Source organism: Bacillus cereus group sp. BfR-BA-01310 (assembly GCF_022664325.1).
Lineage (GTDB): Bacteria > Bacillota > Bacilli > Bacillales > Bacillaceae_G > Bacillus_A > Bacillus_A paramycoides.
The window spans coordinates 54,818-170,160 of the sequence record NZ_JAKUHD010000002.1 but is presented as its reverse complement, the minus strand read 5'-3'; the positions used below and the strand labels follow the sequence as shown (position 1 = coordinate 170,160).

The following is a 115,343-nucleotide window of genomic DNA, read 5'->3' as shown; positions in this document are numbered from 1 at the left end:
TGCCATTTTTAATTCCCCATTTCTAAATTTTTATTTTATTCAATAGTTTTAATTTCATGCAATCGCATGAGTTATTCTCTTTGTTGATTAGTGAAATTTATAGAAGGGCTTCTAATAGGAATCATCATAGTCAATTCATCCTTCATGCCACACGCTAGAAAAACCTGCTACGACTTTATTTAGGTAATCGTATGAAAAGCCTCGTGGCGAGGGATAAGCTAAATCAGCGGCATTTTTTAATCGTCGAAATAACACAGAGTCTTTTGGCATTGCTTCTTTTATTTCCTCGACAGCTTCTTGACTTACGCCTTTGGCAAATACAGCATGATCGATGTTGAAACCATTCTTAATTAAAAATTCAATTACGTCAGAGTCTACTTTAATCTCCATGGGTGCAATCGCTTGAACAGCCAACTTATTATTTCTTGCAGCAATGTAAGAGTTATTGAGGATTTTTTTTGCTGTTGGGATAGCTACTCTACAACCGTATAGAGTATTTAAAGTCTCCACGAACTCGTAAAATGTTGAATCAAACTCAATTTTCTCTTGTTCATCTAAATTTTCTGTTTGGAAAGTACGTGCACGTTCAACAGTCCATGATTTAATGCCATGTTGTAATGTTTCAACTTCCTCAATTACTTCTAACATTTCTTTAGCTTTCATCTAAACCACCTCAATCACATTTTTAAGACTCTTTAATATTCTTAAATCATCTTTAAGGTGATTATACTCTTAAGGAATATTAAAAGCAATAAAAGATTCTTAAATCATCTTAAATATTCTTAAAAGGACTCTTATTGTTTTTGCGCAAAAAAAATACTATCCAAATCATTAAACTTGGATAGTATATAAAAGTTATTCTTCTTTACTGTTATTCGCTTCATCATTTTTTTCATTAGGAAATTCTTTTTCGTACAATAAAGCCATAGCTTTATTTAGTACATAAGCGGTGGTCACACGTCCACCTTCCATTTCCCATTTTTCACGAACTTTTCTTTCTTTTTCTTCATTAGCTAATGTTAAATTGTAAGATACTTTTCTTCCCATTTTAGCCATAGATTACACCTCCTAATAAAAATATTAGATATTCTATCATCGTCTTTAATGCGATTATAGCATCTTTAAAAAGAGAAATAAATTATGTAGACTGCAAACATTTTGCAAACAATAGCAATCAAGATATACTAAATCAAAGAACTGCAAACAACCCAAAAGGTTTGATATTCAATAAATTCATTCTTATAATGTTTAGAAAGCATTGAGTGGGAATAATTAAGGGTGTCTGTTAAAAGATTCTCTTTTTGTTTTGTGGAAATGTTATATAATGTTTAAAAAAGGTTTTATAAACCTAGTTCAAATTAAATGTATTACACCTTAACTATTATAAATAAAGTATGGACTGCCACCTGAGTCACCGGCAAGAGCTTCCCAAGTTAGCGCTCACGATACCTGCTTGCTGGCTAATGATGCGTGAAACCTAAATAGGCAAGATACACGCGTAGAAGCTTGAGTATTGGAGTTTCTGGACGCGGGTTTGACTCGTATGATTTCAATGAGTGTCAAAATCCTTGATTTTACAGGGGTTGGGCACTTTTTTTATTTTATCTGATTTCAATGGATTTCATTAAAGTTTCGTAAAATATAGTATTAAAAGCTGTTTGATACGATTCAAGCAGCTTTTAATTATGGAAATTAATAGTTATGAAATATTTTTTGCAGCTAGACTGCCATCATTTTATGACGAAACTTTTGATTTATTCAAATCTATAAGATTTCAGGAAATTTAATATTAAAAACCTCATTTATGTTCCCGCTTACAGCTCATGTTGTGAAAGTCGTACTACTGGAATTAATATAAGAATTATTACCCTTGGAATCGCTGTAGTGGCAGTGGTTTCAAGTTTTTTTTCTATTTTAGGGACTGTTGGATTTGATGGAGATGATCGTGATTTTATGTTTTTTAAATCTTCTGTGGGAACAGAATGACGCTGAAAAAGGGTTGAGTTTTGCGGAGATTGTTTAACCATTTGGCAGAAGGAGAACCTTTTGGCGGAAGAGTGAAATAAAACATAGCTTGCAGAATAGTTTCTGTAGGCTCTTCTTAAATCTAAAAAGAAATATAAAAATATTTCAAATTATCGTTTGACAAAACGTGCTTGAGGTGGTTTAATGTGGAATATAGAAATATTTCAAAAAATCATATCTGTAATTTTTGGGGTGACTTATTTGGAGAAAAGAAAAATAAATGAATTCGTAACATTCGTTCCTGGTATAAATCCAACAAGGGCGCAAAAGCAGTTTGGAACTCAAAAAATAAATTATTATGACCAAGCGTCTTTTGAAGCTGATTATAATCACGAGGACGTAGTTGTTGAAGATAAGGCAAAACCTTTATTTCAAAATAACCTATCGTTAAATGAAGGTGATGTTGTTATCAGTAACTCATTGCAGCTAGCAACAATTGTCGGTAAAAATAATGTTGGTAAAGTGTTGTCTCTTAACTTTACAAAAATAGAGTTTGATAATGGACGACTTGATGAGGGATATTTTCTTTTTTTGTTTAATGCCTATAAAGATGTTAGAAGACAAAAGGAAAGGGAGTTACAGGGAATTGGCCCTATTCTTAGAATTCCACTACGTGCTCTTGGTGAAATTATCGTTCCTGTTGTTCCAATCGAGGAACAGAAGAAAATAGGCGCTATATACTTAGAAACACTAAAACTACAAAATAAGTTAAACAAATACGCAAACTTGATTGAGCAGTTTACGAGCTCAATCTTAGAAGAAAACTTAAGGGGGAAATAATCAAATGAAAAGTCAATCGGAATTAGCATTTGAAAATGAAGTCATCGATTATTTGACCAAAATCGGGGGAGTAAAACAATGGGAATACAAAAAAGACATCAGAACAACCCAACAACTCTGGGATAACTTTAAAATAATCCTAGAACAAAACAATAGTGCTCGTTTAGATGAACCATTGTCTGTCACTGAATTTAACCAGGTGAAGAAGATTATCACTAGTATCGAATCACCCTACCATGCCGGACAGTTTTTGTATGGTGTTAACGGTGTTTCTGAAATTGAAGTTGACCTTGACAATGGTAAGCATGTATTTTTGACAGTATTTGACCAAGCCCAAGTTGGCGGTGGAAACACTGTTTATCAAGTGGTAAATCAAATTAAACGACCAAAAGTTATTGATGGTAAGCCCAACCGTCGATTTGATGTGACGTTACTTATTAATGGTTTACCGATTATTCAAATCGAATTAAAGAAAGCACTTCACAGTACTACAGAATCCTTGAACCAGATGGAACAGTACATTGCTGAAAAACAATATAGCGGCATCTTTTCAACCTTGCAGATTCTAATCGCGATGACGCCGTATGATATTCGTTACATGGCAAATACGCCACTCAAAAGCTTTAACCGAGCTTTCGCATTCAACTGGCAAAATGAAGATGATGCTCGCCCTATTCGTTCATGGAAGACGTTTGCGGATAAAGTGTTGTCAATTCCAATGGCTCATGATTTGGCAACACGCTATATGATACTTGATGGTACTAAAAACAAAGAAAATATCAAAGTAATGCGTCCTTATCAAGTCTATGCCACAAAGCGTGTGCTTGATAAAGTTAGAAAATTTGACTTCAAATATGATGATGGTAAATTAGGATACATTTGGCACACTACAGGCTCAGGTAAGACAATCACAAGTTTTAAGACAGCTTGGCTTGCAAGTCGTCTATCTAATGTAGATAAAGTTATCTTCTTGGTTGACCGTATTGCGCTTACAAACCAAACAGCTGATGCCTATAAAGCCTATGATCCTGTTGCGGGATTTGAAGGGAAAACTGGTGTGGTGAGTGACACAGCAAATATCTCAGACCTCCATCGCAAATTAACTAAGAAGAGCGATAAGAACATCATCGTGACAAGTATTCAAAAGATGTCGCGTTATGTAGCGCGAGATAGCTTCAAGCCACTTAATGAAAGTATTCTTTTTATCGTTGATGAAGCCCACCGTTCAACTGGTGATGGTACTGAAAATGAAGGTATGCTTGAAACGATCCGAAAAGCTATTCCTAATTCTGCTTGGGTTGGTTATACTGGTACACCAAAATTCCCCGAAACACGAGAAATCTTTGGTGATATTCTACATGCTTACACCATCAAAGAGGCCATTGCGGATAAAAACGTCTTAGGTTTTAACGTTGAATTCAAGGAAACTATCGAGGCTCCTGCAAATCCAACTGAAGCTGATATCGACGATAATATTCGTGGTAGTGTTTACGACTATAGCCCAGAACATGTGAACTTGGTAGTTAAAGACATCTTCGATAATTGGAAGAAACGTTCAAATGACCGCAAATATAATGCCTTGTTTACAGTCCACGTTGGCGGTAACAAAGCAAGTACACCAAGAGCGATGGAATACTTCGATAAGTTTGTTGAAGAAAATGCGAATCGTCCTGCAGATAAACGATTAAAAGTTGCAGTGAGTTTCTCGGCAGATACATCCAATAGTATTCACCAACTGAAAACGAACGAGAACTTGCATAGAGCCATCAAGGTCTATAACGAAATGTTTGGCACAGCTTTTGATATGACGACAGTTAAAGCCTACACAGAAGACTTAGCACGACGTTTGAACAAGACAGCTGATGATGGTAATTATTTAGATTTGGTTATCGTTGTTGATCAACTTTTGACCGGTTTTGATGCTCCTGAGATGAATACGCTCTATATTGACCGAACGCTTAAGGGTGGGAACTTGATTCAGGCATACTCACGTACAAACCGAATGCATAACCTTGTCGATAAGCCTTGGGGAAATGTCGTGAATTATCGTTGGCCAGAGCAAAACGAGTATGAAATGAATAAGGCTTTTGCTATCTATTCAAATCGTGCATCCGCTGACGAGCAGCTTTCACTTGAAGATTTGAAAGAAGGTAACGAAGCGTCTGGTATCATTTCTAAACCGTTCAGCAAGGTTCAAGCTGAGATGCAAGAAGTCATCAAGAAGCTTTCAATGCTCACAGATGATTTTGTGCAATTACCACCAAGTGAAAAAGCACAAGATGAAGTCTTTGAGAATTTGAAAGAGTATAATCGCTTGCTTAGTCAGTTGAAACAATATACAGAAGATGATGACAAAAATCCTATTTCTGCCTATGATAATCCTGAAGAGTTCTATGAACGATTGGGTATTACTGAAGAGCAGGAAGTCATTTTAACAACTGTAATCGCCGGTGAGTTGAAGGAACGACGTGCAAAGCGAGAAGACATTGATATTTCGCAAGTCAATCTCTCTATGGTTCATATTCACGATGTTACCATCAACTATGATTATTTGATTGATTTGATTGCTAGAATGGCTGATGAAGTTCACGTGAACGATATGTCGAAAGCTGAAAACACACTAGATGAAATCCATCTTGAAATTGCCAAGTCTGACAATGAAAAAGAAAAATCTAAGATGCGCAACTTTGTATCTAAGATTTTTTCAAAAGAGTTTGAGTTTGATAATTATCCAGCACCTCGAAGTGTTGAAAAAATGAACCAAGCTATGGATAAAGCACAAAAGGATACGAATATCCAACTTGTAACGAATTTCATCCGTACTTGGGGACTTGATAACAGCACCAAACCTAGGGAACTTGAAAGCTTGATTAAGAAACACCGATTAGGTCAGGAGGATATGGATAAACAAGGTGAGTTAACAGCAATCATGAATGACGCAAGAGCTGATTATAAAGAAATTGCAGTTGAAAAGATTGCAGAATTAACTTGGGTACGATACCGAATTGAATTCCGTAAGGCATTTTACGAAATGGCTGACGAAATTAAGAAGGGAGAATAATCATGAGATAAAATTATGCAGACTAGAGAAAGGAGAACGGAAATGAATTTATACACAGAACGCCATGGATTAAGAAAACCAATTGCACGTACGAGTAAAATCTCAAAAGAAGTTTATACTTTGCTATTAAATACATGTCAAAAATATTATAAGAATCTAACACATATCTTCAAACTTCAGCAGCATTGTTCTTTTGTGGATCAGTATTATATTGAATTTGACCGTAGTCAATTTGAAAATAGAATGGCAATAAAAATTTCTAATATTCTCAGGGATGAGTATGGTCATATAGCTGCCCCACAATACAATGATGATTATGACCAATATTCATTAATTGACCTTATAGAATATGTTGCTGAAAATATAAAGGATATTTCTGAAGGATGGAATAATGATCGTTACAAAAATTATTGGGATATCCGTTGTTTGGATACAACAAAAGTTTTTGATGATTATCGAAATGAAATAAACGAAATATTTCAAGAGTCGGGGTTGTTGTTTACATTAACTAGCGGAAAACTTATTGAGCGTATAGTAGAAAACAGCCCGCTTTCACCTGCAATAGAGACACAAGTACAGCAAATTGCTGAATATGGAACAAGAGAATTGATGAAAGATGCAATTGCATTATATAAAACACCAAATCCAGCGGCTCGCCAAGATTCAGTTGAGAAAATATGGGACGCCCTTGAACGCCTGAAAACTTATTATACTAATCTTGACAAACGTGGCTCTGCAACCAAAGTGGTAAATGATATGAGCAATGGGAAGTATGATTTTATTACAATTTTTGATGCTGAATTTAGGGCACTAACGGACATTGGTAATAGTTTTAGAATCCGTCATCATGAGACAAATAAAATTGATATTACAGATAATCGCCACTATGATTACTTTTTTAACCGCTGCTTGTCGTTAATCGCTTTAGCAATTCAATATTTAAAATAAAAGGAGATTAGAAATGAGTGATAAAATAACAAAATCACCTCAAATCAGATTCGCAGGATTTACGGATGCTTGGGAACAGCGGAAGTTGGGGGAGTTTATACAAGATTATGTTGAGAAAACTATAGTTCAAAATCAATATCCTGTACTAACTTCATCTCAAAAGCGTGGAATAGTATACCAAGAAGAGTATTTTGCAGATAGACAAGTAACAACACAAAATAATATAGGATATTTTGTGTTACCAAGAGGATACTTTACATTTAGGTCAAGAAGCGATAACGGTATATTTAAATTTAATCGAAACGACCTTATTGATAAAGGGATCATTAGTTACTTTTATCCTGTATTTAGAATATCTAATGGCAATAGTGATTTCTTTTTGAATATGCTCAATTCAACTATAAAAAAACAAGTTGCCTTAGAAGCTGAAGGAACAGGCCAAAGAGTTCTTTCATTGAAAAAATTCAAGAATATTAATGTAGTTATTCCAGAGATTCAAGAGCAAACCCAAATAGGAAACTTTTTCAAACAACTAGTTGACACTATCACCCTTCATCAGCGTAAGTTGGAACTGCTGAAGGATACGAAAAAGAGTCTACTTCAAAAAATGTTTCCGAAAGATGGAGCCAATGTTCCTGAAATTCGCTTTGAAGGATTTACTGACGCTTGGCAACAGTGTAAGTTGGGGGAAGTGGCTGAATTTTCTAAGGGAAACGGATATACCAAGAATGATTTGAAGGAGACGGGATTTCCAGTTGTGTTATATGGTCGCCTTTATACAAAATATGAAACTATCATTAATAATGTCGACACGTTTGTTGAAATGAAAGACAAATCTGTAATCAGCGAAGGGAATGAAGTTGTTGTTCCTGCGTCCGGAGAATCTGCAGAAGACATTTCAAGAGCCTCTGTTATTGGTAAACCGGGGTTTATCCTAGGTGGAGACTTGAACATTATTAAACCTAAACAGGAAGTAAATTCAATATTTTTAGCCTTGACAATATCAAATGGTACGCAACAAAAGGAAATGTCAAAACGTGCCCAAGGGAAATCTGTGGTTCACTTGCATAATTCAGATTTGAAAGAGATTAATTTACTTTACCCAAAATTAGAAGAGCAAAAACAAATCGGCACCTTTTTCAATAATCTAGACAATCTTATCACGTTTCATCAGCTTGAGTTAAATTCGCTTAAAAATTTGAAGAAATCACTGCTTCAACAAATGTTTGTATAAGAAAAGGAGACTACACAAATGAGTAATGCAACAGATATTACATCAAAGCTATGGGAAATGGCTAACAAACTGCGTGGGACAATGGATGCAAGTGAGTACAAAAACTATATTTTGCCATTTATGTTCTATCGTTACTTATCAGAAAATCAAGATGAATACTTGAGAGACAATGGTTTAGAAGAGTTCTACGAAGTGAAAGATGACACAGAAAAAGAAGATTACCTTGAAGAAATCAGTAAAGGTATCGGATATGCGATTGACCCAGCCTACACGTGGGACAAAATCGTATCAAAAATTGAAAATCACAAAATCAAAGCTAGTGACTTCCAAGACATGTTTGACTCATTCAATACAAATGCCAAACGTAACGCAGTCGCAGAAGCTGACTTTGCTAACGTATTCTCAGATGTTAACCTTGGGGACACACGTCTTGGCTCAAGTACAAATGAACGTGCGAAGGCTTTGAATGATATCGTTTTGATGATTAACGAATTTACTTTCAAAGACGATTCAGGACGTGACATTTTGGGGGACGTTTACGAGTATTTGATTGGGCAGTTTGCTGCCAATGCTGGTAAAAAGGGTGGCGAATATTACACACCTCATGAAGTTAGTCAAATACTAGCAAAAATTGTCACGATTGCTGCAGATGGTACTGGCGATCAATTCCGTGTATATGACCCTACAATGGGATCAGGGTCACTTCTTTTGACAGTTCAAAAAGAATTGCCAAATGGTGATGAAGAAGGAAGCGTTGAGTTTTACGGTCAAGAGTTGAATACGACGACTTATAACTTGGCTCGCATGAACTTGATGATGCATGGTGTTAACTATCGCAATATGGAGTTGAAACGCGCAGATACACTTGATGCTGACTGGCCATTTGCTGAAAAAGATGGCACACAAATTCCTTTGAAGTTCGACGCGGTCGTGAGTAACCCCCCATATTCCCAAAATTGGAATACAAAAGACGTTGATCGAGAAAAAGACACACGTTTCAAGGGTTTTGGTGTAGCACCTGCATCTAAGGCAGATTATGCCTTTGTTCTTCATGGACTGTACCACTTAGATAAAGCTGGAACAATGGCTATCGTGTTGCCACATGGTGTACTCTTCCGTGGTGCGTCTGAAGGTAAAATCCGTAAGAATATCATCGACAACAATCTGTTAGATACGGTTATTGGATTGCCAGCTAACTTGTTCTATGGGACAAGCATCCCAACATGTGTGCTAGTGTTCAAAGGTCGTGAAGCTCGCAAGAATAAAGATATTTTGTTTATCGATGCTTCAAATGAGTTTGAAAAAGGCAAGAACCAAAACAAACTCTCTCCTGAAAACATCAACAAAATTATCGAAACTTACTGTAACCGTGAAGACGTTGAGAAATATGCTCATGTGGCATCTTTGGATGAAATCAAAGAAAATGATTACAATTTGAACATTCCACGTTATGTCGACACGTTTGAAGAAGAAGTAGTTATTCCACTTTCACAAGTGGCTCAAGAGTTGACCGAAGTTAAAGCAGAAATTGCGAATTCATATGATAACTTGTTTGAGCTTTTGAACGAGTTGAACGGGACAACTGATGAAGCCAAAGAAGAACTAAGCAAATTTATCAGTCTTTTAGGTAAATAATAGTGTTAGAAAAGAGCTAAGGAGGATTCAATTCTTGGCTCTTTTCACAAATGCTTGGGAACAGCGTAACATTTCAGCTACTGCTAATAAAGTAGTTAAGAAGGACCCTCCCATTGTTGTATCTTCTGTTACAACTAATGTGTCATCTTCTTTAAGTACTGCCCCCACAACATATTTTTATAAAATATAGTCAAAATTATAGTCAAAATTTATATAAGGTCTTTTAAAGTTTATTAAATCAATGTTATGGAGACGTGGGTTCGACTCCCACCGTCTCCACCAATACATATTTGGTGGTTTTTTTATTTTGTATATAACAGGAAGCATAAGATGGCCGTTTTGGTCAACTTATGCTTCTTTTAGTTTACGGCCAACTTATGCTTCTAGGATTTGAAGAATATTTTTAATGTCGCCTTTAAATAAAGTCGCAACTTTTAGGGATAGCATCACATCACCATCAATCTAAGAATAGCAAATACCCCAAAACGAAAAAAATGTACATTTTTTTCGTTTTTGGGGCGTTATAAAATTCTCAAGTCGATGGGCATATGGCGGCTCATTTCTAGAATTGTTTTCATGTGTCAATGATAGAAATATATTTTTTGTTATGGCTACTTTTCAACTAGTACGATATCATCAAGATAGGCATCACCGATTACACTTCCATTAATTTGTAAGAAGAATGTATATGGATCATTAGTATTTAGAGTAGTAAATTCAACCGATTTTTGTTCATACTGTGAGGAAGTAAAAAGCATATGAGGTGTGTCTTTTCCCCCAGGAGACAGTGCTCCTACCACTAAGCTTTTATTACCAGGAGTCATTACTTTTCCAGATGCGGACAGTATGTATGTAGTATTAGGCTTCAAAGTTACGTCCCCTATAAATGCACCGTATCCTCCACTTATATGAAGTCCTTTAGAATTATTTACTCCTGCATGCTCTTCAATATTGTAATTTATATCGCCATATGGTTGAAAAGGTTCTAAACTTGAATTGTGGTCAAAATCAATATTTAAAATATAAGATTTCTCCTTTTCCTTTAATTGTACATTATCAAACTTAACCCTCCCATTTGCCGTAGAAGCAAGTTTGACAGCAAAGTTTGACACATCCCCTGTTTTAAACTTCATCTCATGATGTTCGGGCTTAAATCCTGTATACTGCTTCTTTGTTAATGGAACGATTTCTTGATTGGCATTCAGATTACCTACTGTTACTTCTGATGGAGAAACTATACTTCCCGCTATATCAAATGTTAATGTATATTCTGTATTCGGCTTTACAGTAACAAGTTGATAGGCTGTGTCTGCATGTATTAATTTCAGATAATGATTGCCTGGTTCAGAAGTGCCGATATTCTCGGTAGAAGAATTAGGATTAGATAAAATCCAGTTATTTAGCCCATCCTCAAAATCTCCATTCTTAACTTGTTCATTTGCAGATGGACTATCTGCTGATACAATACCTGAAAAACCTATACTGGCACTTAATACAATTGCTGTAGAAAATACTCCTATACCGACTTTTTTAAACAATTTCTTCATCTCCTTTGGTCAGATTAAAATTTATTTTTTCATACTTTCTATATATATTTGGATAAACCTGCCAAAGAACATCTTTATTAATAAATGATTTATAGGTTATTTTCAATTGAAAGATCTTCAACATATACAAGGACACCTTGCTCAAATTGAACGGGTAAAGAAAGCATATCAAAAGAGCAAAGTGACCTATTAACTAACGGAATCGTCAGTTCCACTTGCTCGTTTATTAAGGTTATTAGTATCAATTTGACCAAACATTATTCCAAAGTTACATTAATAAAATACACGGCAAGCTTATGGGTTAATAATTAACTCACGGCCAATTTATGCTTCCAATTCCGTTGAAAAATTAGATAATCGCCTACAAAAATAAGTGTTTTCTGGTTAACTTATGCTTTCAACTGCGGCCAACTTATGCTTCTTTTAGTTTACGGCTGATTTATGTTTCGAATATAAAAGTGAATTAATAAGAAAAATCCTGCAGCTCAGTACAGGATTTTTAATCAAACTTTATTAAAAACTAAATTGTGGTTTAATATCACCTTTATATGGTTCATGCTCAACGAATACAGTTATGTCTTTACCAGCTGGGTCTTTACCGGTTCTTTTATACGTAAATTTATTATTATTCAGTTCAGTAAGTTCAAGAGCGGCACCATATTTATTATTTCCAATTGAAACATGGGCTCTTATTTTATTTTCGTGTACAACATCGAAGTAGCCATAATCACCGCGGCTTTGACCTGTTTCAGCATTGAAGAACTCATATTTACTAGACTTGTCATCAAATTTTGCTAGACTTATAAAATTCGAATTAAACTGTGTTACATCATTACCAGCTTCATCTAACACTTTTGTTCCGTGCCAAAGGGTATCGCCTAAAATTTTATCTCCATCAACGTTTTTAACAATATCTCCTGTAGTAGTGTTCAGCTGCTTGTCCGGATCAGTGAAAGAAAGTTCTTTTTCTTTATACGGAACATGCTCAACGAAGACTTCTACATCTTTACCGTTAGCATCTTTCCCCATTCTTTTATAAGTAAATACATTTTTATTTAGTTTTGTCATGTCAACAACAGCTTGATACTTCATTGATTCTGAAATTAATATTCTCTTCTTCCCATCATTTGTGACAAAGAAAGTGCCTTTATCGCCACGACTTGCACCTGTCTTAGCATCAAAAAATTCATATCTTCCTGACTTCGCATCATACTTTGCAAGGCCGATGAAGTTTGCATTCTCATTTGTTAAGTCATTTTTATCTTTGTCATACACTCTTGTACCCTGCCAGTTTGTATCGCTAAGAATGTTAGCCATTTTTTGTCCTTTAGTTAACTTATTTTCCTTTTTTGTCTCTTTAGCAGCTTGTTCTTGTTTTTGTTTACTATGAGTTTCTTCGGCTTTAGTACCAGCACACCCTGTTAATGCTAATGTGAATCCGAGCAGTATTGATGATAGTGCTTTAGTTTTTTTGTTCATTTTTTATCGTCTCCTCATTTTATGATTTTTGTGTTATTCACTTGGTTTAAAGTAGTACGGTTTGCGATTATAGTAGCAGTTCGTCTTTCTGATTTTTTGTTATAAGCTATATATGACAAGACTCAGATTGAATCAATGAACTTAATTACTACGTTTATTATGTTAATCCCTGAGTATAAACTCCCTCTAAATAAATCATTAAAAAAAGATAAACTAATTCCTAAAATTTTTTCATATTTATAAAAAATAAAAAGAAACTAGTATTTTTATCTAGTTTCTTTTTATATAGATGAATGTATAAAAACGATGAAATTGGTATGGTAACAATAATTAAAAAGAGAAATATGAATATTATCTTTTTAATCCACTATTAAATCCATCTAATACTCCTTTTTATAAATAAGCATATAAATACTTTACTCTTTCCAAAACTGTTCCAGTAGAATGACAATCATAGTACCTACGAGTAATCCATTACTTAAAACATATTGTAAGGAAGAAGGAATACCGTTAAATGCACTTTCTGGAAGGAACATTATTCCCAAACTGATTAATAATGTAATTCCTAATATAGTTAATCGACGTTGGTTTAATTCTTCACGTAAAATCGATTGAAATGAAATTCCTATCATTTGGACAAATGTTGCTAGAAGTGCGGCATTAGCAATAGGGCCTGGTAGCAAGGATATAAAGTTTACAATTGAGGGAATAAAAGAAAACCCTGCTAATATGAGGCTTGCTATAAGGAACGACTTTACTTTTCTTTGTCCTGTTAGTTGAATAAATCCTGCTGATGCAGGTAATGGTACAATTCCAATTGTAGAGAATAACGACGAGATAATATGTGATATACCTCCGACCCATATACCACGGTTCAGTGTTTGCTTTTCATTTTCTTTAGATAACGGAGCCACTTGTTTTACAGCTGAAATAGCAGCAATCGTATTTGCAACTAAAAGAAATGTAAATAAAGTTGCAGTTAGAGTCATTCCAATATCGAATTTAGGTGTGCCCCAAGCAAATAGCTCTGGTAACTTAACTAACGATGTATGAGAAGGCATATGAGACGATTTTCCTAATAAAGCATACAAAAGCCAACCGCATGAAATTCCAAGTAACACAGCGTAACTTTTCATCCATCCTTTCTCTTTAATTGATAAGAAAGTAATAATGACAAAAACAAAGAGTGCAATAGTAGCTGTTGTATAATCAGGATGATTTGCAGTTCCTTGTAATCCCATCATTCCTTTTAGTAACACACCACTAAGTTGAAGAGCTAAAATTAAAAGAAAAGTTCCAGTAACCAAAGGTGTAAATAAACGTAAAATTCGATGCACAAGTCCTGCTATACCAAGAACGAAGAGTAATATACCTGCAATAATTAATCCACCTTCTAAGAGTTGTAACACATCTTTTGCACTTTGCCCTTGATGCATAGCTACTTGTCCAAGTATGACAAATATACTTACCCATGAACCGGCTGGACCATCCGCAATGGGATAGCGATGCCCAAACCATGCTTGTATAAATGAACTTACTCCCACAACTAAAAAAGTTCGCTGCATTAATGTTGAGATATCTTCTATTGATAAACGGAATATACCACCAATAATGATAGGCAATGCAATTGCATTTGCTAATAAAAACACCAACCACTGTAGAATACTAAAGCTCGTATCGAAGTATTTTTTATTCATATTATTCTCCCTTGTATAAAAAGAATCTCATAGTAAAAATCCATCCTTTTTATACAGTTAGATTAAAAAGGATGGATTTTTTAAGTCTATAAAATTGTTTTAATTATATAGATAGATTTTTAATTAATCACCATGTGCGGAATGGTAAGAATTTCCCGTTAAGTGTAATAACGATACGAGGATCACCACCTTTTGGATCTTCTTGTGTGTCCACACCTAGATTGAAGTTAATTGCACTCATTACACCTTCACCAGCTTTTTCTAGGATTAATTCTCTAAGAGTTGGTGCGTATTGTAACATCATTTCATACAATCGATATAAGATTGGGTCAGTAGGAGGCATTTGCATTACTTGACCTCTAAGTGGAACTACTGTTAATGCTTGAACTACTTCTTCATCTAATTCTAATAGTTTACCGATTTTTTCTGCTTCTGAACGTGTCATTGTAGCTTGTCCTAATAACGCTGTTACAACCCAAGTCTCAGAGTTTTCACTTACTTTTGAAATTTCTTCCCATGTTAAACCTTTTTTTATTTTTGCTTCCATAATTTTTTGCGTAGCTTCTTGTCTATTCATATCTAATAACTTCCTTCCATTTAAGTAATAATAATTAATTTTTCATACCATTTAATGTTTTATATCCATCAACTACTAAATCTAATTTACCTGTGTGAGGATCAATAACTAAACCATGTACAGGAACATCTTTTGGAATAAGAGGATGATTTCTTACTAAATCAACATTAGCTTGAGTTGAATCACAGACATCATCGAATCCAAATAACCATTTTTCAAGGTCAACACCAGCATATTCAATCGCTGATAAAATTTCTGGTGAAGCTGCTCCACGGTCTAATATTTTTTGAAGTGTTCCTTTTGGATTAGTTTGACTCGCACCACATCTATGGTGTCCGATAAGGAAGATTTCATCTGCATTTAAATCATATACTGATGCTACAACACTTTGCATAACACTATCGAAAGGAGAAGCAATTTTACCACCTGCATTTCTGATAACTTTTGCATCACCATCGTGTATATCTAAAGCTTTTGGAAGTAGCTCAATTAAACGAGCATCCATGCAAGAAACAACAACCATACGTTTTTCAGGCATTTTTGTCGCTTCACGAGGAGCGTATTCCTTATTTTCTACAAATTGTTCATTGAACGATAGAATTTCTTGTAATAACATATTTGTAACCTCCTTTAAATCTAGATGTATTTTTTGTTGCGTCCTCTATGTTATAAGTAAATATAACTGATAAATAATGTGATGTAAGAGGATAAACTAAGTATAGTGAATTGTATCGATAAGCAGAATAAGTTGGCGAAACACTTTCTGGCTTTCCACTTTCACGGTGAAAGGATTGGTTTATATCATTGATCAAACAGATTTTGAGATACTGAAATTATTAGGAGAAAACTCAAGAATACAATGGAAAGAACTTGGTCAAAGAATACATATGACGGGGCAGGCTGTAGGAAATCGAATTCGAAGATTAGAGGATTTAGGGATTATTGAACAATATACAATCGCAATAAACCGAATCAAATTAGGACAAGTAGTGACTGCATTTGTTACTTTGTTCGTAACAACAGCTAATCATCAAGAGTTTATGAATTTCTTTCAAAAAGAAGAAGGAATTTCTGAAGTACACCGTATAAGTGGTGAGGGGTGCTATTTATTAAAAACACATTTTGCTTCCAATGAAGAATTGGATGACTTTCTAGGACGGCTATTAAAGTACGGGAATTATCGTGTGAACCTATCAATAGGAAAGTTAAAATAAGGTTGACGGTTATAGTAACATTATTTGCTAACCTCTATTTGTATAGAGATAATAAAGTAGTTTAATTTTTATCCCACATTAACGGTGAAGAAAAAAACCACTGATCAAAGTTTCACTTTATCTTACATAGTCAGAGCCTTACTACAATTTGTGTGTAGTAAGGCTTTTTAAAGTTGTTTAAAAAATGCGAGTCATCCTATTCAACAATCGGGCTGAATTGTTGAGGAAAACATGAGACGATTTTTTCAAGTGAATCATAAACAATTTTGCTTAATAATAGGTATACATCCCATTTCTTTAAGAGCTATTCTACGGAAGTCACAAAGGCCGAAAATATGATTTAACCCATCTCCAATTATAATTTTGCTATAATGAACAAGTACTTATACGAAGGGGAGTTTAAAGAGAAAATGAAATCATTTAACATCGATCATTTTATTGCGAGTGTTTTACAGTGGATATTAAATTTTGCTCTAATCATATTATCCATTGTCTTATCTATTTTTTTAATTAATGAGACAATCACATTTGTTCAATACATATTTTCAGCGAAGAAGTATACATCCTACAAACTAGTTGAAAGTATTATCGTCTACTTCTTATACTTCGAGTTTATCGCATTAATTATTAAGTATTTTAAATCGAATTATCATTTCCCGTTACGTTATTTTATTTATATCGGAATTACGGCATTAATTCGATTAATTATTGTATCTCATGATGAACCGTTTGAGACGTTATTATATGCAGGATCCATTCTTGTTTTAGTCATTGCTTTATACATATCAAATTTGAGAGATTTAAGAAAAGAGTAGTAGTGCAGGCATAAGTTTGCACTACTTTTTACGTCTTGACCTTCAAGTAACTTGAAGGTTTACAATGTAATTAGGGCGTTTGAAATCGAAAAAAATAGAGAAATTAAGTGAAGAGGTTTCTTTTATTTGGAGGTTATAGGAATGAATCAGGAATTGAAGTTACGTCCATTAGAACGAGAAGATTTAAAGTTTGTACACGAACTTAATAATAACGCGCATATTATGTCTTATTGGTTTGAAGAACCGTATGAGGCATTTGTGGAGCTGCAGGATTTATATGATAAACATATACATGATCAAAGTGAACGCCGGTTTATCGTTGAGAAAGATAATGAGATGGTTGGATTGGTCGAATTAGTAGAAATTGATTATATTCACCGTAGAACTGAATTTCAAATTATTATTGATCCTAATTATCAAGGACACGGTTATGCAGCTGATGCAACGCGTTTAGCGATGGATTACGCTTTTTCTGTATTAAATATGCATAAGATATATTTAGTTGTCGATAAAGAGAATGAAAAGGCTGTACATGTGTATAAAAAGGTTGGATTTATGGTGGAAGGTGAGTTACAAGACGAGTTTTTCGTTGATGGTACTTACCATAATGCGATAAGAATGTGTATGTTCCAAAAGGCATATTTAGAAGCAAAATGATTGAGTGATAAGGCTATAGACAGCGATTTGTCTATAGTCTTTTTATTATGTTAAACAACAACTATTTATCGTAAAACGATAAATAGTTGTTGACTTATAATGTGGTTGGATTTATTATGATGGTAGCAAGCATAGTGAAAAGGAGAGTATATTATGAAAAGTAAATATTTAGTAGCTATGACTTTAATGATTTTAGGGGCTACTTGTTTAACAATTCATGCGACAACTAGTAAAGTAGCAGCAAATGGTTTGCTTGTAGAACCGTTCTTTTTTCTAGTACCAATAAGTTATTTACTATTCTTTAGTGGTATTGGAGTGTCGCTATTTGGAATTATTACTTCAAAGTTGAAAAAACAGTAATAGATACACACTGTTAGTTCAGGAGGTTATTTTGTGAAACAAAAAGAATTGTCATTATGGTTAAAGTTGATTATCGTACTTTGCGGATGTTTTGGTTTAATGTTCTGCATATATATTGGGCCAGAAACGGGAAGAGCGGTATTGTTAGCTTCAGAAAGTTTGAAGGGACTATATGAGCCATTTGTAACGTTCATTTGGATTACGGGAATTCCATTTTTCAGCGCTTTATTTTTAGGATGGAGAATATGTTCAGACATTGGTTCAGACAAAGCTTTTACTGTAAAAAATGGGAATAGGTTAAAGACGATTAGCATCTTATCGATGACTGAAGGTGTTTTATATATCGGAGCATTATTATATATTTTCGTAGCGGGAAGTTATCATACGAGCATTTTAGTTATTCTGTTACTTATTTTGTTCTTCTCGGTCGTTATATCTATTTTTACTTCCTTACTTTCTCATTTAGTTAGAAAAGCAAGTGAAATAAAAGATGATAATGACTTAACGATTTGAGGTGTTCTGTTATGACAATTATAGTAAATCTCGATGTAATGTTAGCGAAAAGAAAAATGAGCGTGACAGAGATATCTGAGAAATTAGGAATTACAATGGCGAATGTCTCGATATTAAAAAATGGAAAAGCAAAAGCAATTAAATTCTCAAGTTTAGAGAAAATATGTGAAGTTTTAGAGTGTCAGCCAGGTGATATTTTAGAGTATGAAAAGGAGAAATTATGATGAAGAAAAAGTATTTATTAGCGTCTAGTCCGATATTTTTAGGAGTGTTATGTATAATTATGTTTAATATAATTGGTTCGGAAGTGAAGCCGGATGGAACCTTAGTGGAACCATTTTTCTTAATTCCATTAGCTTATTTGTTTGCTTTTAGTGGAGTTATGGCGATATTGTTTGTAGCTATTTTCTCGATGTTTAGAAAAAAACAGGTATAATTTTATCCCGCATTAACGGGCAGTAAGACTCCCACCTCAAAATTCGGCTGTAAAGCAAAGGAGTTAGGTGGGAGATCAACTGCCCGTAAAAGCCCGATTGATGAGGGCTAATAATCAGTAGGGATGAACAAAAATCCCACTGATTAAATTTTCACTTTATATGTAATTGAAAAGACCGTATTTTTTACGGTCTTTTATGTTTTGTTTACTTTAATATGGAGTAGGAAGCGGGGATCCTGGTGGTCTCCACCAAGATTCAACGGTTTTCCAAGCGGTATTATAATCGTAACCTCTTCCAAGTAAGTAGCCGATAGCAACAGCTTCGGTTAATGCATGTTGATAGCCGAGATGAGCAGCTTCACGTAATCCGTGAGAAACAGCAGGACCAATTATAGCGATTGTTTGGTGTTTTAGTGGATTCTGGGGATGCCAGTGTTGATCTCGATAATAGTCATCTTGAGTAAAAGGTTGTTGTTCGTAGAAACTCATATTCTCACTCCTTTTCATATATTGGTGGGCATTTATATACTCTATGAAGGTGTTTTATGTATGGGTTGGGCTAAAAACATGTTTTATGTAAATTTAAAACACTCACATCGTATGTAAACATAACATGTAAAAGGAATTTACTCTGTATATAAAGTGAGCTGAATAATGATGAACCATTATTTTTACACTGGAAGACAAGCAGGGCCGGCTATTACACTGGCCGGGGCACAGGAGACAATTCAAGCAGTACATCAGGCTATTCAAATGCAACAACAAGCACAGATAGAGCAAATGATGCAGAGTCAGTATATGCCGTATACACAGCATCCGATGCATATTGTACATTATAATGTGTATCCAGCCGGTTTATTTTCAATTCCTTATGGTGCAACATACTTTTTATGAAAGAAAGCGACTGATAAGAGTCGCTTTCTTTTTTATATTCCACCTAACTTCATCCCAAGGAATGCGAATGTGATACCGATTATATAAGCAGCACTTAAATATAAAAAGAAGGTGCAAAAGTTTTTACGATTAAGCAGCTGGATGGACTCTAATTTAAATGTTGAAAATGTAGTGAAGGCGCCCATGAATCCTGTGCCTAATAATAATTGCCAACTTGTAGTTATCCCTTTGCCAATTATATATCCGAGTAAAAATGCTCCCGTTATATTAATGAGAAATGTAGCAATTGGAAATGAAGTTTTGTTTCTTTCTTTAAACCAATTGCTAATCGCAAATCGTGTGATGGCACCGAAGAATCCGCCGACTGCTACTAATAAAGCGTTAATCATGATTTTCCACCTTCCCCAAGGCGTTTTTGTAGTGAAAGGTTGCCAAGTTTATAGCCGAGTCCAGACATAAGTAGACCACCTAGCATGCTGCATAATACATATAAAAAGGCGATACCTAACTCAGAATGATTGATTAGTTTTACAGTTTCGACGCTAAATGTTGAAAACGTCGTAAATGAACCGATAAAGCCGGTTCCAATCCCTGTGATAACTTCGGAAGGTAAGATGTTTAACCGAGCAATATAAGTGGTCAACCAAGCTAGTAAGAAACAGCCAATTAAGTTAATCGTTAATGTAGCGAATGGTAATGAATGATGCCAAAATATATCGATAGTAAGGCCTAAATAATAACGGGAAAGGACACCTAATATACCAGCTATGCCAACAATAATATATATCAATTTCTTCACCTCTCTAATAGTTTACTAAAAAAAAATAGACTCCTACCAGTGTACATACTGGTAGGAGTCATTAGCTATGCAGCGGTTATGGCGAACTCCATCGCCTATAAGTTCTATTTATAGTTTACTAAATATTATTTTGGATTGCCAATAAATATGTTAATGTTAAGTTTTTCTTATGGTAAGATATTTCTTGTGTCTTTAATGTACTTTCGTTTAACTGAAAATACGGAAAAGTTAAATGTTATTTTATAAATAAAGGAGTCATTTGTTTTGAAGAAATTTTTAAAGATAGTATTAATATTTATTTTGATAGTGGCGGGCATTCTAGGTGGTTTTTTAGCGTATATGACACTTACAAAAGAGCGACCGGCGGACGTTATAGACGTAAAGGTTGAAAATAATAAAGAGCGCGTATTACAGCCAGGAAATGAATTTAAAGTTACAACATTTAATATTGGATATGCTGGATTAGATAAGGATCAAGATTTCTTTATGGACGGGGGAAAAGGTTCTGGTTCGAGTAGTAAGGAGCAAACCGAGACTAATTTAAAAAATATACTTTCGTTTTTACAAAGTGAGAATAGTGATTTTACATTGTTACAAGAAGTTGATAAAAAATCTCTTCGCTCATTTGATATAAATGAGCATGAATTTTTGAAACAAGGATTATCAGATTATGCTACAACGTTTGGGAAGAATTATGATACAAAGTGGATTCCTGTCCCGGTCACAAAACCGATGGGATATGCTGAGGGAGGACTAAGTACATTTTCTAAATACACAGTTCAAAAAACAACACGATTCCAACTGCCAGGAATGGAGCCTTGGCCGAAGCGTTTATTCGATTTAGATCGGGCAATTGTCGAACATAAAATCCCAGTTAATAATGGTAAGTATGTTAGGCTCGTAAACGTACATTTATCTGCTTATGATGAAGGCGGAAAAATTAGAAAGCAACAAGTAGAATATTTAAAAGAATATATGAACAAATGTTATCAAAATGGTGATTACGTAATATTAGGTGGAGATTGGAACCAGTTACTTTCTAATGTCCAATTAAGTGATCCTAAGTTTGTAAAAGAGCGTCCCGAATGGTTAGTAGAGTTGCCAAAAGACTTTGCGGACGGAGGATTTCAATGGGCTGTAGACCCTTCTGTTATGACGGTAAGGGATGATGTGAAGAAATATGTGGAAGGTGAAAATTTCGTCACTATTATTGATGGTTTTATCGTTTCGCCTAATGTCGAAATTGTAAATGTACAAGGCAAAGATTTAAAGTTTGAAAATAGTGATCATAACCCAGTGAGTGCAGTATTTAAACTGAAGTAATCGAAACGTATAAGTGTAGGAACAGAGTAGCATAAAGGATGTTACATATGGTTAATCAGCAAGTGGAGTCGTTAGAAAATATTTTAGAAAAACAAATTCGCTTTAAAAGAGCACAAATGATGTGCTCTTTTTTCATTTAAACGAATACTTGGTAGGAATTTAATTGCTTTTCTCTTCGTTTTCTGCCAAGCTTAAGGAGATAAAATACTTCAAAGAAAGAATTATATAGGTGACGAATATGATTGAAGTTAAGACTTCTGAACTTAGTGATGGAGAATTTAATAGAGGTGTATTTGCAACTCGTGATATTAAAAAGGGTGAGTTGATACACGCAGCACCAGTTATCTCTTATCCGAATGAACAGCATGAACATATTGAGAAAACATTACTTGCTGACTACGCATTTGAGTATGGGATAAATCATACGGCAATCCTTTTAGGATACGGCATGTTATTTAATCATTCATATACGCCGAATGCAACGTATGATATTGTTTTCGAGAATCATACGTTTAACTTCTTCGCTTATAAAGATATAAAAGCGGGAGAAGAGATTCTAATCAATTATAATGGTGAAGTTGATAACGATGAACTGTTATGGTTTGATAAAGAAAAAGAAGAGAACGAAAAATAAATTAAAGAGTATAAGAAGGGCACATTCTGTGGGATGTGCTCTTTTTTTTATTGATGAAAATAAAGTAAAGATTACAAAAAAATACCACTTTTCTTTCGTGTGGTATAGTAAGATACTGAAGGATAGTGCTTTGAAAAACCTATATATTTTACAAATTATTGTCTATATGGTTACATGTCAAGTTTAGTAGTCCATTTGGGTTGCTTTATTATGCGATATATATTTTAATATGAGTGGCACCTCTTATAATTTAAGAGGTTTATAGGTGTGTTTTATGTACACTTTATCTACCACTTGAGCTTTTTAATTGTAGTACGTTTTTTATGTGGGGATATTATGGGCCCGTAGATAGCGGGATAAAAAGATTATAGAAATAGAGGAATCGTAAAATGAATATGCAAGAGGTTTATAAATATTTAAGTACAGTATTGCCTGAAGGTCATGTGAAGCAAGATGAAATGTTAAAGAATCATACGCATATTAAAGTAGGAGGAAAAGCGGATGTGTTCGTTGCTCCTACGAATTATGATGAAATTCAAGAAGTTATAAAGTATGCAAATCAATACAATATTCCAGTTACGTTTTTAGGAAATGGCTCTAATGTTATTATTAAAGATGGCGGTCTTCGCGGGATTACAGTAAGTTTAATTCATATTACAAATGTTACTGTAACAGGGACAACAATTGTTGCGCAATGTGGTGCAGCGATTATTGATGTATCACGAATTGCATTAGACCATTGCTTAACAGGACTTGAGTTTGCTTGTGGTATTCCAGGTTCAGTTGGCGGAGCGCTATATATGAATGCTGGTGCGTATGGCGGTGAAGTAGCATTTGTATTGACAGAAGCTGTCGTAATGACGGGTGATGGCGACTTACGTACTTTAACGAAAGATGAATTTGGATTTGGCTATCGTAAGAGTGTGTTTGCGAACAATCATTACATTATTCTTGAAGCGAAGTTTGAACTTGAAGAAGGTGTGCGTGAAGAGATTAAAGAAAAGATGGATGATTTAACGTTTAAGCGTGAATCAAAACAACCGTTAGAGTATCCTTCATGTGGTAGTGTATTTAAGCGCCCACCAAATAATTTTGCGGGTAAGCTTATTCAAGAATCAGGATTGCAAGGTAAGCGAATTGGCGGTGTAGAGGTTTCTTTAAAACACGCTGGATTTATGGTGAATGTGGATAACGGAACTGCACAAGATTATATCGATCTAATTCATTTCGTACAAAAAACAGTTGAAGAAAAATTCGGTGTGAAATTAGAGAGAGAAGTAAGGATTATTGGAGAAGATATATAATAATCTTTGAACTAAAAACGTATGAATTATTTTAAAATAACATTTGGGTATTGTTGACAATTTGTTTTTAATTCAATATAATGGCTAATAATTTAACATATGAAATACGTTGAAAGAGCCCAGTAGCAGTTTGTCACTGTTATCGAGAGAGCTAGGGGTTGCTGGAACCTAGCACAAACAAACTTGTGAATTACACTCTGGAGTATCTTAGGTAATGCTAAGCGGAGTAGCAATCGATATTATTGCTAAGAGTGGTATGAATAGCTATGCTATTTATGCAAGCTGGGTGGTAACACGGTGAATAATCGTCCCTATGTCTATCGTAGACATAGGGACTTTTTTGTTTTTAAAAAAATAAAGGGGATGGCAAGAGATGAATATTATTGATGAATTAGAATGGCGCGGTGCTGTTAATCAACAGACGGATGAAGAAGGATTACGTAAGCTAGTAGAAGAGAAAGAGATTTCGTTATACTGTGGGGTAGATCCGACCGGTGATAGTATGCATATCGGACATTTGATTCCTTTTATGATGATGAAAAGATTTCAATTAGCTGGACATCATCCGGTTATTTTAATTGGTGGGGCAACAGGAACAATTGGTGATCCGAGTGGTCGTCAATCAGAGCGCCAACTGCAAACTTTAGAAGTGGTGCAGCATAACGTAGATGCGTTAACGGCGCAAATGAAAAAGCTATTTGATTTCGGCGGGAATAGCGAAGTGAAGATGGTAAATAACTACGACTGGACACATGAAATAAACATTATCGAGTTTTTACGTGATTACGGCAAAAACTTTAGTATCAATAGCATGTTAGCGAAGGACATTGTAGCAAGTCGTTTAGATACAGGAATTTCTTTCACAGAATTTACGTACCAAATCTTGCAAGCGATGGACTTCCATCATTTATACACAAAAGAAGATGTTCAATTACAAATTGGCGGTAGTGACCAATGGGGAAATATTACGAGCGGTTTAGATTTAATTCGTAAGTTAGAAGGTCATGAAGCGAAAGTATTCGGATTAACGATTCCGTTATTATTGAAATCAGATGGTACGAAATTTGGTAAATCGGCAGGTGGTGCAGTTTGGCTCGATCCTGAAAAAACAACACCGTTTGAATTTTACCAGTTTTGGGTGAATACAGATGACCGTGACGTAATTAAATACTTGAAATACTTTACGTTCTTAACGAAAGAGCGCATTGATGAATTGGCAGTGAAGGTGGAAGCAGAACCACATAAACGTGAGGCGCAAAAAGTATTAGCGGAAGAAATGACGAAATTCGTTCACGGAGAAGAGGCATTTTTGCAAGCTGTGAAAATTACATCGGCATTATTTAGCGGAGATATTAAATCGTTAACAGCTGATGAAATTGAACAAGGATTTAAAGAGATGCCGACATTCCAATCTTCAAAAGAGACGAAAAATATTGTAGAGTGGCTAGTTGATTTAGGAATTGAACCATCTAGAAGACAAGCACGTGAGGATATTAATAATGGTGCTATATCTATGAACGGTGAAAAAGTAACGGATGTCAGCACGGATGTTACTGTAGAAAATTCTTTTGATGGAAGATTTATTATTATTCGTAAAGGGAAGAAGAACTACAGCTTAGTGAAACTGGGATAATGGTTTTTGTGGAAGAGTGGAAGTAAGGAAGATACTTTCACTCTTTCCTATACACAATTTCGACACAAAAAAGTCAGTATATTTAGATAATTGAAGAGGGTTATAGTATTCCTCTGCCGAATATAAGTAAGTGGGGAAAATTACGGATAAAAATAGCCCGAACCATGCAGGGCATGATTCGGGCTTATATTCAGATTAGTAAGCTAAGCTGAATAGACCTTTAATGTGTGATAAGTAACGAACGTTACTTGCTTCTTTCATTAATGATGCTGGTAAACCTTTAAGTGGAGTATTGCTTGCTCCAATTGTAGCAACAGCATCTTTACGCCCTAGACTAGCAAGTGTTCCAGAGTTTACAGGTGCGAACTCTTCGAATGCTTTGCCTTCTAGTGCTGCGTATAAGTTGTATCCAATTAACTCACCCATTTGCCAAGCGATTTGTGCAGTTGGTGGGTATGGACGACCGTCTGGAGAGAAGACAACAGCGCTGTCTCCAGCAACGAATACGTCTTTGTGAGAAGTAGATTGTAGGTATGCATCAACTGTTGCACGACCACGGTTTACTTCAAGACCTGATTCACCGATTAATGGGTTACCTTGTACGCCGCCTGTCCAAACGAATGTGTTAGCAACTAGTTTTTGACCGTCTTTTAAGTCGATTTCATTGCCAGCAACGTTTGTTACAGGAAGACCTGTTAAGAATGTAACGCCGCGTGCTTCTAAGCTAGTAGTTGCACGTTCGATTAAGTGGTCTGGTAATACTGGAAGGATTTTTGGACCTGCTTCAACAAGAAGAAGTTTAACTTCTTTTGGATTTACGCCGTGGCTTTTTGCAAGTTTAGGCATAATGTCAGCAAGCTCACCAACTAGCTCAACGCCAGTTAATCCGCCACCACCGATTACGATTGTAGCATCAGCTTCGTTTTTCGTTTTAGCGTATTCACGAATACGGTCTTCAACGTGTTTGTAGATTTTGTTTGCATCAGCAGCAGATTTTAATACCATGCTGTTTTCTTCTAGTCCTGGAATACCGAAGTAAGCAGTTTTACTTCCTAAAGCAACTACAAGTGCATCGTAAGATAAAGTAGTGCCACCAGCTAGTTTGATTTCTTTGCTATCAACTGAGAATGACTCAACTGTTGCGATTTTAAGATCGATGTCTTTGCCTTTGAAAAGCTTTGTAAGTGGCATTGCAACTGCTTGCTCAGCAACGTTACCAGCTGCAAGGCGGTGTAGTTCAGTGATGATTTGGTGTGTTGGGTATTGGTTAATCACTGTAACTTGTGCTTCTGATTTGCTGTAATATTTACGTACGTTTAAAGCGGCAAGAAGACCGCCATAACCAGCGCCTAAGATGACAATTTGTTTTGACATAGTATGATATCCCCCGTCTTTACTAATTGTTGTTATAAGTTAAATTATTTATTATTACGTTCTGCACTAACTTGAAGATATGCGTTTACAAAGCGGAACATTTTTTGTGCTTGTGGGTCTTTTAATAATTTTAATAGACCGAACAGGCCGATAACTTCGCTGCTTTCATCAGCGCGATCTTTCGCTTCGATAGCAGTTGCAGCCATGCTTTTCACTGTATCTTTTACAGGTTCTACAATCTCTTGGATTGCGCTAACAGTGTCGCTTTTTAATACTTCGTCAGTAGCAACAGTTTGAGCGAAGTCATAAGACTTAGTTAAAATGTTAACAAGCTCAGTTAATTTTGGAAGCTGCTCCACTAGTGTTGTTAATGATTCTTGTACCTCAGGTTTTAACAACTGATCAAGTACATCAAGTTGTCCTTGGCTAGCAGAAATTTGTACAGTTTCTTGTTCTGGCTTTGTTTGAGTCATAGTTTCTGGCATCTCCAATTCTCCTTTACGATAGCAATACTCTTATTTTTTTGGAATTAATATCCCTGGCATAGGTAAGGACAGAAAAAGTTTGCGAAACTTTATACAAAGTTTCACAAAACACAATAAAATGCCTTTAAATTTATGAGGGCAAATAAGCCGAAATCATAAATCTAAAACCATAATGTCTTACCTATTATCTATGAACTGTCCGATACATGGCTTGTCCGCATAATGGAAAGTTCCCTTATCGGAAAGTGTATATAATATATAACCTATATTATATACTATATACACGTATGTTAACATAAAAATGATTCCTAATTATTTGATATTGAGTCCGTAACCTAGTACTGACAAGGCATGAAAGCGCATAAATTATTTTGTCTAGGTTAGAAATGTACATATATATGTAGAAAAAAAGGAAAAAAAGAACAAATTTTTGTTCTTTTTTTCCTTTTTTCTTATTGTTCACCCTCTGTAATTAACATGGATGTGTTGCCGCTTTTTTCAAGATGGCATTCGCCCCAAGTACAAAGAGAATCAAGAATCGATTCTAAAGACCACCCGTAGTCAGTGAGGGAATATTCTACTTTTGGTGGTACTTGATTATATACCTTTCTGTGAATAACGCCATCTTCTTCTAATTCACGTAATTGCTGCGTTAACATTTTTTGTGTAATACCAGGCATTAAACGTTTTAGTTCACTCGTTCTCTTTGTACCTTTCGTTAAGTGACAAAGAATAACGACTTTCCATTTTCCGCCGATAACCTCTAAAGTTGCCTCCACAGGAATATTATATTTCTTCATATAAAAATCTCCTTTGATGAACATAGATTTCAGTTTTTCAACAAAAGAAGCTAAATAAACTTAAATGTTACTTTTTAGTGCCTATAGCACTTTAAAGTACGTACTTTTTATCGTGTTGAATATGTTTCATAATAGCATACGTAAGAGGGAAATGAGTAGTACGGTACTAAAAAGTGCCTATGTTACTTTTTGGTACCTATCGTACTTTAAAGTGCGTTCTTCAAAAAAAGAATGAAACGAATCATAATAGTATTTATAAGCAATAAAGTTATTTTTGTAAAAGATAAAAAGGCCTTTTTATCATACTATTATGATTGGATTTCTTGTATTAAGGAGGAGTTCAATTGAATTCATATACAGTATCTTCTTCGGCTGTTCAGACGAATCGAAGAAGTATGTTAGCTTTATTAGCGCTAGCAATTAGTGCGTTTGGGATTGGTACAACCGAGTTTATTAGCGTTGGTTTATTACCGTCTATTTCAGAGGATTTACATGTTTCCGTTACAACAGCGGGCTTAACCGTTTCTTTATATGCATTAGGAGTAGCGTTTGGCGCTCCTGTGTTAACGGCGTTAACAGCTATTATGTCGAGAAAGACGTTATTAATGTGGATTATGATTGTTTTCATTATTGGTAATGGAATTGCAGCGGTAGCAACGAGTTTTACTGTTTTACTTATCGCAAGGATTGTCTCTGCATTTGCACATGGTGTTTTTATGTCAATTGGTTCAACGATTGCAGCTGCACTCGTCCCAGAAAATAAACGTGCTAGCGCAATTGCTTTTATGTTTACAGGTTTAACCGTTGCGACTATTACAGGTGTCCCTATTGGAACATTTATTGGTCAACAATTTGGCTGGAGAGCATCGTTTATGGTGATTGTATTAATTGGAATCGTTGCCTTAGTCGCAAATAGCGTGCTAATTCCGTCTAATTTAAAAAAAGGCACGTCTGTATCATTTCGTGATCAATTCAAACTAATCACGAATGGAAGACTATTACTTGTTTTCATCATTACTGCATTAGGATACGGGGGGACGTTTGTAACATTTACGTATTTATCTCCGCTATTACAAGAAGTGACAGGGTTTAAAGTAAGTACCGTTACAATGATTTTGTTAGTGTATGGAATCGCAATTGCGATTGGAAATATGATTGGCGGGAAGTTATCAAATCATAATCCAATTCGCGCATTATTTTATATGTTTTTCATTCAAGCAATTGTATTATTCGTACTAACATTTACAGCGCCATTTCAAGTAGCTGGGCTTATTACAATTATTTTCATGGGACTATTCGCATTTATGAACGTTCCCGGGCTACAAGTGTATGTCGTTATATTGGCTGAACGTTTCGTGCCGAGTGCCGTTGATGTTGCATCAGCAATTAACATTGCAGCGTTTAACGCAGGGATTGCCCTCGGTGCTTATTTAGGGGGCATTGTAACGAACTCGTTAGGGCTAATTCATACAGGCTGGGTAGGCGGCATTATGGTAGTAGGCGCTGTTATTTTAACAGCATGGAGTATGAGCTTAGAAAAAAGAGATCAAGTGAAATAAGGGAGAGAAGAGTATAATGAAAAATTTACAAAGTAAAACAGTATTGCATAACGGTGTAGAAATGCCTTGGTTTGGTTTAGGTGTATTTAAAGTAGAAGATGGACCGGAACTGGTAGAGGCTGTGAAATTGGCAATTAAAGCAGGATACCGTAGTATTGATACGGCTGCGATTTATGGAAATGAAAAAGCGGTTGGAGAAGGCATTCGCGCTGGTATAAAAGAAGCGGGAATTTCGCGAGAAGATGTATTCATTACTTCAAAAGTATGGAACGCAGATCAAGGGTATGAAACAACACTTGCTGCATATGAAGAGAGCTTAAAAAAATTAGAGCTAGATTATTTAGATCTATATCTTGTTCATTGGCCTGTTGAAGGGAAATATAAAGATTCGTGGAGAGCGTTAGGGACACTTTATAAAGAAGAGCGTGTACGTGCAATTGGTGTAAGTAACTTCCAAATCCATCACCTGAAGGATGTAATGGAAGGTGCAGAAATTAAACCGATGATTAATCAAGTCGAATATCATCCGCGTTTAACGCAAAAGGAACTACAAGCTTTCTGTAAAGAGCAAGGTATTCAACTGGAAGCATGGTCACCGCTTATGCAAGGTCAACTATTAGATAATGAAACATTACAAGAAATTGCTAATAAATATGGTAAGACAACAGCTCAAGTTATTTTACGATGGGATCTGCAAAACGAAGTTGTAACAATTCCAAAATCAACGAAAGAACATCGTATTATTGAGAATGCTGATATATTTAACTTCGAATTAACGAAAGAAGATATGGAAAAAATCGATGCGTTAAACGAAAATCACCGTGTTGGTCCAGACCCTGATAACTTTGATTTCTAAATTTATAGTGGAGAGAAAGAGTGCAAACAGTTAGCACTCTTTTTTTTTTTTTTTTGTTTTGCTTATGCATAAAAAAATGTTCTAACTAAATAATAAACAGTAGTAAATTTGTTATTTTATAAGGGGTTGTAGACATGAATATAAAACGATCGTTCAAGCTAATGGCTGCTTTTTTGAGTGTTTTATTTGTATTTACGAACTTATTATTCCCACTTCAAAAAGCATCCGCAGAAGTTATGGACCATACAAAGTATGAAATGGATTGGAGTTATAGTAGGACAAAGAAGAAGCCAATTCGAACAGAACTTATTAAAACTGCAGATGGTAAAATTGCTTTTTGCTTAAATGTTGATTTGAAATCTCCAAGTGGTCAAGATTTACCGGAAATGGGGAAAGTGGATATTGAAGTGTACCGCGTATTATTAAACGGATATCCACAGAAGAGTCCGCAAGAATTAGGTGTTTCTGATTGGAGAGAGGCACATTACGCAACGCAGCTTGCGGTGTGGAATGCGTTAAAACAAATTGATATTAACGATTTAGATTTTCGTAATAAAAATGTAGAAAAAGTAACGAAAGATATAGTTGCAAGAGCAAGCGCTAGTGAGGAACTACAAGAAATTACGATGAGTGTAAATCCTACAGAAGAACAAGAAGCAGTATTGAAAGATGAGTTTTTTGAAACTGGCTTATATACAGTGCAAACAAACGCTAAAAGCGGAACGTATAAAGTACAAGCAACAGGCGCACCAGAAGGCGCGAAGTTCGTAAATGAAAAAGGTGAAGCGAAAACTGAATTTAATGTGGGAGAGAAATTCCGCATTTTAATTCCGAAACAAACACCATCGGGTGGATTTAGCTTTAAAGTATCAGGAAATTTAACGAAATTACAAGGAATTGCGCATAAAGGAACGCCGACGATTCAAAATGCAGTTGTGTTACTTGAGCGTAGTGAAGAAAAAACAAGTCCAGAGTTAGCGGTAAGTTGGAAGAAGGCTGAAGGGCCACATAAACCAAATAAACCGAATCAACATAAAAGATAAAGGAAAAAGCATTGGCATTTGCCAATGCTTTCTCTTATGCACACATCATTAATTATATTAGGGAAATATAATTAATGATGTAATACAAGATGATGTTAAGAAGACAGAAGAAAAGTTCTTTAAAATTACAGAGCAAGGTTAACAGAAGGTATACAAGAGGTAAAAGCTTAAAAGAAATAAAAAAGCTCGTAAACATAATGTTTACGAGCCTTTTTTATTACTCAGCTTCAGAAACAACTGTGAAGCGTTCATTTATATGTTTTGGATTTTCGATTTCATCAAGTGCTGCTACTGCGAAGTCTTCGTAACTTACGTAGCTATCACCTTTTGCGTTAACGAGAAGGTTGTCTTTACCAGCTTTGTAAGAACCAGTGCGTTTTCCTAGTGCAAATAGCGCAGAAGGGCTGATGAATGTCCAAGTAATATCGTTTGTTTGTTGTAAGATTTCTAAGTTTTTACCTTGGTTTTGAGCAGTTGCTAGGTATTCTTTTGGGAATCCTGGTGTGTCGAATACACGTGTTGTTTTCTCTTCGTCTACAAATAGGCTTCCAGCTCCGCCCACTACAAATAATTTTGTATTTGGTGCACCTTTTAGTGCTTCAATTAGTACGTTTCCTGCATCTACGTGAAGGTGCTCTTCACCCGCTGGAGCACCGAATGCATTTACAACAACATCGAATGCTTGTAGGTCATTAGATGTAAGGTTGAATACATCTTTTTCTAAAACTTTTACATTGTCTTCTGTAATTTTTGCAGCGCTTCTTACGATGGCAGTTACTTCATGTCCGCGATCTAATGCTTCTTTTAAAATACGACTTCCTGCTTTTCCGCTTGCTCCGATAATTCCAATTTTCATAATGATTCCCTCCAAAGTGTTTTGTTAAAGTGTATATCTGAAAATGAATGAATTTAATGTAATTAGGTTTGTTACAACCTGTTGTAATCATTATAGTTACAGGTTGGGTTTTTTGTCAATGCATTTGTTTATGGAATTATTTCTTGTTTTAGTATGTACAGTTCGTAAATATCGAGTCATAAATCATAACAAATAACACCATGATGTTATAAAAGCTAACATATGGAAGTAATACCCTGTCGAAAAATGTTGATTTTTGAATATTTTTGAAATATAATTCGATTTATGAAGAAAAAAGGGAGGGGCTAATTGTATGAATATTTTAGAACAGTTCGTTTCATCAACGAATACAATTCTTTGGTCATATATTCTTATTGCAATGCTAATTGGTTTAGGGCTTTATTTTTCTATTAAATTAAAATTCGTACAAATTACTCATTTAGGGGAAATGGTTCGACTAATGAGTGATGGATTAACTGGAAAGACACGTAAAAAGGGCAGCGTATCGTCATTCCAAGCTTTTTGTATGAGTTCAGCAGCTCGTATTGGTATCGGGAACTTAGCTGGTGTAGCGCTAGCTATTTCTATGGGAGGACCTGGAGCTGTATTTTGGATGTGGGTTATTGCGATTATTGGAGCGTCTTCAAGTTTCGTAGAAAGTACGCTTGCGCAAATTTATAAAATAAAAGATGGCAGTGGCTTCCGTGGTGGTCCTGCTTATTATATGGAAAAAGGTTTAAATAAACGTTGGATGGGAATTTGGTTCTCTATTCTTATCACGATTAGTTACGGTTTAATTTTTAACTCAGTACAAGCGAATACAGTTACGTTGGCATTTAAAAACGCTTTTGGCATTGAGCGTTATGTTGTAGGGATTGTACTTGCAGCATTAGTCGCGATTATTATTTTTGGTGGTGTGAAAAGTATTGCACGTATGTCTGAAATGATCGTTCCGCCAATGGCAATTATTTATATTGCAGTAGCTGTTTTCGTTGTTATTAAAAACTTCTATTTAATACCGGATGTGTTCACAGAAATCTTTAAAGGTGCATTCGGTTTAGATTCAGCTGTAGGTGGCGGTATTGGGGCTGCAATGAAATATGGTATTCAGCGCGGATTATTTGCGAATGAAGCAGGTATGGGTAGTGCGCCGAATGCGGCAGCAACAGCGGATGTAACGCATCCAGCGAAACAAGGGTTTATTCAAACAATTGGAGTGTTAGTAGATACATTCTTAGTATGTACATCAACAGCATTTATCGTACTATGTTCTGGTGCATATAAGGCAACAAACTTAGAAGGAATTGAATTAACACAAAATGCATTAAGTTCACAAATCGGTCCATGGGCAAGTAGCTTCTTAGCGATTATCATCTTCTTATTTGCATTTAGTTCACTTCTAGGAAACTACTATTATGGTGAAACGAATATTGAATTCATTAAACAAAGCAAAACTTGGTTAACAATTTATCGTATTGCGGTAGTGGGAATGGTATTATTCGGTTCTGTTGCGACGCTTCAAGTCGTATGGAATATGGCAGATTTATTCATGGGTCTAATGGTAATCACAAACTTAATTGCGATTACACTTCTTGGACGATTTGCGTATGCTGCATTAGCGGACTATGTAAGGCAAAAGAAACAAGGGAAAGATCCAGTTTTCAGTGCAGATTCTATTCCTGGTTTAACGAATACAGAGTGTTGGGATAAGCCAGCGGTAGCGGATAAAGAAAAAGCTGTATAATAAAAGATGAAACGAGCATCAAAGAAATTTGATGCTCGTTTTTTTATGGTAATAAACTAAGGAGAGAGGTAAAAGACGAACATTAACGTGGTTTTATAATTAAATGTAATTTTTTTAAGGGAAATGCAGATGTGAGTTATAATTTGTGTTAGAATGGTTAATGGCCTTGGAATAAGAGGTTAGATGACTTTTTGTATTCATTTTTATGTTTTTAATGATAAATGGAAAGTTCGGATTATTTCTTATTTCGAGTCGTCAGACGTTCAACATTAAAGAAGAGTTAAATGGAGGATTTTATTAATGAAGTTTGTTATGTTTCTTGTAGGATTACTCGCTGTATTTGTACTCGGTTTTCTTATAAGTGCGGATCGAAAGAAGATTAAGTATAAACCAATCATGGTTATGCTTGTTATTCAGTTAGCGTTAACGTATTTCTTATTAAATACACAAGTTGGTTATATTTTAGTAAAAGGAATTTCGGATGGATTTGGGGCGCTTCTTGGATATGCGGAAGCTGGAATCGTTTTCGTATTTGGAGGTCTTGTTAATAAAGGAGAAGTTTCATTCTTCTTAACGGCATTATTACCAATCGTATTCTTTGCGGTATTAATCGGAATTCTGCAGCATTTTAAAATTTTACCGATATTTATTCGTGCTATTGGTACTTTGTTAAGTAAAGTAAATGGTCTAGGAAAACTAGAATCATATAATGCAGTAGCGGCTGCAATTGTTGGACAAGCAGAAGTATTCATTACAGTAAAAGATCAATTAAGTAAAATCCCGAAACATCGTTTATATACACTATGTGCATCTTCGATGTCGACAGTATCGATGTCAATCGTTGGTTCTTATATGAAAATGATTGAGCCAAAATATGTAGTAACAGCACTTGTATTAAATTTATTTAGTGGTTTCATTATTATTCATATTATTAATCCGTACGATATTACGGAAGAAGAGGATACACTAAAGTTAGAAAATAAGAAAAAGCAATCATTCTTTGAAATGCTGAGCGAATATATTATGCTTGGTTTCACGATTGCGATTACGGTAGCAGCAATGTTACTTGGTTTCGTAGCATTAATTACAGCAATCAATAGCTTGTTTGATTCAGTGTTCGGTATTACATTCCAAGCTATTTTAGGATATATCTTCTCACCATTAGCGTTCGTAATGGGTATCCCGCAATCAGAAATGGTAACAGCGGGACAAATTATGGCAACGAAATTAGTATCGAACGAATTTGTTGCGATGCTTGATCTAGGAAAAGTAGCTGGTGATTTATCAGCTCGTACAGTCGGTATTCTTTCTGTATTCCTTGTATCATTTGCGAACTTTTCATCTATCGGAATTATTGCAGGTGCAACGAAAGGAATTGATGAAAACCAATCAAACGTTGTTTCATCATTTGGATTACGACTTGTATACGGTGCGACACTAGTAAGTCTTTTATCAGCGATTATCGTTGGTGTTATGTTATAAAAAAGGATAGCCCTAGCTCATAGTTAGGGCTATTGTTTTATGGTAATTTTACATAAAAAAACCAATTAGTTAGGAATATATTAACATATAAAAATCTTTTAAAATTTATATTGCATTTCGTCTAGATAACGCTTACAATTTGATTTGTAGGTGGTATCAATTTCAGACTTTCAATACGGTAGGAGAGAAGAGGCTACCTTTTATAAATTGCAATTTATGTAAACGCTTACTGATTTTAGGTGACAGTTGAATAGTATTTAGGGGTTTTAAATTTTTTTAACATCAATGGTCAGACGTCATTCGTTATACGTTATACGACCAATAACTCGTGGGAGAAGTGGAGGATTCACATATGAAACTAGTAATGTTTCTAGTCGGTTTACTTGTAGTGTTTGTACTAGGTTTCCTTATCAGTTCAGATCGTAAGAAAATTAAATATAAACCAATTGCAGTTATGCTTGTTATTCAATTGGTACTTGCGTATTTCTTACTAAATACAAAGGTCGGATTTGTATTAGTAAAAGGGATTGCAGATGGATTTGGCGCTATTTTAAAATTTGCGGAAGCTGGGGTTAATTTCGTATTTGGTGGTCTAGCAAACGATGGACAAGCACCATTCTTCTTAACAGTATTATTACCGATTATTTTCTTAGCAGTATTAATCGGGATTTTACAACATATTAAAATTTTACCGATTATCATTCGTGCAGTCGGTTTCGTATTAAGTAAAATTAACGGTTTAGGAAAATTAGAATCATATAATGCAGTAGCGGCTGCAATTGTTGGTCAAGGTGAAGTATTCATTACAGTAAAAGACCAACTAAGCAAATTACCGAAAAATCGTTTATACACACTATGTGCATCTTCAATGTCAACAGTATCGATGTCAATCGTCGGTTCTTACATGAAAATGATTGATCCAAAATATGTAGTAACAGCACTTGTACTAAACTTATTTAGTGGATTCATTATCGTTCACATCATTAATCCATATGACGTAAAAGAAGAAGACGATATTTTAGAATTACAAGAAGATAAGAAACAAACATTCTTTGAAATGTTAGGCGAATATATTATGCTTGGTTTCTCTATCGCTGTAACAGTAGCGGCGATGTTAATCGGTTTCGTAGCATTAATTACAGCAATTAACGGTGTATTCGATTCAATTTTCGGAATCACATTCCAAAGCATTTTAGGATATATCTTCTCACCATTAGCATTCATAATGGGTATTCCAACATCAGAGATGCTACAAGCAGGACAAATTATGGCAACGAAATTAGTAACAAACGAATTTGTTGCGATGCTTGATTTAGGAAAAGTAGCTGGCGACTTATCAGCTCGTACAGTAGGTATTTTATCAATCTTCCTTGTATCATTTGCGAACTTCTCATCTATCGGAATTATCGCAGGTGCAACGAAGAGTATCGATGGAAAACAAGCAAACGTTGTATCTTCTTTCGGATTAAAACTTGTATACGGTGCAACGTTAGTAAGTATATTATCAGCGATTATCGTTGGGGTTATGCTTTAATAAATTAAGAAAAGCAATGAGCGCGGGCTCATTGCTTTTTTTGTTATTCAGCCGGAGGCGTAAATGTACGCTTCTCTAATTCAGCATCTAGCATAAATAGTGCATTTGAATCGTTTGTAATACGCTTTAATTTTTGAATGATGCTATCGAATGAAGCTTCTTCTTCTACTTGCTCGTCAACGAACCATTTTAAGAACGTAATTGTTGCGTGTTCGCGCTCATCCCAAGCGATATCAGATAAGTTATAAATGCGTTTCGTTACTTCGCGCTCGTGCTCAAGTGCGACTTCAAAAGCGTTCAATACAGATTCATATTCATTATTAGGATTATCAAACCCAGTAATAATAGCGCGCTCGCCGCGGTCATTAATATAGTTGTAAAGCTTCATTGCGTGGAAACGCTCTTCTTCAGCTTGTACAAGGAAAAAGTTAGCGAAGCCATCATAGCTCTCGGCTGTACAGTAAGCAGCCATTGCCATGTAAGCGTGGGCAGAGTAGAATTCAAAGTTCATTTGTTCATTTAGTGCATCATGTAATTTTTTTGATAACATAATAAAACTCCTCCTTTGTATCGTAGCAAAGTTATTATATCATAATTGATAATATTCTCATTTAGTCACTTCGAACCTTTCCGAAAGCTTTGTGACGTGTGCTTCCATAATGTCTTGTAAATCTAAATCATATTTTTGCGAGAGAATAATAAGATTCGCAAGAACATCCCCAAGTTCTTCTTTTAATTCTAACCTTAATTCCTCTTGTCCTTTCGTTTGTTCATCAGGACGATCACGACCAATTTCAATTGCGCGTACAACGCGTGAAACTTCCCCAACTTCTTCAGTTAAGAAATTTAAGCGAATAAAGGAGTTATACTGAGACCAGCTCCGTTTTTCGTAAAATTCCTCAACCCATCTTTGAAATGCAACGATATCCATTTCTTCCTCATCCCTTCAATATGTTGTACAATATTCATTGTATCATGACAATATATAGTTTCGGGGTGTGGAAATGAGAAAGATTTGTGTGTTTGCAGCTTCAAATTTAGGGGAGAGACCAGAATTTAAAGAGCAGGCAATTCAATTAGGAAAAATGTTTGTTGAGAACGATTATGAGCTTGTATACGGTGGTTCATGCGTTGGATTAATGGGAGAAGTAGCAAACGAAGTTCTTCGCTTAGGTGGACGCGTAACGGGTGTTATGCCGCGTGGTTTATTCCGCGGTGAAATTGTTCATACAGGATTAACAGAATTAATTGAAGTAGAAACGATGCATGAGCGTAAGGCGAAAATGGCAGAGCTTGCAGATGCTTTCATTGCATTACCAGGCGGATATGGAACGTTTGAAGAGCTATTTGAAGTTGTGTGTTGGTCACAAATTGGTATACATAATAAGCCGGTTGGTTTATTAAACATTAAAGATTTTTACGGACCAATTTTACAAATGGTTAATCGTGCAGCTGAAGAAGGCTTTATGAATCCATCGAATAAAGAGTTAATCGTTTCAGCTGAGACGGCAGACGAATTAATTCATAAGATACAAAATTACGAGCGTCCTGTTTTGGGGACGAAGTGGAAACAACTATCATAGTGTATTTTTATAGAAACACATGTCTTTTTTATCGTAAAAAGGCATGTGTTTTTAATTTGGTTAAATATGTTAATGTTGAAATGTAATGTTTTGGGAAAGGAGAAATAGATGGAAGAGTTTGTGTACTTGCGTCCGGTTTTTAAAAGCATTTTAGCAGCGTCTATTCTTGCTATGTTAATTGTTTTAAGACAGAAGAAAGAGCTGATTAATGAATTTTCGCTTTGGTTTATTTCTATATTGTGTATTGGTGTTTCGGCGATAGCACTCTTCATGGAGGGCTTTATCGTTGATGAATATGGTCTTGTTGGAGATCCACAGACTTTTTATATGTTTATAGGAATTGGTTGTATTAGCGGTTTGAATTTTATTATTTATTATAGACGGCAATAAAAAGAAGGCATTCTATATTACTTTGGAATGCCTTTATCACTTTGATTACTTTGTTTTTTATACAGGTACCAGCCACCCCAACCGCCACCAATAGCTACAACAATGAGGAAAGGATAGTCTTTAACCTCGACATGTATGTTGAAAATATTAGCTATAAGTAAGAGAATCCCAACTGTTATTAACGCGAAAAATGCCCGAATTAAGTAGTCTTTCAACTGAACCACTCCCGCCATTTAAGTAGTAAATGATGAATTTGGAAAAGCTTTTTGGATCTGTTTACTAAAGGGTGTTTTCTATATTTTAACATAAAAGGGATTGTAATATAGTGATAAAAGTAGAGGAGGGGGTGCTAACATTGTCACTATTTGTGGAAAAGCCGATATATTTGAAAAATCGGCGATATAATTCCATGTACCATCATGTTTGAGCACTGTATAAAAAGAAGCGACTCTGAACGAGCCGCTTCCGCTTTAAGTTGATATCCAGCTCCAGCGGCTAGAATGTTCGGTGGCTTCGCTTTTTCCTGCGAGGCAAAGAGCGCCTCTACGTCAAAAACTCCATCCTCCTCACATTCTGAACGAACCGCTTCCGCTTTTAAGTTATTATTGATTCAAGAATGCACGTAGCATCCAAGCGTGTTTTTCTAGTTCTGTGTAGATGCCAAGTAGTAAGTCTGATGTCATTTCGTCGTCAGAGTCTTGTGCAATTTCCATACCTTTTTTCAATTCGCCTAGCATCATTTCGTAGTCTTTCATGATTGCTTCGACCATCCCTTCTGCAGTTTCTCCGTAAGCTGCTTCTTGAATAGAAGATAGTTCTAAGTATTCTTTCATTGTTGCTACTGGTTTGCCACCAATTGCTAAAATACGTTCTGCAATTTCATCGATGTGAGTAGCTGATTCTGTGTAAAGCTCTTCAAATTTCTCATGTAGTGTGAAGAATTGAGGTCCTTTTACGTACCAATGGAAGTTGTGTAGTTTTGTAAATAAAACACTCCAGTTTGCTACCTGTTTGTTTAATACTTCGATTACTTGTTTATTCATTATGATCAATCTCCTTTTGAGTTGTTATGTTATATCAATTACTAATTTATAATTATTATAATCTAGTAATTTATATAAATCAACCCTTTTGCTGGAATTAATTTGAACAAATTATGAACTGTTGTAAATAAAAATCCCTATTACTGTGAAGTAATAGGGATTTCTATTTAATATCCAGCTCCGGTGACTAGAACAGTCGGTCATTTTGCGCCTTCCTGTGAGGCAAAAAGCGCCTCTTCGTCAGGAGCTCCAATGCCCTCCTGTTCTGAGCAAGTCACCTCCACTTTTAGTTGGTATCCAGCTCCAGCGACTAGAATGTTCGGTGGCTTCGCTTTTTCCTGCGAGGCAAAGAGCGCCTCTACGTCAAAAGTTCCATCCTCCTCACATTCTGAACGAGCTGCTTCCGCTTTTATTTGTTATACAGCCTGCTGTTTTTCTTCTACATCTTGTCCATCCCAGCACTCCGTATTTTTTAAGTCAGGGATAGAACTTGCATAGAAAACAGGATCTTTTCCTTGTTTCTTTTGCTTAATATAGTCTACTAATGCTGCGTAGGCGAACTTGCTAAGGAATGAGATGGCAATTAAGTTTGTAAATACCATTAGTCCCATAAAGAAATCAGCTAAACTCCAAACTGTTTGAAGGGCAGCGATTGATCCGAAGAACACCATTCCGACAACTGCAACGCGATAAATCATTAACCATGTTTTGCTTTCTTTAATGAATGCGATATTTGTTTCACCATAATAGTAGTTTCCTAGTAAGGAACTGAAAGCAAATAGGAAAATAATAATCGCTAAGAAAGTGCTTGCCCACGGTCCGATTTGTGAACTTAATGCTTGTTGTGTTAATTCAATACCTTGTAAATTTGATCCTTTGTAAAGTCCAGAACATAATACGATAAATGCTGTTGATGTACATACTAAGAATGTGTCTACGAAAACACCTAATGCTTGAACAAGTCCTTGTTTTGCAGGGTGAGATACATCTGATGTTGCAGCTGCATTAGGAGAGCTACCCATACCTGCTTCTGTCGCGAATAAACCGCGTTGAATTCCGAACTTGATTGCTGCTCCAATACCACCAGCGATGGCTTGGTCTAAACCGAATGCACCGTTAAATATTTCCAGAAAAATGCTTGGTAACATATTGAAGTTTTTAATAACGACAAAAATAGCCACACCAATATAAACGATTGCCATTGGAGGAACAATCATTTCTGTAATACGTGAAATGCTCTTAATACCGCCAAAAATAATAACTGCAACTAATAAAGCTAATAGAGCTCCTACGACAGTTCGCTCTAGTCCAAAAGCATTTTCAAACGCTATTGTTACTGTATTTGCTTGTACTGAATTGAAAATTAATCCGTACGCAACTGTAATGAGAAGTGAAAACCAGACACCCATCCAGCGTTTGTTTAACCCTTTTTCCATGTAATATGCTGGTCCACCACGGAATCTGCTTCCATCTTTTACTTTATAAATTTGTGCAAGCGTACATTCCACAAAACTAGTAGCTGCTCCGAGAATAGCGATAAACCACATCCAAAATACTGCGCCTGGTCCACCCATGGAAATTGCTAATGCTACACCAGCTAAGTTCCCGATACCGATGCGAGCTGCAGCACTTAAGCAAAATGCTTGGAATGGGGAGATGCTATCTTTTTTCTTTTCTTTTTGACTGAATCCTCTACTAATTAAACTGACCATCTCACCGAAATGCGTAATTTGGACAAATTTCAATTTAAAAGAGAAATAAAGACCGAAGCCGATTAACATTGCAATAAGAATATATGACCACAAAATATTATTCGTTACCTCAAGGAATCTGCTAAAGATATCAACCATATAATACACTTCCTTTTTTTCATAATAAGAAAATTATATGCAAAAAATATACCAGAATCAAATTTTCTAAAAAAACATGTTACTTAAATATGTTTTATGTTATGATTAAGTTACATCGTAATATTTTTAGAATTATTTACATTTTAAAAAACTAAATTTAAAGCGAAAAAGAGGGGATAATTTGAAAGAAGAGTCTTTATTGAAAGTAAGTCTTGAGAGTTTGAAAATGAGAAGTAATGTATTTTTTATCATTACGTCTTTAAGTATCTTTTTAGGGGCCACTTATTATTACAATAAAAGATTTCCAAATCACAGGTACCCTGAATGGTTAGAATTTCTAAAATTGATTGGATGAATAAAAGACAGAAAAACAGAAAATTCAAATAAAAATCGTTGTGGAGGAGCTAAATATGAATATTAGAGAAAGTGAACTTCCGGGTATTGGGTATAAGTTTCAAATCGTTACGAAAGGTAACGAAAAGATGGTGATTGTCATTCATGATGATGGGCGTAGAGAAATGTATCATTTTGATTCAAATCATGAAGAAAGTATCTCAAGTATTTCACTGCGTGACTCAGAGGCAAGACAAATTGCAGCAATATTAGGCGGAATGGTGTATAAACCTCGAGCATTAGAAAATGTTGAGATGGTTTTTGAAGGTTTAGCGATTGAGTGGTTTAAAGTGGAGAATACAGCTCCGGCAATCGGAAAAACAATTGGTGATCTTGAAATAAGAAAAACATACAGCGTAACGATAATTGCAGTTATGAAAAAGAATATGAAAAAGCTATTTAATCCAGGACCAGAAACGGTAATTGAAGAAGGAGATATGCTTGTAGTTTCAGGTGAGAGAGAAGAAATTAAAAAAATTATTAATGAATTACTTTCAAATAGGGGGACTGACTAGATGGATACTTTAATTTTTGAAGTTGGTACAGCGTTAATATTAGTTGCAATTGCTGCGGTGATTGCTGGAAAGTTTAAATTCTCAGTAATTCCTTTTCTAATTGTGCTCGGAATGTTAGTAGGGCCGCACGCGCCGACAATAGGTGTTATCGATCTCAAATTTATTGAAAGTGCAAGTGTGATTTCCTTCCTTGGAAGGATTGGCGTTCTGTTCCTTCTTTTCTATCTAGGATTAGAATTTTCGATGAAAAAACTAATTAAATCTGGACGCTCTATTGCGATTGGTGGAACGATTTATATCTTAATTAACTTTTCGCTAGGATTATTATACGGATTTATAATGGGCTTCCCGTTACTTGAAATCTTAATTATTGCGGGTATTATTACGATTTCTTCTAGCGCTATCGTTGCTAAAGTATTAGTTGATTTAAGAAGAACTGGTAATAATGAAACCGAACTAATTTTAGGAATTATTATGTTTGAAGATATATTCCTTGCTGTATATTTATCGGTAGTTTCTGGCTTAGTCCTTGGGGATCACGCTTCATTCTTAGGTGCTCTCACTTCAATTGGAATTGCTTTAGGATATATGCTTCTATTCTTTATTGTAGCTAGAAAGGCTACGCCGTTATTAAATAAACTGTTGAATATTAGTTCAGATGAAATCTTTATTATTGTAGTATTTGCTTCGTTATTCTTTATTGCAGGTTTTTCAGAAACAATTCACGTTGCAGAAGCAATCGGGGCACTTCTTTTAGGACTAGTTTTCTCTGAGACAGAGCATAGTGATCGAATCGAACATCTTGTTGTTCCATTTAGAGACTTTTTCGGAGCTATTTTCTTCTTCAGTTTCGGTTTAAGTATAGATCCGTTCTCATTAGGCGGAGCAATATGGCTAACGTTAGGTGCTGTACTCCTTACAATAATCGGTAACTTTGTAGCGGGAATGATTGCAGGAAGACAAGCTGGATTATCTCATAAAGCATCGACAAATATTGGTCTAACAATTGTTTCAAGAGGAGAATTCTCTATCATCATGGCCAACATTGGTATTGCGGGTGGTTTAATGTCAGTATTGAAGCCATTCTCTGCGCTATATGTGCTCATCCTATCCATTTTAGGACCGCTTCTTACGAAGGAATCAAATAATATATATAAGTTCTTGAATAAAATCTTTAAGTGGAATACAAAGACTACCTAAACTTAGAAAAAACAAAAGTACAAGATGTTCACTTCTTGTACTTTTATTTTGGATAATTAAAACAGTAAAGAGAGAGGGAAAAGATGTTAGGAGATTTAATTCATTCAGTTTTAGTTTTTCTAGAAGGACTCGGTTATTGGGGAATTATGCTTGGATTAATGCTGGAAGTTATCCCAAGTGAAATCGTGTTGTCGTATGCAGGGTATTTAGTATCAACAGGAAGCATTACATTTTGGGGTGCTGTTGCATTCGGTACAATTGGCGGTGTAATCGCGCAACTGTTTATTTATTGGATCGGCCGTTACGGGGGAAGACCAGTTCTGGAACGCTATGGGAAATATATTTTAATTCAAAAGAAACATATTGATTATGCGGAAGCGTGGTTTAATCGTTATGGAACTGGTGTTATCTTTACAGCGCGTTTTATTCCTGTTGTACGTCATGCTATTTCGATACCAGCAGGTATTGCGAAGATGTCGCATGTTAAATTTATTACGCTGACTACACTTGCTGTTATTCCGTGGTCAATTGTATTTGTGTATTTAGGCCTAAAATTAGGTGAAGAATGGGAAAGTATCAATAAAGTGGCTGGCCCTTATGTTAAATATTTTGCACTTGCGGCTATAGGGTTTGGCATTTGTTATTTCGTGTTGAAAAAAGTACGAAAACAGAGTAACAAATAGGAATATATTATGTATAAAGCTTTGCTTTGAAAAATTGACATATAAGATCGGATTTTATAAAAATCATTATCGTGAAGGAATCTATTGATAAATAGATTCCTTTTTTACGAGAAATAGATATGACGCCACATTGGTTAGAGAGGGATATGTTTAATATTTACCATATTGTGGCATATATATAAGGAAAGGGAGTTTGGGAAGGGGATTATAGAGAAATGGAACTCCAGTTTCAAAATGTATATCAACAAGTTGAGAATTGGTATGTGTTGGATTCGGAGCTTCCTTGGGATGTCAAAAGGATTAGAAATGATTTGTTTTCTCTTATTGAAGTAAGTAAAACGCCAGTTATTTTTTGTGATACGTGTGATGCAAATAATGTGCTTTTAGCACTAGGGGAAGAAGAAGAGGAGTTTTTATTCCCAGTAGGTGGTTTTTATCATAAGGAAAAACAATTAATTTTCGTTTGTATGTGGGAAGAGTATGAGCAAGTGCTTAAAACACTTTTGCATGAATTTCGCCATGCGATGCAGCATAAGAGGGATGTATTGTATGTTGGAAGTGAATCGTACGAAGAGAGATGGATTGAGAAAGATGCGAGGAATTTCGCGGAGAGGAAATTAGATGAATATAAAAATAGAAAATTGATGTAAAGCATAGTGGAGAAATAGTGCTGTGCTTTCTTTTCTGCTTACTAAAAATAAGTATTCGACTTTTATAAAGTTTAGTTCTAAACTAATAATATCAAACGAGCGAGGTGATGGAATGAAAACAGAAGAAAGACTAGGGTTACTATTATGGTTTCGTTTATCACGCTTTTATAATAGAAGTATTCGTGAGACAAATCAGCATTTGAAAAAGTGGAATGTATCTGCTGCTCAGTTTGATGTATTAGTTCAAATTGGAGGTCACGATCGTTTAACGCAGCAAGAACTTGGAAATAAGCTATTTGTTACGAAAGGAAATGTCACTCAGCTTTTAAATAAAATGGAGCAGCTGGAGTGGATTGGGCGTGAACAAGAAGGTACTACGAAATATATTTCGTTAACAGAAAAGGGAAGAGCTTTATATGAGGAAATCGTCCCACCTCAAGAAACGTTCCAAGCGGAGCAGTTTCATAATTTAAATATAGAAGAACAAAATCAATTATTAAAATTACTAAAAAAATTACAGTAAGAAAAAATTTTAAAATAAATCTTGAATTCGAGATAATATGAGGTGAAGGATATGTTTAGAAAAGTTGATCATAAAAATATGGGAAGAGCAAATCACGGCTGGTTAAATACACATTTTCATTTTTCTTTTGCAGATTATTATAATCCAAACAACATGAATTTTGGGGCGTTACGTGTTATTAATGATGATCTAGTAGCAGCACAAACTGGATTTGATATGCATCCGCATCGAGATATGGGGATAATTTCTTACGTTGTAGATGGGGCATTAACACACGAAGATAGTATGGGAAATCGCGGGACAATTGAGCGTGGACATGTTCAATATATGAGTGCAGGTACTGGTGTATTTCACAGTGAGCATAATTTAGGAAATGAAACATTACGCCTATTACAAATTTGGATTTTGCCAGACCGCGCTGGTCATAAGCCAAACTATGGTGAGTTTAAATTTGATTGGAGTAAACGTGAAAATGAGTGGTTCCATATGGTATCTCCATTGGAAGGCGATGCACCAATTCAAATTCATCAAGATGCGAATTTATATTCTTTATCGTTAGAAGCTGGAAAAGAAATTCATTTTCCTGTTACAGAAGGACGTCAATTGTACCTTGTACAAATTGAAGGTAGCAGCGTTGTAAACGGTGAAACACTTGTAATGCGTGATGCAGCGGAGGCTGTAGAAGAGGATGTTCACATTCAAGCGAAAGAGAAATCACACTATTTAGCAATTGAAATGAAGATGCAATAAAGTGAAACTTTAATCAGTGGGGGTTTTCAGCATATAAATAACGGAATGAAAAATTAGAGGAAAGAGGACATCGAAAAAAGATGTCCTCTTTTTATGGGTGGAATTATCAGAAAAAACTTTCTCAATTTTTGGAAACAGGTGTTGGGATGATTATACAGAATTTTATAAAAGTGTCAAAAACTTTTAGGGGAATGGGGAGTGTTAGATTGAAAAAGCAAGTAATTTCATCAGCATTAGCGTTAACTGTTATCGCAAGTGGGTTTGGGGCATTTGGAGCAACTACGACGAAAGCAGAAGAGCAAAAAATCCAGTATCACCAAGAGTTTAAAACACCAGCTTACATAGGTGAAGAATGGAAAGCACCAGAAGGGCTAGATAAAAAAGAGACAGTATTTCAATATTTAGAGAGCAAAAAAGATATGTTTAAATTAGCAGGAAATATTGAAAAACATTTCAACGTCGTTGGTGAAGAAAAAGACGATGAATCAGGTACGACACATGTGAAGTTAGTTGAAAAGCATAATAATGTCCCTGTGTATGGATCAGATCAAACTGTTACTCTTGATAAAGAGAATAATGTAAAAGCATTTTTCGGACAAGTTATTCCGAATTTAGAAGATAAAAATATTCCAGCGGCAGCAAGCATTAGTGCGGAGCAAGCAGAAACGATTGCAAAGGCTGATATTGAGAAAGAAATTGGTAAAGTAAATAATTATGATGGTGTGAAAAAAGATTTATTTGTGTATGAAAAAGATGGAAAGTACTATCTTGCATACCTTGTTAAAGCGTCAGTTTCAAAACCAGCTCCAGGATATTGGCATTATTTTGTTGATGCGACAAATGGAAATATTATTGAGAAATATAATGCTGTAGATCAAATTACTGGATTTGGTTATGGCGTATTAGGCGGTAGACAATCATTTGAAATCGCTCAAGATGCGAAAACAGGAGCGTTCAACTTATTTGATGGTAAACGAGGACAAGGTATCCATACATTTGATGCAGAGAATATGGACGAAAACTGGTTTAATTTATTCTCACAATGGCTTGGATATACAGGAGAAGAAGTTGAAAGTAAATCTAAGTTCTTCGAAGATAAAGCGGCTGTTGATGCACATGTGAACGCAGGAAAAGTATACGATTACTATAAAAAGACATTTAATCGTAATTCCTTCGATGATAAAGGTGCAAAACTTATTTCTACTGTTCACGTAGGTACAGCATGGAATAATGCGGCTTGGAACGGTGTGCAAATGATGTATGGTGATGGTGATGGAAAGACATTTATTCCATTATCAGCTGGCCTAGACGTTATTGGCCATGAGTTAACGCATGCTGTAACTGAACATACAGCAAATCTTGTTTACAAAAATGAGTCAGGTGCGTTAAATGAATCGTTATCTGATATTATGGGTGTCATGGTTGAGAAGAAGAGCTGGGATTTAGGTGCGGATATTTATACACCTGGAAAACCTGGTGATGCGCTTCGTTCTCTGAAAGATCCAGCATCTATTCCAAATCCATTAAAACCAGGTGAAGGTTACCCAGATCATTACAATAAACGCTATACTGGAACAGCTGATAATGGCGGCGTTCACATTAACAGTAGTATTAACAATAAAGCTGCATACTTAGTATCTGACGGCGGAGAGCATTACGGTGTGAAAGTAACTGGAGTGGGCCGTGAAGCGACAGAGAAAATTTATTACCGTGCTCTTACTAAATATTTAACTGCAAACTCTGACTTTAAAATGATGCGTCAAGCTGCACTTCAATCAGCAGAAGATTTATATGGTAAAAACTCTAAAGCTGTACAAGCTGTAACGAAAGCTTATGACGCTGTAGGAGTAAAATAATAAGAGAAAAAAGACCTGACTGGATTGTCAGGTCTTTTCTTTATTTAATCACGGATACCTAATGCGATTTTTGCCATGCGTGACATACGTTCTTTCGTCCACGGTGGATTCCATACAACGTTTACTTCTATTTCATTTACTTCAGGTACGTTCGTTGATAATACCTTTTTAACGTCTGATACGATTTGGCCAGCCATTGGACAACCGATAGAAGTCATCGTCATTGTAATGACAACATTATTATTTTCATCGGCTGTAACGTCATAAACTAATCCAAGATTGATAATATCAACACCTAGCTCTGGATCAATAACAGCCTCTAAATTTGCATACAACTTATTTTCAAATGCTTCTTGTGACATGAGTAGCACCTCCTACACATTAATGATATCGATTCTCATTATAACGGAAATACGTGCAATGTGCAGGAAATGAGCTCAAAAAAAATTCCTCAGTGGAAGAGGAATTTTTTTGAAAAACTATTCAGTTTTAAAGTGAGATACAAGTTGATCTAATTCTTCAACCGTTTATTTCATTTGTTTTGCAGTTAGAGTCATTTCATTCATAACAACGACTTTCTGTTCAGCCGATTGCGCTGTTGCGGCCGTTTCACTTGATACTTCATTAGAAATTGAAGCAATGTTATTGAGTGAAGCATTCATTTCTTCAGCACTTGCAGCCATCTCTTCAGCAGTTGCTGATATGTCTTGAATTTGAGTGGACACTTTATTCACTTGATTAACGATTGTTGTGAAAGAAGAGCCGGCCTCACGAATGACGTTAATACCTTCAAATGATTCGGAACGACCTTGAGACATCATAGAGCTAGCAGTTTCTGTGTCATTTTGAATTTGATGCAGCAATTGGTTAATATCTGTTGCAGCTGTTTTTGATTGTTCAGCAAGTTTACGAACTTCATCTGCTACGACAGCAAATCCCTTCCCTTGTTCGCCGGCACGAGCCGCTTCAATAGAAGCATTTAAAGCAAGTAGATTTGTTTGCTCAGCGATATTAGAAATAGATTGTACAGCTGTATCAATCTATTTCGTATGAGTGATTAGACGTTCGACTACTTCGGATGTAGCATTTACGGCTTCGTGTATCGTTGTCATTTGTGAAATAGATTTTTGGATTACAGTACTTCCGTCGTTAGCATGTTCAGATGTGACTACAGCTAGTTCGGCTACAGACGAAGCGGATTCTGCAATACGTTGAACACTTATTGACATATCATCCATTGCAGTCGAGCTTTCTTCCATACTAGAAGTTTGCGATTGAATGCTTGCATTTAAATTAGACATCGAGTTTTGAACTTTTATTGTCGCATCAAGCGATGTATTGGTCTTTTCTAGCATATTTTCAGAAGCGTTTTGTACTTCCACAGAAGTTTTTTGAACACGCTTAATGATATGTTGCAGATTTTCTAACATTTTATTAAATGATGTTGCAATTGCACCGATTTCATCATTGCTATTTACTTGTAGGCGAGCTGTTAGGTCACCCTCTTGAGAGGATAATTCTTTTAGTTTAGTATCAATTTGCTGAATTGGTTTTACAAGCTTACCAGAGAACCACCATGCAAGAATAATTGCAACGACAATACATATAACAAGTGATAAGAATATAACGTATTCAATGAGTAGTGCTGATTGATCAATTTTTTCAATGGATTGTTCACGTAACTTAGCTTGTTCGTTGCTATAGTTTGTAAAATCACCAATAACTTTATAAACAGTGCCATTTTCTGAAGAAGCAACTTGTAATGCTTCGTCCCACTTTTGTTCTTTTGCAAGAGAGAAAACTTTTTCTTCAATAAATTTTCTCCAAGTAGAGCCTAATTCCATTGTATCTTTCACGGATTGGGATACGTTAGGGTTAGAAAGAAGTTGTGCTTTCTTATCTTCAAGAAGCTTACTCATTTCATGAAACTTGTCTAATTCGACCTGATCGTGTTGCAGTAAATAACCTCTTAAAGCAGAAAGTTGAACTTGATAAGCGTCTCCACGCTCTTTTAATTCTGTTGCAAGGGGGGAAATTTCTTTTTGCAATGCTTCAGCCTTACGAGTTTGATCAATAGCGAAGAATAGAATAAAGGCTAAGGCGATGCCAAATAAAGCGCAAACCGTTCCCATCATGAACAGCAGTTTTTTTCTAATGCTCATAAAACTCATATGATAAAAAAGCCTCATTTTAAAATCTTAGTATTAGGATTAATTCATATTAAAAGTTAAAAGAAAGCTTCACTCCTAAAGGAACAAAGCTTTCTTCTTTCCTTTAGGCATTATAGCAGACAGAGGGGGAGAGAGAAAGATATATTTAAAAGTAAAAAAAGAAGGGCTAAAATGAGAAATCCCCCTTTTTTATTTTTATGCATTTGTTTTGAAATGAGAAACGAGACCTTCAAGTTCTTGTACTGCAGTTTTCATTTCTGATGACTTTGTAGCAATGTCTTTCATTACACTTACTTGGTCACCAGCTGTATGAAGTTATTAATCTGTTCAATGAAAATTATAGCAGGTAATGGAAAGAGGCAGATGAGTATGAGTAAATGTTCTTAAAATGTATACATTTATATATCAAAAATTCTTAAATAAAAATAAGAAATACTATTGTAATTCGAGATAACATCATGTATACTTCTAATTAGTTGATAACGATTATCACTATCAACTGAAACGTTACTCTTCGTTATGTTGGTCATACCCCTTTTTGACGACGTAAGTCAGAGACGAATGTTGAAATATCTTGTGTCCTATTCTACAGAATTATGGTAATCTCCAACCTCAACTTATATGCGTAAGCATGCAAAAAAAAGATCCTATCCGTGAAGGGATCCTTTTTTGCATGTTGTCGCAATTAATGTATATAGACCTGGTATACGTTCTTCAATTCCTTCGGGTGCAGTAGGAGGGAAGACCCATCTTTGATGAGGTCCATGTTCTTCAATTAGCTTTTCAACTTTGAAATTTGTTTCTGCCATTGCCGTAATAATTTCTCCAAGTGTCCAGCGCCTAATCTTTGTTCTCGGTAAAGCCTTTTTCTGTGATTCCGTAAGGAGAGTACTATAAGCTACGTCATCTTCAATAAGTTCCTCACCAAAATAATTTCCATTTGCTCGAAATGCTGGATGATCTACTCCTAATAATTTTGTATAAACAGGATGATAGTCACGCAGTATAAATGTCCCATCTTGTTTTAGTAAGTTAGAGATTATATGAAAGAGTGGCTTTAAGTCTAAAAAGTAATGAAGTACGCCAAGTTCCAGTAATACGATATCAAATGATTGGGATAGATTTAAATCTAGTACGTCGGAAACGATATACTGAATAGAGACTCCAGCAGCTTTTGCTAATTCAGTTGCATATTTTTCATTGCTTGCTGAAATATCTACAACTGTTACATCCGCCCCTAAAAGGGCAAGAGCAACTGCTTTATTTCCTTTTGATCCGAGTAAATTAATAATACGTTTCCCTTTTGGAGAGTGTATGTAAGGTAAATAATAAGCTACTTCATGAACAGGATCTTGCATGAGCTTTTTTGCATATTCTGCCGGCGCACCGTGGCGATTTGTCCAAGCTTCATAGGCAGCTGCATTCCAGCTTTTTTCATTAATAGTACTTAGTTGCTTTTGATTCAAGCTTATCACTCCTTTTGTGAACGTATACTTATTCGGTGGGAGAATGAGATTTCCTGTTCTTTTTGAATAAAAGTTTGATTTTTCTGTTCTTTAGTCGTAAAATACGTGTTATACATAAAAGCATTGAAAAGGAAAAGTAGAATGAAACCATTCTTTCCAGAGAGCTTCGGTAGCTGAGAAGAAGCAAGAATATTCATTTGAACAATGGCCTTTGAGCTTCGTCCTGAACTTATCAAATGATAATAGTAGGCGGCGACGAGAGTTGGTACTCGTTATCAAAACCACAGTATAAGAGCATATAGCTCCGTACTTGTTAAGGTTAGTTATGTGAATGACTGACGAAATAAGGTGGTACCGCGACTGTTTATACAGCCCCGCCCTTATCTTTTTTAAGATAGGGGCGGGGCTTTTTATATTTTTAAGGAGGAATGTAAGATGAGTATTTTTATTGGAGGCGCTTGGCCGTATGCAAATGGTTCGTTACATCTTGGGCATATTGCAGCTTTATTGCCAGGAGATATTTTAGCTCGTTATTACCGGGCTAAAGGTGAGAGTGTGTTGTATGTTTCAGGAAGTGATTGTAATGGAACACCGATTGCAATTAGAGCAAAACAAGAAGGGGTTACAGTAAAGAAAATAGCTGATCAATATCATGAAGAATTCGAGCGATGTTTTCATAATCTTGGTTTTACGTATGATTGCTATACGCGTACAGATAGTGAACATCATCATGAAACTGTTCAAAAAGTTTTTTTGCGACTATTAGAAGAAGGTCATATTTATAAAAAAATAGTCGAACAAGCTTATTGTGAAACGTGTACGCAATTTCTACCTGATCGTTATGTGGAAGGTATTTGTCCGCATTGTCATGAAGGGGCGAGGGGGGATCAATGCGATGCTTGTTCCGCTATTTTAGATCCACTCGATTTGTTAGAAAAGAAATGTAAGTTATGCGGTAGTACGCCATCAGTACAGGAAACCGAGCATTTCTATTTTGCATTGCATAAGTTCCAGCAGCAAATTAAAGCGGCTGTAGAAATTGCAAAGCAGAAAGGAACATGGCGCGACAATGCAATTCAATTAACAGAGAGATATTTAAAGGAAGGCTTACAAGACAGGGCAGTATCACGTGATTTACCAATCGGGGTACCAATTCCAGTGGAAGGATATGAGGATAAGAAAATTTACGTATGGATTGAAGCGGTGACAGGATATTATTCAGCGAGTAAACATTGGGCTGAAGAAACAGGGAAAGATGATCAAGAGTTTTGGGATAGAGATGCGAAAACATATTATGTGCACGGAAAGGATAATATTCCGTTTCATTCAATCATTTGGCCGGCGGTATTACTTGGAACAGGAGAAGAAGCGATCCCTCGTCATATCGTTTCGAATGAGTATTTAACAGTAGAAAAAAGGAAGTTATCTACAAGTAAAAACTGGGCAGTATGGGTACCTGATATATTGGAACGCTATAATCCAGATTCTATTCGTTACTTTTTAACAGTAAATGCACCAGAAAATCGTGATACTGATTTTTCATGGCGTGAATTCATTTACAGTCATAATAGTGAATTATTAGGTGCATACGGGAACTTTGTGAATCGCACGTTAAAGTTCATTGAAAAGTATTATGATGGCATTGTACCAAAGGGGAGTATTAATATAGAGCTGAAAGATAAGGTTGAAGGATTATATAAAAGTGTAGGAGAGGCGATTGAACAAACTAAATTTAAGGTGGCGCTAGAAACAATATTTGATGCAGTACGCTTTGCAAATAAATATTTTGATGAAAAGCAGCCTTGGAAACAAAGAGAAGACGACCCAGTTTCATGTGAGGAAACAATTTATAATTGTGTTTATCTTATCGCTAATTTTGCAAATCTCCTTGAACCATTTTTACCGTTTTCCAGTGAAAGAGTTAGAAACACATTGTCGATTGTTAAACAAAGTTGGGAACCACAAAATACGTTGCCAAACCGAATTGATAATGTACAGCCATTATTTGAGCGAATCGATGTAAAACAAATTGAGCATGAGGTAGAGAAGTTATATGGAGCGGTAAAGTGAAATATAAGGAAAAGACCTTTCAAGTAAATGAAAGGTCTTTTGTTATGCATTATGCACACTACTATGTTTTTTTCCTGCCCTAGCCGTAAGCAGCTGAGGTGTAAAAATACCAAGCAATATGAAAATAATCCCAATCCACTGCATGAGCGTTACAACTTCATGTACAAGTGTAATAGAAGCAATAATAGCTGTTGGTAATTCAGCTGCTCCTAGTATCGTACCGAGTCCTGTGCCGACTTTTGGCACACCAATAGAAAAACAAATGACAGGTACAACAACGCCGAATAATCCGAGGAAGAAAGCGTATTTCCATAGACCGGCTTGTAAAGCACCATCTGTTAAAAAGGTTGGCGGGAAGAATAGGCATACGATAAGAGTAGCACTTGTTGTCATAAGAAAGCTTTTCGTATAAGGCGGAACATCTGTAGCAACGCGTCCACTTGCAAACACATAGAATGAAAAGGAGACAGCAGCTAATAATCCAAAGATAATACCTTTCGTGGAAAAACTTTGTCCGAGACCGTCAAAGACACCACCCGCAAACAATGTACCAGTAAATAAAATAATGATAGATATAACTTTTTCGCGGCTTGGAAATGTTCGATTTGCAATAGCTTCGATAACGACACCAATCCATGTGAACTGGAAGAGTAAGACGACAGCGATAGAGGCTGGTAGTTCTTCTACAGAAATAGCATAGAAAATCCCAGTCATACTCATCGTTGTTCCGACTGTTAGTAATGAAAAGAATTGCTTTTTTGTTACTTTATGGCGTGAAAAGAAAAGAACGAGCAGAAGAAGTCCGATCCATCCGAAGACATATTGTCCACCTAATAGCTGATGGGCTGAAAAGCCATCCATAAAACCGAGCTTAAAAATAGTAGAAAGTACGCCGTAGCTACAAGCTCCGAATAAAACGAGTAATGAATACTTGAATTTTCCCATGAATATCCTCCTTATAAATAATAAAAAACGCCCGCTATCCAAATAAGGACAACGGGCGAACGAAACAGAGTAAGACACTCTACAAAATTCCGCCACTCATACGAAGTATGAGTTTGGGGTATGAAATTATAGTAGTTTACATTGCTTTTGGAAAAACAATCGAGCATTTTACACCTTGAGGTGTGTTTTGTATTCCATAAGGAAACTGATGTTTATCTAGTATTTGTTTTACAATATATAAGCCAAGACCGCTACCTTGTACTAAACCATTGTTTCCAGGGTTAGCACGATAGAAAGGCTCAAATAAATGAGCGAGTTTGTCTTCATCGATTTGTGAACCTGTATTTAACACTTCTAATGCGTAACCGTTTGGTTTTTCATACAGCTTTATATATACATGCTGATGATCGATTGTATAATGAATTGCATTTGAAATAATGTTAAAAATAGCAGTTTGAATAAACTGAGGATCAGCTAAAATTTGTACATCTTGTTTAATATTAGATTGAACATTTAATTGCTTTACAGATATAAAGTAATCTACTTTTTTCATCACGTCCTCAATGATATTAGATAGTGAAATAACTTCTAAATTCGGTTTAAATTGAGGGTTTTGTATTTTGGATAATTCTGACATTCTTTCCGTTAATACGTTAATATCTTGCATCATCTCGTAGGATCGCTTTAAGTATTTGTCTCTATCTTTGTAAGCACCGATTCCGTGAATCATGCCATCTAGTTGTCCCATAACGGCTGCGATTGGTGTTTTTAATTCATGGGACACCATAGACATAAATTCTTTCCGAGATTGTTCTAATTGTTGTTCTTTCTTGAGTTCATTTCGTAAATCTTTATTTGTTTCATGTAAATTTTTCACAATATGTGGGACCTGTGAAGCGGCTACTTGCAAATTAAAATCTGTTTGATCCGCATTTTTGTTAAGTGATTGTTTATCTGAAAAGTCCAGCTTCATAATGTCCTTTAAAGTATCACTCATATATTGGAAAGGTTTGGCAATTAATTTTGCGTAAACTAAAGAACCGAGTAAAGATAATGCAAGCATTGTTGCACCAATATGCGGAGCTAATTGGTGCAGAGCATCTGCTAAACTTGGATTATCTTGCGATTCACTTGTTTTATTCGTTGCATTTTGCGTATGTAAGACATTATTGCTAGCGGCGTTTTTTTCAAGCCCAGTAGGTGAATCCGTTTTGTTACTTTCCCCCGAAATATTTTGCGTATTTTCTTTCGCGTTTGCTTTTGCAGTTTGGCTAGGCTGCAAAATATGATTGATGGCTGTAGAGAGTGTTTTAATATCTATACTAGAAGGCTGAAAATTCGAGATGCTACTCTCTGATACAGCTTTATTTTGTTCCTTTTTACTTTGATCGTTTTTCTTATCTGACTCCGCATGTTCTACATTTTGTGTTTCAGGATTTTTCGTATAATGCCCTTTATCGTAGTTTAAGGCTAAAAAATAAATAATTTGATAAAGGCAAAGTGATAAAAGGATACAAAACAATAAGGTTTTGATGAAAATATTTTTGGTGATGTTGTCTTTGCTACGCTTCGATTTTGTAGCCAATGCCTTTCACCGTTTTAATATAATTAATTCCTAATTTTTTTCTTAAGTTTTTAATATGTGTATCTATTACTCTTACATCACCATAATGTTCATAGCCCCATACCTTATTCAACAAATCACTTCTTGATAATACTTTTCCACGATTTTGTAGCAAAGTATATATAATTTCAAATTCTTTTGTTGTTAATTCAATTTGATTACCATGAACATAAGCTGCGTATGCTGTAGAATTTAACATCAATTCATGGAATTGTAGTATAGTTGCGGTTTCAGCTTCCTTCGTTGTTGTCCTTCTTAATACAGCTTCTACTCGTTTAATAAATACCGCGTAATGGAACGGTTTCGTAATATAGTCATCAATACCTAATTCAAATCCTTTAATTTCACTTTCTTCATTATGTAAGCCTGTTAACATAATGATTGGTACATCAGATTGTCCTCGCATAATTTTACAAATACTATAGCCATCTATATCTGGTAACATTACATCGAGGAGGACAAGATCGTATGAGTTTTTTTGGAAAAGAAGAATGCCTTCTGTTCCAGCACCAACTACATCAACAGTAAAGTTTTGTGCCATTAGAAATTCACGAATAAGTTCTTGTATATCTGGGTTGTCTTCAATCACCAGTATATGCGTCATAGTAACACCTCCTAAATAACGCTTTTTACTGCAATATTCGAATTCATCATTTTTCGGATGACTCAGATTGTTTATACATATAATAAGCCCCCGCTATAAAATAATCATGAAAGTAGCAAGGGGAATTGTTTAGTGTCACTGAATAGTTCAGAATTACAGTAATTCTATTATAGTATGTATTGTAAAATTTATAAAATATTATAACTGTATAATTTTAATATCTATGTTTATCAATGTTCCGATGATGTTTAACACAATATATTTTCATTATATATGTAAATACAGTTGTTTTGCTACTGTAAATGAATAAATAAAATAAGCCAAGACATAAAATTCTTGGCTACACGTAAATCTTGTTCTTAGGTTAGTTTACAGTGACAGTAGCTTGTTCATGAATACGCTCAAATAACCAGCGTACATCATTGTTATACATACGAATACAACCAAGTGTTGTTGCTTTTCCAATTGCTTGATTATTGTTAGTTCCATGAATCGCATAAGTTGTTCCGTAAGTTCCTGCCATATTTAATCCGAGCCAACGGTCACCAAGGGGATTACGCGGATCGCCACCTTTAATTTTCCCTGTATAATAAGGACGGTTTTTAATTTTATTTACGATTTGAAAAGTACCTTTAGGTGTAGGTGTTGCTGCTTTTCCAGTAGCGACAGTGAAACTTTTTATGAATTTTCCATCTTGATAATAATCCATTTTATTTATCTGCGTGTTTACGATAAGCTGATCTTTCGTTGTAGCTGCCTCTGCAGTAGTGAATGGAAGAGTTAAAAATCCTAATGATAATAGCGCACTTAATAATAGTTTTTTCATTATATTCTCCTTTTTCTTATTGTAATAGTCTTACATACAATGGATTTGTAACCCTCGTAATGCTTGATTGATATTTTCATCTAATGCTTCAAAGAAGGCAGTAATCTTTGTATTGTGTTTGTTGTTTTTATCAATAAGTAATCTTTCATTTAATAAAAGCTCACCGTGTAGTCCGAAACTTTGAACTTGAATATTTAGTTCATCTTCAGTTTCAGAAATAATCGGTAAGAAATAGTGAAAAGCTTTCGTTGGAATGATGTAACTTTTGCCAATCATGCTTTCTTGCTTGGAATTGATCCATTTTCTCGTGACGATCTTAATATTCTTTTTTGAAACGATAAAAGACAGCGTTGTAGATTTTGTTAAACTTACGTCAAACTCATTTGTTTCACATATGTGTAAATTAAAAACGGTTTCATTTTGATGAGATTCAACATTTGTATTAATAAAATCATGCACTTTATAAGCTTCCATTTCTTATTCACCCTTTTTTCAATTTCGAAAAGCGACTTATATTTATTCAATTTAATGTTTAGTCATATATTGGTTAAATTTTTCAACAAATTCCGATATAATCTTACAATACGTATATGAAGCTAATATGAAGTTTGTATGAGTTTGTGATGGTTTTTTATAGAGAACAAAATAAGGTGATTTTCGAGTGTTAAAAACTGGATAAAAATTGTATATTAATGGATTTTCTCCGTACGATAGATAGTTGTTAGCTTGTTTTAAAATGATAATGGATATAAGCAAATAGAGAACAGGAAATTTTAGTGTTAGCCTTACAAAAATGTAATAAAAATGTAAGCTATTGTGATAGTTATTTCGACAATTTTTTTATACAATAATAGTAAGAAATTGCACGTGATTGAAAGGAGAGATGACATGGAATGGGTTCATGAATTATTTCAGCAGTACGGGTACTACGTTGTACTTGTTGGCTTGCTGTTAGAATATATTGCACTTCCGTTTCCGGGAGAGCCAACATTAGCATATGCGGGATTTTTAGCACAGAAGGGTGATTTAAGTTTACCGATTTTAATTATCCTATCCTTTATTGGGACAAGTGTAGGAATGACAATTCAATACTTTTTAGGAAATAAATTAGGTATGCCTTTCGTTCAAAAATATGGGAAATACGTATTTTTAACACAAAGAAAAATTGATTTAACGAGAATGTGGTTTGATAAGTATGGATATTTTCTTATCTTTATCGGCTTCTTCATTCCAGGCGTACGCCACTTTACAGGATACTTCGCAGGAATTATTAACCTACCATTCCGGCGCTTTGCAATCACAATTTATTCCGGTGCTTTATTCTGGGTATCATTCTTCTTAATCGGTGGCTACTGGCTAGGTGGTAACTTACATGATATTTTCGGAGCACTGGAAGAGCATATCGGCAAAATCATCTTTGGAGTAGTTGTTATTATAGCAATCACGCTAGGCGTTCGTTTCCGCAAACAGCTAAAACGAGTATTCGTACAAAACGCAAGTTAATATGGAATCCATTCTATGTCAGAATTTAGGAAGGCAGTGCTTTTGGACACTGCCTTTTTATTTTATGTTCCAATCTACTTTCAACGTTCCTTTTAACTTATTTCCACTAACTATAATGTAATAAGTTCCTGTTTTAATTGCCGCGAATTGGTACGTATTAGGACCGTTTGAAGCTAAATAGTTTTCTTTCTCTTGAAATTCACTAGACATTTTTATGTCTCCCATGTAGGCATTCGGATTTTCAGATGGTGATTCAATGGTAAATTCTAATATGTCACCCCGTTTTAGTTCAATTGGGATTTTATGTTCACCACTGAAATGTTGAAAAGATGCTTCGAAAGAGTTTTGGGTTCTTTTCTCGGTCCATTGCTCCTTCTGTGTGACATCAACGAAGTTAATAGTGATGAGTGTAATCAAGATAACAATAGGAATGATATATCCAATCCATATAAATTTTTTCGTTATAAGTGTGCATAGATAGAAAAAAACAGAAAAAATTGCTCCGATAGATCCTGCAAAAAGTACAAAGAGAAAATTTGTTTCTTTAAAAATTAGGAATGGAAGAAAGAATAAATAACCGCAAAGAATGTAAAGACATACTTTTTTTAAGGTGCTATGATTTTTAAATTTTACTTTATCAATGAAAACGGAACAAAGGATTGCATAAGAAACAATAACAAGTGTAGGTAAAGTAAAGAGTAGTTCATGTAATCCGGTCAAAAATTTATATCTTGTTAGCCCGCTACCGCCGGAGAGTGTGAGACTAGTAAGTAATAAAGATAATAAGCAAGCTGCTGTAAGTTTAGTGAGAATATAAGAAAAGATAGATGTTTTATTCATATGTCACCTCGCATGTTTAATATTCCATGTTCATTATATAGGGTATGGATGTAATAATATAGAAGTTGTGTTGTCAATTATAATTGAAGAAAATAAGGATATTATTTACAATTTTAATTGGATAAATGAAAAAGAGGTAAGACATGAAGCTTCGAAATCGAGTGAGGGAATTTCGAGCAAAGCATCGTTTATCACAAGGGGATTTAGGGAAAGCGATTGGCTCATCACGGCAAACCATTAGTTTAATTGAGCGCGGAGATTATGCGCCATCTATTGTGTTATCGCTAAAAATCGCACGGATTTTTAGGGCGCCGGTAGAGGCGATATTTACATTAGTGGAGGGGGAAGATGGAGATGGAGAGTAAAGCGAAGGGGAGAAAAACGTTGGACATTTTAAGAAGACCTGCCTTTTCAATGTTTGTTGCCCTTGTTTGCTCCGTTTTATATGGATTTATTCGAATAGAAAAAGTACAGCAAGTCATTGAAATATGGACGTTTTTTGGAATTGCATTGTTAGTGTTAGCTATCCATGAATTAGGGCATGTAATATTTGGTTTGATAGGTGGTTTGGAATTTAAATTTATGACAGTAGGCCCCATTACTGTCATAAAAGAAAAGGGAAAAATACGAATTAGAGAAAATAAAATGTGGATGTATGTTGGAGGCGTTGCAATGCTGGTGCCGCCTTCTCCATACACACCGAACCTTTCAAGAAAATGGGCATGGATGACTTTAAGTGGACCATTAACGAGTTTCGTATTCGGCATTGTATCAGGTTACATATATATGGTGAGTTATTACCACATGCTTTTATACTTTTCTGTGTTACACCTTGCAATCTTTGTCGTCACAGCAATTCCAGTAAAGGGAACGCTATTAAGCGATGGCATGCAATTTCTCATTTTAATTAAAGATGATGAAAAGGCTAAGCAACATTTATATAACATTCAAGTATCGGGCGAGTTATTAAGCTACAAAAGGCCGAAAGATTGGGATGAGAGTTTAATAGAAATAAGCGAAGAAAAATTAAAAGAGGATAAAGATATAAGAGATATCATGAGTGGACTCATGCTCATCTTTTTTGCTCGATCTGATCAAGAGGGAATGGAAAGAGCGATACCGTATTTAGAACAAATTGTTCAACTACCTGTAACGAAAGAAAATAAATATTTCGTTGGCAGTTTTCATAGTTGGTATCTTTTATATAGAGTACTTTATCAGAAGGAAAGCCTTTCTCTGCAAGAGGCGAAGGAACACGCAAAGGCAATTACAAGACTGGATTTACATGGATATTACCGTACACAAGCAATTCTTAAATATTTAGAGAATAATGTGGAAGCTTGCTGCATTTATATGAAAGAAGCGGATAAAGAATTGAAGAATAGTGAAAAGAGTGAAATGGGCTTTTGGCGACTAGAGCGAGAATGGTTCGAGCAGTTGAAGGAAAGGGTATCTTACGATGGATAAGGTATCCTATTTTTTATATGTCATCTTATGCCGTTCCATAAAAAGTCTGAGGCGAGTAAAATGAGATAAGAAGAGCAAAGCTTGGAGGAAGTAAATATGGAAATTTTAACGATTATTTTGATAGTCTTGCTTATTTATGCTGTTTTTAAAGTAGCATATGTAGCATTAAAGATACTCGCGATCCTATTAGTTATCTTTTTAATCGTAGAGTTCGGCAGTAAGTTACTTGGGGGATAGGGTATGTTGTGCGTTTAGGATGTCGAAGAGTGTCGGTAAATCGATATCCTGTATCGAAGCGTCGATATAATGAAAAAATCGTTGATATAAGTGGAGAAATGATCGATATATTTGAAAAATCGTTGATATATTTTAATAAATACTAAGTGGGGTATGTGGAAAAGAAGTTGCCGTGGGGTAACTTCTTTTTATTTGTTTATAAATTGTTTATTTTTACCTTCTATTCTTGTAGTAAGGAGGCGGTAAGGATGAAAAAAGCGGTTTTAGAAGTAAGAGATGTGACGAAGAGGGTGAAGGGAAGAACGTTGCTAAGTCATATGTCTTTTTCGGTTTATAAAAATGAAATTTGTGGTTTTGTTGGGCCAAATGGTTCAGGAAAGACGACACTTATTCGGACCATTATGGGACTGATTCGGCCAAATGAAGGGGAGGTTTTCATTAATGGAAAGAGCGTACAAAAAAATAGGAAAGAAGCTCTTCAGTATGTAGGGGCAATTGTAGAAGCTCCAATTTTCTTTCCTTATATGTCAGGGCGAAAAAATTTACGGAATTTAGGTAGGATTACGTTAAATACTGGTGGAGAAGTTCTTGAAAAAAAAGTGCAGCAAGTGTTAGAAATCGTTGGTTTAGAAAATCGTGCGGACGATAAAGTTGGTACGTATTCGTTAGGGATGAAACAGCGTTTAGGGATTGCACAGGCACTTCTTGGGGAGCCAGATTTTATCATTTTGGATGAACCGTCTAATGGATTAGATCCAGTTGGAATTAAACAACTTCGTAAAATTGTACTCGACTTACAGCGTGAGAAGGGAATTACTTTTTTTATTTCTAGTCATTTAATTCGTGAATTGGAACTTATGTGTGACTCGTGGGTCATGATTCGGGAAGGATCACTTATTTGGCGTGGAACGACAGAAGAGCTGCAAGGTGAAAATAAAGAGTTAGAGGATATTTTCGTGGAGATGATGAGTTCATGATGAGGCTAGTACGCTCTGAATGGGAGCGGCTTTGGGCGAAGAAAGTAACATGGCTTTGTTTTTTGATGATACCGGTAATGTTACTTGGGGCTGCGAAGTATTATTTGAAACATAATCAAGAGGTAGAAAGGATAGCAGTTGATTATACATATGCGAATTCATTCCCAGTACTTGCATTATCTGAAATGCTTATGAGTATATGTAATCTCGTTTTACTCGTTTTGATTGTCCTTGTGTTTGCTCAAGAATATCATAGCGGTCAAATTCGGATGATAATCCAAAGGTCATACACGTATTCTGAGGTTCTTATTGCGAAAATAATTACGGTATTAGCAGTAAGTTTGCTATTTATAGGTGCCTATTTTATTTGTAGTTATTGTATTGGCTACATTTTCTTTGAGCATGAACCGAGCATTCTTTTGTTTTATCATACGGAAAAAATGAATGCGCTTGGCGTTTTCTTATACTGTATTTCTTATTATGGAATTGCTTATCTTACCTTAATAGCGATGGCTAGCATATTAATTATGCTATCGGTTATAAGTAAATCGACAACAAGTGCAACCCTTCTTGGTATGGGATTCATTATATTTTCTTTTGGATACCCAGCGATGGCGTTAGTGATAGGGAAATCACCGGCTTTTCTTTATATTAATTATTCTTCTTTAATTAAATTACAACATGAAGGAATTGCTATATCTTTATCTGGTAGTTCACGAATGATCTTTTTTGGATCTGTAATTTTACTTATATACATTGTTGTTTGTAACACTGTAACAGTTTATTGGATAGGAAAAAAAGATAATTTTGTGTGAGGTGTGAAGAATGGGACAAATACTTATAAGTGAATTTGAACGGATTTTTGATAGGAAGAAGACGAAAGTATTAATTGTTATTTTTGGCCTGCTACTTATTTTGCACAGTGTATGGGTTCATACTTTTGGAGTTGCTATTTACGATACAAAAGGGACGGAAGCAATCTTAAGTAATTTGAACTTTCCTGTCGCAGTTACAAGAGAATGGTATTTTACTCTATTCTTATTAATTTTTCCGATTTTATTTATTGATAGCTTTAATAGTGAAATTTCATCTGGCGCATATCGTCTTATCATGATCCGTCCGGTAAGTAGATGGGAATTATTATTGGCAAAATGGATTACTCAAATGAGTATCGTAAGTTTGTTTTTGTTAATAGCATTTATAGAGAGTTATGTATATGGAACATTTTTTATAAGGCATGCAGAGGAGACATTCTTTTTGGATAAACAAGTCATTTATGGGACAGGTGCCTCTATTTTATATACTCTAAAATATTATTTAATATTATGGTTTATCGCAAGTGCTTTATTAATGTTGAGTAGCTTTGTAAGTCTTTGGTTTCAAAACGCTATTATTACGTATTTTGTGATAGTTGGTTTACTAGTAGCTGTTTTGTATGTGAATGAAGAAATAAGTTATTTTGTAATTGGAAGCGAATCAATTCTAAGAATATTAAGTGAGGGGAAAGTAACATTTTACCTAATAAATGGTACAATTTTAGGAGGATGTGCAATAGCAGCTATGTTTAACTGGCGTAAAAAAGATGTATTTAATTAGGAGGGAATTACCGTGGCGGGCAAAGTATTACTTGTAGATGATGAACCGGATATTCTTACATTTATTAAAGATAGTCTTGTCATGGAAGGGTATGAAGTAAGAAGTGCATTAAGTGGTGAAGAGGCTTTGGAAAAATTGGATAGTAGCGTGGATCTCATTATTTTAGATGTTATGTTGCCGGATATGAATGGATTTAAAGTGTGCGAGAAGATGAGAGAGTTCTATACATGCCCTATATTATTTTTAAGTGCAGATAGTAGTGAGCAGTCTCGTATAGAAGGTTTATTGATTGGTGGAGACGATTATATTAATAAGCCGTTTAGTTTAAAAGAGTTGAAAGCGAGAATTGTTGCCAATTTACGCCGTACGACAGAATTGAAAATGATGGGGCAAAAGAATTTTCTGCGTTATGGCGATTTAGTAATAGATTTGCCGAGTTATGAAATAATATTAGGCAAAGAAAAAATTCACTTTACAAAAAAGGAGTATGAAGTCGTGAAAATGTTAGCACTTCATACCGGCCAAGTTTTGACGAAAGAGCAGCTGTTTGAAAAGATTTGGGGATATGATAGTGAAAGTGATGTTTCTACTGTAGTTGAGCATATCAAGAAAATTAGAACAAAGCTTGGTGTATATGACAGAGAGTATACATATATTCAAACTGTATGGGGAATCGGATATAAGTGGAGTGTACAGAATTGATGCAAAGGCTACGAATTAAACAACAGCTAGTAATTGGTTTTTTAATAGTTTTAATTGGTAGTTTAATACTGACAGTTTTAACGGCGGCTAGTGGTTGGTATTGGCTAACGAAGAGTGGGAAAGTATTTCCTGCAAATTATTATGAGCAGAAAATTCCTATGATAAAAGAATACGTAAAAGATAAAGGCACGCTATTGTTAAATGAGAAAGAGCGAAATGAATTAGAGAAAGTTGTCCCTAGAGAGGGCATTCAATATCAAATTGTTAATAGGCAAGGAGATATTTCTTATGGTACATATAAAACAAAATTGATAACAAATGAGAGACCGATTTTGAGTGTTATTAATACGAATATTCATGAGGAAGATGATGATAATGAAGTTACGACATATCTGCCTTTAGTGGATAAGGATGGAGAGCTACAGGGAGCAATAGGGCTTAATTATCATTTGGCGCTGTCAACCGCCTCGTCGGTTGATTTCTTGTTGGTAATCTTATTTTTAGCCTCACCCTTTATATACATTACAATTTTATCCTACATCGTTTCAAACCGAATGGGGAAAAGAATAAAGAAACCACTTGCTGAATTATCAGAGGCTTCAAAAAGAATTCAAGAGCAGGATCTAGATTTTCATTTAGAATACAACGCACAAAATGAGATTGGTGAATTAGTCGGTTCATTTGAAGATATGCGTGCAGCATTAGCTACTAGTTTGTCACGGCAGTGGGAGTTAGAAGAAGAAAGAAGAGAATACATTAGAGCAATTTCTCACGATTTGAAAACGCCGCTAACGATTGTGCAAGGTCATACAGAAGGCTTGCAAAGTGGCTTATGGAAAAACGAAGACTTGTTGCATCGGTATTTACAAACGATTGAACGAAACACAAACAGAATGACAAAACTTCTTGAGGAGTTTCAAACAGTAAATGAGTTAGAAAGTTTCTCGTTTCAATTACGTTTAAATAAAGTGCATATAAATCCATTCTTTCTAAAAAAACTAGAAGAATATGAATGTATAGCTAGGAAAAAAGAGATTGAGTGGGATGTTACCTTTGAAAATAATGAGGATATACAGAGTTTAGTATTGGACCAAGAGCGGATCAGTCAAGTAATGGATAATATCGTAATGAATTCAGTTCGGTTTACGCCGGTGTCAGGGAAGATGCTCGTTAAAGTATGTGCTTGGCATGACACAATAAATTTTCATGTATATGATTCAGGACCTGGTTTCCAAGAAGGAGATTTGAAAAAAGTATTGCAACGTTTTTATCAGGGAGATCAGTCACGCTCAGGAAGTAAGGAGCACTTTGGACTTGGGTTATATATTGCCAAGACAATTGTTGAGAAGCATGGCGGTAAAATACAGGTAGAAAATAGCAAGGTGCGAGGCGGGGCACATGTTTCGTTTCGAATTCCAAGCGGGGGTATATAGATAGGAGTTAAGCATCGATATAATGAAAAAATCGTTGATATATTTCGGTAAATACTAAGTGGGGTATGCAAACCAATCTAAAAAAGCTGGAAGAATATCTTCCAGCTTACGAGTTACTTTCAATTTGTTGACCATTTTCTTCTTCGTGATCTTGTAGTAGGTTGAATACGTCTGCTAGGCAGAATGCAATAAACCAAGTCCAAAGACCGTGGAAGAAAGCTGAGCTTAATTGAAGTGGTAATGTATAGTTTGTCATTGAGTAGGAAATACATCCGCCAACGATTCCGATCATTGTTAATAACATTGTTTTTTGAGCATTTTCTTCTGGATTGAAGAGGAAGAAAATGTATCCACCTAAAATTGAAGCGCTTACAAGTGTTTCGATTCCATTAAAGATGATATTCTCTCCAAGCTGAGTGTTTGTCCAGAAGCAGATTACGCCGCCGATGATGGCAAACAAGATAGCTATTGTATATCGTATATATTGATTCATATGTTCATCTCCCTATGTAATAAGATGATTTGGAAGTTAACAAGGTAGGTATAGTATATTGAAGTGAATTGAATTGTTAAAAGGATATTGAAGAGTAACTATGTTGATTTGTGTATACCTGGCTTCGCGTTTCTAAAGAGAAACTCCCAAAGTCTATACGTGCTTTTTTGTATTATAACATATTTGAGCGCATAATAATAGAATTATCTGATTTTGTAACAAGTGTAAAAAATAAAAAGCGCAAGGAATTGTAGTTCCTTGCGCCTTTTTATATACGTTTGAAACGTCCAACAATTTCAACGGTTTCAGTAATATTCATAAATGCTCGATTGTCTACTTGGCGAATGATACGTTTCATTTCGCCTAACTCGTAGCGAGTTACGACAGTGTAAATCATTTTTTTCTTATGGTTTGTATAGCCGCCGACAGCATCTACCATTGTTACGCCACGTATGCCGCGATGTAGTAGTGCGCTTTTTATTTCCTCGCCTTTTTCTGTAACTGTCATTATCGTTAATTTAATATGTTTCGTATGCACAGCATCAATTACTTTGCTGACTACAAACCGGCTAATTAACGTATAAAGTGTAATATCCCATCCGAAAATGAATCCTGCTGCTACAAGTAAAATTAAGTTGAATCCAAAGATGATTGCTCCAATTGAAACATCGCGATGTTTCGCTACAATCAATCCAACAACATCAAAACCACCTGTTGAAGAAGCAAATCGGAATATAATTCCTGAGGACGCGCCGCAGATGACACCACCGAATACAGAAGATAATAAAATATCGTCTGAAACTTGATGTACCGGGATAATATTCATCGCTAAAGATGATATAGCTACAAAGTATGCTGTTAAAAAGGTTGTCTTCTTCCCTAAGTAAAAGTAACTTAAAATAAGAAGAGGAATGTTTAGTAAAAAGATAAGTGCACCGATATTGTAGTGCATTAAATAACCGATAATCATCCCTACGCCAGCGAATCCACCGCTAATCATATTATGCGGGATAAAAAACATATTCATAGAAATTGCATACAAAATAGAAGCTATAAAAATAACAATCAACTGTATTATAAATTCTAGGTGAAATGTTTTAGCTGCTGGGAAGGATAAAAAGGCGGTGTCGGGAACGTAATCGGCGTCTCCTAGTTGACCCATAGTATGTTTCATCTCCATATTCATTTTTGATTACAAGAAGAGAATAAAGCTTTTTTCAAAAACTGGCAATAGTTTTATTATAATGCAAAAATTTTATAAATTTCTAATAAATTAAACCTATTCAAAGATGTGTGTGAATATACTAAAGAAAGCGAATACATTGATTTTCTAGCATAGTTTTTTTGAGAAAATATGCAAAATTCTTTTTTGAAAATAAAAGGAAATAGAGAATGTTTGTTGAATGTGCTAAAATGACTTTATTAAGGATGTGAAGCGATGGAATTTTTATTGCAGGATGCAATTCTCTATATATCGTTTGTAACGACAGCGCTTTGTTTATTAGAAGTCTTTTTTCTTGCTAACGTTTCTCGTTTCGTACGCCAGCAAGCATCGAGTGGTAGACAGAGAGCTTTTAAACTAGTTGATACATGTGAAGAGGGTATAGGAAATGTACCGCTATTTTCTATTTTTTATAAATATGGAATGATTCGTTCTGTTCGCAGACAAGAATCGAGTGGAGAGAGTGACGAGGTAGGTCCGTATACACCAATGTTTCGCTAATTAATTACGAAACATTGGAGGAATGAACATGTTAAAATCATACCGAGCTGCGCTCATTAGTTTATCATTATTACTTGTTTTTGTTTTATCTGGCTGCAGTAATGCAGGCACAATTGATTCACATAGTACGGGGATTTGGAACCATTATTTTGTATATCCAATCTCGTTTATGATTCAATTTGTTGCTCATCATATACCTGGTGGAAGTTTCGGGATTGCTATCATTGTCATTACACTTGTTGTTCGTTCAGCAATGATTCCATTAGCTGTTTCGCAATATCGCAGTCAAATGAAAATGAAAAAGATGCAACCTGAATTACAGAAGCTGAAAAAGAAACACGGTGATGTGAGTAAAGATCTTGAAAAACAAAAGCAGTATCAAAAAGAAATGTCAGAACTAATGAAATCAGGCGGTTGGAATCCGTTAGCTGGGTGCTGGCCAATCTTTATACAAATGCCAATTTTCTCTGCTTTGTATTATGCGATTAGCCGAACTGAAGAGATTCGTACATCTTCGTTTTTATGGGTGAACTTAGGACATGCAGATCCATATCATATATTACCGATTGTTGCAGCGTTCACAACATTTATCCAGATGAAGGTGTTTCAATCTAATATAACGCCTGGAGAGCAAGTACAAATGCTGAAAATACAGCAAATTATGATGCCGGCAATGATTTTATTTATGGGATTTGCGGCACCGTCAGGACTTGTGTTGTATTGGATTACAGGTAACTTATTTACAATGACACAAACAATTGTATTAAGAAAAGTAATGGAACGTGAAGAATTACAATTACAAAAAGCTTAGAAAAACGCCGCTCGTGATGAGCGGTGTTTTTTTTTCGTAAATGCCCGATTGGTGTGGGCTAATAATCAGTGGGGGATGAACAAAACCCCCACTGATTAAAGTTCCATTTTATTTAACTCGTTAAGGAAATTTTAAGAAATCAACATTACTATTGGCATTGTATACGAAAGTGTACATGCTTTAGAAATATGAAGGAGGAAATTTCCTATGAAGAAGAAAACAGTTGGGTATTTAGCAATTGCAGGTGCTCTATCATTTGGAATTATAGGAGGAGTTGGTGTACCGGCGTTTGCGGCAACTAATACCCCAGCAGCTGAGCAAGTTACAAAAGGGACTGCGAAGAAGAATTTAGATGAGGCAACGAAACAAAAAGTGAAAACAATTATGGATGATACAAAGAAACAATTAGAGGGACTAGGTGTGAAATTCCCAGAGAAGGATAAGCACAAGGACATGTTTGCGGGATTAGATGAAGCGACAAAAGCAAAAGCGAAGTCAATTTTAGAGCAAGAAAAATCCGGGAAACTAACTCGTGAACAGGCAAAAGAGGAATTGACAAAGCTAGGTGTGAAATCCCCAGAAAAGGGTAATCACAAGGACATGTTTGCAGGATTAGATGAAGCAACAAAAGCAAAAGCGAAGTCAATTTTAGAACAAGAAAAATCCGGGAAACTAACTCGTGAACAGGCAAAAGAGGAATTGACAAAACTAGGTGTGAAATCCCCAGAAAAGGGTAATCACAAGGATATGTTTGCAGGATTAGATGAGGCGACAAAAGCAAAAGCGAAGTCAATTTTAGAGCAAGAAAAATCCGGGAAATTAACTCGTGAGCAAGCGAAAGAGGAATTAACAAAATTAGGTGTGAAACTTCCTGAGAAAGAGAAGCATGAAGACATCTTTGCGAACTTAGATGAAGCAACAAAAGCAAAAGCGAAAGCGATTCTAGAAAATGAAAAGAAACAACTAGCGGCATTGAATGTTGATCTGCCACATCATAAGTTTTTTATGAAAAACGAAGATAAATAATTGAACTATGTTGTATCTTTCGTGTGGGCAACCGAAAGGTACATATGCGAGGGGGCTGTCTTTGGAACAGCCTCCTCTTATTATGTAGGTTGCTATCGTTGTCATTTTTTTGTTGGAAAATCGATATATTTTGAAAATCGCCGATATAATCTCATGTCGTTCACGGAAGAGCAGATTAGAGAAATGTAGTATCTTCTGTTATAATATAAGGAGAGAAATATTTCTTATGTTATATAAAATATATATTGATTTTTTCTAACAATTCAATATAATGAACAATAACTACAAAATTCGACATCAAGAAGTGATGATGAGGACATGATCAGTTTTTTACGATTCTCAGAGAGGGAAGCCTTTGGCTGTGAGCTTCCTAATACGGGGAAATTGATTACCACCTCTGAACTGCAGCAGTGAACGGATACCTAGTAATTGCTTGCCGGCAAAAACCGTTATTTAGACTTGAGAAATTGGTGAAGTGTGTAACTTTACGAATTGAAACAAGGGTGGAACCACGAATATAACACTCGTCCCTTTTTTAGGGAGGAGTGTTTTTTTATTTCATTTTTGCATCACACTAGAATTGGAAGGAGGATACGCAGCATGCATCATGATGAGAAAAATAAAATTGGTTTAACAGTAGCACTTTCTATCGTAGTAGGAACTATTATTGGGTCTGGTGTGTTTATGAAACCAGGGAGCGTATTAGATTACTCAGGGAGTTCTAATATGGCTATTCTTGCTTGGGTAATTGGTGGTTTGTTGACGTTAGCAAGTGGTTTAACAGTAGCCGAAATTGGAGCACAAATTCCGAAAAATGGTGGGTTGTATACGTATTTAGAGGAGATTTACGGAAGCTTTTGGGGTTATTTATCAGGTTGGATGCAAACGATTGTTTATGGACCAGCTATTATTGGAACATTAGGTTTGTACTTTAGTTCTTTAATGATTAATTTTTTCTATTTAGATAAAGTATGGAATTTACCAATCGCAATTGGAACAGTTGTGTTCCTAGGCGTTGTAAATAGTATGGGAACAAAATACGGAGGTATCGTTCAAACAATCACGACAATTGGGAAGATGATTCCGATTGTATTAATTGTTGTGTTAGGTTTTTGGAAAGGGAATAGTGATATCTTCAACGTAGTTGTACCGATATCAGAAACTCAAAGTATTGGGATGGCAATTTTAGCAACTTTATTTGCTTATGATGGCTGGATTTTACTTGCTTCTATTGGCGGAGAAATGAAGAATCCAACAAAGTTATTACCGAAAGCAATGACAGTTGGGATTTTAATTGTAACGGCTGCTTACGTGTTAATTAACTTAGCGTTATTAAATGTATTACCAGCAGCGAAAATTGTAGACCTTGGAGAAAATGCAACAGCGACAGCTGCGGGCATGTTGCTTGGAGAATATGGCGGAAAAATTATTAGTATCGGTATTATCGTTTCTATTTTCGGTTGTTTAAATGGAAAGATTTTAACGTTCCCACGTATTCCGATGTCGATGGCAGAGCGTGGACAACTTCCATTTTCTAAGTTTATTGCAAAAGAAAATCCGAGATTCAAAACACCAGCAAATGCGATTACTGCTGAAATCATTTTAGGAATTATTTTAATGATTATTAGTGATCCGAATAAGCTATCTGAGATTTCCGTATTTATTATTTATATTTTCTATGTAATGACATTTATTGGTGTATTCATTTTACGAAAACGTAACAAGGATAAAGAGCGTGCATATAGTGTACCGCTATTCCCAATTGTACCGATCGTTGCGATTTTAGGTTCGCTCTTTGTAATTGGTAGTGCGATTATTAATGATCCGGTAAGCTGTTTCTTATCAATTGGAATTGTCTTTACTGGACTGCCGGTGTATTGGTATTTAAATAAGAAGAAAGAAAGTGGAGTTTAATGATTGGAAGGCAGGCGTATAATACGCCTGCCTTTTTATTGTGAAAAAATTATACTTGCGTCCACTTTTCTTTTAGGTTACTATAGCGGTAGTAACCTAAAAGAAAGCGTGGGGAAAGACTTGAATTTTCGTGTATATATTTTAGCTATTGCGGCTTTCGTAGTCGGAACGGTTGAGCTAATTATAGGAGGAACGCTCGATTTAGTTGCCAATGATTTAGGGGTATCTATTAGCGCAGCTGGTCAGCTTATAACCGTATATTCGGTAGTATTTGCTTTGTCAGGTCCAGTTTTATTAGCATTAACAGGGAAGTTTGAAAGAAAAACATTATACATTGGGGCATTATCGATTTTCTTAATTGGAAATATCATTTCAGCATGTAGTGTGAATTACGGAATGTTAATGTTCTCAAGGGTCATTTGTGCAGCTGGTGGTTCGCTTATTATTGCACTGTCGGTAACACTTGCATCTAGTGTAGTAGAACCGCATTTTCGTGCGCGTGCAATTGGAATCATTTTCATGGGGATTAGTGGCTCGCTCGTACTTGGAGTACCGCTCGGTCTTGTACTCGGAAATGCATACGGATGGCGTGCACCATTTGTGTTAATTTTGATATTAACTGTTATGGCAATTGCTTGTATTTCGTTGTTCTTAACGAAAGTACCAGCGACATCAGTATTATCAATAAAAGAACAAATCGCTACTTTAAAAGATAAAAAAATTGTAAGTGCACAGTTAACATCATTTTTATTTTTAACGGGGCATTTAACACTATATGCATATTTAACACCTTTCTTAAAAGATGTCATGCATGTTGAAGCAAACTGGATTAGTGTGTTTTACTTTATTTTCGGAATCGCAGCAGTAATCGGCGGTGGCTTCGGTGGATGGCTTGCTGATAAATGGGGATCGAAGAAAAGTATTATTTCCGTCATTATCGTATTTGCCTGTGCAATATTCATGTTGCCGATGATGACATTCTCATTCCCACTATTTATTATTATGATGGGAATTTGGAGTATGCTGAGCTGGGCGATTTCACCCGCACAGCAAAATTATTTAATTGAAATTGCACCGGAATCAGCTGGTATCCAGCAAGGCTTAAATAACTCCGCACTTCACTTAGGTATTGCGCTCGGTTCAACAGTAGGCGGAGTTGTTATTGAGAAATCATCTGTTATAAATAATGCGTGGGTAGGCGGCGGTTTTATAATATTGGCACTGCTTTGTGCGATTTTCTCTATTACGAGAGGGCGTTCTACTCAGTTTGGGAAAGAAGAATCTATCGTTTGATAGGTTCTTTTTTGTTTAAAAAAATTAAAGGATTTAGTAGAAGGATGAAGAAGGATGTAGGTAACGAGGTGATGATATATGGATTCAAACTTTTCGATAATTGGCTTTCTATTTACTGTTGTACCATTCTTTCTTGTAATTTTTTTATTTAGATGGGTTCGTTTCATCTATCAAAATTCTGAGAAACAAGTTGAGCAAAATGAGAAAATCATTGAGCTGTTGATGGAGATAAAAGAGCAAAATGAAAAGGAGTCTAGGTGAATAACTAGACTCCTTTTTTATATATTGAAGTAAGTATAAATCAAATTCGAGACCTGTTAATTGTTGTTCTGCTAACTATGTAGTTACTGTTAGCTCTCCCCTTGCTAGTACCTCAACTTCATCAATAAACTCTTAATTTCCTCATCTTCCATAAAGAGATCATGGTGCTTCTCTGTAATCTTCGCAAGTGCAACGTCATGATAGAAGAATTCCGTAAAAAATTTCACGAAAGGCTGCGACATTGTTTTCATCGCTTGCCATGATTCTTGTTCTACACCAGCAAATAAAATTTCGCGACCGTCAACGATGAGCAGTAAGTAGCGCTCTAATGCGTTAGGCTCTTCAGTTGGGATTAGAAAATGCATGTTTTCTAAGTCTGTTTCTACTTTTCCAACTATGAGGGCCTCGATCTGGACACCTTGTTTTGCCTTTTGTTCTAGTAAAGGAAGATATTCTAAAAGGGTATCATTCCATGCGGAGATGCGTATGGACTCTTTCGCATCCTCTACAAGTTGCCTACTTTGTACTTTAATAGAAGACTGCATTTTTAAACTCCAAACACGGTCATCTGTAAATGATTTTTTAGAAATATTATTTTCAAGTTCTTTAATATTAGATTGGAATTCTGTCGTTAACTTTTCAATTGCTAGCTTGAGTGGTAATGCTGTATACAATTTTTTCTTTTCTGAAACAGAATCCATTACCATCCCTTTATCAATTAGGCGTGCTAACACTTCATATATTTTTGCTTTTGGAACACCTGAATGTTTAACAATGGTTGTTGCATCTAATGGTTCATTGCTTGATACGACAACTTCATAAGCTTGGCTTTCATATTGTGAGAAACCGAATTTTTGTAACATAGTTCCCTCCGAACGAATGAGATTATATGTTAAGGATAATGAACTATTTGTTTTTACACAAGTACTACGATAATAACTAAGCTGATTGGAATGAGAACAAATTTCAAATTTTTAAACTATATAGATTGAGCTTTCTTATTTATCTATTATACTTAATATAGTGATTAATATGATTAAATTTCATCGAGAAGGGGATGCTTGGGGGAAGATGTTAAGAAGTTTACGTTTAAAAATTGCGGTAGTATTTTCGGTGCTTATTTCTATGATGTTTGTAATATTAGGTACAGCTGTGTATCAGTTACAGAAAGAGAAGGAGACTCGTTCCCTTGATCAGTATTCTCAAAATACGATGGATCTTGTAACAGAGCAGTTAACTGCATTTATGCAGCGGATTGAAGAAGATATGGGCCATTATGGAAGTCATGATGATATTCAAAACATGTTATAAGATGGGGTTACTCCAGAAGAGGAGAGTTTTATTTTAAAAGAATTTTCAAGATTTAAAAAGAATCATCCTGATATTTTAGATGTATATATTGGGACGAAAGATAAAAAAACGTTAAGCGCAAATCTTGCTGACGGAGGAAAAGTACCTGAAGGATATGATCCAACAAGTCGTCCTTGGTATAAAACATCAGAAGCAGATACAAAATCGATTATTTGGGGACAACCACAATATGAAATCGCGACAGGTAAGTTAAGTATTGGAGTTTCAAAAGCCATTGTCGGACAAGATGGTTCTGTGTTAGGGGTTGTAGCAATGGATGTATCATTAGGTACGATTCAAAAGCTACTCCATAATATTCAATATAATAATGGCGGAGAAATGTTTATTGTAAATGATAAAAATATTGCCATTGTGTATCCAGAAAAAGTAGGGAAAGATGTAGTAGCCTATAGTCAGTTATTTGATAAGATGAAATGGAAAATTGGGATTGTATATCCGAAAGAGTCAATTGATAACTTACTCGTAGAAACAAGAAATACAGTTATTATAATGGCATGTATAAGTTTATTGATTGGAATATTAGCTTCATATTTATTCTCAAGAAGATTAGCAAGACCGTTACAATTGTTAACGAATCACGTTCATAAAGTAGCGGAAGGTGATTTAACACTGCAAATGAAAGTGACAAGTAAAGATGAGGTTGGTACGCTTACGACTCACTTTAATCATATGGTGGAGCAAATGAATGAAATGGTAAGTAAAATTAAAAATAGTGTATCGACAGTGCAACAATCAACGAATAACTTACATTATTTAACGAATGAAACGGTAGCAGCTAGTAGAGAGGTTTCAGGTGCAATGGATGATGTGAGCGGGGGAGCATCTACTCTTGCTAATAGTGTAGATGAAGTTTCAGCGCAGCTTGAGAATATGGCGCAGTCAGTGGAACAAATGAATAGCTCCGTTGGTGAAATAAAAGGAGTGGCTGGCAAAGCAGAAGAGGCATCTAAGCAAGGATTAAATACGATGCGGAATTTAGTTCGTACAAAAGGAGAATCATCTTCGATTGTTGTTCATACAGAGGAAGCATCCGGTAAATTAGAGCAAAGAGTCGGATCGATTCAAAATGTTGTAGAGCTTATAAAAGGTATTTCGGATCAAACGAATTTACTTGCTCTAAATGCTTCGATTGAAGCGGCACGTGCAGGTGAGCAAGGTAAGGGCTTTGCTGTTGTTGCGGAAGAGGTTCGAAAATTAGCTGAACAATCAAAAGAGGCAACCGGAGAGATTGCATCGATGATTGGTGATGTACAATTAGAAGTAAAACGAGTTGTAGAAGTCGTAAGTAAATTGAAAGATATTGCGGATATACAAAATCAAGTGACGACAGAGGCAGAAACGGAATTCCGCACGATTATGTCAGTTGTAAATACGATTAGTACCTCAGTTGAAAAAATTGTAGAAGAGGTAAATAATATAGGTGACGAGCAGGGAGAAATTACAGAGGTAATGCAAACAATTGCTGGTACGAGTCAAGAAAGTGCAGCTGTTTCTGAAGAGGTAAATGCTGCAACTGAATCGCAAGTGAATCATTTAGAAAAAGTAGCTCATACGATGGAAAGTTTGACAGAGAATATGAGAGACTTAGAAAGATTAGTTGAGCAGTTTAAAGTAGAGGAATAACAAATTAGTAAAATGATGAGGATTTCGGTAAAATAGACAATGGATATATAAGAAGCAATTATAGGAGGAAGACTACGATGGCAATTGTTGACGTATCGATTATTCCAGTAGGAACAGGTAATCCAAGTGTTAGTGAATATGTTGCAGAAGTACAAAAAGTGTTAGAGAAAAATGCTGATCGCGTGAAGTATCAATTAACACCGATGAATACAGTAATTGAAGGAGATCTTCCTGTTTTATTAGAAGTAATTCAACAAATGCATGAAGTACCGTATACGAAAGGTGCACAGCGCGTTGCGACAACAATTCGTATCGATGATCGTCGTGATAAAGTAAGCACGATGGAGAAGAAGTTAAACTCTGTTCGATCAAAATTATAAGAAAAAGCAGCGATCTTCGCTGCTTTTTTTATAGTGTTACATATAGGAGGAAATGAGATGAGTGAGAAGTTTAATGAGCAATTTGATGGACTTTTAGAAAAGTATACAGAGCTATTGCTAGGAGAAAGTAATGAAGAACGAAAAGAGCAGGTGCAAAAATGGGCACTTTATTCTTACATCGCTAAGACGATGCCAGCTTTAGTGAAGCATTGGAATGAGACGTATCCAGAAGCGAAAGAAGAGATGGTACAGTTAATTACGAATATTAAAAAGTTAAATGATGAGAAGCGAAATGAGAAGTGAGAAAGCTTGAGGTAATGTTACCTCAAGTTTTCTTTATTAATATCCTTATATAACTTACATGGAATATAAAGGGTTTTATAAGCATGTCGAATATTTTCAGTATGCTTATTTTTTGCCTAGTAAACCTGTTTTTTCTAAATGTCGAAAAATATTTCCTTCATATTTACAAGCGAGAATATAGGGTTTTAAATATTTTTATAGTATTTTATAAATTATCTAAATAATTATTTGTATCAAATAATTTTAAAGAATGATATAATTTTGAAGAGGGGTAAAAAACAGATAAAGTACAGTCATAGGGGTGAATTACATGGAACAATTAATGCGAAATTCGTTTCTTTTCTTGTCAAAAAATAAAGCGCTAACAAAACTGGCTAAAAAGTACGGTTTGCGCTTTGGTGCAGGTCGCTTCGTCGCAGGGGAGACGATTGAATTAGCGACAGCGGCAATTCAACAATTAAACAAGCAAGGTCTTTGTGTAACAATCGATTATTTAGGTGAATTCGTTGATAATGAAGCCGAAGCAAATGAAATGGCTACCCAATCGATTGAAGCGATTCGTGCAATTGGAAGAGAAGGTCTTGATTCGCAGCTTTCTTTAAAAATGACTTCTATGGGATTAGATATCTCTGATGAGATTGTAATGAATAATATGCGCCGCATTTTAGAAGCTGCAAAAGAAAATGGTGTGTTTGTTACAATTGATATGGAAGACTATACGCGTTGCGGAAAAACAATTGATATCTTTAAACAATTAAAATCTGAATACGATAATATCGGTACTGTTATTCAAGCGTACTTATATCGTACAGAAAAAGATATTGAAGATTTAAATGCTTATAATCCGAATTTACGTCTTGTAAAAGGGGCTTATAAAGAACCTGAAGAAGTAGCGTTCCCGGACAAGAAAGATGTAGATGACAATTATAAAAAAATTATTAAAATGCACTTATTAAATGGAAATTACACTGCAATTGCTTCACATGACGAAGCGATTATTGAATATACGAAAAAACTTGCCGAAGAACACAATATTTCAAGGGATCAATTTGAATTCCAAATGTTATTTGGTATTCGTACAGAGCGTCAACTTGAGCTAGTAAAAGAAGGTTATAAAATGCGTGTTTACGTGCCTTATGGAAACGACTGGTATGGTTATTTCATGCGCCGTCTAGCAGAGCGCCCAGCAAACGTTGCATTCGTTTTAAAAGGTATGATTAAAAAATAACCAAGGAGAAAATTCTCCTTGGTTATTTTAATTGTTGAAATGCGTAATGTGCCATTTTCTTCGTATCAGGATATAGCTGTGTACGAGTAGAAGATAATACGACGTTAATAACACGTTTACCGTCTTTTTCATCAACAGTTACGACTGTATATTTTCCGAGTGCAGATAAACCGCTTTTACTTCCAATCGCATATGGATCGTCATGTAGTTCTTCTCGTCCATAGTTTGCAATTTTGGGAGAGCGCTCTGAAGTATGCAGTGTTGTGCGTGTTGAATTCATATATTCTAAAACAATCGGATATTTTAATGCTTCTTTCGTAATAATAGCAATGTCATAAGGTGATACTTTATTTCCAAGTGCATCAGCACCGCTTGCGTTTTTGAAAGTTGCATGTTTTGTACCAAGTTCCTTCGCTCTAGCATTCATCATTTTCACAAACGCTTCTTTTGATCCTGCAATATGTTCTGCAATTGATTCAGCGATTGGGTCTGCACTAATGATCAGCATAAGCTTTAATGCCTCATCACGTTTTAATTTTTCACCCGCGCGTAGCTTAATCTTTGCGCTTTGACTTTCTGTTTTAATCGCGTGTTCTGTAATTGTAATTTCTTCATCTTCTTTTACATTCTCTAGTAAGAGAAGGGTCGTCATCATTTTGGCTATACTAGCCGGATAAGAGCGTTCATCTTCACGTTTTCCATACAAAATTTTCCCTGTGTCTGCATCGATTGTAATCCCATATTGACCAGTAATATCAGGTTGATCTGCTCTTACAACTTGTTGCCTATGTGCATAAGAGAAGAAAATCATCCCTGTAAATAGTGTGGCAATCATTACAATCATAATTATTGTTCGTTTCATCGTCGTTCCCTCTTTTGTTTTCCGTATGTACAAATAAATTGGGCAGAAAAAGCAGCCATTAATCATTATGCCACGTTCTCTGCCCAAAAATATAGCGTTATTTTTCGCCCATATTATGCTTCTTATATTGTTGGTTATTACCTTGACGCCCTTTTTCAACGCCACGATCAATTGGACCAGCGTTTCCTGTTACGCTTGCTGCACTAATTCCAGCTTTTGAAGGGTTCTTCTTAATTTTTGCCATATATATTCCTCCAGTTTCGTCAGATTATAAAAAGGAAAAGTGTATTTGAGTAACGAAAATACACATACATAGCATAGCCAAATGAAAGAAAAGTATTTATTTCAGAAAATTTTATCAATAAATATATTGCGAAAATTCAAACGTTGTCATATATTTATTAGTAGAGGCTCACTCATTGATTGCGACTTATGTCGAAAAATTGAATGAGCATTCATTCAAGAATAGGGGGAGAATTGGATGTTCCAAATTAAAAAGGCTGCTGTTCTAGGTTCAGGCGTAATGGGTTCAGGAATTGCGGCACACTTAGCTAATATTGGTATTCCGACATTATTGCTTGATATTGTACCACCGGCGCTTACGAAAGAAGAAGAAGCGAAGGGACTTACATTAGAACATAAAAGTGTGAGAAATCGTTTTAGTAACACTGCACTACAAAAACTAGTAAAGCAAAAACCAGCTCCTCTGACAGTGAAAGGTAATCTAGCGCTGATTGAAGCAGGTAACTTAGAAGATGATCTTGAGCGTCTTGCTGATGCAGATTGGATTATTGAAGTAGTAGTTGAAAACTTAGATATAAAGAAAAAACTATTTGAAAAAGTAGATGCTGTTCGTAAATCAGGCTCAATTGTGAGCTCAAATACATCAGGCATTTCCGTTGAAAAAATGGCAGAAGGTCGTTCAGACGACTTCCAGAAACACTTCTTAGGTACACACTTTTTTAACCCACCACGATATTTAAAACTTCTAGAGGTAATACCGACGAAAGAAACTGATCCACAAGTATTAAGCTTCATGAAATTATTTGGCGAAGACGTTCTTGGAAAAGGCGTTGTTATCGCAAAAGACACACCAAACTTTATCGGAAACCGCATCGGTACGTATGGCTTGCTTGTAACGCTTCAAGAAATGATTAAGCGTGGCTATAGCGTTGGAGAAGTTGACTCTGTAACAGGTCCATTAATTGGTCGTCCGAAGAGCGCAACGTTCCGTACATTAGATGTTGTTGGTTTAGATACATTTGTGCACGTTGCAAATAACGTATATGAAAATGTACAAGAAGAAGAGCGCGACGTATTTAAAGTACCAGCTTTCATGCATGACATGCTTGATAAAAAGTGGCTTGGAAGTAAAACTGGTCAAGGCTTCTTCTTAAAACAAGGAAAAGAAATTTTGGAATTAAATCCTGAAACGATGGAATACGAAGCGCGTAAAAAATTAAAAGCTGCATCCGTAGAGTTAAGTAAGCAAGAAAAAGGATTAGCGAATAAATTGAAAGCGCTTGTATACGCGAAAGATCGCGCAGGAGAGTTGTTATGGAATATTATCACACCAACTCTTTTATACTCTGCAAAACTTCATAAAGAAATTGCTGACGATATTGTTGCAATTGACCAAGCAATGAAATGGGGCTTCGGCTGGGAGCAAGGACCATTTGAAATTTGGGATGCAATCGGTGTTGAAAAGTCTGTTCAAAAGATGGAAGAAAACGGTGCGGTTGTTCCTAATTGGGTGAAAGAAATGTTAGAGAAAGGTTTTACTACTTTCTATAAGTATGATAATGGCGATAGCTACTATTACGATAATGGTGAATATAAGCTAATCGAGCGTAACAAAAAAGCAATTTCTCTTAAACAATTAAAAGAGAAAAACGGCGTGTTAAAGAAAAATAGCGGAGCGAGCTTAATTGATTTAGGTGATGGCATCCTTTGCCTAGAATTCCATTCGAAGAGCAATGCAATCGGTATGGATATTACGCAAATGATTAACTACGCTGTTGATGAAGTAGAAAAGAATTATAAAGGTCTTGTTATCGGAAACCAATCGAAGAACTTCTGCGTTGGTGCGAACCTTGCAATGATCTTAATGGAAGCACAAGATGACAACTACTTTGAAATTGAGTGGGTTGTGAAAAACTTCCAAGATGCAATGACGAAAATTAAGTACTCTTCTAAGCCAGTTGTAGCAGCACCATATGGTATGACGCTTGGCGGCGGTACAGAAGTTTGTTTACCAGCAGCGAGCATTCAAGCTTCTAGCGAAACATATATGGGCTTAGTAGAAGTAGGTGTTGGCTTAATCCCTGGCGGAGGCGGTAACAAAGAGCTATACATTAAACACTTAAACAAAATGGCAAATGGTGTAGAATTCGACTTACAAAAAGTTGCGAATAAAGTATTTGAATCTGTAGCGATGGCGAAAGTTTCTACATCAGCACAAGAAGCTGTATCTAACAACTTCTTAGGCGATAAAGACGGTATTAGTGTGAATGGTGATCACTTACTATATGATGCGAAACAAAAAGCGCTTGCTTTATATGAAGCAGGTTATAAAGCACCGATTCGTAAAAAGATACCAGTTGTTGGCGAAACAGGCTATGCAACGCTTGTACTTGGTGCAGAAGCAATGCATTTATCTGGTTATATTTCTGAGTATGATCTTCACATTGCGAAGAAACTTGCATATGTCATTGCGGGCGGAAAAGTACCGTACGGAACAGAAGTTGACGAGCAATATTTATTAGATGTAGAACGTGAAGCATTTATTAGCTTAGTAAGTGAGATGAAATCACAAGCAAGAATGCAGCACATGCTTGTAAAAGGGAAGCCATTACGTAACTAATAACGAGGGGAGATATCGTTCATGAGAGAAGCTGTCATTGTTGCGGGAGCAAGAACACCAATTGGAAAAGCAAAGAGGGGTTCATTAAAAACAGTTCGTCCTGACGATCTAGGGGCGTTAGTAGTAAAGGAAACGTTAAAGCGTGCGAATTATGAAGGACCAATCGACGATTTGATTTTCGGTTGCGCGATGCCAGAAGCAGAGCAAGGTTTAAATATGGCTCGTAATATCGGCGGGCTAGCAGGACTTTCTTACGATGTTCCAGCTATTACAATTAATCGTTACTGTTCTTCAGGTTTACAAAGTATCGCTTACGGAGCAGAGCGCATTATGCTTGGGCACTCTGAAGCTGTATTATCAGGCGGAGCGGAATCAATGAGTTTAGTTCCAATGATGGGACACGTTGTTCGTCCAAATAGTCGCCTTGTAGAAGCGGCTCCAGAATATTATATGGGTATGGGACATACAGCAGAGCAAGTTGCTGTGAAATATGGAATTTCTCGTGAAGAGCAAGATGCATTTGCGGTAAGAAGTCATCAGCGTGCAGCAAAAGCATTAGCTGCAGGGAACTTTGCTGATGAAACAGTATCTGTGGATGTAACGTTACGTACGGTTGGATCAAACAACAAATTGCAAGAAGAAACGATCATTTTCGCACAAGACGAAGGTGTAAGAGCAGAGACGACGCTAGACATTTTAGGTAAATTACGTCCAGCATTTAACGTTCGCGGTTCTGTAACAGCTGGTAACTCTTCACAAATGAGTGACGGCGCAGCATCTGTACTATTAATGGATCGTGAAAAAGCAGTGAGCGATGGCATGAAACCACTTGCGAAATTCCGTTCATTTGCAGTAGCTGGAGTACCACCAGAAGTAATGGGAATCGGCCCAATCGCTGCAATTCCGAAAGCGTTAAAACTAGCTGGTTTAGAGCTATCCGATATCGGCTTATTCGAACTAAATGAAGCATTTGCTTCTCAATCTATCCAAGTTATTCGTGAGCTTGGATTAGATGAAGAAAAAGTAAACGTAAACGGCGGTGCAATCGCACTTGGACATCCACTTGGCTGTACAGGAGCGAAACTAACACTATCTCTTATTCACGAAATGAAACGCCGCAACGAACAATTCGGTATCGTAACAATGTGTATCGGTGGCGGAATGGGAGCAGCGGGAGTGTTTGAATTACTATAAAAAAGTGCAGGTGGCTCGCTTAGAACAAGAGGACGTTGGAAAGCCCTGACGAAGAGGCGCTTTTTGCCTCACAGGAAGTAGTGAAACGGCCGACTGTTCTAGCCCCCGGAACTAGATTATAAAAAAAGTGGAAGCGGCTCGCTCAGAACAAGAGGACGCTAAAGTAAAGAATGGAAGCAACAAAGGCTTATAAAAAATAAAAGGGAGAGCCAGCTTCTTTCAAAGCGAGAGAAGCGGCTTATGAAAATATGAAGGAGGAAATTTTCATGGAAAAAACAGTAGGAAGTGCGGTTAAAGGCGGTAGCTTTTTAGTTGATGAGATTACAATTGATCAAGTGTTTACGCCAGAAGATTTTTCATCTGAGCATAAAATGATTGCAAAAACGACAGAGGACTTTATCGTAAATGAAGTTCTTCCAGAGCTTGAATATTTAGAGCAACACGAATTTGATCGTTCTGTTCGCCTTTTAAAAGAAGCCGGTGAACTTGGTTTATTAGGCGCTGACGTACCAGAAGAGTACGGCGGAATTGGCCTTGATAAAGTAAGTTCAGCGTTAATCGCAGAGAAATTCTCTCGCGCTGGTGGCTTTGCAATTACTCACGGTGCTCACGTTGGTATCGGATCTTTACCAATCGTATTATTCGGTAACGAAGAGCAAAAGAAAAAATATTTACCACTACTTGCAACTGGTGAAAAATTAGCTGCATATGCATTAACTGAGCCAGGTTCTGGATCTGACGCTTTAGGTGCAAAAACAACTGCACGTTTAAATGCAGAAGGTACACATTATGTATTAAATGGTGAAAAACAATGGATTACAAACTCTGCATTCGCTGATGTATTTGTTGTATATGCAAAAATAGATGGCGAGCATTTCTCAGCATTTATCGTAGAGAAAGAGTATGCTGGCGTATCTACAAGCCCAGAAGAAAAGAAAATGGGTATTAAATGTTCTTCAACTCGTACGTTAATTTTAGAAGATGCATTAGTACCGAAAGAAAACTTACTTGGTGAAATCGGTAAAGGTCATATTATCGCGTTCAACATTTTAAATATCGGCCGTTATAAATTAGGTGTTGGTACAGTTGGATCTGCGAAACGTGCAGTAGAAATTTCAGCACAATATGCAAACCAACGTCAACAGTTCAAACAACCAATCGCTCGCTTCCCATTAATTCAAGAGAAACTTGCGAATATGGCAGCGAAAACATATGCAGCTGAAAGCTCTGTATATCGTACAGTAGGTTTATTCGAAAGCCGTATGAGCACATTATCTGAAGAAGAAGTAAAAGACGGTAAAGCAGTAGCAGCTTCTATCGCTGAATATGCAATCGAGTGCTCTTTAAATAAAGTATTCGGTTCTGAAGTGTTAGATTATACAGTAGATGAAGGTGTTCAAATTCACGGTGGTTATGGATTTATGGCAGAGTACGAGATTGAAAGAATGTACCGCGATTCTCGTATTAACCGTATTTTCGAAGGTACGAACGAAATTAACCGCCTAATCGTACCAGGTACGTTCTTACGTAAAGCGATGAAAGGTGAATTACCATTACTACAAAAAGCACAAAAATTACAAGAAGAGTTAATGATGATGATGCCAGAAGAAGTAGGCGATGAGCCATTAGCACTTCAAAAGTATTTAGTAAATAACGCGAAGAAAATCGGTTTAATGGTAGCTGGGTTAGCTGCTCAAAAATACGGTAAAGCATTAGATAAAGAGCAAGAAATTCTTGTGAATATCGCTGACATCGTAAGCAACCTTTATGCGATGGAATCTGCTGTTCTTCGTACAGAAAAAGCAATTAAAACAACTGGTCTTGAAAAGAATAAACAAAAAGTGTTATACACTGAAGTATTCTGCCAAGAAGCATTCAACGAAATTGAAGCAGACGCGAAAGAAACACTTATCGCAGTTGAAAACGGCGACATGCTGCGCATGATGTTATCATCACTACGCAAACTAACTCGCCACACACCACTTAACGTAATTCCGAAGAAACGTGAAATTGCTGCGAAAATTTTAGAAGATGAGCGTTACACAGTTTAATAGATGAAAGAGAACCAGTGGCCTTATGGCTACTGGTTTTTTTATTGATAGATTCTTGAAAAGGGCTGTTTTACATATGTATTTGTAAACGGCTTTTTTTAATGGAGGTAAAGGAGATGAAGGTAATAAAAGTAGGAACAGTTCATCAAATAGCATTTTTACCGCGTCTATTTCCGATTAACTGTTATTTTGTCGAAGAAGAAACAGGATTAACTTTAATTGATGCAGCTTTACCATTTTGTGCAAAGAAGATTTTAGATTCGGCTCGAAAAATAGGGAAACCGATTACGAATATTGTTATTACACATGCACATGATGATCATGTAGGAGCGCTTGATGCTATAAAACAAGAACTGCCGGATATTCCAGTCTATATTTCTAAAAGAGATGCACGTTTACTTGAAGGAGATTTGTCACTGCAACTAGGGGAACCAGGCACGCAGGTAAAAGTGAGTGTGTCAAAAAAGATAAAGACGGTTCCAGATATTCTTCTTCAAGAGGGAGATGAAATTGGTTCTCTTGTAGCGATTGCAGCTCCAGGCCATACACCAGGATCAATGGCGTTTTTAGACATGAGAAATGATGTACTAATTGTTGGAGATGCATTTCAAACGAGAGGAGGAGTGGCGGTTGCAGGGCAATTGAAGTGGCTTTTTCCATTTCCTATGTTTGGTACTTGGGATGCAGAAGTTGCATTAACAAGCGCTCAGAAATTGCTGGAGTATAAGCCGTCTATATTGGCGACAGGTCATGGGAAGATGATTAAAGATCCATTATTGCAAATGCAAAGAGCGATTGAAGAAGCGGAAAGGAATTTAATAAGGAAGAGCCTCAAATAATTTAGAGGCTCTTTTTTGTTAGATGATATTATTTTGCAGGTTTTAAAAAGGTATATACGGCTAAGAAAAAACAAAGGAAAATAAATACGATAGGATCTTGATATGGATTAGGTTCAGAACCTTTCTGGATTTCTGTAAGGAAGTCATGTGTTTTCATGTTTATCTCTCCTTTTATTCATGAATTTTATATATAGTGAGAATCATGATGAATAAGTAAGGTGGTGTAATAATAAATAGTAAGAGGTGCTTTAATTTTTTTAATTTTCATTTAATAATTATTATATAGTAATTTATTTTCTAAAACTATAGAATGCAAAGCTTTTGTGATATGTAAAATTGCATATTATTCTTTTTAAAAATCTCGTTATATCATCTTTATATTTACATTGAAGGATTTTAATTATGGAACGGACTTGTGAGTATAAGTATGACTGTATCTCTATAATATTGAATAAATATTTAGCGTAAAAGATGAATGGCTTAGCTATTCATCTTTTATTTTGTTTATACGTGGGAAAAATTAATGAATACAATCCCAAAAGAACTAAATACTAATATTGAATGAACAAAGAAAGGTAGGAGTATTCTATGCAAAATTTAACAGAGCTTGAAGTGGAAAACTTACGTCATTTGATCGGTGGACACGCAACAATTATTAACAAGTTAGAACAGTATGCACAGGCTTGTACGGACCCGCAGTTAAAGCAAATGCTTGAGAAGGATGCACAAGATGCACGAAATACGAAGCAACAACTAATGACTTTTTTAGGATAGGAGGAAGCGAAAGATGAATGAAAAAGATATGGTAAATGATTATTTAGCAGGATTAAATGCAAGTTTAACAAGTTATGCAAATTATATTTCTCAGTCTGATAATGAACAGTTACATCAAACTTTAATTCAAATTCGTAATCAAGATGAAATGCGTCAACGTAATATGTATGAATACGCAAAGCAAAAAAACTATTATAAACCAGCTGCACCTGCCAATCAAATGATTGTCCAACAATTAAAAAGTCAATTAAGTGCCGAATAGTACGATGAAAAAAACGAGCGAATGGATTCGCTCGTTTTTTTATTTTTGTATATGTCAATAAATACAAAATAAATATTTTTCCAGTTGTAACAAATATGACGAAAATAGAATATAGCATTTCACAAAAAGGACAAAAACTTTGTTCAATATTTCACAAAGTATCCATGGTTTCTACTGTGAGAATCTCTATAATTAAGAGTGTAAAGAACAAAAGAAATAGATTACATGATCAATTGGGGGAGATCGCCATGAATAGAAATACAAGAAAAATTGCAATTATCGGTACTGGGTTAGTTGGATCAAGCTGTGCGTACTCCATTGTAAACCAAGGTATTTGCGAAGAGCTATTATTAATTGATATAAATCATGAACGTGCAGTTGGAGAAGCGATGGACTTATCGCACTGCATTAACTTTACAAATACAAGAACAAAAGTATATGCAGGAAGCTATGAAGACTGCAAAGATATGGACATTGTAATTATTACAGCAGGACCAGCACCGAAGCCCGGACAAAGTCGTTTAGATACTTTAGGAACAAGCGCAAAGATTATGGAAAGTGTCGTAAGTGGCGTAATGGAAAGTGGATTTAATGGCATTTTCTTAATCGCATCGAACCCAGTTGACATTATTACATATCAAGTTTGGAAATTATCTGGTTTACCAAGAAATCGCGTGCTTGGTACTGGTACATCATTAGATTCTTCTCGCTTAAGAACTATTTTATCTGAAATGTTAGGGGTAGATCCTCGTAGCATTCATGGATATTCATTAGGAGAACATGGTGATTCTCAAATGGTTGCTTGGTCTCACGTAACTGTTGGTGGAAAGCCAATTCTACAAATTTTAGAGGAACAAAAAGAACGTTTAGGTGAGATAGATTTAGATGAAATTGTTGAGAAGACTGCAAAAGCTGGGTGGGAAATTTATAAACGTAAAGGAACTACTTATTACGGAATTGGAAATTCTTTAGCTTATATTGCTCGTTCAATTTTCAATGATGATCACCGTGTTATCGCTGTTTCAGCTATTTTAGATGGTGAATATGGCGAATACGATATTTGTACTGGAGTACCAGCAATTATTACTAGAGGCGGTGTAAGGGAAGTTGTAGAGCTGAACTTATTAGAAGATGAAGAAAGTCGCTTTGCAAAATCAAACGATGTTTTACGCGATTATATGAAGACAATTGGTTACTAACTTATAGAAGAAGGTGAAACAAATGAAGGAATATATAATGTCTCGTGTGTTTAAAGCATCTGCCGGAATCGCACAGGGTATTTTCGTATCCCTTGGAATTGGTTTACTGATCGAAAATATAGGAAGAATTGTTGATATCCCACTACTTATTACAATCGGGGTTGTTGCAAAATCACTTATGGCACCAGCAATTGGAGCCGGAATTGCTTTTATGCTCGGTGCAAACGGGCTCGTAATCTTTTCGGCGATGGTAGCTGGAGCAATTGGAGCTGGATCAATTTCAATTACTGAAGCTGGTCTTATCATTAAAACAGGTGAACCAATCGGTGCATTATTAACAGCGACTTTAGCAGTTTATATCGGTAAACGATTAAGTGGAAAAACTGCTTTAGATATGATGCTCGTTCCATTTGCAGCGATATTAGGTTCTGGTTTAGTCGGTATTTGGTTAGCTCAAAATATTAGCCCAGTTTTAAATACAGTTGGAGCATTCATTAAAGATAGTTCAGCTGGTAGCCCATTTATCGCTTCTATCGTGATTGCTGTAGTTTGGGGATTGTTACTTATCTCTCCAGCTTCATCAGCTGCTTTAGCGATAGCACTTAGCTTAGATGGTGTTGCAGGAGGTGCAGCACTTGCAGGATGTGTTGCTCAATTTATCGGATTCTCTGTTATTTCAGCGAAAGAAAATAATTTAGGTGGCATATTAGCTCAGGCACTTTGTACTCCAAAAGTACAGTTGCCGAACATTACTAAAAACCCAATGATTCTCGTCCCAACTGTCGTCGCCAGCGCTATAGTCGGCCCGGTATCAGCATTAATTTTCCAACTAGAAGCAGGAAAAGAAATTGCAGGACTTGGATTAAGCTCTCTTATCGCACCAATTAATTTAATTTCCAGCCAAGGATGGGAAGTTGTCCCAGCGATGGTAATCACTTATATCATCATCCCAGTAGCTGTTTCTTATATACTTTACATTGCTCTTAAAAAAGCAGGTCGTATCCATTCAGGTGATATGACTGTACCGCAATCTTAATTTGAAAATCTCCTTAATATAGATAAAAGCAGACTGAAGAAGCCACAGTCTGCTTTTTTAGTTACATTTTATGATTTTGTTTCACGGGAACTGTCGTTGTTTCTTTTGCTAACAAGAGTTGAACACCGAAGTATAGTATACCCGCGAGTAGCATACCAGAAACGGCATCTACGAATGCATGCTGCTTCGTAAATAATGTTGATAAAATGATAAGTGTACCGAAGAACGTAAGGATGTAATATTCAAAAGCGTGCTGTTCTCTACGCTTAAAGGCAGCTAACATAATTACAAATGTTGTAAGAACGTGAATGCTAGGGAAACAGTTTACTGGTTGATCAATACTATAGATATAGCGGACTAGTTCGGAAAATACGTCTGTTCCAACGACAGTTGGACGTGGTACAGTTGTCTGCCAAAAATAATAAATAGAAAAACAAGCAAGTTTTCCAAGAATTACACTACTTAAAGTGACGTAATATTGCTTTCGATCAGTAAAACAGTAATAAATAAGTGCACCGTATAAGTATGGAAACCAAAGTAAATAAGGAATAATAAATGCTTTCACAAATGGAATCCAATTGTCTACTATAGTTGTGACGTTTACTGCGTGAACAGTAGATTTATTTAATACATCGTAAAGGGGGCTTACGAGTACGAGTAGAAGTATATAACTTAACGGAAGAAAAGATGAAAGTTTAAATTTCTTCATGATAATCTCCTATGTTTTAGTAATGTAAGTAAATTCAATTGATTATAATATAGAAAATCCAATTGGGCTATCGAATTCACCTTACATTTTTGTCACTTGACTTAAAAGAGGGAGAGGGTGCTAAATGAAGCGTTCATTTTATTTCTTAGCTTTTATATTGTTATGCCTGGTGGGGGCTGGGTGTGCCAAAGATAAAGAAGGAGAGAAATTAGAATATAACGGAAGAGCACTCGTAATTGGAGTTGTTGGTGAAAAACCGAAAGATACATTTAGAAATATAAAATTTGAAAGTGTAAAATTAGAAGAGATGCAGGAGAAATCAGCAAAGGATGATGGTTTTCTCGTCATGAAAGGATATTTTCAAGAAGCATCGAGGGAGCAGTATACGGACTTATTTTTATCATTAAAGAAGCCAGTGTTTTTTATCGGATTACAGGATAGACCATATTTGATTTTTACTAAAAAAGCTTTAGATTATGACAATGCCCCGAAGGATGAAGCAATGATGTATACACAAGGATTTGTAAATATGGGAAGCAGTGAGGGGCAATATTGGGGTATGGGATTATATAATGATACTGTTTCGGATCAAAATATTCATAATATGTATATATTAGTATTTCAAACAATTGCAGATTATTTAAGTAGATGATGAAGGAGCCCATAAATGAGGCTTCTTATTTTTTATTTTAAATAAACGTTTGTTTAAGGGGTATGTTCGGCACGAAAGGATCTATGTATTTCAAAGGTTACTATAGAAAAATGTGAAATTAAATAAACGTTTGTTTAAGGTATATGTTCGGTATGAAAGGATCTATGTTTTCAAAAGGTTGATGTAGAAAATATGAAATTAAATAAACGTTTGTTTAAGATGTATGTTCGGGTTAAGGAGGGGGGAAGGGAATGTGAAGAAAAAATTATATATTTATTTTTTTCTTATAAATGGCGGAAAAATAAGAAAAATTTGCAGGATTATTAAAAATTATCACGAAATAAGTAAAAGTTTAGCGAATAATCGTTTGAAATAATAAAATGTTTTCTATATGATAAGGGTAAAGGTTAGTAAAAAAGTAGGTGAATTTATGACAGTAACATTTTATTCATATCCAAAGTGTGGCACATGTCAAAAAGCAAAAAAATGGTTTGAGGCAAACGATGTAGCATATGAGATGATTCATATTGTTGAAAATCCACCGTCAAAAGAAGATTTACGTAATTTACATGAGAAAAGTGAATTGCCATTAAAAAAATTCTTTAATACAAGTGGAATGCGTTACCGCGAACTTGGCCTAAAAGATAAGTTAAATGATGCGAGCAAAGACGAAATGTACGAGCTTTTAGCATCTGATGGCATGTTAATTAAACGTCCAATTGTAACAGATGGAACGAATGTAACACTTGGTTTTAACGAAGAGCAGTTTGAAAGTGTGTGGAAAAAGTACCAATAAGGTATTTTTACATAATTAATACATTCACTGGAGGTACAGTCATGAGCATTCCAAATAATTTACGTTACTCTGAAGAACACGAATGGGTAAAAACAGAAGGTAATGAGGTTGTTATCGGTATTACTCATTTTGCGCAAGGTGAGTTAGGCGATATCGTATTCGTTGAACTTCCTGAAGTAGGTGCAACAATCGAAGCTGACGAGCCATTCGGAAGTGTAGAATCTGTTAAAACAGTTTCTGAATTATACGCACCTGTAAGTGGTAAAGTTGTAGCAGTAAACGAAGAATTAAGTGACCAACCAGAACTTGTTAACGAATCTCCATACGAGGGTGCATGGATGGTTAAAGTTGAACTTTCTGATGCAAGCCAAGTTGAGAAGTTATTAACTGCAGAAAAATATGCAGAAATGACAAACCAAGACTAATTATAGTCGAAGAGAAAGGACAGCCTTTGTGCTGTCCTTTTTTTTGTGTGTTACATAATGAGTTTGAACATACATATATTAATTATCATGTAGGAGAACGTTTTTGAAAAAACTTTTTTCGTTGAGGTTTCATGCTGAGCGAGCCGTATGCGCTTTTCATTGTCTAGCTCCACCTCCTAGCCCTTCATGTCTAAGAACCTTCCGCACGAGAAGACAAAAAGCGTCTTCTGTGCGAAAGAACCTTAGCCAACAGGGCTAAACAGTCGGTTCCGCTTTTCTTTTGCAAAAATAAACAGGAAACAACATGAAAATAACGAATATACTATATACTAAGTTAAAGGTTGTATAGTATATGGTGATCGGGTGATGACATATGATTTATGTGGAAAAAGTCATTATTGTAGAAGGTAAATCGGACAGAAGAAAGATTGAATCTATTATTCGTGAACCGGTGGAAATTGTTTGTACAAATGGTACAATTGGTTTGTCGAAAATGGATGAGCTCATTGATCAGTTTTTTGATAAAGATGTGTATGTGCTAGTGGATGCTGATGATGCAGGAGAAAAGTTAAGAAAACAATTCCGAAAAGAATTTCCGCAAGCAGAGCATATTTATATTGATCGCTCGTATCGCGAGGTGGCGACTGCGCCTTCTTCACATTTAGCAAATGTATTATGGGGAGCTGACATTGACGTTTATACAGAATATTTACGGTAAGGAATGATAGAAGTGATTGACTGGACAGGAGCCGAAGCTACAGCCCTAATAGAAAACGAAGAAAAAACAGTGTTATATGTGTATACACCAATGTGTGGAACATGCCAATTAGCAAAGAAGATGTTAACGGTCGTTGAGATGACGATTGAAGATTTGAAAATTGGGATGTTAGATTTAAATTATGCTCCGCATTTTGCGAAAGAGTATGGGATAGAAAGTGTACCTTGTTTACTTCTTTTTGAAAATGGGACACTGATGAAGAAGATATATGCATTTCATTCGGTTGAATATTTATATACGGAGTTAAAGTAGGCGGCAAAGTTTTTGCCGCCTCGACATATTTCTTGGGAAATATGTCGAGATGCGTGATGGATACAGTATTTGTCGAGCGAAAGTAACAGGATTGCTCTTTAGTGAGAGGGAATGGTATGTAATAGAAAGTGATATGAAGGATGTGATTTAGGGTGAAATTATATTCTTTGCTTCAATCATTTGTAAATTACGCTAATGATCAATATCATTTAGAACCGCTTTTAAGGCAAGGAGAAAGAACTGTTAATTTTCGATTTGGAGATGAATGTTGTTCATTACAAATTTCAAGAGATTATATAGAACTTTTGAAAGAGGCGAGAGGAACGGAACAAATCGTCTGCTTAGAGGAAGAGGATGTTCAAAAATTAGTGACTGGAAATATAAGGTTACAAATGTTGGTGAGTGATGGAAGAGTACAATATTCAGGAACGTATCGAACGATGCTATTAGTTGAATCAATGTTTCATATATGTAAACCGATGTCAGTGGGAGCTTAAAATTCTGAAGTTTCTTTTTTTGTGAAAATTTCTGTTGACACGGCGTGTAGATGTTGATAGAATTCAATTCATAAAATATAGACAATTTCATAAATTTTAAATCAGACGAAAATTTAATCTGATTTCTCTTATCAAGAGAGGTGGAGGGACTGTGCCCTGTGAAGCCCGGCAACCGTCAACTTATGTTGAAATGGTGCCAATTCCTGCAAAGCAAATGCTTTGAGAGATGAGAGAGAGGGATAATGTTGTTATATACGCATATAAACCTTTCTGCTTCTCTAAAAGCGGAAAGGTTTTTTTGTTGTTTGAATGTGGAGGATATTCAAACAACAAGATGAGCAATAGCGATAGATTACACGCATTAAAAATAAAAAATTGCGGAGTAAATCTAAAAGAGCCGCTTGCGCTTTTTATTAAAAAAAGGGGTGAACATCATGATCTTATTAGAAAATGTAAAGAAAATATATAAGTCAAAAAGCGGTGATGTCACTGCTGTAGATAACGCCAACTTAAAAATAGAGAAAGGTGAAATCTTTGGTGTTATCGGATATAGTGGCGCTGGGAAAAGTTCTTTAATCCGATTGTTTAATCAGTTAGAGAAACCAACGTCTGGTCAAATTACGATTGCATATCGTGTGATTTCAGCGATTACTGGAAATGAACTTCGTAAGGCGCGACAGGAAATCGGAATGATTTTTCAACATTTTAACTTACTTTGGTCACGAACTGTTCGTGAAAATATCGCATTCCCACTTGAAATTGCAGGTGTTGATAAGGCGGAGAGAAGAAAACGTGTCGATGAGTTAATTCATCTTGTTGGATTAGAAGGAAGAGGCGATGCATACCCATCTCAGCTAAGTGGTGGACAAAAGCAGCGCGTCGGGATTGCAAGAGCGTTAGCTAATAATCCGCAAGTACTTTTATGTGACGAAGCAACGTCAGCTCTTGATCCGGAAACGACAGATCAAATTTTAGATTTATTGTTAGATATTAATAAGCGTCTCGGTTTAACAATTGTATTGATTACGCATGAGATGCACGTTATTCGAAAGATTTGTAATCGCGTTGCGGTAATGGAGAGAGGAAAGATTGTAGAAAGTGGTCCTGTACTTGATGTGTTCCGTAACCCACAGCAAGACATTACAAAACGATTTGTACAGCAGTTAACTGATTCTGAAGATACGAATGAAACGATTGAAAGTTTAATTGAAAAATACCCAGATGGAAAAGTAATTCGCTTGCAGTTTATCGGTGAGGCAGTAGAAAGACCGGTACTTCAAAGGTTAATGCAGCGCAGTGATATAGAAGTTAGCATTTTGCAAGGGAATATCGCACAAACGAATAACGGTTCTTATGGAAGTTTAGTTGTTCATTTAAATGGTGAGGAAACAGCGATCCAGCAAGCGATAGAGGGAATACATCAAGATCAAGTAGAGCTGGAGGTGATTGCTCATGGATAAGTTACTTGCAAATGTTGATTGGAATCAAATGTTAGAAGCAACAGGTGAAACACTATATATGACGGCAATCGCAGCGCTTGCCACATTTGTTTTAGGACTTATTTTAGGACTATTACTCTTTATGACAGCGAAAGATAATTTATGGGAAAACAAAGCAATTAATACGGTGATTGGAGCATTCGTAAACATTTTCCGCTCTATACCATTCATCATTTTAATTATTTTATTAATTCCGTTCACAAAGATTCTTCTTGGAACAATTCTTGGAGCAAGTGCAGCATTGCCAGCTTTAATTATCGGTGCAGCACCGTTTTACGCAAGAATGGTTGAGATTGCACTTCGTGAAATTGATAAAGGTGTAATTGAAGCTTCAAAAGCGATGGGTGCAAAAACAAGCACAATTATTTTGAAAGTGTTAATTCCAGAATCGTTACCAGCATTAGTATCTGGTATTACGGTAACGACAATTGCGTTAGTAGGCTATACGGCAATGGCAGGTGTTGTTGGTGCTGGTGGCCTTGGAACACTTGCTTACCTAGAAGGATTCCAGCGTGGTAATAACGATGTAACAATCGTCGCAACAATTTGTGTATTGCTAGTTGTATTTTTAATTCAGTGGATTGGTGATAACGTAACGACTCGAATAGATAAAAGATAATGAAAACGGGAGGGTATTTTAAATGAAAAAATTATTACTTACAGCACTTATTTCAACTTCAATTTTTGGGTTAGCTGCTTGTGGTGGAAAAGATAAAGATGAAAAGAAACTAGTTGTTGGGGCTTCTAACGTACCGCACGCTGTTATTTTAGAAAAGGCAAAGCCGTTACTTGAGAAAAAAGGAATTGATTTAGAAATTAAAAAATTCCAAGACTACGTGTTACCGAATAAATCGTTAGCGGATAAGGAAATAGATGCAAACTACTTCCAGCACATTCCGTATTTAGAAAAAGAAATTAAAGATAAGAAATATGATTTTGAAATAGCGGGAAAAATTCATTTAGAACCAATTGGCGTATACTCTCAAAAATATAAGAGCTTAAAAGAGCTTCCAGACGGGGCGACAATTATTATGAGTAATTCTGTTACCGACCATGGACGTGGTTTAGCAATTTTGCAAAAAGAAGGCATTTTAAAAATTAAAGACGGAATAGATCCAGTTAATGCAACTCCAAAAGATATTGCAGATAATCCGAAAAATCTAAAATTCAAAACAGATATTGAGCCTGGTTTATTACCACAAGTGTATAACAATAAAGAAGGCGACGCTGTTCTAATTAACTCTAACTATGCAATTGATGCGAAGTTAAACCCAGAAAAAGATGCAATTGCAATTGAAGGAAATGATTCACCGTACGCAAACGTAGTAGTTGTTCGTAAAGGTGATAAAGATAAAAAAGAAATTAAAGAGCTAGTAGAAGTACTGCATTCAAAAGAAATTCAAGATTTTATTAAGAAAGAATATAAAGGTGCTGTGCTTCCTTTAAGTGAATAAATACAAGGAAAGGACTGGGAAATTACCAGTCCTTTTTTCTTTATATATAAGAAGAAAGGTGTATCATATAAAGATGCAAAGGAAATACTTATATACATTTGTGAAAAAATTGTTACTTTTTTTAGTTGTTTGCGATATCATTTTATTTGATATAAAATTAGAATGAGAATAAAATGAGAATATGAACGTTTTAGGAACTTTTAAAATGTATATAGAGGATTAATGGAGGTATTGAGATGGCTGGTTCTACATTAACGGTTAAAGACTTACACGTATCAATCGATGGCAAAGAAATTTTAAAAGGTGTAAACCTTGAAGTAAAAGGTGGAGAAATCCACGCAATTATGGGACCTAACGGAACAGGTAAATCAACTTTATCTTCTGCGATTATGGGTCACCCAAAGTATGAAGTAACAGAAGGTAGCATCATCATCGACGGTGAAGATGTATTAGAAATGGAAGTAGACGAGCGCGCACAAGCAGGTCTATTCCTAGCAATGCAATATCCAAGTGAAATTAGTGGAGTAACAAACGCTGACTTCTTACGTTCTGCAATTAACGCACGTCGTGAAGAAGGCGATGAAATTTCTCTTATGAAATTTATCCGTACATTAGATAAAAACATGGAATTCCTAGAAATGGATCCAGAAATGGCACAACGTTACTTAAACGAAGGTTTCTCTGGCGGTGAGAAAAAACGTAACGAAATTCTTCAATTAATGATGATTGAGCCAAAAATCGCAATCTTAGACGAAATCGACTCAGGTCTTGATATCGATGCGTTAAAAGTTGTATCTAAAGGTATTAACGAAATGCGCGGCGAAGAGTTCGGTTGCCTAATGATTACGCATTACCAACGTTTATTAAACTACATCACTCCAGACTTCGTTCACGTTATGATGAACGGTCGCATTGTTAAATCTGGTGGTCCTGAGCTTGCACAGCGTCTAGAAGCTGAAGGTTACGACTGGATTAAAAAAGAATTAGGTATTGAAGACGAAACAGCAGAGCAAGAAGCGTAAGAGAGGAGCATAAACATGACAATCGGTACATTACCTTTCGATCAAGAAACAATCCGTCAGCGCGCAAGCGAAGTAAACGAAGCTGCTTGGTTGACTGAGTTCCGCTTACAAGCTCTTGCACAAGCAACTGAACTTCCAATGCCAACGCCTGATAAAACGAAAATTGAAAAATGGGACTTTATCGGAAAAGGCGACGCTGCTAAGCAAGAGCCTGTAAGTTCTTTAACAGAGCTTCCAGAAGCAGTGAAAAACTTAATCGATGAAAATAACAGCGTATTAGTACAACGTACTGGTACAACTGCATTCGTTTCTTTAGCAAACGAAGCAAAAGAAAAAGGTGTTATTTTTACAGACATCGTAACAGCTGCAACTGAGCATGCTGAGCTAGTACAAAAGTACTTAATGAAAGACGGCGTGAAAGTAGACGAGCATCGTCTAACTGCACTTCATGCTGCATTAATCAACGGCGGTGCATTCGTATATGTTCCGAAAAACGTTGTTCTTGAAACTCCACTTCAAGCTGTATTCTTAGTAGACGGTGAAGAAGCTAACGTATATAACCACGTATTATTCGTAGCTGATGCGAACAGTACTGCAACTTATGTAGAAAACTACGTTGCAAATGAAAATGCTAAAGGTATTGCAAATATCGTAGCAGAAGTAATCGTGGAACAAGGCGCACAAGTGAAATTCGGTGCGGTTGATCTATTAGCAAAAGACGTAACAACTTACGTTAACCGCCGCGGTGTTGTAGGACGCGACGGCCGTGTTGATTGGGCTTTAGGTCTTATGAATGACGGAAACACAATTTCAGAGAACGTAACGAACTTAATGGGCGACGGTTCATTTGCTGATACGAAAACAGTAACAATTGGCCGTGGTAACCAAACACAAAACTTTACAACTAAAGTTGTTCACTTCGGTAAACACTCTGAAGGTTTCATCTTAAAACACGGTGTACAAAAAGATAGTGCAACATCTATCTTTAACGGAATTGGTAAGATTGAACACGGTGCATCTAAATCAAATGCACAACAATCTTCTCGCGTTCTTATGTTAGACGAGAAAGCTCGTGGTGATGCAAACCCAATTCTTTTAATTGACGAAGATGATGTAATGGCAGGTCACGCAGCTTCAGTAGGTCGCGTAGATCCAACCCAACTATACTACTTAATGAGCCGTGGTATTCCAAAACGCGAAGCAGAACGTTTAGTCATCCATGGATTCTTAGCACCTGTAGTAAATGAGCTTCCAATTGAAGGAGTAAAAGCACAGCTTGTTGAGGTAATTGAAAGGAAAGTTCGCTAATGAATATTCATGAAATACGCAAACAGTTTCCAATTCTTGATCAAAAAGTGAACGGCAAACAACTTGTTTATTTCGATAGTGCAGCAACTTCTCAAAAACCAATTCAAGTCATTGAAACGTTAGAACGTTACTATAAAGAATATAATTCTAACGTGCATCGCGGTGTTCATACGCTCGGTACGAAAGCTACCGACGCGTATGAAGGTGCACGTGAGAAAGTTCGCAAGTTTATTAACGCGAAATCAATGGAAGAGATTATTTTCACACGTGGGACGACAACTGCATTAAATACAGTAGCAGCGAGCTATGGTCTTGATAATGTAAAAGAAGGCGACGAAATCGTTATCTCTTACATGGAGCACCATAGTAACATCATTCCGTGGCAACAAGTTGCGAAGAAAACTGGCGCAACTTTAAAATACCTTCCGCTTCAACCAGACGGGACAATCTCAATTGAAGATGCTCGTCAAACAATTACACCGAATACAAAAATCGTTTCAATCATGTATGTATCAAACGTACTTGGAACGATTAACCCTGTAAAAGAAATTGGAGCAATCGCACACGAAAACGGTGCAATTATGGTCGTTGATGGTGCACAAAGTACACCTCATATGAAAGTAGATGTACAAGATTTAAACTGTGATTTCTACGCATTATCTGCTCATAAGATGTGCGGACCTACAGGTATCGGCGTATTATATGGTAAGAAAGAATTGCTGAACAATATGGAGCCAATTGAATTTGGCGGTGAAATGATTGATTTCGTAGATTTACAAGAATCTACTTGGAAAGAGCTTCCGTGGAAGTTTGAAGCAGGTACACCGATTATCGGTAATGCAATCGGACTTGGTGCGGCAATTGATTTCCTAGAAGAAATCGGTCTTGATAATATTGAAAAGCATGAACATGAATTAGCGCAATACGCTTTAGAAAGACTATCAGAAGTAGATGGCGTTACAATTTATGGTCCAAAGCATCGCGCTGGTCTCGTTACATTTAATATTGAAGACGTACATCCTCACGATGTAGCAACAGTATTGGATGTAGAAGGCATTGCGGTTCGCGCAGGACATCACTGTGCACAACCGCTTATGAAGTGGCTGAAAGCTTCTTCAACAGCACGTGCGAGCTTCTATTTATATAATACAAAAGAAGAAATTGATACATTTGTTGAATCGCTAATCAAGACAAAGGAGTATTTCACAAATGTCATTTAATAATTTAGATACGTTATATCGTCAAGTTATTATGGATCATTACAAAAATCCTCGTAACCATGGCGTATTAGAAGATAGTGTTACTGTTAACTTGAACAATCCAACTTGCGGCGATCGTATTCAACTTACGATGAAAGTAGAAGAGGGTATTGTACAAGAGGCGAAGTTTGAAGGCGAAGGATGTTCAATCTCAATGTCTTCAGCTTCGATGATGACACAAGCAGTAAAAGGAAAGAAAATTGAAGAGGCACTTCAGCTTTCTAAAATTTTCTCTGACATGATGCTAGGAAAAGAGTATGATGACAGCATTGATTTAGGAGATATTGAAGCATTACAAGGCGTATGCAAGTTCCCAGCACGTATTAAATGTGCAACATTAGCGTGGAAAGCGTTAGAAAAGGGCTTAAACGAAGATAAGTAATGTTAAAGGTTCCTAAAAACGAGGTTATCTAAGGAGGGACATACCAACATGGCGAAGCAACTGCCAGATATCGGCGATTACAAATATGGTTTCAAAGACAAAGACGTTTCGATTTTCCGTGCTGGACGCGGTTTAACAAAAGAGATCGTTGAAGAGATTTCACGTATGAAAGAAGAACCACAGTGGATGTTAGACTTCCGTTTAAAATCACTGGATAAGTTCTATGAAATGCCAATGCCACAATGGGGCGGCGACTTAAACGACTTAGATTTCGATGAAATTACGTACTACGTAAAACCATCTGAGAAATCTGAGAAGTCTTGGGATGAAGTACCTGATGAAATTAAAGCGACATTTGATAAATTAGGTATTCCAGAAGCTGAGCAAAAATATTTAGCTGGTGTATCTGCACAGTACGAATCTGAAGTTGTATACCACAATATGAAAGAAGACCTAGAAGCTCTAGGAATCGTCTTCAAAGATACAGATAGCGCATTAAAAGAGAACGAAGATATTTTCCGTGAGCATTTCGGAAAAGTAATCCCACCAACGGACAACAAATTCTCTGCATTAAACTCTGCAGTTTGGTCTGGTGGATCATTCATCTACGTTCCAAAAGGTATTAAAGTTGATACACCACTTCAAGCGTATTTCCGTATTAACTCTGAAAATATGGGACAATTCGAGCGTACGCTTATCATCGTAGACGAAGGCGCACACGTACACTACGTAGAAGGTTGTACAGCACCTGTTTACACGACTAACTCACTTCATAGTGCGGTAGTAGAAATCATCATTAAGAAAGATGCATATTGCCGTTATACAACAATCCAAAACTGGGCGAACAACGTATACAACCTAGTTACAAAACGTGCGGTTTGTGAAGAAAACGCAACGATGGAATGGATTGACGGTAACATCGGATCTAAATTAACGATGAAATACCCAGCAGTTATCTTAAAAGGCGAAGGCGCTCGTGGTTTAACATTATCTATCGCGATTGCTGGTAAAGGCCAACACCAAGATGCTGGTGCAAAAATGATTCACTTAGCACCAAACACATCTTCAACAATCGTTTCTAAATCGATTGCGAAGCATGGTGGTAAAGTAACTTACCGTGGTATCGTACAATTCGGACCAAAAGCGAAAAACTCTCGCTCTAACATCGAATGTGACACGTTAATCATGGATAACCAATCTACATCTGATACAATTCCTTACAACGAAATCAAAAACGATTACGTTTCACTTGAGCACGAAGCGAAAGTATCTAAAGTATCAGAAGAACAATTATTTTACCTAATGAGCCGCGGTATTTCTGAGCAAGAAGCTACAGAAATGATCGTAATGGGCTTCATCGAGCCATTCACTCGCGAACTTCCAATGGAATACGCAGTTGAAATGAACCGCCTAATCAAGTTTGAGATGGAAGGTTCTATTGGTTAAATAGAAATGCGGAGCCGACTGTTCAGACCCGGTGGCTAAGGTTCTTTCGCACAGAAGATGCTTTTTATCTTCTGGTGCGGAAGGTTCTTAGACATGAGGGTCTAGGAGGCGAAGCTGGACAATATTTAAAAGTGGAAGCGGCTCGTCCAGAATGTGAGGGGGATGGAGCTTCTGACGTAGAGGCGTTCTTTGCCTCGCCGGAAGAAGCGAAGCCACCGAACATTCTAGCCGCTGAAACTGGATAATATATTGAGGAAGCGCCCTGCATAGCAGGGCGCTTTTTTGTATTGTGTGGAGCTTGGTGAGGGATACCCCACTTAGTATGCAGTCAATTATATCAACGATTTTTCAAATATATCGACCACAACTCCGAATATATCAGCGATTATTACAATATATGGACGTTTCGACAAGGATATATCGATTTATCCCGCTATTTGTGGGCAGTAAGACTCCCACCTCAAAATTCGGCTGTAAAGCAAAGGAGTTAGGTGGGAGATCAACTGCCCGTAAAAGCCCGATTGGTGAAGGCTAATAATCCGTGGGGGATGAACAAAACCCCCACGGATTAAAGTTTCACTTTATCCACAAATTGAGACATGGTGAACGGACGCATATACCCCTCAACCTGCAAAAAAAGCCATCAAAAGACGGCTTTAAAACCCAAATATTACAAATATAAAAGGAACGCATATTAAGATAAAAATAACTAATATAAGTAAGACAAAGATACCGACAAATCTCAATTTGCTCGTTTCGTTTTTAGATATTGCAATCATGCTGAATATGAGGCCGAGAATAATGAGTGGGACGCTAATAAATAGAAATAGATTAGGCAAGAAAAGTACGGAAGCGATAAATAAAATGCCTCCTGCTAATGAGGACCATAGTGAGAGAAAGCTATATCGATTAATAGAGAACACCTCCTTATGTAGATAATAATGTAAAATTTTTCATGTTGAAAGGGGAATCTTTTGCTTTTTCTTATAATGCGAGTACAATGTAAAATAGCAAGAAAAGACGAAAAGTATTTACAGGATTATTGCGCGCGTGTAGCGTAAATGGCAGTAAGGAACTGAGAGGAGGTTTTTTCTCTGAATATAAATAAGGAAACAATCATCCACCTATATCATACAAACGATATACATAGTCACTTTGAAAATTGGCCGCAAATTTCTCGGTTTGTACTAGGGGAGAAAAAGCGCAGACAGGAAGCAGGAGAGACTGTTTTAACTGTGGATATTGGCGATCATGTGGATCGTTTTCATAGTATTTCGGAAGCAACAAATGGGCTCGGGAATACGAAGTTATTAAATGAGGCGTTATATGATTATGTAACGATTGGAAATAATGAAGGAATTACATTGGCGAAAGAGCATTTGAATCGTCTATATGATGCTGCTGGGTTTGAGGTGCTCGTAGCGAATCTATTTGAAAAAGAGGGCGTACGTCCGGCCTGGGCAAAGCCTTATAAATTACATACAACGACAGATGGAGTTACGATTGCCTTTATCGGATTAACGGTAGCTTACCCAGAGTTTTATCATATGTTAGACTGGCATATTGAAGATCCAATCATCCATTTAGAATCTATTTTAGAAGAAGTTAAGGATACGGCTCATATTACTGTTGTGCTTTCTCATCTTGGAAAAAGTATGGATGAGTATATGGCGAAACATTATGATATAGATGTTATTTTAGGTGCACATACGCACCATTTATTTGAGCGTGGTGTTCTTGTAAACGATACTTTGCTTTGCTGTTGTGAAAAATGGGGACATTACGTCGGTCACGTTCAGCTTACTGTGGATAAAGAGACGAAGGTGCTCCTAAAAAAAGACGGTAGAGCGATTAAGACAGAACGGTTAGGTGCTTATAGCGAGCCGTTATCCACAATTGAAATGCTGCAGGAAGAAAGCAAACATATAATGGCTGAGCCTGTCGTTCATTTAAAAGAATCATTACCGGTTGATTGGTTTAAAGAGACGACATTTTCTCATATGTTGGCAAGTGCGCTTAAAGAGTGGTGTGATGCGGATATTGGAATGGTGAACGCTGGTGTACTACTTGAGGGATTAAATGAAGGTGTTGTGACGCGCGGGGACATTCATCGAATTTGTCCACATCCAATTAATCCATGTCTATTAAAAGTACCGGGGAAAACGTTAAGAGAAGTTATTTTGAAAGCTCGTAGGCCGAATATGGAGAACCTTGAAGTGAAAGGATTCGGATTCCGAGGAAAAGTAATGGGGAAAATGATTTACGATGGTTTAGAAGTGATTCCAGATACAATTTCAGGGAATAAAATTTTACTAGAAGATGTATTGATTAACGGTGAGTCGCTGGAATTAGAACGTATATATACGGTAGGAACGATTGATATGTTTACATTCGGATACTTATACCCAGAGCTATCCACACTTTCTGACAAACAATATTATATGCCAGAATTACTTAGAGATGTGTTAACAAATATGTTGATAACTTATACATCTTCAGTCAAACTATAGGCTAGTTAACTTGTAACACTCATTTTTCTCTTGTCATACAGATAAGAAAGAGAGGAGTGTGAACTATGGTTAATGTAGAGCCAATTATAATTGATAACTATACGTTCATTGCTGTTAGCGTAAAGCTTCCAAAGACAAATTTGCTAGCTGTAATGAGCGATAAAGGATATATTATGTGCGGTGCTTTAGATGTAGGCCTTTTAAATGAGAAGTTAGGAGATCGAGGAATTATCGCTGGCCGTGCAGTCGGTGTAAGAACAATCGAACAACTTCTTGAAGCGCCGCTGGAATCAGTAACAACTGGAGCAGAAGCTTTAGGTATTCCAGTAGGAACGATCGGAAAAGATGCACTATTAAAAATGAGATAAGCATATATCGTCCCTCTTTCTTGCATAGAGATAGTATAAGAAGGAGGGTTTTCTTATGCGTAAATTTCGTTCGAACAATTCGCGGTTTCGGAGGGGGCCGATTTCCTTTCGGTATATACTGCTTATTTCGTTTATTATTTTTATAGTAATGGTCGTACAAGGATTATGGATTGTGAATAAAAGTATCCAGCCAACATTAATTAAGTATGGAGAAACAGAGACACATAAAATGGCAACAGCAGTCATGACGAAGGCGGTAAAAGACCGAATTAATGAAGGATTTGATGTGGATACGTTAATGAAAGTACAAAATGATAAGAACGGAAAAGTATCTACCATTGATTTAAATACAAAACAAGTAAATGAAATATTAACATCGACTACTGCATACATAGAGAAATATTTACAACAAGTAGAAAAAGGGGATATGAAAGCACTTGGTATTTCTGACGAGAATGGGATATCTATGTCAGTTCCTTTTGGTCGTATAACCGATAATGCGCTTCTTGGTAATATAGGACCAGATATTCCGATTAAATTTACGCCAATTGGTCATGTGAATACGGATATTAAACAGCTAGTTGAGCCGCAAGGAATTAATAATACAGCGATCAAAATTATTATGGAAGTGGAAGTGACGTTGCAAGTTATGATTCCGTTACACACGAAAGAAATTACGGTGAAGCAAAACATTCCGATTGCAACGCGCATCGTTCAAGGTGAGGTACCCACTTATTATGGAAGTGGCGGAGTTGTTGTACCAGATAAAAAGAAAACGGATAGTTAGTATATCTTTAATGAATATAAAAAATAACCGTAGCAATGCGCTACGGTTATCGTTTTGTATTCGCACGTTCTTTTCGTTCCCAAAGGCTCAAATGCATGTATGGATCGAAAGCCCACTCTGTATAGCCGTTGTCTTTATACATTCCAAAATGTAAGTGTGGTGGGAACTTTCCAGCTGTACCAGGAGGACCGTAGCCGGTGCTACCAACAAATCCGATTACTTTTCCTGGTTCGACAATTTGTCCGAGCTGTATTTCTTTTGAGAATCCACCTAAATGAGCGTAATAATGGTAATTATTATGAAGGTCACGAATACCAATGCGCCATCCACCAAGACGATTCCATCCTTTTGTTTCAATAATGCCATAGCAAGTTGATCTTACTGGTACGCCGTATCTAGCAAAAATATCGGTTCCTTCATGAATCCGCCTTCCGCCAAAGCTTCTTCCAGCACCAAAAGTACTACGGTAGCTATGGTCACTGCGAATAGGGAGAGGGAAAGCATTTCCTTCTAAGTTAATACGTCCATAGTGTCTATAAATGCGGGCGTATTCTGTAATTAATTCAACGGTTTTTGCACGTCTATAATATTCCCAAAGCATAATTCTAATACGGTCTTCTGACGTTCCTTGTTTCTTTAAAATAGTTGCTGCCGTATGCAGAAGATCACGGTCGTTATTTGCATTTGCAAACCCATCTTTGTCACCATCTAAACCTATTCCACCAAATAGAGAAATCGCATGGGGGAGAGTATCGTTACTATTAACAGGTCCAGCCCATAGTTCAGGTTTGAAATAAAGGGAAATGATGGCATCTGGTTTTTTCGGAATATCCTTTCTTACGCTCCGTATATTTCTTTCGTATTGATCCATTGCAGCTAAGTAATACCACGGAATGCCTGAAGATTGCTCGGTTTCTTTATATAGTGCCATGCGCTTTTCATATATGCTTTGCTGATTATCTTCACCGTAAGCGATGTTTTGGTGGAGAAGAAAGCAAATTGAAAGCAAAAGAGAAATTTTTCGAAGCATGAAATAGACTCCTTTCACAACATCACTCTTTTTAGTGTGGGATATACGGAGTATTTCATTATAGGGAACGATTGGAAAAAATCTTAGAATCTTCATTTGAGCAAATCGCTTTCATACGTTAGAATAGATATGTTACATTGAAAGAAGCGAACACGGTAAACTATTTCATATTGTGCGGAGTTGATAACCATGACAAAACAAACAGAATATAAGCGCAAGCCCGAATGGTTGAAAATTAAGTTAAACACGAATGAAAACTATACAGGCTTAAAGAAAATGATGCGTTCTAAGAATCTTCATACGGTTTGTGAAGAGGCGAAATGTCCGAATATTCATGAATGCTGGGCTGTAAGGAAAACAGCGACATTTATGATTTTAGGTGCGGTTTGTACACGTGCTTGTCGTTTTTGTGCGGTTAAAACAGGCTTGCCAACTGAGCTTGATTTACAAGAACCAGAACGCGTAGCAGATTCTGTAGTACAAATGGGCTTAAAGCACGTTGTTATAACAGCGGTTGCACGTGATGATTTAAAAGATGGTGGAGCAGCTGTTTTCGCTGAAACAGTACGTGCTGTACGTCGTAAAAATCCATTCACGTCTATCGAAGTATTACCATCTGATATGGGTGGGGTAGAAGAAAACTTAAAAATGTTAATGGATGCAAAACCAGATATTTTGAATCATAACATTGAAACAGTACGTCGATTATCTAACCGAGTTCGCGCTAGAGCAAAATATGACCGTTCATTAGAGTTTTTACGTCGAGCAAAAGAAATGCAGCCTGATATTCCAACTAAATCGAGCATTATGGTGGGCTTAGGAGAAACACGAGAAGATTTAATTGAAGCAATGGATGATTTACGTGCAAACAATGTGGATATTTTAACTCTTGGACAATACCTACAACCATCTAAGAAGCATTTACCAGTTATTAAATATTACCCACCAGCAGAATTTGCAGAGCTTAAAGAAATTGCACTTAGCAAAGGATTTAGCCACTGTGAAGCTGGTCCACTTGTACGTTCTTCTTATCATGCGGACGAGCAAGTACGTTCTGCAAAAGAAAAAACAGCAGAAGCGAAATAATGAAAAAAGAGAGCTATTATTAGCTCTCTTTTTTCTTATACTCTAAAACTCTATTTTGACATGTTGATAAAATCTTTTTTAATTCCTCTGTGGATAATTCAATTGTAAATTCAGGTACACCAGGTGTGATCAAAATTTTATTGTAAGTATAAATGGAACTGTCCACAATAATCGTTACATCTTGTGAATAACCGAAAGGAGCTACACATCCTGGAGTGCAACCAGTCTCTTCTCTTAGCTCATCAGGAGAACAGAGAGATAAGCTCTCTCCTGTTATTTCTTTCATCTCTCCTCGGTTGAGGCGAGTTCCTTCTAGCGTAAAGAATACGTAATACTCCCCGGATTTTGATTTTAAAAATAGGCTTTTACTTGGAGTACCTTGTAAGCCGAGTCTTTCACGAACGATGCGATCTGTCTCATAGTCGAGTACTGGTTCGTGTTCAAATTTTTCATAAGAAGCATTTGTTTTATGTAGTAAAGAAAGTACGTCTTCGTACATATTGCATGATACCCCTCTCTATGTTTTACTGCAGTCTCGCCATATCTTCTCGCAGTGTCAACTGAATGTACTGGAAAGGGATATTACTTGGATGGCGCTTCCCATAATCGTTTTATGATACATTGCTCATCGATTGTAATTTCGTATATATCAGGATTCGTTAAAGTTTTCCATTCACCAAAGCCAATAGTATGATCAAAGTGCTTTAAAATTAGTGTGAGTAAGTTACCGTGTGTAACGAGTAATGTTGTGTCATGCTCTAGTTTTAAAACTTCTTGGATAAGTGAGATAGCGCGATCCATCGCTTGTTTTGTTGACTCTCCGCCTGAATAGGCTATATCTATGTTTGTGAAAGTGTATTCTAGTTTTTGCATCCAATCGTCCATTGGCGCATCGCTTAATACCCGCTCGGCTAATCGTTCATCTTCTTGGATAGATAAGTTAGCTTGGAGCGCATAGGGCCGAATAGAATCGATAGCGCGGACAAAAGGGCTTGAAATAATGTAATCTATTTGTAGATGATTTTCTATGAGGAATTTAGCAAGGGTGTTTGATTGGTCTCTTCCTTCATTTGTTAATTCGGCATTACGCTCTTGTCCAGTTGCTGAACAATGTCGCATTACAATAATTTTCTTCATATTTCATCCCCATCTTTCAAGTTGACGATATATACTTCGACAAATGTGGAAAAAATTCCTTTTTTGTGTACAGAGAAGAGAATAGGGACCGGGGCATGTGGAAAAGTAATGTGGATAATGAAAATTTGGGGTGCTAGCATGAAAAAAATAATAATTATTGCATTCATTGCTTGTTTTCTCACGCAACTGTCCACAACATATGCACAATCAAATCAAAACTTAGAATACCCGAGCAATCAAAATAGGTCATTTGTGAGTGAAGATTTGTTTTATGAGCAGTTAGATAAGAAAATCTATAAGGAATACAAAAATGCAACATATAGTGTTCGTAAAAAAATCTTATTTAAAGAAGTACAAGATGCAGAAGTTACCTTCCGAAAAAAAACAGATGTCGGCTGTCGCAGTAGAGTGGTGATTCGAGATTCGTTTGTTCATCCTGATCGCCAAGTGTACTTTTTGCTTCCTTTTCTCAAGATGAAGTAGAGGAGTTTTATAAGTATATCGTTATAGATGCAGAAACAAAGAAGGAGCTTCTAGGCGGAAAAAGTTATCAACATTGCGATAATCCACATAAAAAATAAACCACCAATTTTGGTGGTTTATTTTTACTCTGAAGCACTCACTAATTTCTCTTTCATTTTGCGAATAAGAACGAAAGCGCCAATTGCGAAGAGAAGAGTAGTTCCTTCTGCGACAAAGATGTTAATTATTTTTGTTTGGTAAAGTGCTGCGAAAAAGTCCACAAGTGCGTGGAATAGTATAGCGTATACGAGGAAAATGTATTTCTTTTGTTTTACCGCGTATACGACAAGCATTGTGAAAGCAATTTGCAGAACGAGTGCCATAATTCTTTCTAAGCTACCGAGTAAGTATAAGTAGGCAGGTTGCTGAATTAATATGTCCTGTAAACGGCTGAGCTCAGGCATTTTTTCAACCATTTGAGCGAAACTTCCGTTGTTAATGGAAGTAGCAAAGATTAATGCTTGTAGGGCAGAAAAGCCACCGACTAAAATTGATTCAATACCACCGTGACCAATTCCGTATGCAAGACCGTCTTTATATTCTCGATATTTTTTCAGTAAGTAGTAAAAGGCAACAAAGCGCCCTAATTCTTCAAAAATACCAGCAGTTAACCCACCGTAAATCGCAAAGATAAATGGGTTTTCTAAAACCGCAGCTGTTGCTGGATTTCCTCGCATAAATAGGTGGAATGGTGTTTCGAGAATTTGGGTAAACCCGATAAAGATAAGGACACCAACGCCAACTATTTTCCAATTAATATTATATTTCTTGCGGAAATAAACGAGTACAATAATTGGGATCAAAATCGAGAGAACGAGCTGAATGATGATACTGGCAATTACAGTATTTGAAACCATACTTTCACCGCTTTCTAATGTATGTACATATATATTATGCATGAAATGTAGGAGAATGTGGAGAGATGAATCTTTCAAAAGTAAAATGAAGTTTTTATTGACTCTAACGTTGCGTCATACTTTATCGTATGTAGTAAGGGGGAGATATGCATGACAATGAGGGTAAAAGAAGTAGCTGATTTAGTTGGAATTAGTGTGCGCACACTGCATCATTACGATGAAATTGGGTTGTTAACCCCAGATGATACAACAGAGTCTGGATATCGTCTGTATTCCGATGAAAATTTAGAAACGCTGCAGCAAATTTTATTTTTCAAAGAGCTTGGCTTCCCTTTGAAGAAGATTAAGGAAATTATCATGAGTCCTTCATTCGACCGTGAAGAGGCATTACAGCTTCATAAGAAAATGCTTCTTGAAAAGCGAGCTAGATTGGATAAGGTGATTGCGACGATTGATAAAACAATTAAGCATACAAAAGGAGAGATTGAGATGACGAATAAAGAGAAATTTGAAGGATTTGATTTTAGTCATAACCCATATGAAGAAGAAGCACGTGAACGATGGGGAGATACAGCTGTGGATAAAGCGAATGAGACTGCAAAAGGTATGTCTAAAGAGAAACAGGAAGAGTTTAATAATATTTATAGAGAGCTAGCGGCGCTTAGACACGGCGCACCTGATTCTAGAGAGGCGCAAGACGCAATTGGAGTATGGTACAATTACTTGCAAAACTTCGGTGAATATTCATTAGAAGCCTTTAAAGGATTAGGTCAAATGTATGTCGCTGATGAGCGCTTTACAAAAAATATTGATAAGTTTGGTGAAGGTTTAGCACAGTTTATGTGTGATGCGATGGAGGTTTATGCGGATCGTAATAAAAAATGAAATAATCGTTAATATAATTTCATTTAAATAGTTATTTGTTCAATGAATTCAAAAAAGGTGGAGGCTTTCTCCACCTTTTTTATTTTTTAATCATATTATTCAAAGTTTGATTCCCCGTATTGTTCAAATGAGGATTTTTGCTCATTTCCCGTTTTAGCATATCAAGACTTTGTTCATATTCTTTATCGTTTAATGCACCGGATTGAAGGCCTTGAATTTGAGAAATCAACTTTTGGTTTGTTGATACATATGCTTTATAATAGCGAGGGACGATGGACAAAGCTGTTTTATATACTTGATCTGTTACGAGTGCTGGGTCAGTTGTGTTTGCGCGGTATACAACAAACACTTCATCATCGGTAACGAGTGTAGCCGCATTGGTGACGTCAGGAAGTTTGACTGTCATGCTTGTAATCATTTCAGCGACTTTCTCGCGGTTAATTGCTCCTACTTGTTTGTTAGGTACTTCATGTTTTTGTTTAGAAGAATAACCGACTCTCGTTAATCTTGTATTTGTGTTTTCAGTATGATACATGTCGTTTTTGTTGGAAACGAGAACACGACTTCCTTCTTCACGCTCCATTTCGGCTTTATTAGTTGTTTGGCAGCCTGCAAATAAGGAAAGAGTGAGAAGAGAGAGTATAATTTGCTTTTTCACGATGTATCACCTCCTTCTCCATAGCATGCACTAATTTTCAATTTTTTGTATTTGAAATTGTTGGTTGTTATGCTTTGTGATACGATAAAAAGAAGAATGCTTAGAGAGGAAGTTAATGATGGAGCAAAAGCAAGAGATTCATGCTACGGTGAGCGTTAATAATGTTCAGTACGAAGTAATTAAAAACTTTCGTGATGGTTTTAGTGAAGAAGCATTTAAAGAGCGTTATGCAGAAATTTTAAATAAATATGATTATATCGTTGGAGATTGGGGTTATGAGCAACTTAGATTGCGTGGATTCTTTGATGATAGTAATCAACGTTCGACATATGATACGAAAATTAGTACTTTATCAGAGTATTTATATGAGTACTGTAACTTCGGTTGTGCACATTTTGTATTACGAAAAGTGAAGAAATAAAAAAATCCTCTTACGATTGTAAGAGGATTTTTTCATAGCAGTTGTACCAATTATGAGGAGGCTGTTTACTTGCAAAATAAACAGCACCGCGGCAAATATAATTGTTTTTTTTCGTATAGGCTTAATGAAACGGGATTACCTGTAAAGCAACCGTACTTTTTCTCACCTTTAACATGAGAGCCCCCTTACAAGCAAATTGAAATATAATCACCTTCAGAAAGAGTTTTCTTTGGCTTCATTTGTTGGCCATTTAATTGAATATGACCACTTTTAATTTTATCCACAATGATAGTACGGCTCCAATCTGAAATATATGTGGATAACACTTTATCAATTCGGTGGGAGCCGAAAAGAATGTCTATTACGATTGTTATTTCGGCTATACCATTTTCTTTGTAGTGTGTAATGGAAATATTGTTGTTTGTTTCATGTTGTTCTTGCTCAGTCATATCGACTGTTTCGACATGATCAGTAAATGATTTATAAATATGAAGTTTTTGATTCCACGTATGATTTTTCGGACACTTATAAATTGCAAACCGGTATATATTCTTTCCGTTTGCATTATGTCTGCGAATATTCGTATCAGTAAAAAGGGTAGTACATCCGCAATTTTTACAATACTTTTCGATTATGCTTTGCTCGTTTTCATATAAACTCCAAGAAAGTTGTACTTTTTGCATTTTCCTTCACCTCTTATATTAGTTATATTAGTGGCAAAGGAACGTAATACAGCTATTTGGATGTCTTGTAGTATGAAGACATAAGAAGTAGACAAAAATAAAAGGAGGCTCCCAAAAGAGGAACCTCCGTAAACGTCATACTACAGATGCGTCACGTTCCTTTGTAATGGGAATGGGCAGACTACTCCCTTGAAAAAGCACGGTGCTTTTTTGAGAGTAATGCTATCCAATTGCTGGTCCATTACAAAGTAAATGTTGGCATACGTAGATAACGTCCTTTCTATCCAAATAGATTTTCTCATAATTATAACACAAGGGATTGAAAATTCGAAACTGTTATAATAAAAAAACACCAGCTAAACTAGCTGGTGTATAAGATAAATTATATAAGTTCAAATAAAAATGAGCGTAATTCTTCTGCAATTTCTTCAGACATAGAAAATACGTGCTCTAAGTAGCCTGGTTCGTTTAAATCGTCAGGACCGATGATAGCAAATTTATTGCGCTGCATATCAAGGACAATCGTTTTACCGTAATGACGATCGGAGTATAAAAGCGCTAAATCATGACGCTCATTTTCCCCCATAAAGCTAACGAAGCGAGTTTTTGTAGCGACTGTATCGTCGTACAGAAAGAAACGTTCTTCCATACACATGGCTCCTTTTTAAATATCTAAGTTTAAGTGAGGCTTATGGTCTAAATGGTGATGTGTTTTAATGAATCGTACCGTTCTTGTTTTGTAACGCATAACGATAGAATATGTTTCAGCTAAATCTCCACCTAGGAATTTCACGCCATCTAATAATTCACCAGCAGATACACCTGTTGCTGAGAAGATTGCGTCATCACCAGATACTAAGTCATCTAACATAAGAAGTTGACGAGGATCTTCTAATCCCATTTCACGGCAACGAGCTTCTTCTTCTTCGTTCATTGGAACTAAGCGAGCTTGCATTTCGCCTTCAAGGCATTTTAATGCAGCTGCAGAGATAACGCCTTCTGGAGCGCCACCAACACCTACGAATAAGTCGATACCTGTTCCAGGTAAAGCTGTTGCGATTGATGCACCGACATCTCCATCACCAAATAGTTTTACGCGTGCACCTTTTGCACGAACACGGTCAATAATATCTTGATGACGTTCACGTTCTTGGACGATAACCGTTAGGTCACGAATTTTTTTATTGTTTGCTTCTGCTACAATTTCAATTGTTTTTTC

At 36.0% G+C, this 115,343-nt stretch carries 124 protein-coding genes, 4 pseudogenes, 2 riboswitches and 3 other annotated features (2 of these 133 running past the window's edge); of the genes and pseudogenes, 83 read left to right on the top strand and 45 right to left on the bottom strand.

Annotated elements, in window-relative coordinates; translation table 11 throughout:
* The 3 genes from MR109_RS05990 to MR109_RS05980 all read right to left on the bottom strand — a co-directional run.
* Positions 1-6: the beginning of a hypothetical protein gene (locus MR109_RS05990; protein ID WP_242271298.1), read on the bottom strand. The gene continues 327 nt to the left of window position 1, outside the view; only the first 6 of its 333 coding nucleotides appear in the window; it begins with the start codon at positions 4-6; its stop codon lies beyond the left edge, outside the window.
* Between the two features lie 129 nt (positions 7-135).
* Positions 136-663: a hypothetical protein gene (locus tag MR109_RS05985; RefSeq protein WP_242271297.1), complete on the bottom strand. Its 528-nt coding sequence runs from the start codon at positions 661-663 to the stop codon at positions 136-138.
* 192 nt (positions 664-855) lie between these two features.
* Positions 856-1,056 (bottom strand): hypothetical protein, encoded by a 201-nt coding sequence (locus MR109_RS05980; RefSeq protein ID WP_242271296.1) that lies wholly within the window; start codon positions 1,054-1,056, stop codon positions 856-858.
* A gap of 1,113 nt (positions 1,057-2,169) precedes the next feature.
* Between MR109_RS05980 and MR109_RS05975 the strand changes: the two genes are divergently transcribed.
* The 6 genes from MR109_RS05975 to MR109_RS05950 are packed head-to-tail and all read left to right on the top strand — an operon-like array spanning position 2,170 to position 9,873.
* Entirely contained in the window at positions 2,170-2,805 is a 636-nt protein-coding gene (locus tag MR109_RS05975; protein ID WP_242271295.1) for a restriction endonuclease subunit S, read from the top strand.
* 4 nt (positions 2,806-2,809) lie between these two features.
* Complete coding sequence (locus MR109_RS05970; protein ID WP_242271294.1) at positions 2,810-5,866, top strand: type I restriction endonuclease subunit R; 3,057 nt, start codon at positions 2,810-2,812, stop codon at positions 5,864-5,866.
* Between the two features lie 42 nt (positions 5,867-5,908).
* Positions 5,909-6,814 (top strand): AbiJ-NTD4 domain-containing protein, encoded by a 906-nt coding sequence (locus MR109_RS05965; protein WP_242271293.1) that lies wholly within the window; start codon positions 5,909-5,911, stop codon positions 6,812-6,814.
* Between the two features lie 13 nt (positions 6,815-6,827).
* Complete coding sequence (locus tag MR109_RS05960) at positions 6,828-8,048, top strand: restriction endonuclease subunit S (protein ID WP_242271292.1); 1,221 nt, start codon at positions 6,828-6,830, stop codon at positions 8,046-8,048.
* Positions 8,049-8,066: 18 nt separating this feature from the next.
* Positions 8,067-9,683, top strand: a complete 1,617-nt coding sequence (locus MR109_RS05955) for a type I restriction-modification system subunit M (protein WP_242271291.1) — start codon at positions 8,067-8,069, stop codon at positions 9,681-9,683.
* A gap of 34 nt (positions 9,684-9,717) precedes the next feature.
* Positions 9,718-9,873: a hypothetical protein gene (locus MR109_RS05950; RefSeq protein WP_242271290.1), complete on the top strand. Its 156-nt coding sequence runs from the start codon at positions 9,718-9,720 to the stop codon at positions 9,871-9,873.
* 421 nt (positions 9,874-10,294) lie between these two features.
* Here the strand turns inward: MR109_RS05950 and MR109_RS05945 are convergent, their stop codons facing one another.
* From MR109_RS05945 to MR109_RS05925, 5 genes are all read right to left on the bottom strand, one after another.
* The gene (locus tag MR109_RS05945) at positions 10,295-11,221 is read right to left on the bottom strand and encodes a carbohydrate binding domain-containing protein (protein ID WP_242271289.1); all 927 of its coding nucleotides are present in this window, start codon (positions 11,219-11,221) and stop codon (positions 10,295-10,297) included.
* 522 nt (positions 11,222-11,743) lie between these two features.
* Positions 11,744-12,709 carry a DUF4822 domain-containing protein gene (locus MR109_RS05940; protein ID WP_242271288.1) on the bottom strand — a complete coding sequence of 322 codons (966 nt, stop codon included), beginning with the start codon at positions 12,707-12,709 and terminating at the stop codon, positions 11,744-11,746.
* A 416-nt stretch (positions 12,710-13,125) separates the two neighbouring features.
* Positions 13,126-14,406, bottom strand: a complete 1,281-nt coding sequence (locus MR109_RS05935) for a purine/pyrimidine permease (RefSeq protein ID WP_242271287.1) — start codon at positions 14,404-14,406, stop codon at positions 13,126-13,128.
* Between the two features lie 127 nt (positions 14,407-14,533).
* Positions 14,534-14,983 (bottom strand): cyanase, encoded by a 450-nt coding sequence (gene cynS, locus MR109_RS05930; RefSeq protein ID WP_098474169.1) that lies wholly within the window; start codon positions 14,981-14,983, stop codon positions 14,534-14,536.
* A gap of 34 nt (positions 14,984-15,017) precedes the next feature.
* Positions 15,018-15,599 carry a beta-class carbonic anhydrase gene (locus tag MR109_RS05925; RefSeq protein ID WP_242271286.1) on the bottom strand — a complete coding sequence of 194 codons (582 nt, stop codon included), beginning with the start codon at positions 15,597-15,599 and terminating at the stop codon, positions 15,018-15,020.
* Positions 15,600-15,765: 166 nt separating this feature from the next.
* On the opposite strand from MR109_RS05925, the gene MR109_RS05920 reads away from it, so the two are divergent.
* The 7 genes from MR109_RS05920 (at position 15,766) to MR109_RS05890 (ending at position 18,978) form a co-directional block, all read left to right on the top strand.
* The gene (locus MR109_RS05920) at positions 15,766-16,197 is read left to right on the top strand and encodes an Lrp/AsnC family transcriptional regulator (RefSeq protein ID WP_242271285.1); all 432 of its coding nucleotides are present in this window, start codon (positions 15,766-15,768) and stop codon (positions 16,195-16,197) included.
* A 410-nt stretch (positions 16,198-16,607) separates the two neighbouring features.
* Positions 16,608-17,012 (top strand): phosphate-starvation-inducible protein PsiE, encoded by a 405-nt coding sequence (gene psiE / locus MR109_RS05915; RefSeq protein ID WP_048370338.1) that lies wholly within the window; start codon positions 16,608-16,610, stop codon positions 17,010-17,012.
* Positions 17,013-17,153: 141 nt separating this feature from the next.
* Positions 17,154-17,669, top strand: coding sequence for a spermidine N1-acetyltransferase (gene speG / locus MR109_RS05910; RefSeq protein WP_242271284.1), 516 nt, complete (start codon positions 17,154-17,156; stop codon positions 17,667-17,669).
* A gap of 153 nt (positions 17,670-17,822) precedes the next feature.
* Entirely contained in the window at positions 17,823-18,029 is a 207-nt protein-coding gene (locus tag MR109_RS05905) for a DUF3955 domain-containing protein (RefSeq protein WP_242271283.1), read from the top strand.
* 33 nt (positions 18,030-18,062) lie between these two features.
* A complete protein-coding gene (locus MR109_RS05900) occupies positions 18,063-18,542 on the top strand; it encodes a DUF2975 domain-containing protein (RefSeq protein WP_242271282.1) in 480 nt (159 codons plus the stop codon).
* A gap of 11 nt (positions 18,543-18,553) precedes the next feature.
* The gene (locus MR109_RS05895) at positions 18,554-18,766 is read left to right on the top strand and encodes a helix-turn-helix domain-containing protein (RefSeq protein ID WP_242271281.1); all 213 of its coding nucleotides are present in this window, start codon (positions 18,554-18,556) and stop codon (positions 18,764-18,766) included.
* The gene (locus MR109_RS05890) at positions 18,766-18,978 is read left to right on the top strand and encodes a DUF3955 domain-containing protein (RefSeq protein ID WP_033719598.1); all 213 of its coding nucleotides are present in this window, start codon (positions 18,766-18,768) and stop codon (positions 18,976-18,978) included. The genes MR109_RS05895 and MR109_RS05890 overlap by 1 nt, the downstream gene beginning before the upstream one ends.
* 210 nt (positions 18,979-19,188) lie before the next feature.
* Here MR109_RS05890 and MR109_RS05885 read toward each other — a convergent pair whose 3' ends face one another.
* On the bottom strand, positions 19,189-19,485 hold the full coding sequence (locus MR109_RS05885; RefSeq protein WP_242271280.1) for a hypothetical protein: 297 nt from the start codon (positions 19,483-19,485) through the stop codon (positions 19,189-19,191).
* Positions 19,486-19,632: 147 nt separating this feature from the next.
* Between MR109_RS05885 and MR109_RS05880 the strand changes: the two genes are divergently transcribed.
* On the top strand, positions 19,633-19,872 hold the full coding sequence (locus MR109_RS05880; RefSeq protein ID WP_002174147.1) for a DUF3947 family protein: 240 nt from the start codon (positions 19,633-19,635) through the stop codon (positions 19,870-19,872).
* A gap of 32 nt (positions 19,873-19,904) precedes the next feature.
* Here the strand turns inward: MR109_RS05880 and crcB (MR109_RS05875) are convergent, their stop codons facing one another.
* The gene (gene crcB, locus MR109_RS05875; RefSeq protein ID WP_242271279.1) at positions 19,905-20,261 is read right to left on the bottom strand and encodes a fluoride efflux transporter CrcB; all 357 of its coding nucleotides are present in this window, start codon (positions 20,259-20,261) and stop codon (positions 19,905-19,907) included.
* A complete protein-coding gene (gene crcB, locus MR109_RS05870) occupies positions 20,258-20,662 on the bottom strand; it encodes a fluoride efflux transporter CrcB (protein ID WP_242271278.1) in 405 nt (134 codons plus the stop codon). Before crcB (MR109_RS05870) ends, crcB (MR109_RS05875) begins: the two co-directional genes overlap by 4 nt.
* 54 nt (positions 20,663-20,716) lie before the next feature.
* A riboswitch (Fluoride riboswitch) is annotated at positions 20,717-20,776 on the bottom strand.
* Between the two features lie 159 nt (positions 20,777-20,935).
* Here crcB (MR109_RS05870) and MR109_RS05865 point away from each other — a divergent pair.
* From MR109_RS05865 to tyrS, 4 genes are all read left to right on the top strand, one after another.
* Positions 20,936-21,994 (top strand): endonuclease/exonuclease/phosphatase family protein, encoded by a 1,059-nt coding sequence (locus tag MR109_RS05865; protein WP_242271277.1) that lies wholly within the window; start codon positions 20,936-20,938, stop codon positions 21,992-21,994.
* 238 nt (positions 21,995-22,232) lie between these two features.
* A complete protein-coding gene (locus tag MR109_RS05860) occupies positions 22,233-22,628 on the top strand; it encodes an SET domain-containing protein (protein ID WP_025148250.1) in 396 nt (131 codons plus the stop codon).
* A gap of 389 nt (positions 22,629-23,017) precedes the next feature.
* Positions 23,018-23,932, top strand: coding sequence for a UDP-N-acetylmuramate dehydrogenase (murB, locus tag MR109_RS05855; RefSeq protein WP_002174142.1), 915 nt, complete (start codon positions 23,018-23,020; stop codon positions 23,930-23,932).
* 100 nt (positions 23,933-24,032) lie between these two features.
* Positions 24,033-24,248 (top strand) — a binding site (T-box leader).
* 57 nt (positions 24,249-24,305) lie between these two features.
* Positions 24,306-25,565, top strand: coding sequence for a tyrosine--tRNA ligase (gene tyrS / locus MR109_RS05850; protein WP_242271276.1), 1,260 nt, complete (start codon positions 24,306-24,308; stop codon positions 25,563-25,565).
* A 195-nt stretch (positions 25,566-25,760) separates the two neighbouring features.
* Here the strand turns inward: tyrS and MR109_RS05845 are convergent, their stop codons facing one another.
* The 3 genes from MR109_RS05845 to MR109_RS05835 all read right to left on the bottom strand — a co-directional run bounded on the left by MR109_RS05845 (position 25,761) and on the right by MR109_RS05835 (position 28,224).
* Positions 25,761-26,939: an NAD(P)/FAD-dependent oxidoreductase gene (locus MR109_RS05845; protein WP_002174140.1), complete on the bottom strand. Its 1,179-nt coding sequence runs from the start codon at positions 26,937-26,939 to the stop codon at positions 25,761-25,763.
* 44 nt (positions 26,940-26,983) lie between these two features.
* On the bottom strand, positions 26,984-27,424 hold the full coding sequence (locus tag MR109_RS05840; RefSeq protein ID WP_002174139.1) for a DUF1641 domain-containing protein: 441 nt from the start codon (positions 27,422-27,424) through the stop codon (positions 26,984-26,986).
* 452 nt (positions 27,425-27,876) lie between these two features.
* Positions 27,877-28,224 (bottom strand): winged helix-turn-helix transcriptional regulator, encoded by a 348-nt coding sequence (locus MR109_RS05835; protein ID WP_002174138.1) that lies wholly within the window; start codon positions 28,222-28,224, stop codon positions 27,877-27,879.
* A 395-nt stretch (positions 28,225-28,619) separates the two neighbouring features.
* Between MR109_RS05835 and MR109_RS05830 the strand changes: the two genes are divergently transcribed.
* From MR109_RS05830 to MR109_RS05820, 3 genes are all read left to right on the top strand, one after another.
* Complete coding sequence (locus tag MR109_RS05830) at positions 28,620-29,783, top strand: MFS transporter (protein ID WP_242271673.1); 1,164 nt, start codon at positions 28,620-28,622, stop codon at positions 29,781-29,783.
* A gap of 16 nt (positions 29,784-29,799) precedes the next feature.
* Positions 29,800-30,639: an aldo/keto reductase gene (locus tag MR109_RS05825; protein WP_277930961.1), complete on the top strand. Its 840-nt coding sequence runs from the start codon at positions 29,800-29,802 to the stop codon at positions 30,637-30,639.
* Positions 30,640-30,773: 134 nt separating this feature from the next.
* Positions 30,774-31,682: a thioester domain-containing protein gene (locus MR109_RS05820; RefSeq protein WP_098307731.1), complete on the top strand. Its 909-nt coding sequence runs from the start codon at positions 30,774-30,776 to the stop codon at positions 31,680-31,682.
* Positions 31,683-31,899: 217 nt separating this feature from the next.
* On the opposite strand, the gene MR109_RS05815 is transcribed toward MR109_RS05820, so the two are convergent.
* Complete coding sequence (locus MR109_RS05815; protein ID WP_242271275.1) at positions 31,900-32,538, bottom strand: NAD(P)-dependent oxidoreductase; 639 nt, start codon at positions 32,536-32,538, stop codon at positions 31,900-31,902.
* A 313-nt stretch (positions 32,539-32,851) separates the two neighbouring features.
* Here MR109_RS05815 and MR109_RS05810 point away from each other — a divergent pair, with 313 nt between their 5' ends.
* The 3 genes from MR109_RS05810 (at position 32,852) to MR109_RS05800 (ending at position 37,298) form a co-directional block, all read left to right on the top strand.
* Entirely contained in the window at positions 32,852-34,282 is a 1,431-nt protein-coding gene (locus tag MR109_RS05810) for an alanine/glycine:cation symporter family protein (RefSeq protein ID WP_098307729.1), read from the top strand.
* A 300-nt stretch (positions 34,283-34,582) separates the two neighbouring features.
* The gene (locus MR109_RS05805) at positions 34,583-35,764 is read left to right on the top strand and encodes a NupC/NupG family nucleoside CNT transporter (RefSeq protein ID WP_098307727.1); all 1,182 of its coding nucleotides are present in this window, start codon (positions 34,583-34,585) and stop codon (positions 35,762-35,764) included.
* Positions 35,765-36,116: 352 nt separating this feature from the next.
* A complete protein-coding gene (locus tag MR109_RS05800; protein WP_025148260.1) occupies positions 36,117-37,298 on the top strand; it encodes a NupC/NupG family nucleoside CNT transporter in 1,182 nt (393 codons plus the stop codon).
* A 43-nt stretch (positions 37,299-37,341) separates the two neighbouring features.
* Here the strand turns inward: MR109_RS05800 and MR109_RS05795 are convergent, their stop codons facing one another.
* Both MR109_RS05795 and MR109_RS05790 read right to left on the bottom strand, forming a co-directional pair.
* Entirely contained in the window at positions 37,342-37,848 is a 507-nt protein-coding gene (locus tag MR109_RS05795; RefSeq protein WP_002174129.1) for a ferritin, read from the bottom strand.
* Positions 37,849-37,905: 57 nt separating this feature from the next.
* A complete protein-coding gene (locus tag MR109_RS05790; RefSeq protein WP_242271274.1) occupies positions 37,906-38,229 on the bottom strand; it encodes a MazG-like family protein in 324 nt (107 codons plus the stop codon).
* 73 nt (positions 38,230-38,302) lie between these two features.
* Here MR109_RS05790 and MR109_RS05785 point away from each other — a divergent pair, with 73 nt between their 5' ends.
* Together MR109_RS05785 and MR109_RS05780 are read left to right on the top strand one after the other, a co-directional pair.
* Positions 38,303-38,881: an LOG family protein gene (locus MR109_RS05785; protein ID WP_277930959.1), complete on the top strand. Its 579-nt coding sequence runs from the start codon at positions 38,303-38,305 to the stop codon at positions 38,879-38,881.
* A gap of 108 nt (positions 38,882-38,989) precedes the next feature.
* The gene (locus MR109_RS05780; RefSeq protein WP_071717482.1) at positions 38,990-39,271 is read left to right on the top strand and encodes a hypothetical protein; all 282 of its coding nucleotides are present in this window, start codon (positions 38,990-38,992) and stop codon (positions 39,269-39,271) included.
* 17 nt (positions 39,272-39,288) lie between these two features.
* Here MR109_RS05780 and MR109_RS05775 read toward each other — a convergent pair whose 3' ends face one another.
* From MR109_RS05775 to MR109_RS05765, 3 genes are all read right to left on the bottom strand, one after another.
* Positions 39,289-39,486 (bottom strand): hypothetical protein, encoded by a 198-nt coding sequence (locus MR109_RS05775; RefSeq protein ID WP_071717483.1) that lies wholly within the window; start codon positions 39,484-39,486, stop codon positions 39,289-39,291.
* 387 nt (positions 39,487-39,873) lie between these two features.
* Positions 39,874-40,314, bottom strand: a complete 441-nt coding sequence (locus tag MR109_RS05770; protein ID WP_002174124.1) for a Dps family protein — start codon at positions 40,312-40,314, stop codon at positions 39,874-39,876.
* 416 nt (positions 40,315-40,730) lie between these two features.
* Entirely contained in the window at positions 40,731-42,164 is a 1,434-nt protein-coding gene (locus tag MR109_RS05765) for an alanine/glycine:cation symporter family protein (protein ID WP_242271273.1), read from the bottom strand.
* Positions 42,165-42,574: 410 nt separating this feature from the next.
* On the opposite strand from MR109_RS05765, the gene MR109_RS05760 reads away from it, so the two are divergent.
* The 7 genes from MR109_RS05760 to nprB all read left to right on the top strand — a co-directional run bounded on the left by MR109_RS05760 (position 42,575) and on the right by nprB (position 48,734).
* A complete protein-coding gene (locus MR109_RS05760) occupies positions 42,575-43,072 on the top strand; it encodes a cation:proton antiporter regulatory subunit (protein WP_242271272.1) in 498 nt (165 codons plus the stop codon).
* Entirely contained in the window at positions 43,073-44,272 is a 1,200-nt protein-coding gene (locus MR109_RS05755; RefSeq protein ID WP_025148266.1) for a cation:proton antiporter, read from the top strand. It begins immediately after the preceding gene.
* An 83-nt stretch (positions 44,273-44,355) separates the two neighbouring features.
* Positions 44,356-44,955 carry an undecaprenyl phosphate transporter UptA gene (uptA, locus tag MR109_RS05750; protein ID WP_048375441.1) on the top strand — a complete coding sequence of 200 codons (600 nt, stop codon included), beginning with the start codon at positions 44,356-44,358 and terminating at the stop codon, positions 44,953-44,955.
* A gap of 215 nt (positions 44,956-45,170) precedes the next feature.
* On the top strand, positions 45,171-45,605 hold the full coding sequence (locus MR109_RS05745; protein ID WP_002174118.1) for a DUF3920 family protein: 435 nt from the start codon (positions 45,171-45,173) through the stop codon (positions 45,603-45,605).
* A 112-nt stretch (positions 45,606-45,717) separates the two neighbouring features.
* The gene (locus MR109_RS05740) at positions 45,718-46,128 is read left to right on the top strand and encodes a MarR family winged helix-turn-helix transcriptional regulator (RefSeq protein ID WP_071717486.1); all 411 of its coding nucleotides are present in this window, start codon (positions 45,718-45,720) and stop codon (positions 46,126-46,128) included.
* A 51-nt stretch (positions 46,129-46,179) separates the two neighbouring features.
* A complete protein-coding gene (locus MR109_RS05735) occupies positions 46,180-46,878 on the top strand; it encodes a pirin family protein (RefSeq protein ID WP_242271271.1) in 699 nt (232 codons plus the stop codon).
* 206 nt (positions 46,879-47,084) lie between these two features.
* The gene (gene nprB / locus MR109_RS05730; RefSeq protein ID WP_142343092.1) at positions 47,085-48,734 is read left to right on the top strand and encodes a neutral protease NprB; all 1,650 of its coding nucleotides are present in this window, start codon (positions 47,085-47,087) and stop codon (positions 48,732-48,734) included.
* Positions 48,735-48,778: 44 nt separating this feature from the next.
* On the opposite strand, the gene MR109_RS05725 is transcribed toward nprB, so the two are convergent.
* The 3 genes and pseudogenes from MR109_RS05725 to MR109_RS05715 form a co-directional block, all read right to left on the bottom strand.
* Complete coding sequence (locus MR109_RS05725; protein WP_002174114.1) at positions 48,779-49,096, bottom strand: metal-sulfur cluster assembly factor; 318 nt, start codon at positions 49,094-49,096, stop codon at positions 48,779-48,781.
* Positions 49,097-49,261: 165 nt separating this feature from the next.
* Positions 49,262-50,905: pseudogene (locus tag MR109_RS05720) on the bottom strand (methyl-accepting chemotaxis protein).
* 647 nt (positions 50,906-51,552) lie between these two features.
* A complete protein-coding gene (locus MR109_RS05715; protein WP_242271270.1) occupies positions 51,553-52,371 on the bottom strand; it encodes a class I SAM-dependent methyltransferase in 819 nt (272 codons plus the stop codon).
* A gap of 114 nt (positions 52,372-52,485) precedes the next feature.
* Positions 52,486-52,756, top strand: a binding site (T-box leader).
* Between the two features lie 50 nt (positions 52,757-52,806).
* Between MR109_RS05715 and metG the strand changes: the two genes are divergently transcribed.
* Positions 52,807-54,441 (top strand): methionine--tRNA ligase, encoded by a 1,635-nt coding sequence (metG, locus tag MR109_RS05710; RefSeq protein WP_242271269.1) that lies wholly within the window; start codon positions 52,807-52,809, stop codon positions 54,439-54,441.
* A 42-nt stretch (positions 54,442-54,483) separates the two neighbouring features.
* Here the strand turns inward: metG and MR109_RS05705 are convergent, their stop codons facing one another.
* The 5 genes from MR109_RS05705 to MR109_RS05685 form a co-directional block, all read right to left on the bottom strand.
* A complete protein-coding gene (locus MR109_RS05705) occupies positions 54,484-55,386 on the bottom strand; it encodes an EamA family transporter (protein ID WP_242271268.1) in 903 nt (300 codons plus the stop codon).
* Between the two features lie 136 nt (positions 55,387-55,522).
* Positions 55,523-56,971 (bottom strand): sensor histidine kinase, encoded by a 1,449-nt coding sequence (locus tag MR109_RS05700; RefSeq protein ID WP_242271267.1) that lies wholly within the window; start codon positions 56,969-56,971, stop codon positions 55,523-55,525.
* Positions 56,949-57,614, bottom strand: a complete 666-nt coding sequence (locus tag MR109_RS05695) for a response regulator transcription factor (RefSeq protein WP_002174104.1) — start codon at positions 57,612-57,614, stop codon at positions 56,949-56,951. The genes MR109_RS05700 and MR109_RS05695 overlap by 23 nt, the downstream gene beginning before the upstream one ends.
* Before the next feature lie 364 nt (positions 57,615-57,978).
* Positions 57,979-58,440, bottom strand: coding sequence for a L,D-transpeptidase (locus MR109_RS05690; protein ID WP_071717755.1), 462 nt, complete (start codon positions 58,438-58,440; stop codon positions 57,979-57,981).
* A gap of 30 nt (positions 58,441-58,470) precedes the next feature.
* Complete coding sequence (locus tag MR109_RS05685) at positions 58,471-58,914, bottom strand: DUF3978 family protein (protein WP_071717754.1); 444 nt, start codon at positions 58,912-58,914, stop codon at positions 58,471-58,473.
* A 414-nt stretch (positions 58,915-59,328) separates the two neighbouring features.
* Between MR109_RS05685 and MR109_RS05680 the strand changes: the two genes are divergently transcribed.
* On the top strand, positions 59,329-59,943 hold the full coding sequence (locus MR109_RS05680) for a DedA family protein (RefSeq protein ID WP_048375423.1): 615 nt from the start codon (positions 59,329-59,331) through the stop codon (positions 59,941-59,943).
* Between the two features lie 57 nt (positions 59,944-60,000).
* On the opposite strand, the gene MR109_RS05675 is transcribed toward MR109_RS05680, so the two are convergent.
* Positions 60,001-60,783, bottom strand: coding sequence for a hypothetical protein (locus MR109_RS05675; protein ID WP_242271266.1), 783 nt, complete (start codon positions 60,781-60,783; stop codon positions 60,001-60,003).
* 143 nt (positions 60,784-60,926) lie between these two features.
* On the opposite strand from MR109_RS05675, the gene MR109_RS05670 reads away from it, so the two are divergent.
* The 8 genes from MR109_RS05670 to MR109_RS05635 all read left to right on the top strand — a co-directional run bounded on the left by MR109_RS05670 (position 60,927) and on the right by MR109_RS05635 (position 67,195).
* Positions 60,927-61,148, top strand: a complete 222-nt coding sequence (locus tag MR109_RS05670; protein ID WP_242271265.1) for a helix-turn-helix transcriptional regulator — start codon at positions 60,927-60,929, stop codon at positions 61,146-61,148.
* 19 nt (positions 61,149-61,167) lie between these two features.
* The gene (locus MR109_RS05665) at positions 61,168-62,250 is read left to right on the top strand and encodes a M50 family metallopeptidase (RefSeq protein ID WP_242271669.1); all 1,083 of its coding nucleotides are present in this window, start codon (positions 61,168-61,170) and stop codon (positions 62,248-62,250) included.
* A gap of 96 nt (positions 62,251-62,346) precedes the next feature.
* A complete protein-coding gene (locus tag MR109_RS05660; protein ID WP_000404783.1) occupies positions 62,347-62,487 on the top strand; it encodes a DUF3985 family protein in 141 nt (46 codons plus the stop codon).
* Positions 62,488-62,735: 248 nt separating this feature from the next.
* The gene (locus MR109_RS05655) at positions 62,736-63,464 is read left to right on the top strand and encodes an ABC transporter ATP-binding protein (protein WP_048375415.1); all 729 of its coding nucleotides are present in this window, start codon (positions 62,736-62,738) and stop codon (positions 63,462-63,464) included.
* Complete coding sequence (locus MR109_RS05650; protein WP_048375413.1) at positions 63,461-64,279, top strand: ABC-2 transporter permease; 819 nt, start codon at positions 63,461-63,463, stop codon at positions 64,277-64,279. The genes MR109_RS05655 and MR109_RS05650 overlap by 4 nt, the downstream gene beginning before the upstream one ends.
* A 10-nt stretch (positions 64,280-64,289) precedes the next feature.
* Positions 64,290-65,060 carry an ABC transporter permease gene (locus tag MR109_RS05645; RefSeq protein ID WP_242271264.1) on the top strand — a complete coding sequence of 257 codons (771 nt, stop codon included), beginning with the start codon at positions 64,290-64,292 and terminating at the stop codon, positions 65,058-65,060.
* A gap of 12 nt (positions 65,061-65,072) precedes the next feature.
* Positions 65,073-65,762, top strand: a complete 690-nt coding sequence (locus tag MR109_RS05640; protein WP_242271263.1) for a response regulator transcription factor — start codon at positions 65,073-65,075, stop codon at positions 65,760-65,762.
* Complete coding sequence (locus tag MR109_RS05635; RefSeq protein WP_242271668.1) at positions 65,762-67,195, top strand: sensor histidine kinase; 1,434 nt, start codon at positions 65,762-65,764, stop codon at positions 67,193-67,195. Before MR109_RS05640 ends, MR109_RS05635 begins: the two co-directional genes overlap by 1 nt.
* Positions 67,196-67,301: 106 nt before the next feature.
* On the opposite strand, the gene MR109_RS05630 is transcribed toward MR109_RS05635, so the two are convergent.
* Positions 67,302-67,688 (bottom strand): DUF3938 domain-containing protein, encoded by a 387-nt coding sequence (locus tag MR109_RS05630; protein WP_002174092.1) that lies wholly within the window; start codon positions 67,686-67,688, stop codon positions 67,302-67,304.
* Between the two features lie 268 nt (positions 67,689-67,956).
* Complete coding sequence (locus MR109_RS05625; protein ID WP_048375405.1) at positions 67,957-68,850, bottom strand: YitT family protein; 894 nt, start codon at positions 68,848-68,850, stop codon at positions 67,957-67,959.
* Between the two features lie 276 nt (positions 68,851-69,126).
* Here MR109_RS05625 and MR109_RS05620 point away from each other — a divergent pair, with 276 nt between their 5' ends.
* From MR109_RS05620 to MR109_RS05595, 6 genes are all read left to right on the top strand, one after another.
* Entirely contained in the window at positions 69,127-69,411 is a 285-nt protein-coding gene (locus tag MR109_RS05620) for a hypothetical protein (RefSeq protein ID WP_025148284.1), read from the top strand.
* A 28-nt stretch (positions 69,412-69,439) separates the two neighbouring features.
* Positions 69,440-70,222 carry a membrane protein insertase YidC gene (locus tag MR109_RS05615; protein WP_098474205.1) on the top strand — a complete coding sequence of 261 codons (783 nt, stop codon included), beginning with the start codon at positions 69,440-69,442 and terminating at the stop codon, positions 70,220-70,222.
* Positions 70,223-70,429: 207 nt separating this feature from the next.
* Positions 70,430-71,248 carry a hypothetical protein gene (locus tag MR109_RS05610; protein WP_242271262.1) on the top strand — a complete coding sequence of 273 codons (819 nt, stop codon included), beginning with the start codon at positions 70,430-70,432 and terminating at the stop codon, positions 71,246-71,248.
* A 298-nt stretch (positions 71,249-71,546) separates the two neighbouring features.
* Positions 71,547-71,783, top strand: a binding site (T-box leader).
* A gap of 65 nt (positions 71,784-71,848) precedes the next feature.
* A complete protein-coding gene (locus MR109_RS05605; protein ID WP_242271261.1) occupies positions 71,849-73,162 on the top strand; it encodes an APC family permease in 1,314 nt (437 codons plus the stop codon).
* A 108-nt stretch (positions 73,163-73,270) separates the two neighbouring features.
* The gene (locus MR109_RS05600; RefSeq protein WP_242271663.1) at positions 73,271-74,455 is read left to right on the top strand and encodes an MFS transporter; all 1,185 of its coding nucleotides are present in this window, start codon (positions 73,271-73,273) and stop codon (positions 74,453-74,455) included.
* A 78-nt stretch (positions 74,456-74,533) separates the two neighbouring features.
* Entirely contained in the window at positions 74,534-74,716 is a 183-nt protein-coding gene (locus tag MR109_RS05595) for a hypothetical protein (protein WP_048375398.1), read from the top strand.
* Between the two features lie 104 nt (positions 74,717-74,820).
* On the opposite strand, the gene MR109_RS05590 is transcribed toward MR109_RS05595, so the two are convergent.
* A complete protein-coding gene (locus MR109_RS05590; RefSeq protein WP_071718385.1) occupies positions 74,821-75,579 on the bottom strand; it encodes a TrmB family transcriptional regulator in 759 nt (252 codons plus the stop codon).
* Between the two features lie 208 nt (positions 75,580-75,787).
* Here MR109_RS05590 and MR109_RS05585 point away from each other — a divergent pair.
* The 4 genes and pseudogenes from MR109_RS05585 (at position 75,788) to MR109_RS05570 (ending at position 79,621) form a co-directional block, all read left to right on the top strand.
* Positions 75,788-77,710, top strand: a pseudogene (locus tag MR109_RS05585) (methyl-accepting chemotaxis protein).
* Between the two features lie 77 nt (positions 77,711-77,787).
* On the top strand, positions 77,788-78,090 hold the full coding sequence (locus tag MR109_RS05580) for an MTH1187 family thiamine-binding protein (RefSeq protein ID WP_002174081.1): 303 nt from the start codon (positions 77,788-77,790) through the stop codon (positions 78,088-78,090).
* 57 nt (positions 78,091-78,147) lie between these two features.
* On the top strand, positions 78,148-78,393 hold the full coding sequence (locus tag MR109_RS05575; protein WP_242271260.1) for a YusU family protein: 246 nt from the start codon (positions 78,148-78,150) through the stop codon (positions 78,391-78,393).
* Positions 78,394-78,703: 310 nt separating this feature from the next.
* A complete protein-coding gene (locus tag MR109_RS05570) occupies positions 78,704-79,621 on the top strand; it encodes a proline dehydrogenase family protein (RefSeq protein WP_002174080.1) in 918 nt (305 codons plus the stop codon).
* Positions 79,622-79,643: 22 nt separating this feature from the next.
* Here MR109_RS05570 and MR109_RS05565 read toward each other — a convergent pair whose 3' ends face one another.
* Together MR109_RS05565 and MR109_RS05560 are read right to left on the bottom strand one after the other, a co-directional pair.
* Positions 79,644-80,483 carry a D-alanyl-D-alanine carboxypeptidase family protein gene (locus tag MR109_RS05565; RefSeq protein WP_242271259.1) on the bottom strand — a complete coding sequence of 280 codons (840 nt, stop codon included), beginning with the start codon at positions 80,481-80,483 and terminating at the stop codon, positions 79,644-79,646.
* A gap of 97 nt (positions 80,484-80,580) precedes the next feature.
* A complete protein-coding gene (locus MR109_RS05560; protein WP_071718381.1) occupies positions 80,581-80,727 on the bottom strand; it encodes a YuzL family protein in 147 nt (48 codons plus the stop codon).
* 237 nt (positions 80,728-80,964) lie between these two features.
* Between MR109_RS05560 and MR109_RS05555 the strand changes: the two genes are divergently transcribed.
* The 4 genes from MR109_RS05555 (at position 80,965) to MR109_RS05540 (ending at position 87,430) form a co-directional block, all read left to right on the top strand.
* Positions 80,965-83,346 (top strand): 3-hydroxyacyl-CoA dehydrogenase/enoyl-CoA hydratase family protein, encoded by a 2,382-nt coding sequence (locus tag MR109_RS05555; protein WP_242271258.1) that lies wholly within the window; start codon positions 80,965-80,967, stop codon positions 83,344-83,346.
* Positions 83,347-83,367: 21 nt separating this feature from the next.
* Positions 83,368-84,540 carry an acetyl-CoA C-acetyltransferase gene (locus MR109_RS05550; protein ID WP_001206342.1) on the top strand — a complete coding sequence of 391 codons (1,173 nt, stop codon included), beginning with the start codon at positions 83,368-83,370 and terminating at the stop codon, positions 84,538-84,540.
* 266 nt (positions 84,541-84,806) lie between these two features.
* The gene (locus tag MR109_RS05545) at positions 84,807-86,591 is read left to right on the top strand and encodes an acyl-CoA dehydrogenase family protein (protein ID WP_002174076.1); all 1,785 of its coding nucleotides are present in this window, start codon (positions 84,807-84,809) and stop codon (positions 86,589-86,591) included.
* 116 nt (positions 86,592-86,707) lie between these two features.
* Complete coding sequence (locus MR109_RS05540) at positions 86,708-87,430, top strand: MBL fold metallo-hydrolase (protein WP_242271257.1); 723 nt, start codon at positions 86,708-86,710, stop codon at positions 87,428-87,430.
* 28 nt (positions 87,431-87,458) lie between these two features.
* Here MR109_RS05540 and MR109_RS30025 read toward each other — a convergent pair whose 3' ends face one another.
* Positions 87,459-87,587: a hypothetical protein gene (locus MR109_RS30025; protein WP_255300129.1), complete on the bottom strand. Its 129-nt coding sequence runs from the start codon at positions 87,585-87,587 to the stop codon at positions 87,459-87,461.
* Between the two features lie 431 nt (positions 87,588-88,018).
* On the opposite strand from MR109_RS30025, the gene MR109_RS05535 reads away from it, so the two are divergent.
* From MR109_RS05535 to MR109_RS05520, 4 genes are all read left to right on the top strand, one after another.
* Entirely contained in the window at positions 88,019-88,204 is a 186-nt protein-coding gene (locus tag MR109_RS05535) for a hypothetical protein (RefSeq protein WP_002089398.1), read from the top strand.
* A 13-nt stretch (positions 88,205-88,217) separates the two neighbouring features.
* On the top strand, positions 88,218-88,466 hold the full coding sequence (locus tag MR109_RS05530; RefSeq protein WP_002174072.1) for a spore coat protein: 249 nt from the start codon (positions 88,218-88,220) through the stop codon (positions 88,464-88,466).
* Between the two features lie 248 nt (positions 88,467-88,714).
* Positions 88,715-89,665, top strand: a complete 951-nt coding sequence (locus tag MR109_RS05525) for an L-lactate dehydrogenase (RefSeq protein WP_242271256.1) — start codon at positions 88,715-88,717, stop codon at positions 89,663-89,665.
* A 22-nt stretch (positions 89,666-89,687) separates the two neighbouring features.
* Positions 89,688-90,701 carry a PTS sugar transporter subunit IIC gene (locus MR109_RS05520; RefSeq protein WP_002089394.1) on the top strand — a complete coding sequence of 338 codons (1,014 nt, stop codon included), beginning with the start codon at positions 89,688-89,690 and terminating at the stop codon, positions 90,699-90,701.
* Between the two features lie 61 nt (positions 90,702-90,762).
* On the opposite strand, the gene MR109_RS05515 is transcribed toward MR109_RS05520, so the two are convergent.
* On the bottom strand, positions 90,763-91,410 hold the full coding sequence (locus tag MR109_RS05515; protein ID WP_242271255.1) for a phosphatase PAP2 family protein: 648 nt from the start codon (positions 91,408-91,410) through the stop codon (positions 90,763-90,765).
* Positions 91,411-91,534: 124 nt separating this feature from the next.
* Here MR109_RS05515 and MR109_RS05510 point away from each other — a divergent pair, with 124 nt between their 5' ends.
* The 18 genes from MR109_RS05510 to yunB all read left to right on the top strand — a co-directional run bounded on the left by MR109_RS05510 (position 91,535) and on the right by yunB (position 106,845).
* A complete protein-coding gene (locus MR109_RS05510; protein ID WP_242271254.1) occupies positions 91,535-92,062 on the top strand; it encodes a hypothetical protein in 528 nt (175 codons plus the stop codon).
* A gap of 430 nt (positions 92,063-92,492) precedes the next feature.
* Entirely contained in the window at positions 92,493-92,858 is a 366-nt protein-coding gene (locus tag MR109_RS05505) for an arsenate reductase family protein (protein ID WP_242271253.1), read from the top strand.
* Between the two features lie 41 nt (positions 92,859-92,899).
* Positions 92,900-93,283, top strand: a complete 384-nt coding sequence (gcvH, locus tag MR109_RS05500) for a glycine cleavage system protein GcvH (RefSeq protein WP_000026896.1) — start codon at positions 92,900-92,902, stop codon at positions 93,281-93,283.
* Positions 93,284-93,656: 373 nt separating this feature from the next.
* Entirely contained in the window at positions 93,657-94,001 is a 345-nt protein-coding gene (locus tag MR109_RS05495; protein ID WP_000640865.1) for a toprim domain-containing protein, read from the top strand.
* A 3-nt stretch (positions 94,002-94,004) separates the two neighbouring features.
* Positions 94,005-94,313, top strand: a complete 309-nt coding sequence (locus tag MR109_RS05490) for a thioredoxin family protein (protein ID WP_083594635.1) — start codon at positions 94,005-94,007, stop codon at positions 94,311-94,313.
* Between the two features lie 152 nt (positions 94,314-94,465).
* A complete protein-coding gene (locus tag MR109_RS05485; protein WP_242271252.1) occupies positions 94,466-94,810 on the top strand; it encodes a hypothetical protein in 345 nt (114 codons plus the stop codon).
* 125 nt (positions 94,811-94,935) lie between these two features.
* Positions 94,936-95,043: riboswitch (SAM riboswitch) on the top strand.
* 201 nt (positions 95,044-95,244) lie between these two features.
* The gene (locus tag MR109_RS05480) at positions 95,245-96,270 is read left to right on the top strand and encodes a methionine ABC transporter ATP-binding protein (protein ID WP_242271251.1); all 1,026 of its coding nucleotides are present in this window, start codon (positions 95,245-95,247) and stop codon (positions 96,268-96,270) included.
* Positions 96,263-96,928 carry a methionine ABC transporter permease gene (locus tag MR109_RS05475; RefSeq protein ID WP_002174064.1) on the top strand — a complete coding sequence of 222 codons (666 nt, stop codon included), beginning with the start codon at positions 96,263-96,265 and terminating at the stop codon, positions 96,926-96,928. Before MR109_RS05480 ends, MR109_RS05475 begins: the two co-directional genes overlap by 8 nt.
* Positions 96,929-96,950: 22 nt before the next feature.
* Positions 96,951-97,763: a methionine ABC transporter substrate-binding lipoprotein MetQ gene (gene metQ / locus MR109_RS05470; protein WP_025149602.1), complete on the top strand. Its 813-nt coding sequence runs from the start codon at positions 96,951-96,953 to the stop codon at positions 97,761-97,763.
* 236 nt (positions 97,764-97,999) lie between these two features.
* Positions 98,000-98,785 (top strand): Fe-S cluster assembly ATPase SufC, encoded by a 786-nt coding sequence (gene sufC / locus MR109_RS05465; protein ID WP_000929159.1) that lies wholly within the window; start codon positions 98,000-98,002, stop codon positions 98,783-98,785.
* Between the two features lie 15 nt (positions 98,786-98,800).
* Positions 98,801-100,093 (top strand): Fe-S cluster assembly protein SufD, encoded by a 1,293-nt coding sequence (gene sufD / locus MR109_RS05460; protein WP_098305409.1) that lies wholly within the window; start codon positions 98,801-98,803, stop codon positions 100,091-100,093.
* Positions 100,093-101,313, top strand: coding sequence for a cysteine desulfurase SufS (gene sufS / locus MR109_RS05455; protein ID WP_071718370.1), 1,221 nt, complete (start codon positions 100,093-100,095; stop codon positions 101,311-101,313). The genes sufD and sufS overlap by 1 nt, the downstream gene beginning before the upstream one ends.
* A complete protein-coding gene (gene sufU / locus MR109_RS05450; protein ID WP_000009523.1) occupies positions 101,303-101,734 on the top strand; it encodes a Fe-S cluster assembly sulfur transfer protein SufU in 432 nt (143 codons plus the stop codon). Before sufS ends, sufU begins: the two co-directional genes overlap by 11 nt.
* Before the next feature lie 48 nt (positions 101,735-101,782).
* Complete coding sequence (gene sufB, locus MR109_RS05445; protein WP_002174060.1) at positions 101,783-103,180, top strand: Fe-S cluster assembly protein SufB; 1,398 nt, start codon at positions 101,783-101,785, stop codon at positions 103,178-103,180.
* Between the two features lie 74 nt (positions 103,181-103,254).
* Complete coding sequence (locus MR109_RS05440; protein WP_242271250.1) at positions 103,255-103,425, top strand: hypothetical protein; 171 nt, start codon at positions 103,255-103,257, stop codon at positions 103,423-103,425.
* 849 nt (positions 103,426-104,274) lie between these two features.
* The gene (locus MR109_RS05435; protein WP_277930970.1) at positions 104,275-105,690 is read left to right on the top strand and encodes a bifunctional metallophosphatase/5'-nucleotidase; all 1,416 of its coding nucleotides are present in this window, start codon (positions 104,275-104,277) and stop codon (positions 105,688-105,690) included.
* A 65-nt stretch (positions 105,691-105,755) separates the two neighbouring features.
* Positions 105,756-106,058, top strand: coding sequence for a YunC family protein (locus MR109_RS05430; RefSeq protein WP_002015926.1), 303 nt, complete (start codon positions 105,756-105,758; stop codon positions 106,056-106,058).
* A 55-nt stretch (positions 106,059-106,113) separates the two neighbouring features.
* The gene (gene yunB / locus MR109_RS05425; protein WP_242271249.1) at positions 106,114-106,845 is read left to right on the top strand and encodes a sporulation protein YunB; all 732 of its coding nucleotides are present in this window, start codon (positions 106,114-106,116) and stop codon (positions 106,843-106,845) included.
* Positions 106,846-106,891: 46 nt separating this feature from the next.
* Here yunB and MR109_RS05420 read toward each other — a convergent pair whose 3' ends face one another.
* Positions 106,892-107,875 (bottom strand): M23 family metallopeptidase, encoded by a 984-nt coding sequence (locus MR109_RS05420; RefSeq protein ID WP_098473677.1) that lies wholly within the window; start codon positions 107,873-107,875, stop codon positions 106,892-106,894.
* A gap of 189 nt (positions 107,876-108,064) precedes the next feature.
* On the opposite strand from MR109_RS05420, the gene lipA reads away from it, so the two are divergent.
* Positions 108,065-108,961, top strand: coding sequence for a lipoyl synthase (lipA, locus tag MR109_RS05415; RefSeq protein WP_242271248.1), 897 nt, complete (start codon positions 108,065-108,067; stop codon positions 108,959-108,961).
* 19 nt (positions 108,962-108,980) lie between these two features.
* On the opposite strand, the gene MR109_RS05410 is transcribed toward lipA, so the two are convergent.
* Together MR109_RS05410 and MR109_RS05405 are read right to left on the bottom strand one after the other, a co-directional pair.
* Positions 108,981-109,460 (bottom strand): YbaK/EbsC family protein, encoded by a 480-nt coding sequence (locus MR109_RS05410; RefSeq protein ID WP_071718362.1) that lies wholly within the window; start codon positions 109,458-109,460, stop codon positions 108,981-108,983.
* Positions 109,461-109,543: 83 nt separating this feature from the next.
* A complete protein-coding gene (locus MR109_RS05405; RefSeq protein WP_242271247.1) occupies positions 109,544-110,098 on the bottom strand; it encodes a histidine phosphatase family protein in 555 nt (184 codons plus the stop codon).
* Between the two features lie 138 nt (positions 110,099-110,236).
* Between MR109_RS05405 and MR109_RS05400 the strand changes: the two are divergent.
* Positions 110,237-110,679, top strand: a pseudogene (locus tag MR109_RS05400) (hypothetical protein).
* A gap of 24 nt (positions 110,680-110,703) precedes the next feature.
* On the opposite strand, the gene MR109_RS05395 reads toward MR109_RS05400, so the two are convergent.
* Positions 110,704-111,519 carry a YhfC family intramembrane metalloprotease gene (locus MR109_RS05395; RefSeq protein ID WP_071718360.1) on the bottom strand — a complete coding sequence of 272 codons (816 nt, stop codon included), beginning with the start codon at positions 111,517-111,519 and terminating at the stop codon, positions 110,704-110,706.
* Positions 111,520-111,627: 108 nt separating this feature from the next.
* On the opposite strand from MR109_RS05395, the gene MR109_RS05390 reads away from it, so the two are divergent.
* Positions 111,628-112,362, top strand: a complete 735-nt coding sequence (locus MR109_RS05390) for a MerR family transcriptional regulator (RefSeq protein ID WP_242271246.1) — start codon at positions 111,628-111,630, stop codon at positions 112,360-112,362.
* A 79-nt stretch (positions 112,363-112,441) separates the two neighbouring features.
* Here the strand turns inward: MR109_RS05390 and MR109_RS05385 are convergent, their stop codons facing one another.
* A complete protein-coding gene (locus tag MR109_RS05385; protein ID WP_242271245.1) occupies positions 112,442-113,020 on the bottom strand; it encodes a YhcN/YlaJ family sporulation lipoprotein in 579 nt (192 codons plus the stop codon).
* Positions 113,021-113,138: 118 nt separating this feature from the next.
* Between MR109_RS05385 and MR109_RS05380 the strand changes: the two genes are divergently transcribed.
* Entirely contained in the window at positions 113,139-113,441 is a 303-nt protein-coding gene (locus tag MR109_RS05380; RefSeq protein ID WP_002174050.1) for a YutD family protein, read from the top strand.
* Positions 113,442-113,451: 10 nt separating this feature from the next.
* Here the strand turns inward: MR109_RS05380 and MR109_RS05375 are convergent.
* The 4 genes and pseudogenes from MR109_RS05375 to glpX all read right to left on the bottom strand — a co-directional run.
* Positions 113,452-113,590, bottom strand: a pseudogene (locus tag MR109_RS05375) (GNAT family N-acetyltransferase); the annotation flags it as partial.
* Between the two features lie 36 nt (positions 113,591-113,626).
* Positions 113,627-114,124 (bottom strand): cytoplasmic protein, encoded by a 498-nt coding sequence (locus tag MR109_RS05370; RefSeq protein WP_242271244.1) that lies wholly within the window; start codon positions 114,122-114,124, stop codon positions 113,627-113,629.
* Positions 114,125-114,506: 382 nt separating this feature from the next.
* Positions 114,507-114,773, bottom strand: a complete 267-nt coding sequence (locus MR109_RS05365; protein WP_242271243.1) for a DUF3055 domain-containing protein — start codon at positions 114,771-114,773, stop codon at positions 114,507-114,509.
* 15 nt (positions 114,774-114,788) lie between these two features.
* Positions 114,789-115,343 carry the 3' portion of a class II fructose-bisphosphatase gene (gene glpX / locus MR109_RS05360; protein WP_000439096.1) on the bottom strand. 417 nt of this gene lie beyond the right edge of the window, so the window shows 555 of its 972 coding nt (coding positions 418-972); its start codon lies beyond the right edge, outside the window; its stop codon occupies positions 114,789-114,791.

Bases quoted from the DNA above. Each gene is read 5' to 3' on its own strand.
- MR109_RS05625 (WP_048375405.1), bottom strand. From the start codon at position 68,850: ATGGGTCAACTAGGAGACGCCGATTACGTTCCCGACACCGCCTTTTTA.
- MR109_RS05530 (WP_002174072.1), top strand. From the start codon at position 88,218: ATGAATGAAAAAGATATGGTAAATGATTATTTAGCAGGATTAAATGCA.
- MR109_RS05790 (WP_242271274.1), bottom strand. From the start codon at position 38,229: ATGGATATCGTTGCATTTCAAAGATGGGTTGAGGAATTTTACGAAAAA.
- MR109_RS05505 (WP_242271253.1), top strand. From the start codon at position 92,493: ATGACAGTAACATTTTATTCATATCCAAAGTGTGGCACATGTCAAAAA.
- MR109_RS05605 (WP_242271261.1), top strand. From the start codon at position 71,849: ATGCATCATGATGAGAAAAATAAAATTGGTTTAACAGTAGCACTTTCT.
- MR109_RS05620 (WP_025148284.1), top strand. From the start codon at position 69,127: ATGGAATTTTTATTGCAGGATGCAATTCTCTATATATCGTTTGTAACG.
- MR109_RS05575 (WP_242271260.1), top strand. From the start codon at position 78,148: ATGAGTGAGAAGTTTAATGAGCAATTTGATGGACTTTTAGAAAAGTAT.
- MR109_RS05590 (WP_071718385.1), bottom strand. From the start codon at position 75,579: ATGTTACAAAAATTCGGTTTCTCACAATATGAAAGCCAAGCTTATGAA.
- MR109_RS05890 (WP_033719598.1), top strand. From the start codon at position 18,766: ATGAAGAAAAAGTATTTATTAGCGTCTAGTCCGATATTTTTAGGAGTG.
- MR109_RS05365 (WP_242271243.1), bottom strand. From the start codon at position 114,773: ATGGAAGAACGTTTCTTTCTGTACGACGATACAGTCGCTACAAAAACT.
- MR109_RS05820 (WP_098307731.1), top strand. From the start codon at position 30,774: ATGAATATAAAACGATCGTTCAAGCTAATGGCTGCTTTTTTGAGTGTT.
- MR109_RS05845 (WP_002174140.1), bottom strand. From the start codon at position 26,939: ATGTCAAAACAAATTGTCATCTTAGGCGCTGGTTATGGCGGTCTTCTT.
- cynS (WP_098474169.1), bottom strand. From the start codon at position 14,983: ATGAATAGACAAGAAGCTACGCAAAAAATTATGGAAGCAAAAATAAAA.
- MR109_RS05885 (WP_242271280.1), bottom strand. From the start codon at position 19,485: ATGAAAAGGAGTGAGAATATGAGTTTCTACGAACAACAACCTTTTACT.
- MR109_RS05565 (WP_242271259.1), bottom strand. From the start codon at position 80,483: ATGAAACGAACAATAATTATGATTGTAATGATTGCCACACTATTTACA.
- MR109_RS05570 (WP_002174080.1), top strand. From the start codon at position 78,704: ATGGAACAATTAATGCGAAATTCGTTTCTTTTCTTGTCAAAAAATAAA.
- psiE (WP_048370338.1), top strand. From the start codon at position 16,608: ATGAAATCATTTAACATCGATCATTTTATTGCGAGTGTTTTACAGTGG.
- MR109_RS05705 (WP_242271268.1), bottom strand. From the start codon at position 55,386: ATGGGAAAATTCAAGTATTCATTACTCGTTTTATTCGGAGCTTGTAGC.
- MR109_RS05965 (WP_242271293.1), top strand. From the start codon at position 5,909: ATGAATTTATACACAGAACGCCATGGATTAAGAAAACCAATTGCACGT.
- MR109_RS05680 (WP_048375423.1), top strand. From the start codon at position 59,329: ATGGAATGGGTTCATGAATTATTTCAGCAGTACGGGTACTACGTTGTA.
- MR109_RS05615 (WP_098474205.1), top strand. From the start codon at position 69,440: ATGTTAAAATCATACCGAGCTGCGCTCATTAGTTTATCATTATTACTT.
- tyrS (WP_242271276.1), top strand. From the start codon at position 24,306: ATGAATATTATTGATGAATTAGAATGGCGCGGTGCTGTTAATCAACAG.
- MR109_RS05805 (WP_098307727.1), top strand. From the start codon at position 34,583: ATGAAGTTTGTTATGTTTCTTGTAGGATTACTCGCTGTATTTGTACTC.
- MR109_RS05550 (WP_001206342.1), top strand. From the start codon at position 83,368: ATGAGAGAAGCTGTCATTGTTGCGGGAGCAAGAACACCAATTGGAAAA.
- MR109_RS05980 (WP_242271296.1), bottom strand. From the start codon at position 1,056: ATGGCTAAAATGGGAAGAAAAGTATCTTACAATTTAACATTAGCTAAT.
- MR109_RS05825 (WP_277930961.1), top strand. From the start codon at position 29,800: ATGAAAAATTTACAAAGTAAAACAGTATTGCATAACGGTGTAGAAATG.
- MR109_RS05560 (WP_071718381.1), bottom strand. From the start codon at position 80,727: ATGGCAAAAATTAAGAAGAACCCTTCAAAAGCTGGAATTAGTGCAGCA.
- MR109_RS05740 (WP_071717486.1), top strand. From the start codon at position 45,718: ATGAAAACAGAAGAAAGACTAGGGTTACTATTATGGTTTCGTTTATCA.
- metQ (WP_025149602.1), top strand. From the start codon at position 96,951: ATGAAAAAATTATTACTTACAGCACTTATTTCAACTTCAATTTTTGGG.
- MR109_RS05985 (WP_242271297.1), bottom strand. From the start codon at position 663: ATGAAAGCTAAAGAAATGTTAGAAGTAATTGAGGAAGTTGAAACATTA.
- yunB (WP_242271249.1), top strand. From the start codon at position 106,114: ATGCGTAAATTTCGTTCGAACAATTCGCGGTTTCGGAGGGGGCCGATT.
- MR109_RS05755 (WP_025148266.1), top strand. From the start codon at position 43,073: ATGGATACTTTAATTTTTGAAGTTGGTACAGCGTTAATATTAGTTGCA.
- MR109_RS05405 (WP_242271247.1), bottom strand. From the start codon at position 110,098: ATGAAGAAAATTATTGTAATGCGACATTGTTCAGCAACTGGACAAGAG.
- MR109_RS05555 (WP_242271258.1), top strand. From the start codon at position 80,965: ATGTTCCAAATTAAAAAGGCTGCTGTTCTAGGTTCAGGCGTAATGGGT.
- MR109_RS05635 (WP_242271668.1), top strand. From the start codon at position 65,762: ATGCAAAGGCTACGAATTAAACAACAGCTAGTAATTGGTTTTTTAATA.
- sufC (WP_000929159.1), top strand. From the start codon at position 98,000: ATGGCTGGTTCTACATTAACGGTTAAAGACTTACACGTATCAATCGAT.
- MR109_RS05515 (WP_242271255.1), bottom strand. From the start codon at position 91,410: ATGAAGAAATTTAAACTTTCATCTTTTCTTCCGTTAAGTTATATACTT.
- MR109_RS05785 (WP_277930959.1), top strand. From the start codon at position 38,303: ATGAGAAAGATTTGTGTGTTTGCAGCTTCAAATTTAGGGGAGAGACCA.
- MR109_RS05675 (WP_242271266.1), bottom strand. From the start codon at position 60,783: ATGAATAAAACATCTATCTTTTCTTATATTCTCACTAAACTTACAGCA.
- MR109_RS05795 (WP_002174129.1), bottom strand. From the start codon at position 37,848: ATGTTATCAAAAAAATTACATGATGCACTAAATGAACAAATGAACTTT.
- MR109_RS05970 (WP_242271294.1), top strand. From the start codon at position 2,810: ATGAAAAGTCAATCGGAATTAGCATTTGAAAATGAAGTCATCGATTAT.
- MR109_RS05540 (WP_242271257.1), top strand. From the start codon at position 86,708: ATGAAGGTAATAAAAGTAGGAACAGTTCATCAAATAGCATTTTTACCG.
- MR109_RS05490 (WP_083594635.1), top strand. From the start codon at position 94,005: ATGATAGAAGTGATTGACTGGACAGGAGCCGAAGCTACAGCCCTAATA.
- MR109_RS05645 (WP_242271264.1), top strand. From the start codon at position 64,290: ATGGGACAAATACTTATAAGTGAATTTGAACGGATTTTTGATAGGAAG.
- MR109_RS05395 (WP_071718360.1), bottom strand. From the start codon at position 111,519: ATGCATAATATATATGTACATACATTAGAAAGCGGTGAAAGTATGGTT.
- MR109_RS05925 (WP_242271286.1), bottom strand. From the start codon at position 15,599: ATGTTATTACAAGAAATTCTATCGTTCAATGAACAATTTGTAGAAAAT.
- MR109_RS05880 (WP_002174147.1), top strand. From the start codon at position 19,633: ATGATGAACCATTATTTTTACACTGGAAGACAAGCAGGGCCGGCTATT.
- MR109_RS05480 (WP_242271251.1), top strand. From the start codon at position 95,245: ATGATCTTATTAGAAAATGTAAAGAAAATATATAAGTCAAAAAGCGGT.
- lipA (WP_242271248.1), top strand. From the start codon at position 108,065: ATGACAAAACAAACAGAATATAAGCGCAAGCCCGAATGGTTGAAAATT.
- MR109_RS05745 (WP_002174118.1), top strand. From the start codon at position 45,171: ATGGAACTCCAGTTTCAAAATGTATATCAACAAGTTGAGAATTGGTAT.
- metG (WP_242271269.1), top strand. From the start codon at position 52,807: ATGAGTATTTTTATTGGAGGCGCTTGGCCGTATGCAAATGGTTCGTTA.
- MR109_RS05525 (WP_242271256.1), top strand. From the start codon at position 88,715: ATGAATAGAAATACAAGAAAAATTGCAATTATCGGTACTGGGTTAGTT.
- crcB (WP_242271279.1), bottom strand. From the start codon at position 20,261: ATGATTAACGCTTTATTAGTAGCAGTCGGCGGATTCTTCGGTGCCATC.
- MR109_RS05420 (WP_098473677.1), bottom strand. From the start codon at position 107,875: ATGCTTCGAAAAATTTCTCTTTTGCTTTCAATTTGCTTTCTTCTCCAC.
- speG (WP_242271284.1), top strand. From the start codon at position 17,154: ATGAATCAGGAATTGAAGTTACGTCCATTAGAACGAGAAGATTTAAAG.
- MR109_RS05770 (WP_002174124.1), bottom strand. From the start codon at position 40,314: ATGAATAAACAAGTAATCGAAGTATTAAACAAACAGGTAGCAAACTGG.
- MR109_RS05430 (WP_002015926.1), top strand. From the start codon at position 105,756: ATGGTTAATGTAGAGCCAATTATAATTGATAACTATACGTTCATTGCT.
- MR109_RS05380 (WP_002174050.1), top strand. From the start codon at position 113,139: ATGGAGCAAAAGCAAGAGATTCATGCTACGGTGAGCGTTAATAATGTT.
- MR109_RS05955 (WP_242271291.1), top strand. From the start codon at position 8,067: ATGAGTAATGCAACAGATATTACATCAAAGCTATGGGAAATGGCTAAC.
- MR109_RS05595 (WP_048375398.1), top strand. From the start codon at position 74,534: ATGGATTCAAACTTTTCGATAATTGGCTTTCTATTTACTGTTGTACCA.
- uptA (WP_048375441.1), top strand. From the start codon at position 44,356: ATGTTAGGAGATTTAATTCATTCAGTTTTAGTTTTTCTAGAAGGACTC.
- MR109_RS05935 (WP_242271287.1), bottom strand. From the start codon at position 14,406: ATGAATAAAAAATACTTCGATACGAGCTTTAGTATTCTACAGTGGTTG.
- MR109_RS05960 (WP_242271292.1), top strand. From the start codon at position 6,828: ATGAGTGATAAAATAACAAAATCACCTCAAATCAGATTCGCAGGATTT.
- MR109_RS05830 (WP_242271673.1), top strand. From the start codon at position 28,620: ATGTTAGCTTTATTAGCGCTAGCAATTAGTGCGTTTGGGATTGGTACA.
- MR109_RS05725 (WP_002174114.1), bottom strand. From the start codon at position 49,096: ATGTCACAAGAAGCATTTGAAAATAAGTTGTATGCAAATTTAGAGGCT.
- murB (WP_002174142.1), top strand. From the start codon at position 23,018: ATGAATATGCAAGAGGTTTATAAATATTTAAGTACAGTATTGCCTGAA.
- MR109_RS05370 (WP_242271244.1), bottom strand. From the start codon at position 114,124: ATGCAAAAAGTACAACTTTCTTGGAGTTTATATGAAAACGAGCAAAGC.
- MR109_RS05800 (WP_025148260.1), top strand. From the start codon at position 36,117: ATGAAACTAGTAATGTTTCTAGTCGGTTTACTTGTAGTGTTTGTACTA.
- MR109_RS05650 (WP_048375413.1), top strand. From the start codon at position 63,461: ATGATGAGGCTAGTACGCTCTGAATGGGAGCGGCTTTGGGCGAAGAAA.
- MR109_RS05580 (WP_002174081.1), top strand. From the start codon at position 77,788: ATGGCAATTGTTGACGTATCGATTATTCCAGTAGGAACAGGTAATCCA.
- sufU (WP_000009523.1), top strand. From the start codon at position 101,303: ATGTCATTTAATAATTTAGATACGTTATATCGTCAAGTTATTATGGAT.
- MR109_RS05390 (WP_242271246.1), top strand. From the start codon at position 111,628: ATGACAATGAGGGTAAAAGAAGTAGCTGATTTAGTTGGAATTAGTGTG.
- MR109_RS05815 (WP_242271275.1), bottom strand. From the start codon at position 32,538: ATGAAAATTGGAATTATCGGAGCAAGCGGAAAAGCAGGAAGTCGTATT.
- MR109_RS05695 (WP_002174104.1), bottom strand. From the start codon at position 57,614: ATGACGCATATACTGGTGATTGAAGACAACCCAGATATACAAGAACTT.
- MR109_RS05895 (WP_242271281.1), top strand. From the start codon at position 18,554: ATGACAATTATAGTAAATCTCGATGTAATGTTAGCGAAAAGAAAAATG.
- MR109_RS30025 (WP_255300129.1), bottom strand. From the start codon at position 87,587: ATGAAAACACATGACTTCCTTACAGAAATCCAGAAAGGTTCTGAACCT.
- MR109_RS05685 (WP_071717754.1), bottom strand. From the start codon at position 58,914: ATGGAAGCTTATAAAGTGCATGATTTTATTAATACAAATGTTGAATCT.
- MR109_RS05410 (WP_071718362.1), bottom strand. From the start codon at position 109,460: ATGTACGAAGACGTACTTTCTTTACTACATAAAACAAATGCTTCTTAT.
- MR109_RS05520 (WP_002089394.1), top strand. From the start codon at position 89,688: ATGAAGGAATATATAATGTCTCGTGTGTTTAAAGCATCTGCCGGAATC.
- MR109_RS05610 (WP_242271262.1), top strand. From the start codon at position 70,430: ATGAAGAAGAAAACAGTTGGGTATTTAGCAATTGCAGGTGCTCTATCA.
- MR109_RS05975 (WP_242271295.1), top strand. From the start codon at position 2,170: ATGTGGAATATAGAAATATTTCAAAAAATCATATCTGTAATTTTTGGG.
- MR109_RS05840 (WP_002174139.1), bottom strand. From the start codon at position 27,424: ATGCCAGAAACTATGACTCAAACAAAGCCAGAACAAGAAACTGTACAA.
- sufD (WP_098305409.1), top strand. From the start codon at position 98,801: ATGACAATCGGTACATTACCTTTCGATCAAGAAACAATCCGTCAGCGC.
- sufB (WP_002174060.1), top strand. From the start codon at position 101,783: ATGGCGAAGCAACTGCCAGATATCGGCGATTACAAATATGGTTTCAAA.
- MR109_RS05905 (WP_242271283.1), top strand. From the start codon at position 17,823: ATGAAAAGTAAATATTTAGTAGCTATGACTTTAATGATTTTAGGGGCT.
- MR109_RS05655 (WP_048375415.1), top strand. From the start codon at position 62,736: ATGAAAAAAGCGGTTTTAGAAGTAAGAGATGTGACGAAGAGGGTGAAG.
- MR109_RS05660 (WP_000404783.1), top strand. From the start codon at position 62,347: ATGGAAATTTTAACGATTATTTTGATAGTCTTGCTTATTTATGCTGTT.
- MR109_RS05780 (WP_071717482.1), top strand. From the start codon at position 38,990: ATGGAAGAGTTTGTGTACTTGCGTCCGGTTTTTAAAAGCATTTTAGCA.
- MR109_RS05735 (WP_242271271.1), top strand. From the start codon at position 46,180: ATGTTTAGAAAAGTTGATCATAAAAATATGGGAAGAGCAAATCACGGC.
- MR109_RS05860 (WP_025148250.1), top strand. From the start codon at position 22,233: ATGATTGAAGTTAAGACTTCTGAACTTAGTGATGGAGAATTTAATAGA.
- MR109_RS05810 (WP_098307729.1), top strand. From the start codon at position 32,852: ATGAATATTTTAGAACAGTTCGTTTCATCAACGAATACAATTCTTTGG.
- MR109_RS05510 (WP_242271254.1), top strand. From the start codon at position 91,535: ATGAAGCGTTCATTTTATTTCTTAGCTTTTATATTGTTATGCCTGGTG.
- MR109_RS05495 (WP_000640865.1), top strand. From the start codon at position 93,657: ATGATTTATGTGGAAAAAGTCATTATTGTAGAAGGTAAATCGGACAGA.
- sufS (WP_071718370.1), top strand. From the start codon at position 100,093: ATGAATATTCATGAAATACGCAAACAGTTTCCAATTCTTGATCAAAAA.
- MR109_RS05690 (WP_071717755.1), bottom strand. From the start codon at position 58,440: ATGAAAAAACTATTATTAAGTGCGCTATTATCATTAGGATTTTTAACT.
- MR109_RS05670 (WP_242271265.1), top strand. From the start codon at position 60,927: ATGAAGCTTCGAAATCGAGTGAGGGAATTTCGAGCAAAGCATCGTTTA.
- MR109_RS05475 (WP_002174064.1), top strand. From the start codon at position 96,263: ATGGATAAGTTACTTGCAAATGTTGATTGGAATCAAATGTTAGAAGCA.
- MR109_RS05535 (WP_002089398.1), top strand. From the start codon at position 88,019: ATGCAAAATTTAACAGAGCTTGAAGTGGAAAACTTACGTCATTTGATC.
- MR109_RS05765 (WP_242271273.1), bottom strand. From the start codon at position 42,164: ATGGTTGATATCTTTAGCAGATTCCTTGAGGTAACGAATAATATTTTG.
- MR109_RS05835 (WP_002174138.1), bottom strand. From the start codon at position 28,224: ATGAAGAAATATAATATTCCTGTGGAGGCAACTTTAGAGGTTATCGGC.
- MR109_RS05630 (WP_002174092.1), bottom strand. From the start codon at position 67,688: ATGAATCAATATATACGATATACAATAGCTATCTTGTTTGCCATCATC.
- gcvH (WP_000026896.1), top strand. From the start codon at position 92,900: ATGAGCATTCCAAATAATTTACGTTACTCTGAAGAACACGAATGGGTA.
- MR109_RS05545 (WP_002174076.1), top strand. From the start codon at position 84,807: ATGGAAAAAACAGTAGGAAGTGCGGTTAAAGGCGGTAGCTTTTTAGTT.
- MR109_RS05940 (WP_242271288.1), bottom strand. From the start codon at position 12,709: ATGAACAAAAAAACTAAAGCACTATCATCAATACTGCTCGGATTCACA.
- MR109_RS05760 (WP_242271272.1), top strand. From the start codon at position 42,575: ATGAATATTAGAGAAAGTGAACTTCCGGGTATTGGGTATAAGTTTCAA.